This window comes from Citrobacter meridianamericanus (assembly GCF_041320245.1).
Taxonomy (GTDB): domain Bacteria; phylum Pseudomonadota; class Gammaproteobacteria; order Enterobacterales; family Enterobacteriaceae; genus Citrobacter; species Citrobacter meridianamericanus.
In genome coordinates this window covers 2,015,742-2,131,084 of sequence record NZ_CP101036.1, presented here as the reverse complement: position 1 = coordinate 2,131,084, position 115,343 = coordinate 2,015,742, and the positions used below count along the sequence as shown (strand labels likewise).

At 50.9% G+C, this 115,343-nt stretch carries 104 protein-coding genes, 1 riboswitch and 1 other annotated feature (2 of these 106 cut by a window edge); of the genes, 44 read left to right on the top strand and 60 right to left on the bottom strand.

Features of this window, described 5'->3' with window-relative positions:
- From NMD08_RS10065 to pduF, 8 genes are all read right to left on the bottom strand, one after another.
- Nucleotides 1-543, bottom strand: partial view of a decarboxylating cobalt-precorrin-6B (C(15))-methyltransferase gene (locus NMD08_RS10065; RefSeq protein WP_151219710.1) — the 5' portion only. 27 nt of this gene lie to the left of the window's left edge; only the first 543 of its 570 coding nucleotides appear in the window; its start codon is at nucleotides 541-543; the stop codon falls past the left edge of the window.
- On the bottom strand, nucleotides 533-1,138 hold the full coding sequence (locus NMD08_RS10060; protein ID WP_151219711.1) for a cobalt-precorrin-7 (C(5))-methyltransferase: 606 nt from the start codon (nucleotides 1,136-1,138) through the stop codon (nucleotides 533-535). Before NMD08_RS10060 ends, NMD08_RS10065 begins: the two co-directional genes overlap by 11 nt.
- On the bottom strand, nucleotides 1,132-2,268 hold the full coding sequence (gene cbiD, locus NMD08_RS10055) for a cobalt-precorrin-5B (C(1))-methyltransferase CbiD (RefSeq protein WP_151219712.1): 1,137 nt from the start codon (nucleotides 2,266-2,268) through the stop codon (nucleotides 1,132-1,134). Before cbiD ends, NMD08_RS10060 begins: the two co-directional genes overlap by 7 nt.
- Nucleotides 2,265-2,897, bottom strand: a complete 633-nt coding sequence (locus NMD08_RS10050; RefSeq protein WP_187252224.1) for a cobalt-precorrin-8 methylmutase — start codon at nucleotides 2,895-2,897, stop codon at nucleotides 2,265-2,267. The genes cbiD and NMD08_RS10050 overlap by 4 nt, the downstream gene beginning before the upstream one ends.
- A 10-nt stretch (nucleotides 2,898-2,907) precedes the next feature.
- Entirely contained in the window at nucleotides 2,908-3,867 is a 960-nt protein-coding gene (gene cbiB, locus NMD08_RS10045) for an adenosylcobinamide-phosphate synthase CbiB (protein ID WP_370620103.1), read from the bottom strand.
- Nucleotides 3,864-5,243 carry a cobyrinate a,c-diamide synthase gene (locus tag NMD08_RS10040; RefSeq protein WP_151224676.1) on the bottom strand — a complete coding sequence of 460 codons (1,380 nt, stop codon included), beginning with the start codon at nucleotides 5,241-5,243 and terminating at the stop codon, nucleotides 3,864-3,866. The genes cbiB and NMD08_RS10040 overlap by 4 nt, the downstream gene beginning before the upstream one ends.
- An 87-nt stretch (nucleotides 5,244-5,330) precedes the next feature.
- Nucleotides 5,331-5,506: riboswitch (cobalamin riboswitch) on the bottom strand.
- 333 nt (nucleotides 5,507-5,839) lie between these two features.
- Nucleotides 5,840-6,751, bottom strand: coding sequence for a regulatory protein PocR (pocR, locus tag NMD08_RS10035; protein WP_151219716.1), 912 nt, complete (start codon nucleotides 6,749-6,751; stop codon nucleotides 5,840-5,842).
- Between the two features lie 200 nt (nucleotides 6,752-6,951).
- Complete coding sequence (pduF, locus tag NMD08_RS10030) at nucleotides 6,952-7,761, bottom strand: propanediol diffusion facilitator PduF (protein WP_151219717.1); 810 nt, start codon at nucleotides 7,759-7,761, stop codon at nucleotides 6,952-6,954.
- A 525-nt stretch (nucleotides 7,762-8,286) separates the two neighbouring features.
- On the opposite strand from pduF, the gene pduA reads away from it, so the two are divergent.
- The 21 genes from pduA to NMD08_RS09925 all read left to right on the top strand — a co-directional run bounded on the left by pduA (nucleotide 8,287) and on the right by NMD08_RS09925 (nucleotide 25,046).
- A complete protein-coding gene (pduA, locus tag NMD08_RS10025; RefSeq protein ID WP_003030255.1) occupies nucleotides 8,287-8,568 on the top strand; it encodes a propanediol utilization microcompartment protein PduA in 282 nt (93 codons plus the stop codon).
- A complete protein-coding gene (gene pduB, locus NMD08_RS10020) occupies nucleotides 8,568-9,380 on the top strand; it encodes a propanediol utilization microcompartment protein PduB (RefSeq protein ID WP_151219718.1) in 813 nt (270 codons plus the stop codon). Before pduA ends, pduB begins: the two co-directional genes overlap by 1 nt.
- An 18-nt stretch (nucleotides 9,381-9,398) precedes the next feature.
- Nucleotides 9,399-11,063, top strand: coding sequence for a propanediol dehydratase large subunit PduC (gene pduC, locus NMD08_RS10015; RefSeq protein ID WP_003030249.1), 1,665 nt, complete (start codon nucleotides 9,399-9,401; stop codon nucleotides 11,061-11,063).
- A gap of 10 nt (nucleotides 11,064-11,073) precedes the next feature.
- Entirely contained in the window at nucleotides 11,074-11,748 is a 675-nt protein-coding gene (gene pduD, locus NMD08_RS10010) for a propanediol dehydratase medium subunit PduD (RefSeq protein ID WP_187252222.1), read from the top strand.
- A gap of 14 nt (nucleotides 11,749-11,762) precedes the next feature.
- Complete coding sequence (gene pduE / locus NMD08_RS10005) at nucleotides 11,763-12,281, top strand: propanediol dehydratase small subunit PduE (protein WP_151224677.1); 519 nt, start codon at nucleotides 11,763-11,765, stop codon at nucleotides 12,279-12,281.
- Between the two features lie 15 nt (nucleotides 12,282-12,296).
- The gene (locus NMD08_RS10000) at nucleotides 12,297-14,129 is read left to right on the top strand and encodes a diol dehydratase reactivase subunit alpha (protein WP_151219719.1); all 1,833 of its coding nucleotides are present in this window, start codon (nucleotides 12,297-12,299) and stop codon (nucleotides 14,127-14,129) included.
- On the top strand, nucleotides 14,119-14,469 hold the full coding sequence (locus NMD08_RS09995) for a glycerol dehydratase reactivase beta/small subunit family protein (protein ID WP_151219720.1): 351 nt from the start codon (nucleotides 14,119-14,121) through the stop codon (nucleotides 14,467-14,469). The genes NMD08_RS10000 and NMD08_RS09995 overlap by 11 nt, the downstream gene beginning before the upstream one ends.
- 19 nt (nucleotides 14,470-14,488) lie before the next feature.
- Nucleotides 14,489-14,764: a propanediol utilization microcompartment protein PduJ gene (pduJ, locus tag NMD08_RS09990; protein ID WP_001057752.1), complete on the top strand. Its 276-nt coding sequence runs from the start codon at nucleotides 14,489-14,491 to the stop codon at nucleotides 14,762-14,764.
- A gap of 24 nt (nucleotides 14,765-14,788) precedes the next feature.
- Nucleotides 14,789-15,253, top strand: a complete 465-nt coding sequence (locus NMD08_RS09985) for a BMC domain-containing protein (RefSeq protein WP_151219721.1) — start codon at nucleotides 14,789-14,791, stop codon at nucleotides 15,251-15,253.
- Entirely contained in the window at nucleotides 15,253-15,885 is a 633-nt protein-coding gene (locus tag NMD08_RS09980; RefSeq protein WP_210904622.1) for a phosphate propanoyltransferase, read from the top strand. The genes NMD08_RS09985 and NMD08_RS09980 overlap by 1 nt, the downstream gene beginning before the upstream one ends.
- Complete coding sequence (gene pduM, locus NMD08_RS09975) at nucleotides 15,882-16,373, top strand: microcompartment protein PduM (RefSeq protein ID WP_187252218.1); 492 nt, start codon at nucleotides 15,882-15,884, stop codon at nucleotides 16,371-16,373. Before NMD08_RS09980 ends, pduM begins: the two co-directional genes overlap by 4 nt.
- Before the next feature lie 3 nt (nucleotides 16,374-16,376).
- A complete protein-coding gene (locus NMD08_RS09970; protein WP_252837710.1) occupies nucleotides 16,377-16,652 on the top strand; it encodes a EutN/CcmL family microcompartment protein in 276 nt (91 codons plus the stop codon).
- An 8-nt stretch (nucleotides 16,653-16,660) separates the two neighbouring features.
- Nucleotides 16,661-17,668 carry a two-domain cob(I)yrinic acid a,c-diamide adenosyltransferase PduO gene (gene pduO, locus NMD08_RS09965; RefSeq protein WP_252837711.1) on the top strand — a complete coding sequence of 336 codons (1,008 nt, stop codon included), beginning with the start codon at nucleotides 16,661-16,663 and terminating at the stop codon, nucleotides 17,666-17,668.
- Nucleotides 17,665-19,050 carry a CoA-acylating propionaldehyde dehydrogenase PduP gene (gene pduP / locus NMD08_RS09960; protein WP_370620100.1) on the top strand — a complete coding sequence of 462 codons (1,386 nt, stop codon included), beginning with the start codon at nucleotides 17,665-17,667 and terminating at the stop codon, nucleotides 19,048-19,050. Before pduO ends, pduP begins: the two co-directional genes overlap by 4 nt.
- 10 nt (nucleotides 19,051-19,060) lie before the next feature.
- A complete protein-coding gene (locus tag NMD08_RS09955) occupies nucleotides 19,061-20,173 on the top strand; it encodes a 1-propanol dehydrogenase PduQ (protein WP_370620098.1) in 1,113 nt (370 codons plus the stop codon).
- Nucleotides 20,170-21,525: a cobalamin reductase PduS gene (gene pduS / locus NMD08_RS09950; protein ID WP_370620097.1), complete on the top strand. Its 1,356-nt coding sequence runs from the start codon at nucleotides 20,170-20,172 to the stop codon at nucleotides 21,523-21,525. The genes NMD08_RS09955 and pduS overlap by 4 nt, the downstream gene beginning before the upstream one ends.
- 2 nt (nucleotides 21,526-21,527) lie before the next feature.
- The gene (gene pduT, locus NMD08_RS09945; protein ID WP_003030201.1) at nucleotides 21,528-22,082 is read left to right on the top strand and encodes a propanediol utilization microcompartment protein PduT; all 555 of its coding nucleotides are present in this window, start codon (nucleotides 21,528-21,530) and stop codon (nucleotides 22,080-22,082) included.
- Nucleotides 22,082-22,432: a propanediol utilization microcompartment protein PduU gene (gene pduU, locus NMD08_RS09940; protein ID WP_032939586.1), complete on the top strand. Its 351-nt coding sequence runs from the start codon at nucleotides 22,082-22,084 to the stop codon at nucleotides 22,430-22,432. Before pduT ends, pduU begins: the two co-directional genes overlap by 1 nt.
- A 3-nt stretch (nucleotides 22,433-22,435) precedes the next feature.
- Nucleotides 22,436-22,888, top strand: coding sequence for a propanediol utilization protein PduV (pduV, locus tag NMD08_RS09935; protein ID WP_151224681.1), 453 nt, complete (start codon nucleotides 22,436-22,438; stop codon nucleotides 22,886-22,888).
- A complete protein-coding gene (locus tag NMD08_RS09930) occupies nucleotides 22,873-24,087 on the top strand; it encodes an acetate/propionate family kinase (RefSeq protein ID WP_151224682.1) in 1,215 nt (404 codons plus the stop codon). The genes pduV and NMD08_RS09930 overlap by 16 nt, the downstream gene beginning before the upstream one ends.
- Nucleotides 24,088-24,179: 92 nt before the next feature.
- Nucleotides 24,180-25,046: an L-threonine kinase gene (locus NMD08_RS09925; RefSeq protein ID WP_151219729.1), complete on the top strand. Its 867-nt coding sequence runs from the start codon at nucleotides 24,180-24,182 to the stop codon at nucleotides 25,044-25,046.
- A gap of 40 nt (nucleotides 25,047-25,086) precedes the next feature.
- Here NMD08_RS09925 and NMD08_RS09920 read toward each other — a convergent pair whose 3' ends face one another.
- From NMD08_RS09920 to phsA, 7 genes are all read right to left on the bottom strand, one after another.
- Nucleotides 25,087-25,422: a DUF496 family protein gene (locus tag NMD08_RS09920; protein WP_103771301.1), complete on the bottom strand. Its 336-nt coding sequence runs from the start codon at nucleotides 25,420-25,422 to the stop codon at nucleotides 25,087-25,089.
- Between the two features lie 237 nt (nucleotides 25,423-25,659).
- The gene (locus NMD08_RS09915; RefSeq protein ID WP_151219730.1) at nucleotides 25,660-26,718 is read right to left on the bottom strand and encodes an FUSC family protein; all 1,059 of its coding nucleotides are present in this window, start codon (nucleotides 26,716-26,718) and stop codon (nucleotides 25,660-25,662) included.
- 86 nt (nucleotides 26,719-26,804) lie between these two features.
- Nucleotides 26,805-27,272, bottom strand: coding sequence for a DNA gyrase inhibitor SbmC (sbmC, locus tag NMD08_RS09910; RefSeq protein WP_370620094.1), 468 nt, complete (start codon nucleotides 27,270-27,272; stop codon nucleotides 26,805-26,807).
- Nucleotides 27,273-27,395: 123 nt separating this feature from the next.
- Complete coding sequence (gene dacD / locus NMD08_RS09905) at nucleotides 27,396-28,568, bottom strand: serine-type D-Ala-D-Ala carboxypeptidase DacD (RefSeq protein WP_187252215.1); 1,173 nt, start codon at nucleotides 28,566-28,568, stop codon at nucleotides 27,396-27,398.
- Nucleotides 28,569-28,701: 133 nt separating this feature from the next.
- Nucleotides 28,702-29,475 carry a thiosulfate reductase cytochrome B subunit gene (gene phsC / locus NMD08_RS09900; RefSeq protein WP_151219733.1) on the bottom strand — a complete coding sequence of 258 codons (774 nt, stop codon included), beginning with the start codon at nucleotides 29,473-29,475 and terminating at the stop codon, nucleotides 28,702-28,704.
- Entirely contained in the window at nucleotides 29,472-30,050 is a 579-nt protein-coding gene (phsB, locus tag NMD08_RS09895) for a thiosulfate reductase electron transport protein PhsB (protein ID WP_151219734.1), read from the bottom strand. Before phsB ends, phsC begins: the two co-directional genes overlap by 4 nt.
- A gap of 14 nt (nucleotides 30,051-30,064) precedes the next feature.
- The gene (phsA, locus tag NMD08_RS09890; RefSeq protein ID WP_370620092.1) at nucleotides 30,065-32,338 is read right to left on the bottom strand and encodes a thiosulfate reductase PhsA; all 2,274 of its coding nucleotides are present in this window, start codon (nucleotides 32,336-32,338) and stop codon (nucleotides 30,065-30,067) included.
- A 398-nt stretch (nucleotides 32,339-32,736) separates the two neighbouring features.
- On the opposite strand from phsA, the gene sbcB reads away from it, so the two are divergent.
- Complete coding sequence (gene sbcB / locus NMD08_RS09885; protein ID WP_151224686.1) at nucleotides 32,737-34,161, top strand: exodeoxyribonuclease I; 1,425 nt, start codon at nucleotides 32,737-32,739, stop codon at nucleotides 34,159-34,161.
- Nucleotides 34,162-34,220: 59 nt separating this feature from the next.
- On the opposite strand, the gene plaP is transcribed toward sbcB, so the two are convergent.
- From plaP to NMD08_RS09865, 4 genes are all read right to left on the bottom strand, one after another.
- Entirely contained in the window at nucleotides 34,221-35,582 is a 1,362-nt protein-coding gene (gene plaP / locus NMD08_RS09880) for a putrescine/proton symporter PlaP (RefSeq protein ID WP_151219736.1), read from the bottom strand.
- The gene (gene yoeI, locus NMD08_RS09875; protein ID WP_099045591.1) at nucleotides 35,572-35,634 is read right to left on the bottom strand and encodes a membrane protein YoeI; all 63 of its coding nucleotides are present in this window, start codon (nucleotides 35,632-35,634) and stop codon (nucleotides 35,572-35,574) included. Before yoeI ends, plaP begins: the two co-directional genes overlap by 11 nt.
- Before the next feature lie 217 nt (nucleotides 35,635-35,851).
- Complete coding sequence (locus NMD08_RS09870) at nucleotides 35,852-36,781, bottom strand: LysR family transcriptional regulator (RefSeq protein ID WP_370620090.1); 930 nt, start codon at nucleotides 36,779-36,781, stop codon at nucleotides 35,852-35,854.
- A 40-nt stretch (nucleotides 36,782-36,821) separates the two neighbouring features.
- Complete coding sequence (locus NMD08_RS09865; RefSeq protein ID WP_187252212.1) at nucleotides 36,822-37,646, bottom strand: SDR family oxidoreductase; 825 nt, start codon at nucleotides 37,644-37,646, stop codon at nucleotides 36,822-36,824.
- 175 nt (nucleotides 37,647-37,821) lie between these two features.
- On the opposite strand from NMD08_RS09865, the gene hisL reads away from it, so the two are divergent.
- From hisL to hisIE, 9 genes are all read left to right on the top strand, one after another.
- On the top strand, nucleotides 37,822-37,869 hold the full coding sequence (hisL, locus tag NMD08_RS09860) for a his operon leader peptide (protein ID WP_100250077.1): 48 nt from the start codon (nucleotides 37,822-37,824) through the stop codon (nucleotides 37,867-37,869).
- Nucleotides 37,845-37,965 (top strand) — a sequence feature (His leader region). (Overlaps the previous gene by 25 nt.)
- Nucleotides 37,966-38,007: 42 nt before the next feature.
- Nucleotides 38,008-38,907 (top strand): ATP phosphoribosyltransferase, encoded by a 900-nt coding sequence (hisG, locus tag NMD08_RS09855; RefSeq protein ID WP_003030161.1) that lies wholly within the window; start codon nucleotides 38,008-38,010, stop codon nucleotides 38,905-38,907.
- Nucleotides 38,908-38,912: 5 nt separating this feature from the next.
- Nucleotides 38,913-40,217, top strand: a complete 1,305-nt coding sequence (hisD, locus tag NMD08_RS09850) for a histidinol dehydrogenase (protein ID WP_370620088.1) — start codon at nucleotides 38,913-38,915, stop codon at nucleotides 40,215-40,217.
- The gene (gene hisC, locus NMD08_RS09845; protein WP_151219738.1) at nucleotides 40,214-41,293 is read left to right on the top strand and encodes a histidinol-phosphate transaminase; all 1,080 of its coding nucleotides are present in this window, start codon (nucleotides 40,214-40,216) and stop codon (nucleotides 41,291-41,293) included. Before hisD ends, hisC begins: the two co-directional genes overlap by 4 nt.
- Entirely contained in the window at nucleotides 41,290-42,357 is a 1,068-nt protein-coding gene (gene hisB, locus NMD08_RS09840; RefSeq protein ID WP_151219739.1) for a bifunctional histidinol-phosphatase/imidazoleglycerol-phosphate dehydratase HisB, read from the top strand. The genes hisC and hisB overlap by 4 nt, the downstream gene beginning before the upstream one ends.
- Nucleotides 42,357-42,947, top strand: coding sequence for an imidazole glycerol phosphate synthase subunit HisH (gene hisH, locus NMD08_RS09835; RefSeq protein ID WP_003844282.1), 591 nt, complete (start codon nucleotides 42,357-42,359; stop codon nucleotides 42,945-42,947). Before hisB ends, hisH begins: the two co-directional genes overlap by 1 nt.
- Nucleotides 42,947-43,684 carry a 1-(5-phosphoribosyl)-5-[(5-phosphoribosylamino)methylideneamino]imidazole-4-carboxamide isomerase gene (hisA, locus tag NMD08_RS09830; RefSeq protein WP_151219740.1) on the top strand — a complete coding sequence of 246 codons (738 nt, stop codon included), beginning with the start codon at nucleotides 42,947-42,949 and terminating at the stop codon, nucleotides 43,682-43,684. Before hisH ends, hisA begins: the two co-directional genes overlap by 1 nt.
- On the top strand, nucleotides 43,666-44,442 hold the full coding sequence (gene hisF, locus NMD08_RS09825) for an imidazole glycerol phosphate synthase subunit HisF (protein WP_151219741.1): 777 nt from the start codon (nucleotides 43,666-43,668) through the stop codon (nucleotides 44,440-44,442). Before hisA ends, hisF begins: the two co-directional genes overlap by 19 nt.
- Nucleotides 44,436-45,047, top strand: a complete 612-nt coding sequence (gene hisIE, locus NMD08_RS09820; RefSeq protein ID WP_210904610.1) for a bifunctional phosphoribosyl-AMP cyclohydrolase/phosphoribosyl-ATP diphosphatase HisIE — start codon at nucleotides 44,436-44,438, stop codon at nucleotides 45,045-45,047. The genes hisF and hisIE overlap by 7 nt, the downstream gene beginning before the upstream one ends.
- 54 nt (nucleotides 45,048-45,101) lie before the next feature.
- On the opposite strand, the gene wzzB is transcribed toward hisIE, so the two are convergent.
- Nucleotides 45,102-46,085 carry an LPS O-antigen chain length determinant protein WzzB gene (gene wzzB / locus NMD08_RS09815; RefSeq protein WP_370620086.1) on the bottom strand — a complete coding sequence of 328 codons (984 nt, stop codon included), beginning with the start codon at nucleotides 46,083-46,085 and terminating at the stop codon, nucleotides 45,102-45,104.
- Between the two features lie 398 nt (nucleotides 46,086-46,483).
- Here wzzB and NMD08_RS09810 point away from each other — a divergent pair, with 398 nt between their 5' ends.
- Nucleotides 46,484-47,488 carry an NAD-dependent epimerase gene (locus tag NMD08_RS09810; RefSeq protein ID WP_286538975.1) on the top strand — a complete coding sequence of 335 codons (1,005 nt, stop codon included), beginning with the start codon at nucleotides 46,484-46,486 and terminating at the stop codon, nucleotides 47,486-47,488.
- A 59-nt stretch (nucleotides 47,489-47,547) separates the two neighbouring features.
- Here NMD08_RS09810 and ugd read toward each other — a convergent pair whose 3' ends face one another.
- From ugd to NMD08_RS09660, 30 genes are all read right to left on the bottom strand, one after another.
- Entirely contained in the window at nucleotides 47,548-48,714 is a 1,167-nt protein-coding gene (ugd, locus tag NMD08_RS09805) for a UDP-glucose 6-dehydrogenase (RefSeq protein ID WP_370620084.1), read from the bottom strand.
- Nucleotides 48,715-48,919: 205 nt separating this feature from the next.
- Nucleotides 48,920-50,326 (bottom strand): NADP-dependent phosphogluconate dehydrogenase, encoded by a 1,407-nt coding sequence (gndA, locus tag NMD08_RS09800; protein WP_286538973.1) that lies wholly within the window; start codon nucleotides 50,324-50,326, stop codon nucleotides 48,920-48,922.
- Between the two features lie 90 nt (nucleotides 50,327-50,416).
- Nucleotides 50,417-51,235: a glycosyltransferase gene (locus NMD08_RS09795; protein WP_286538972.1), complete on the bottom strand. Its 819-nt coding sequence runs from the start codon at nucleotides 51,233-51,235 to the stop codon at nucleotides 50,417-50,419.
- Nucleotides 51,236-51,238: 3 nt separating this feature from the next.
- Nucleotides 51,239-52,501 carry a hypothetical protein gene (locus tag NMD08_RS09790; RefSeq protein ID WP_286538971.1) on the bottom strand — a complete coding sequence of 421 codons (1,263 nt, stop codon included), beginning with the start codon at nucleotides 52,499-52,501 and terminating at the stop codon, nucleotides 51,239-51,241.
- An 11-nt stretch (nucleotides 52,502-52,512) separates the two neighbouring features.
- Nucleotides 52,513-53,409 (bottom strand): glycosyltransferase family 2 protein, encoded by an 897-nt coding sequence (locus NMD08_RS09785; protein WP_286538970.1) that lies wholly within the window; start codon nucleotides 53,407-53,409, stop codon nucleotides 52,513-52,515.
- Between the two features lies 1 nt (nucleotide 53,410).
- Nucleotides 53,411-54,160 carry a glycosyltransferase family 25 protein gene (locus NMD08_RS09780; RefSeq protein ID WP_286538969.1) on the bottom strand — a complete coding sequence of 250 codons (750 nt, stop codon included), beginning with the start codon at nucleotides 54,158-54,160 and terminating at the stop codon, nucleotides 53,411-53,413.
- Complete coding sequence (locus tag NMD08_RS09775) at nucleotides 54,153-55,343, bottom strand: hypothetical protein (RefSeq protein ID WP_370620080.1); 1,191 nt, start codon at nucleotides 55,341-55,343, stop codon at nucleotides 54,153-54,155. Before NMD08_RS09775 ends, NMD08_RS09780 begins: the two co-directional genes overlap by 8 nt.
- The gene (locus NMD08_RS09770) at nucleotides 55,330-56,595 is read right to left on the bottom strand and encodes a hypothetical protein (protein ID WP_370620078.1); all 1,266 of its coding nucleotides are present in this window, start codon (nucleotides 56,593-56,595) and stop codon (nucleotides 55,330-55,332) included. The genes NMD08_RS09775 and NMD08_RS09770 overlap by 14 nt, the downstream gene beginning before the upstream one ends.
- Before the next feature lie 313 nt (nucleotides 56,596-56,908).
- Nucleotides 56,909-57,802 carry a GalU regulator GalF gene (gene galF / locus NMD08_RS09765; RefSeq protein ID WP_370620076.1) on the bottom strand — a complete coding sequence of 298 codons (894 nt, stop codon included), beginning with the start codon at nucleotides 57,800-57,802 and terminating at the stop codon, nucleotides 56,909-56,911.
- 237 nt (nucleotides 57,803-58,039) lie between these two features.
- On the bottom strand, nucleotides 58,040-59,035 hold the full coding sequence (locus NMD08_RS09760; RefSeq protein WP_370620074.1) for an NAD-dependent epimerase/dehydratase family protein: 996 nt from the start codon (nucleotides 59,033-59,035) through the stop codon (nucleotides 58,040-58,042).
- A 148-nt stretch (nucleotides 59,036-59,183) separates the two neighbouring features.
- Nucleotides 59,184-60,578: a colanic acid biosynthesis protein WcaM gene (gene wcaM, locus NMD08_RS09755; protein WP_370620072.1), complete on the bottom strand. Its 1,395-nt coding sequence runs from the start codon at nucleotides 60,576-60,578 to the stop codon at nucleotides 59,184-59,186.
- An 11-nt stretch (nucleotides 60,579-60,589) separates the two neighbouring features.
- Complete coding sequence (gene wcaL / locus NMD08_RS09750) at nucleotides 60,590-61,810, bottom strand: colanic acid biosynthesis glycosyltransferase WcaL (protein ID WP_370620070.1); 1,221 nt, start codon at nucleotides 61,808-61,810, stop codon at nucleotides 60,590-60,592.
- On the bottom strand, nucleotides 61,807-63,087 hold the full coding sequence (gene wcaK / locus NMD08_RS09745; protein ID WP_370620068.1) for a colanic acid biosynthesis pyruvyl transferase WcaK: 1,281 nt from the start codon (nucleotides 63,085-63,087) through the stop codon (nucleotides 61,807-61,809). The genes wcaL and wcaK overlap by 4 nt, the downstream gene beginning before the upstream one ends.
- Before the next feature lie 23 nt (nucleotides 63,088-63,110).
- Nucleotides 63,111-64,589 (bottom strand): colanic acid undecaprenyl disphosphate flippase WzxC, encoded by a 1,479-nt coding sequence (gene wzxC / locus NMD08_RS09740; protein ID WP_370620066.1) that lies wholly within the window; start codon nucleotides 64,587-64,589, stop codon nucleotides 63,111-63,113.
- Nucleotide 64,590: 1 nt separating this feature from the next.
- Nucleotides 64,591-65,985 (bottom strand): undecaprenyl-phosphate glucose phosphotransferase, encoded by a 1,395-nt coding sequence (gene wcaJ / locus NMD08_RS09735; protein ID WP_370620064.1) that lies wholly within the window; start codon nucleotides 65,983-65,985, stop codon nucleotides 64,591-64,593.
- A 53-nt stretch (nucleotides 65,986-66,038) separates the two neighbouring features.
- A complete protein-coding gene (gene cpsG / locus NMD08_RS09730) occupies nucleotides 66,039-67,409 on the bottom strand; it encodes a colanic acid biosynthesis phosphomannomutase CpsG (RefSeq protein ID WP_370620062.1) in 1,371 nt (456 codons plus the stop codon).
- A 105-nt stretch (nucleotides 67,410-67,514) separates the two neighbouring features.
- Nucleotides 67,515-68,951 carry a mannose-1-phosphate guanyltransferase gene (cpsB, locus tag NMD08_RS09725; protein ID WP_370620060.1) on the bottom strand — a complete coding sequence of 479 codons (1,437 nt, stop codon included), beginning with the start codon at nucleotides 68,949-68,951 and terminating at the stop codon, nucleotides 67,515-67,517.
- A 2-nt stretch (nucleotides 68,952-68,953) separates the two neighbouring features.
- Nucleotides 68,954-70,177 carry a colanic acid biosynthesis fucosyltransferase WcaI gene (gene wcaI, locus NMD08_RS09720; RefSeq protein WP_370620058.1) on the bottom strand — a complete coding sequence of 408 codons (1,224 nt, stop codon included), beginning with the start codon at nucleotides 70,175-70,177 and terminating at the stop codon, nucleotides 68,954-68,956.
- On the bottom strand, nucleotides 70,174-70,653 hold the full coding sequence (locus NMD08_RS09715; RefSeq protein WP_038641775.1) for a GDP-mannose mannosyl hydrolase: 480 nt from the start codon (nucleotides 70,651-70,653) through the stop codon (nucleotides 70,174-70,176). Before NMD08_RS09715 ends, wcaI begins: the two co-directional genes overlap by 4 nt.
- A gap of 2 nt (nucleotides 70,654-70,655) precedes the next feature.
- A complete protein-coding gene (locus NMD08_RS09710) occupies nucleotides 70,656-71,621 on the bottom strand; it encodes a GDP-L-fucose synthase family protein (protein ID WP_370620056.1) in 966 nt (321 codons plus the stop codon).
- 2 nt (nucleotides 71,622-71,623) lie between these two features.
- Complete coding sequence (gene gmd, locus NMD08_RS09705; protein WP_151224700.1) at nucleotides 71,624-72,745, bottom strand: GDP-mannose 4,6-dehydratase; 1,122 nt, start codon at nucleotides 72,743-72,745, stop codon at nucleotides 71,624-71,626.
- A 24-nt stretch (nucleotides 72,746-72,769) separates the two neighbouring features.
- The gene (gene wcaF, locus NMD08_RS09700; protein ID WP_187253361.1) at nucleotides 72,770-73,324 is read right to left on the bottom strand and encodes a colanic acid biosynthesis acetyltransferase WcaF; all 555 of its coding nucleotides are present in this window, start codon (nucleotides 73,322-73,324) and stop codon (nucleotides 72,770-72,772) included.
- Nucleotides 73,325-73,333: 9 nt separating this feature from the next.
- On the bottom strand, nucleotides 73,334-74,080 hold the full coding sequence (gene wcaE, locus NMD08_RS09695) for a colanic acid biosynthesis glycosyltransferase WcaE (RefSeq protein ID WP_121529256.1): 747 nt from the start codon (nucleotides 74,078-74,080) through the stop codon (nucleotides 73,334-73,336).
- Nucleotides 74,081-74,085: 5 nt separating this feature from the next.
- Entirely contained in the window at nucleotides 74,086-75,303 is a 1,218-nt protein-coding gene (wcaD, locus tag NMD08_RS09690) for a colanic acid polymerase WcaD (protein WP_252837741.1), read from the bottom strand.
- Nucleotides 75,278-76,495, bottom strand: a complete 1,218-nt coding sequence (gene wcaC / locus NMD08_RS09685) for a colanic acid biosynthesis glycosyltransferase WcaC (protein ID WP_370620053.1) — start codon at nucleotides 76,493-76,495, stop codon at nucleotides 75,278-75,280. Before wcaC ends, wcaD begins: the two co-directional genes overlap by 26 nt.
- A complete protein-coding gene (wcaB, locus tag NMD08_RS09680; protein WP_370620051.1) occupies nucleotides 76,492-76,980 on the bottom strand; it encodes a colanic acid biosynthesis acetyltransferase WcaB in 489 nt (162 codons plus the stop codon). Before wcaB ends, wcaC begins: the two co-directional genes overlap by 4 nt.
- Nucleotides 76,981-76,982: 2 nt before the next feature.
- Entirely contained in the window at nucleotides 76,983-77,825 is an 843-nt protein-coding gene (wcaA, locus tag NMD08_RS09675; protein WP_151219765.1) for a colanic acid biosynthesis glycosyltransferase WcaA, read from the bottom strand.
- A 77-nt stretch (nucleotides 77,826-77,902) separates the two neighbouring features.
- A complete protein-coding gene (gene wzc / locus NMD08_RS09670) occupies nucleotides 77,903-80,065 on the bottom strand; it encodes a tyrosine-protein kinase Wzc (protein WP_370620049.1) in 2,163 nt (720 codons plus the stop codon).
- The gene (gene wzb, locus NMD08_RS09665) at nucleotides 80,062-80,511 is read right to left on the bottom strand and encodes a low molecular weight protein-tyrosine-phosphatase Wzb (protein ID WP_370620047.1); all 450 of its coding nucleotides are present in this window, start codon (nucleotides 80,509-80,511) and stop codon (nucleotides 80,062-80,064) included. Before wzb ends, wzc begins: the two co-directional genes overlap by 4 nt.
- Before the next feature lie 5 nt (nucleotides 80,512-80,516).
- Nucleotides 80,517-81,656: a polysaccharide export protein gene (locus NMD08_RS09660; RefSeq protein WP_370620045.1), complete on the bottom strand. Its 1,140-nt coding sequence runs from the start codon at nucleotides 81,654-81,656 to the stop codon at nucleotides 80,517-80,519.
- Nucleotides 81,657-82,310: 654 nt separating this feature from the next.
- Here NMD08_RS09660 and NMD08_RS09655 point away from each other — a divergent pair.
- Nucleotides 82,311-83,894, top strand: a complete 1,584-nt coding sequence (locus NMD08_RS09655; protein WP_151219768.1) for a TerC family protein — start codon at nucleotides 82,311-82,313, stop codon at nucleotides 83,892-83,894.
- A gap of 44 nt (nucleotides 83,895-83,938) precedes the next feature.
- Here the strand turns inward: NMD08_RS09655 and asmA are convergent, their stop codons facing one another.
- From asmA to udk, 3 genes are all read right to left on the bottom strand, one after another.
- Complete coding sequence (asmA, locus tag NMD08_RS09650) at nucleotides 83,939-85,789, bottom strand: outer membrane assembly protein AsmA (RefSeq protein WP_370620043.1); 1,851 nt, start codon at nucleotides 85,787-85,789, stop codon at nucleotides 83,939-83,941.
- Nucleotides 85,790-85,815: 26 nt separating this feature from the next.
- Nucleotides 85,816-86,397, bottom strand: coding sequence for a dCTP deaminase (dcd, locus tag NMD08_RS09645; RefSeq protein ID WP_003834269.1), 582 nt, complete (start codon nucleotides 86,395-86,397; stop codon nucleotides 85,816-85,818).
- 91 nt (nucleotides 86,398-86,488) lie between these two features.
- Nucleotides 86,489-87,130 (bottom strand): uridine kinase, encoded by a 642-nt coding sequence (udk, locus tag NMD08_RS09640; RefSeq protein ID WP_151219770.1) that lies wholly within the window; start codon nucleotides 87,128-87,130, stop codon nucleotides 86,489-86,491.
- Nucleotides 87,131-87,445: 315 nt separating this feature from the next.
- Here udk and NMD08_RS09635 point away from each other — a divergent pair, with 315 nt between their 5' ends.
- A complete protein-coding gene (locus NMD08_RS09635; protein ID WP_370620041.1) occupies nucleotides 87,446-90,775 on the top strand; it encodes a diguanylate cyclase in 3,330 nt (1,109 codons plus the stop codon).
- On the opposite strand, the gene alkA is transcribed toward NMD08_RS09635, so the two are convergent.
- Nucleotides 90,743-91,612, bottom strand: coding sequence for a DNA-3-methyladenine glycosylase 2 (gene alkA / locus NMD08_RS09630; protein WP_252837745.1), 870 nt, complete (start codon nucleotides 91,610-91,612; stop codon nucleotides 90,743-90,745). The two genes, NMD08_RS09635 and alkA, sit on opposite strands and share 33 nt — an antisense overlap.
- A 136-nt stretch (nucleotides 91,613-91,748) precedes the next feature.
- Here alkA and yegD point away from each other — a divergent pair, with 136 nt between their 5' ends.
- Nucleotides 91,749-93,101 (top strand): molecular chaperone, encoded by a 1,353-nt coding sequence (yegD, locus tag NMD08_RS09625; RefSeq protein ID WP_187258730.1) that lies wholly within the window; start codon nucleotides 91,749-91,751, stop codon nucleotides 93,099-93,101.
- 99 nt (nucleotides 93,102-93,200) lie between these two features.
- On the opposite strand, the gene NMD08_RS09620 is transcribed toward yegD, so the two are convergent.
- On the bottom strand, nucleotides 93,201-93,260 hold the full coding sequence (locus NMD08_RS09620; protein ID WP_151219965.1) for a type I toxin-antitoxin system Ibs family toxin: 60 nt from the start codon (nucleotides 93,258-93,260) through the stop codon (nucleotides 93,201-93,203).
- A 278-nt stretch (nucleotides 93,261-93,538) separates the two neighbouring features.
- On the opposite strand from NMD08_RS09620, the gene NMD08_RS09615 reads away from it, so the two are divergent.
- The 7 genes from NMD08_RS09615 (at nucleotide 93,539) to yegQ (ending at nucleotide 106,048) form a co-directional block, all read left to right on the top strand.
- On the top strand, nucleotides 93,539-94,786 hold the full coding sequence (locus tag NMD08_RS09615) for an MdtA/MuxA family multidrug efflux RND transporter periplasmic adaptor subunit (RefSeq protein ID WP_187253371.1): 1,248 nt from the start codon (nucleotides 93,539-93,541) through the stop codon (nucleotides 94,784-94,786).
- Nucleotides 94,786-97,908: an MdtB/MuxB family multidrug efflux RND transporter permease subunit gene (locus tag NMD08_RS09610; RefSeq protein WP_210904581.1), complete on the top strand. Its 3,123-nt coding sequence runs from the start codon at nucleotides 94,786-94,788 to the stop codon at nucleotides 97,906-97,908. The genes NMD08_RS09615 and NMD08_RS09610 overlap by 1 nt, the downstream gene beginning before the upstream one ends.
- Nucleotides 97,909-100,989, top strand: coding sequence for a multidrug efflux RND transporter permease subunit MdtC (gene mdtC, locus NMD08_RS09605; protein ID WP_286544324.1), 3,081 nt, complete (start codon nucleotides 97,909-97,911; stop codon nucleotides 100,987-100,989).
- Entirely contained in the window at nucleotides 100,986-102,398 is a 1,413-nt protein-coding gene (locus NMD08_RS09600) for an MFS transporter (protein WP_187253374.1), read from the top strand. Before mdtC ends, NMD08_RS09600 begins: the two co-directional genes overlap by 4 nt.
- Nucleotides 102,398-103,801, top strand: a complete 1,404-nt coding sequence (baeS, locus tag NMD08_RS09595) for a two-component system sensor histidine kinase BaeS (RefSeq protein WP_370620038.1) — start codon at nucleotides 102,398-102,400, stop codon at nucleotides 103,799-103,801. The genes NMD08_RS09600 and baeS overlap by 1 nt, the downstream gene beginning before the upstream one ends.
- Nucleotides 103,798-104,520 carry a two-component system response regulator BaeR gene (gene baeR, locus NMD08_RS09590; RefSeq protein WP_187258726.1) on the top strand — a complete coding sequence of 241 codons (723 nt, stop codon included), beginning with the start codon at nucleotides 103,798-103,800 and terminating at the stop codon, nucleotides 104,518-104,520. Before baeS ends, baeR begins: the two co-directional genes overlap by 4 nt.
- Before the next feature lie 166 nt (nucleotides 104,521-104,686).
- On the top strand, nucleotides 104,687-106,048 hold the full coding sequence (gene yegQ / locus NMD08_RS09585; RefSeq protein ID WP_151219777.1) for a tRNA 5-hydroxyuridine modification protein YegQ: 1,362 nt from the start codon (nucleotides 104,687-104,689) through the stop codon (nucleotides 106,046-106,048).
- Between the two features lie 268 nt (nucleotides 106,049-106,316).
- On the opposite strand, the gene clpA is transcribed toward yegQ, so the two are convergent.
- Both clpA and clpS read right to left on the bottom strand, forming a co-directional pair.
- The gene (clpA, locus tag NMD08_RS09580; RefSeq protein ID WP_187253378.1) at nucleotides 106,317-108,593 is read right to left on the bottom strand and encodes an ATP-dependent Clp protease ATP-binding subunit ClpA; all 2,277 of its coding nucleotides are present in this window, start codon (nucleotides 108,591-108,593) and stop codon (nucleotides 106,317-106,319) included.
- 30 nt (nucleotides 108,594-108,623) lie between these two features.
- Entirely contained in the window at nucleotides 108,624-108,944 is a 321-nt protein-coding gene (clpS, locus tag NMD08_RS09575) for an ATP-dependent Clp protease adapter ClpS (protein WP_151219778.1), read from the bottom strand.
- 323 nt (nucleotides 108,945-109,267) lie between these two features.
- Between clpS and cspD the strand changes: the two genes are divergently transcribed.
- Nucleotides 109,268-109,492, top strand: coding sequence for a cold shock-like protein CspD (gene cspD / locus NMD08_RS09570; RefSeq protein WP_003036813.1), 225 nt, complete (start codon nucleotides 109,268-109,270; stop codon nucleotides 109,490-109,492).
- Nucleotides 109,493-109,570: 78 nt separating this feature from the next.
- Here the strand turns inward: cspD and macB are convergent, their stop codons facing one another.
- Both macB and macA read right to left on the bottom strand, forming a co-directional pair.
- On the bottom strand, nucleotides 109,571-111,517 hold the full coding sequence (gene macB, locus NMD08_RS09565; RefSeq protein WP_151219779.1) for a macrolide ABC transporter ATP-binding protein/permease MacB: 1,947 nt from the start codon (nucleotides 111,515-111,517) through the stop codon (nucleotides 109,571-109,573).
- Nucleotides 111,514-112,629 (bottom strand): macrolide transporter subunit MacA, encoded by a 1,116-nt coding sequence (gene macA / locus NMD08_RS09560; RefSeq protein ID WP_187253379.1) that lies wholly within the window; start codon nucleotides 112,627-112,629, stop codon nucleotides 111,514-111,516. The genes macB and macA overlap by 4 nt, the downstream gene beginning before the upstream one ends.
- 160 nt (nucleotides 112,630-112,789) lie before the next feature.
- On the opposite strand from macA, the gene NMD08_RS09555 reads away from it, so the two are divergent.
- Nucleotides 112,790-113,737, top strand: coding sequence for a VirK/YbjX family protein (locus tag NMD08_RS09555; RefSeq protein ID WP_370620036.1), 948 nt, complete (start codon nucleotides 112,790-112,792; stop codon nucleotides 113,735-113,737).
- On the opposite strand, the gene NMD08_RS09550 is transcribed toward NMD08_RS09555, so the two are convergent.
- Nucleotides 113,734-115,343, bottom strand: the 3' portion of a protein-coding gene (locus NMD08_RS09550) for an ATP-dependent endonuclease (protein WP_151224705.1). Its footprint extends 49 nt past the window's final position; only the last 1,610 of its 1,659 coding nucleotides appear in the window; the start codon falls outside the window, past its right edge; its stop codon occupies nucleotides 113,734-113,736. The genes NMD08_RS09555 and NMD08_RS09550 overlap by 4 nt on opposite strands.

Below are 115,343 nucleotides of genomic sequence, written 5' to 3'. Positions count from 1 at the left end.
GGCGATAACAAATACGGGGTTATTCGGTTTGAAATAATGACCATTGCCAAGCGAGGTAAGCGAGGAAACCTGTAGCTGCAGGCAATCCACGCCCTGTACGCCAAGATGGTCCAGATGTGCCAGCGCGATGTTGAGGTTTTCCTGGAGGATAAACGTCATCACCAGCCGCCCTGCGGGATGCAATTGACGCATTGACCAGTCAATCAGTTCGGTCAAATGGCCGCCGCTGCCACCCATAAAAATGGCATCGGCTTTTTCCGCGATAGTCATCGGCGCAACGCCGGGAAAAATATCGATGTTTGCGCAGGCAAAATGCTGACGGTTCTCATCCAGCAGCCTGAGCGCTGCCGGGTTACGCTCAATTGCTGTCACGCGTAATCCAGGGTATTGCAGCGCGGCTTCTATCGACACGCTGCCGGTTCCGGCACCAATATCAATCAGGTGACTGGCGCGGTGTAATTCAAGTTTTGAGAGGGCAAGTGCGCGTACCGCTTCTTTGGTCATCGGCACTTTCTCTCCACGCAGAAACAGCTCATCTTTCATCAAGGATCACCACTGCATTCATGTCATAGTCGGCGTTAACTTCACTCACGGGCAGGAAATGGATCCGTTCGTTTTCCATCGCCAGGTTTTCGCCAATCACCATCCAGCGATGTCCCTTGCCTCGCGCTATCAGCTGTTGCGCAATTTCACGCGGGCCGCACAGCCCATCTGTCACCATCGCCACCTTGTTATGCCGCGCCAGTTCATCGAAACAGACGCTGCGACCATGGCTACTGGTCAGCCACATATCGTTCATATCAATACCGGACTGCGCACACAGATACTGCACCGCACTAATACCGGGAATAATGCGCACATTTTCAATACCAAAATGCGCCACCATGCGCGTTCCGATCCCATAGAACAGCGGATCGCCAGACGCCAGCACCACAACCTGTTGCGCCCGGTGCGTATTAATCCAGTCCAGCAGTTCCGGGATATTGGCACCGAGAACAAACTGTTCGCCGGTAAAATCCGCGAACTGCTGCAAATGCCGCTTACCGCCGACCAGAACATCAGCCGTTGCAACCGCTTCGCGTGCCGCAGGCGTCATCAAATGCAAACCGGCGGGTCCCATCCCCACAACGGTTAACATTGCATCTCCTCAGCAATCTCTGCGATCGGACGATTACAACCCAGCACCTGGTTATCAAAGGAGAACATGATGGCGTCGCAGGTCGGGGGATTTTTGGTAAAACGCAACGTTTGCAGGACGCGCATACAAATGCGCTTAGCCAGATGGTCATAAATGTGCTGAAAACCATACGCTTCTATGTGTTCCATCGCCGCCTCGGTGGTATCGCAGTCGCTGACCAGCGTCAGCAGTTCCAGCGGCGCGCCAAGTAACGCGAGATGGGCCACCAGAGTTTCCATACGCGCGTCGGCAATATGGCTATGGGTATGGAAAATGCCCGCCGCGATTTTGACAAGCTTGCCCGGATGTCCCACCAGCACGATTTGCCGGAACCCCAGACGTACCGCTTCTTCAATCATGTAGCCGACAAAGTTGCTCATGGTGACAACCACCTGGGTGTCAATCCCCATCTGCTCGCGCACAAAACGTTCGCCATGGTTTCCCGGCACCAGTACAACGCGTTCCAGTCCCGCCGCTCGCTTAATTTCCAGCTCCAGCGACAGCGAACGTTTCCAGCTCTCTTCCGACATCGGCGTGACGATCCCCGTGGTGCCAATAATCGAAATGCCGCCCAGAATACCCAGGCGCGAGTTGTAGGTTTTTTGCGCCCGCTCTTCGCCTTCCGGCGCGAAAATCTCAATCTGTGCCCCTCGATTCGGGCCAATCGCCTCACGCACCGCTGACTCAATGGTCTGGCGAGGTGTGCGGTTAATCGCTGAACTGCCCACTGGCAGGCCGATCCCTTTGCGGGTTACCGTACCAACGCCTTCCCCGCCTTGAAGGGTTATCTCTTTACTCTCGTTTAACGTCACGCGAGCAAAAATCAGCATCCCATGTGTGGCGTCCACATCATCACCACCGTCTTTGCGAATAGCGGCTATCGCCTGCTGCCCTTCGATATGCGGCGACTCCACGTTCAGACACAGCGTCACCCCGGAAGGCGTCACAATAGAAACCTGATGGATCAAGTGTTGGCGTAATACCATCAGCGCCGCCACTTTTGCCGCCGCCGTCGCGCAGGATCCGGTGGTATATCCTTTACGCAGTGCTTTACCGTTGTGCCACACCGGCGTATCGAAAGCCTCGCTCATCGCACCCCCTGCATGTGATAAAGCATGGCATTGACGATAGCGGCAGCGACATTACTTCCCCCTTTACGGCCTAACGCGGCAATGGCGGGCAGACTGCTTTGGGTGAGCGCATCTTTCGACTCTTCGGCACCGACGAACCCTACCGGTACGCCAACCACACCACTGACGGCGACATCATGCTCCAGCAGGCGAAACAACGCTGTCGGCGCGTTACCAAACACAAACAGCTTTTCACCTTCTTCCTTCACTGCGATATCGACGGCCGCCATCGAGCGAGTAATGCCCTGCTCTTTGGCCGTCCGCACAACCCGTGGGTCGCTGATGTAGCAGCGGCATTCACCGCCAAATTTTGCCAGCAACGTTTTATTAATCCCGGACAGAGCCATCGTGGTATCGGTATAAATCACGCTTGAGCGGCTAAGCGCCGCACAAAACTGTTCCAGCACATCACTGGAAAACCACAGAATGTCCAGCCAGTCGAAATCCGCGGTTGTGTGAATGACCCGCTTGATAATGGCTTCATGTAACGGGCTGGCAAACTGATAGTCCGGGCGTGTTTCACGAATAATCTCGCCAATAATGTCGAAACTTTTGGCCTCAATCGCCTGGGGTTGCTGGATATATTGCATGGTGTTGTCCTCAGGCCACACCGACCAGCAGCCACCGCAGCGCAATAAACAGCGCCAGTGCCAGCGTCGATGCCACCCACATCAATCGAATCGTATGGGAAATGTCGTCTACCGAAATGTCGCGCTGCGCATCACCGATCCACGGTTTCTCAACGCGCTCGCCAAAGTAGTCATTAGGACCACCCAGACGAATGCCTAATGCCCCGGCCACGGATGCCTCCGACCACGCACAGTTTGGGCTGCTGTGGTTATAGCGATCGCGCCAGCCAATCTGCAAAGCTCGTGCGCCGTTCTGGCGGCATAAAAATGCTGCAGCGCTCAGCAGCAACCAGCTCAGTCTCGCGGGAATATAATTTGCGATATCATCCAGACGGGCGCTGACCATACCGATGGCTCGGTATTTTTCATGTTTGTAGCCCACCATGGAGTCAAGGGTGTTTACCGCTTTATAGGCCATCGCCAGGGGCGCACCACCGAGAAGCAGGAAGAACAGCGGCGCGATAATGCCGTCAACGGTATTCTCCGCTACGGTTTCCACTACACCGCGATTAATCTGCGGCGGTTGTAGTTGCGAGGTATCACGTCCCACAATCCATGACAGCTTTTCCCGACTGGCGGCCAGGTTACCGGCACGTAGCGGACGTTCTACATCCTGCGCGGCGTTTGCCAGGCAGCGCCCGGCCAGCACGGTGAAAATCATCCAGACCTCAACAACCCAACCAAACCAGGGATGAATTGATTGCGCCAGCGCCAGTATTCCCCAGGACACAGCCCAGGTCAGTCCAACCACTACAATCCACATCAGCGCGCCACCGATGCGTAACGCGCGGTCGCTATGGCAGTAACGCCGAACAACACGTTGCACGGCAGAAATCAGATTGCCAATCCAGCGCACCGGATGCGGCCAGTTCTGCGGATCGCCAATGATAAAATCGAGTAGCCAGGCAAAACACCACGCGAGGATCGTCATAGCGCACTCCTCGCGGCTGCCAGCCAATGGTTAAGCATCTGCGGGCGTTGAGCAAAATGAACGTGTAGATAGCTGGCGAAGGTATTTCCTGACTGCCAGCCACCAGACCAGGCTTGCAGCGTTTTGCCATCGCGAACTTTGCGACAGTTCATCACTGCTGACGTTTCAGGGGTAAAATCGGAGTAGTGGAATTCATGACCGCGCAGCACTTCGCCTTTGGCAGCTAATAATGTTTGCTGCGCGGCCTGCGCTTCACAGTAACCAAATCGGGTCAAACGTTTACCCATTTTGCTGTGGCCGGGAATAATATCCGCCATCAACCAGGTCTCGCCCTGACTGTCCTCAAGTGAACTACCGAGATACATCAGTCCCCCACACTCCGCGTAAATCGCGACGCCTCGTTGGTGCGCCGCCCGCAACTGTTCAAGCATCGGGACATTTCCGGCCAGCGCTGCAGCATGTAACTCAGGATATCCGCCTCCTAACCAGATCATCTGACAGTCGGGTAAGCAGTTGTCGTGCAAGGGGCTAAAACGGACAATCTTAAGCCCCGTGCGCTCCAGCAGCGTAATATTGTCCGGATAGTAAAAGTTGAATGCTTCGTCATCGGCGATGGCAAGCGTTAGCCCTGCCCCTGCGTCTGCTGCCGGTAGCGCGGGCCATTCGCCAACAGGAAGGGTGTTTAACTGGCTTAATGCCAACAACGCGTCGATATCAAGGGTTTGCTCCAGCGTCGCGGCGAATGCCTGCCACGGTTGCTGGCTGATAACCGACTCGCGCGCGGTAACTAAACCCAGATGACGTTCAGGAAGCGCAATGCCGTCCACACGGGGAACGTAGCCTAAGACGGGTACGGCGCAGTAACGTTCGATCGCCACCTTCAGCAGTTGGTAATGTGTTTCGCTGTTGACCCGATTAACAATGACGCCTGCGATGTTCAGGGTTGGATCAAAATGCTGAAAGCCCATTACTGTTGCGGCGATCGAGGTGGAAACGGCTTTGCCATCAACCAATAAGATAACCGGACAGCCTAACTGTTTGGCCATCGCGGCAGTGCTGCAATAGTTTGGGTCGGTACCATAGCCGTCATACAGTCCCATGACACCTTCGATAACGGCGATATCCGCATGTTGCATCTGCTCGCGAAATAATGCGTTCAGCGTGGGAACGGGAAGCATGAAGCTATCAAGATTGCGGGAAGCGGTACCGCACACCGCGGTATGCCAGCCGGTATCAAGGTAATCAGGACCGACTTTGCAAGGCTGGACGCGTAATCCGCGCTTTTTCAACAAGCTCAACAAGCCCAGCGTCACCGTGGTTTTACCACAGCCGCTTCCGGTACCTGCAAGAACAAATGCGTGAAAATTGGCCGCCATACCCTGATCCTGTTCAGGGTGGTAGGGGTGTAGAGATACCCAGTCTCTCGACTGTATGCATCTGAACCACCCACTTCCCACCGAAGTTGTTGGTAGTCACTGACAGGCAGGTCTTCTGGCTTAGCGTCATCCTCACCCGCCCTTCCCAATCTTGCGATCAGTGGTCAATACGGGGTCGTCAGCATCACAGCAGCGGGGGCTGCGGGGGATTCTCACCCCCTTCCCTGCCACAAACGTGGCAAACCTGTCAGTTCAAGAGCCTGATTAATTAAGCTCTATGTTATGAGGTAAATTCACGACCTCATGACAATAATTCAATTTAATATCTTTCCGGGTTCATTCAGCCAATATTCTGGCCTTAACCCATTGACTTCATAAGTTCGTATTCTGAATGAAAATGTCGTTAAAGAATAAAGAAAGTCCTTCACACAGACACTGTATCTCATCACAAAAATAAAAACTGGTGCAGTTTATCCCTCTAATACTATTATTTTGTTGCGCTATGACAATTTATTGGCAGCTGTCATTATTTTTCATTTTATAATGATTGGCATAGCACCACATATCAAAAATCGGCAATAGCAAAATATTGCTATTTACGCAGACTCTCCGCGTGAAATGACATTTATTTGCTGGCGAAATGCCTGCGGCGTAACCTGATACGTTTGACGGAACACCTTGCAAAAATAGCTGGTTTGCGAAAAGCCTAAATTACGCGCAATGCTGGCTATACTCCAGTCACTGTGGCAAAGCAACTCTTTGGCACTTGCCATTCTCTGTTGGTTTACCCATGCGTTAAAACCGATACCCTGATATTTTTTGAACAATTTACTGAAATAGTAAGGGCTAAGGAAAACATGTGAGGCGACATCTTCCAGACGCAATTCGTCTGATAAATGCGCATCAATATAGCGCAGGGCTTTTTTCATCTTACTGTCATGCGGATTGGTACTGCGGTTAGTGCGTACCGGCTCTGACTGCTGTGGATTGTCTTTGATAACGACAAAATTAAGTTGTTTCTTAAGACAGTTTTCTACAATGAGTTTCAGCAGATCTGCTGAGGCGATGACTCGTGAATAGTCCATTTCCGGTACATTTCGAAATTCATTGACCAGTTCGGGATCAGCTTGCCAGCGGTCATCGACGTTGAGAATATCAACCAGACCAACGTCGTTACTTAAGCGTACCTGACCACAGAGCACAAACCCAACCAGGTGGCCCGCGATGACCAGAGGAATGGAAAAATCAGTAAGTCCGGCATGACAACGATAGATGCAGGGTTGATCGGATTTAGACGCTTCCAGCCCTCCGCAGCGGTCGCTCATACGACAACGGGTGCTGTGCTGAGGATGCTGGCGCATCAACTGGCAAAAAGGAGTGAAATTAAAGAGCTCAGAAATTTCATCACCGTGAATATTGACAACCACAACGGCCAGACTGGTGGCCTGTGCAAAATCCTGTGCGATTTTATTAATGAGTTCTGAGTTCAGGGCACTCGCAGAAATCATGATAAAACCTCTCAGTTAATTTATTGTTATAAAGAAACATATTATTCACACTCATTTTCATCCTGCCATTCTGAGCAATGATGAAAGTCATCAGCGAACATAACAAAAGTCTCCCATTGTTGGGAGACTTTTTCAGCGGTTCAGGAAACCGGATCACGAAAACAGTTTTTACCTTTCAAAAATAAGCTTTTTCCGTGAAGCTAGCTCTCATTTTCCTCCAGCTTACACGCATTACACGGTAAATTTTTGCCAATAAAATAACGATAAATTGCAGCACCCGCGCAGGCGCCGATGATGGGAGCCACAATCGGAACAATGAAGTATGGGATATCACGTCCGCCGGTCATCGCGACATCTCCCCATCCGGCCATCCAGGCAAACAATTTAGGACCAAAATCACGCGCCGGATTCATTGCAAATCCGGTAAGCGGGCCGGTGGATGCGCCGATAACAGCAACGAGAATACCAATCAGCAACGGCGCTAACGGCCCCTTGGGAACACCGTTACCGTCGTCGGTCAGCGCCATGATCATCCCCATCAGAATCGAGGTAATCACCACTTCAACCAGCGCGGCCTGCCAGACACTGAGCGCGGCGGCAGGATAAGTACTGAATATGCTGGCAAGTTGCAGGCTTTCAAGACTTCCGCGTATCATCTGGTGGGCTGATTCATACTCGGTAAACAGACTGCCATAGAGCAAATAAGCCAGCAGAGCGCCACCGAAGGCCCCCGCGACCTGAGCCACGGTATAAGGCAAAACCTTGCGCCCCGGAAAGCAGGCAAATAACCACAGAGCGATAGTAATAGCAGGATTGAGATGTGCACCAGAAATTCCGGCCGTCAGGTAAACTGCAAGCGAGATCCCCAGACCCCATATGATGCAGATCTCCCACAATCCCAGGCTGGCACCTGCGACTTTCAGGGCGCTCAGGCATCCAATTCCAAAAAACAAAAACAGCCCGGTACCCAAAAACTCAGCAATGCATTGCGCTTTTAGTGAATCGTTCATTGTGACACCTTCTAAGCAGAGTTCGTGTCTTTACCAGCGGACTCCTTGCTGGCAAGTAGAATACTTCGAGGCTTACTATAAAAAGCCATGTCGGCAAATTGTTGGCAATCTGCGGGCGATATGACTTTCAAAATCGTGTTGCGATAGCAAATTCTTGCGATCACTTTTATTAAACAAAGCCAGATGACGTGGAATTCCTCTATTACATGTACATTTTAAAAATAATAAAATATTGCCAATAGCATAATCTTGTTTTCAGATAACCGTCACAAATTCATTCCCCCCGCATAGCAAATGATATTTCACCTGTCACGTTAAAAAGTGTAAATATGGGATTAACATAGCCAAATAATCACATCAGCATTTCATAATATATTCAATAAAAACAACACCATAAAATAAATAACAGCAATTTTATATCACCAGAACCTCACTATTTTTTCACTCATACTTTCAAGTCAGCCATTCTTTTTCCTCGCTTCTTTTTATAGTCATGAACATCGGGACAACCCAGGCGAGGTCTTTATGCAACAAGAAGCGTTAGGAATGGTAGAAACCAAAGGCTTAACTGCAGCCATAGAGGCCGCAGATGCAATGGTGAAATCAGCCAATGTAATGCTGGTCGGCTACGAAAAAATTGGTTCGGGGCTGGTAACAGTCATTGTCCGCGGCGATGTCGGCGCTGTCAAAGCAGCAACAGATGCTGGTGCCGCCGCAGCCCGAAACGTGGGAGAAGTGAAAGCCGTACACGTCATTCCACGCCCTCATACCGATGTAGAAAAAATCTTACCGAAGGGAATTAGCTAATGAGCAGCAATGAGCTGGTTGAACAGATCATGGCGCAGGTGATTGCTCGCGTGGCGACGCCAGAACAGCAGGCTATCCCTGAAAATAATCCTCCAACACGAGAAACGGCTATGACAGAGAAAAGCTGCAGTTTAACGGAGTTTGTCGGTACCGCGATTGGCGACACAGTCGGTCTGGTAATCGCCAACGTAGATAGCGCCTTACTGGACGCGATGAAACTTGAAAAACGTTATCGATCTATTGGCATCCTTGGCGCACGTACAGGTGCGGGCCCGCACATCATGGCCGCCGATGAAGCGGTAAAAGCCACAAATACTGAAGTCGTCAGCATCGAGTTGCCACGTGATACCAAAGGCGGTGCAGGTCATGGGTCACTGATTATTCTCGGCGGCAACGATGTTTCCGACGTGAAACGCGGCATTGAAGTTGCACTGAAAGAGTTGGATCGCACCTTTGGCGACGTTTATGCCAACGAAGCCGGTCATATCGAGATGCAATACACCGCGCGCGCCAGCTATGCGCTGGAAAAAGCCTTTGGCGCACCGATTGGTCGAGCCTGCGGCATCATTGTCGGCGCACCAGCATCCGTGGGTGTCCTGATGGCTGATACGGCGCTGAAATCTGCCAACGTGGAAGTTGTGGCCTACAGCTCCCCAGCCCACGGCACCAGCTTCAGTAACGAAGCTATCCTGGTCATTTCAGGCGATTCCGGCGCGGTTCGCCAGGCCGTTATCTCCGCCCGCGAAATCGGTAAAACCGTACTCGGGACTCTCGGCTCAGAGCCGAAAAACGATCGTCCGTCCTACATCTGATATCAGTGAGGCTGATTCATGAGATCGAAAAGATTTGAAGCACTGGCGAAGCGCCCTGTGAATCAGGATGGCTTCGTTAAGGAGTGGATCGAGGAAGGCTTCATTGCGATGGAAAGCCCGAACGACCCCAAACCGTCGATTAAAATCGTCAACGGTACAGTCACTGAACTGGACGGCAAATCCGCCAGTGAATTTGACCTAATTGACCATTTTATTGCCCGCTATGGCATTAACCTGGCCCGCGCGGAAGAAGTTATGGCGATGGATTCGGTCAAACTGGCCAATATGCTTTGCGATCCTAACGTGAAGCGCAAAGATATTGTGCCGCTAACCACCGCAATGACACCGGCAAAAATTGTCGAAGTAGTGTCACATATGAACGTCGTTGAGATGATGATGGCCATGCAGAAAATGCGCGCTCGTCGTACCCCGTCTCAACAGGCACACGTCACTAACGTTAAAGATAACCCGGTGCAGATTGCCGCTGATGCCGCTGAAGGCGCATGGCGCGGGTTTGACGAACAGGAAACCACCGTTGCTGTTGCGCGTTATGCGCCATTTAACGCCATTGCACTGTTAGTCGGCTCACAGGTTGGGCGTCCTGGCGTGTTAACCCAGTGTTCACTGGAAGAAGCGACTGAACTGAAACTCGGCATGCTAGGCCACACCTGCTATGCAGAAACAATCTCCGTCTATGGTACAGAACCCGTCTTTACTGACGGCGACGACACGCCATGGTCGAAAGGCTTCCTCGCCTCTTCCTACGCCTCCCGCGGTCTGAAAATGCGCTTTACCTCCGGTTCTGGCTCAGAAGTTCAAATGGGTTATGCCGAAGGCAAATCGATGCTTTATCTGGAAGCCCGCTGTATTTACATCACCAAAGCTGCTGGCGTACAGGGTTTACAAAACGGTTCCGTAAGCTGCATCGGTGTGCCTTCCGCTGTACCGTCGGGTATCCGCGCCGTGCTGGCAGAAAACCTGATCTGTTCTTCTCTGGATCTGGAATGCGCCTCCAGTAACGACCAGACCTTTACCCACTCGGATATGCGCCGTACTGCGCGCCTGCTGATGCAGTTCCTGCCCGGGACTGACTTCATCTCTTCCGGGTATTCCGCAGTGCCCAACTACGACAACATGTTTGCGGGTTCTAACGAGGATGCCGAGGATTTTGACGACTACAACGTTCTTCAGCGCGATCTGAAGGTAGACGGTGGGTTGCGTCCTGTTCGTGAAGAAGACGTTATCGCCATTCGCAACAAAGCAGCGCGCGCGCTACAGGCCGTCTTTGCCGGAATGGGATTACCGCCTATTACCGATGAAGAAGTGGAAGCTGCAACCTACGCTCACGGTTCGAAAGATATGCCGGAGCGAAACATTGTTGAAGACATTAAGTTTGCGCAAGAGATCATCAATAAAAACCGTAACGGTCTGGAAGTGGTGAAAGCCCTTGCTCAGGGCGGGTTTACCGATGTCGCTCAGGACATGCTCAACATCCAGAAAGCCAAGTTAACCGGGGATTATCTGCATACCTCCGCCATTATCGTTGGCGACGGACAGGTGCTGTCCGCAGTAAATGACGTCAATGATTATGCCGGTCCGGCAACAGGTTATCGCTTGCAAGGCGAACGCTGGGAAGAGATCAAAAACATCCCTGGCGCACTTGATCCCAACGAACTTGGCTAAGGGGTGAAAAATGGAAATCAATGAAAAGCTGCTACGCCAGATAATTGAAGACGTACTGTCGGAAATGCAGACCAGCGACAAACCCGTCTCCTTCCGCTCAGCGACAGCGGCCAGCACACCACAGGCTGCTGCGGTACAAGGTGACAGTTTTCTGACTGAGATTGGCGAAGCCAAACAGGGCCAGCAGCAGGACGAAGTGATTATCGCCGTAGGGCCAGCGTTTGGTCTGTCACAAACCGTCAATATCGTGGGAATACCGCACAAAAATATCTTGCGCGAAGTGATTGCCGGTATTGAAGAAGAAGGCATTAAAGCGCGCGTTATCCGCTGCTTTAAATCCTCTGATGTGGCGTTTGTTGCCGTGGAGGGTAATCGTCTGAGTGGTTCTGGGATCTCTATCGGCATCCAGTCAAAAGGCACCACGGTTATTCACCAACAGGGATTACCACCGCTTTCTAACCTGGAGCTGTTCCCTCAGGCACCGCTTTTGACGCTGGAAACCTATCGTCAGATCGGTAAAAACGCCGCACGTTATGCCAAGCGTGAATCTCCGCAACCGGTCCCTACGCTGAATGATCAGATGGCCCGTCCTAAGTACCAGGCGAAATCAGCCATTCTGCACATTAAAGAGACCAAATACGTCGTGACGGGCAAGAACCCGCAGGAACTGCGCGTGGCGCTTTGATAAAGGATAACTCCATGAATACCGACGCAATTGAATCGATGGTTCGGGATGTACTGAGCCGGATGAACAGCCTGCAGGGAGAGTCCACGACTCCGGCCACGGCGAGTTCATCAGCACATACTGCGAAAGTCTCGGACTACCCTCTCGCGAATAAACATCCTGAGTGGGTAAAAACCGCGACCAACAAAACCCTGGATGAGTTCACGCTCGAAAATGTTCTGAGCAACAAAGTAACAGCGCAGGACATGCGCATTACCCCTGAAACGCTGCGCCTTCAGGCGGAAATCGCTAAAGATGCCGGACGTGACAGGCTGGCGATGAACTTCGAACGCGCCGCTGAGCTAACCGCCGTACCTGACGACCGCATTCTGGAGATCTACAACGCGCTGCGTCCGTACCGCTCAACGAAAGACGAGCTGATGGCCATCGCCGACGATCTCGAAAACCGTTATCAGGCAAAGATCTGCGCAGCTTTCGTTCGTGAAGCGGCAGCGCTGTACGTTGAGCGTAAAAAACTCAAAGGCGACGACTAACTCAGGGACAGGATCATGCGATATATAGCTGGCATTGACATAGGCAACTCATCCACGGAAGTCGCTCTGGCTACCCTGGATGATTCTGGCGCACTGAGCATCACTGCCAGCGCGCTGGCGGAAACCACCGGGATTAAGGGCACATTGCGTAATGTGTTTGGCATTCAGGAGGCACTTACGCTGGCGGCTAAAAACGCTGGAATCAATGTCAGCGATATTTCGCTTATCCGCATTAACGAGGCCACCCCGGTCATTGGCGACGTGGCGATGGAAACGATCACCGAAACCATCATCACTGAATCCACCATGATCGGCCATAACCCTAAAACGCCGGGCGGCGTCGGGCTAGGCGTGGGCATTACGATTACGCCGGAGGACCTGCTCAGTCGTCCGGCGGATACGCCCTATATTCTGGTAGTGTCATCAGCATTTGATTTCGCCGATGTTGCCACGATGATTAATGCCTCCGTCCGCGCCGGATACCAGTTAACTGGCGTTATTTTACAGCAGGACGATGGCGTGTTGGTCAGTAATCGTCTGACTCATCCCATGCCCATCGTAGATGAAGTACTTCATATCGACCGCATTCCGTTGGGGATGCTGGCCGCCATTGAGGTCGCGGTTCCGGGAAAGGTCATTGAAACCCTTTCTAATCCCTACGGGATTGCAACCGTCTTTGGCCTCAATGCCGACGAGACTAAAAACATTGTCCCGATGGCACGGGCACTGATCGGCAACCGTTCTGCCGTAGTCGTGAAAACACCGTCAGGTGATGTGAAAGCACGCGCCATTCCCGCTGGAAATCTGGAACTGCAATCGCAGGGACGTACCGTGCGCGTCGACGTGGCTGCAGGCGCTGAAGCGATTATGAAAGCGGTTGGCGAATGCCCGAAACTGGATAACGTCACCGGTGAAGCCGGTACCAATATTGGCGGCATGCTGGAGCATGTGCGCCAGACAATGGCTGAATTAACCAACAAACCCAGCCACGAAATTTTTATTCAGGATCTGCTGGCCGTTGATACCTCAGTACCCGTCAGCGTGACGGGGGGGCTTGCCGGTGAGTTCTCGCTGGAACAGGCTGTCGGCATTGCCTCCATGGTGAAATCAGACCGTTTGCAAATGGCGATGATTGCGCAGGAAATCACGCAGAAGCTCAACATTAACGTCCAGGTAGGCGGCGCCGAAGCCGAGGCAGCCATTTTGGGAGCCTTAACCACTCCGGGCACAACGCGACCACTGGCTATTCTGGACCTCGGTGCGGGTTCGACAGATGCCTCCATCATCAACCCGAAAGGCGAAATTATTGCCACGCATCTGGCAGGGGCAGGCGATATGGTCACGATGATCATTGCCCGTGAACTAGGGCTGGATGATCGTTATCTTGCAGAAGAGATTAAAAAGCACCCGCTGGCGAAAGTCGAAAGCTTGTTCCATCTTCGCCACGAAGATGGCAGCGTCCAGTTCTTTTCCACCCCGCTTCCGCCAACTGTTTTTGCCCGCGTGTGCGTTGTGAAACCCGATGAACTAGTGCCATTACCAGGGGATCTGGCACTAGAAAAAGTTCGCGCCATTCGCCGTAGCGCCAAGGAGCGCGTTTTCGTTACCAACGCGCTCAGAGCGCTGCGTCAGGTAAGTCCGACCGGGAACATTCGGGATATTCCCTTTGTCGTGCTGGTTGGCGGTTCATCCCTGGACTTCGAAGTTCCACAACTGGTCACCGATGCGCTGGCACATTACCGTCTGGTTGCCGGGCGCGGCAACATTCGTGGCACCGAAGGTCCGCGCAACGCGGTTGCGACAGGGTTGATTCTCTCCTGGTACAAGGCATTCGCTCATGGAAAGTAATCTGACCACGCCAGCCATCGTTATCTTCACTACTGCCGACTGCGCAGGCGTCTGGAATGACGTGTTGCTGGGTATTGAAGAAGAAGGGATCCCCTTTGTGATTCAGGAGAGCCATTCGACTGACGTTATCCACAACGCTTGGCTGGCTGCCTGCCAATCGCCATTGCTGGTTGGTATTGGCTGCAGTCACGAAAAACTGGTTGTGCACTACAAAAACTTACCTACATCAGCGCCACTTTTTACGCTGACGTATCAACAAAATAGCCACGATCGCCGCAGCATTGGTAATAACGCTGCGCGGCTGGTTAAAGGCATTCCTTTCCGCGAATGCCACTCATAACCCACAGGAGAAAAGCAGTATGAATAACGCACTGGGACTGGTTGAAACAAAAGGGCTTGTCGGCGCTATTGAAGCCGCTGATGCCATGGTGAAATCCGCAAACGTGCAGTTGGTTGGTTACGAAAAAATAGGCTCAGGCCTTATCACCGTTATGGTTCGCGGCGATGTCGGCGCAGTGAAAGCTGCCGTAGATGCAGGAAGCGCAGCAGCAAGCGCCGTTGGCGAGGTGAAATCCTGCCACGTTATCCCGCGTCCGCATAGCGACGTTGAAGCCATTTTACCTAAATCTGCATAAGTCGTAGCAACCAAGGAGCACAGCGTGAAGCAATCACTGGGATTACTTGAAGTTAGTGGTCTGGCATTAGCCATCAGTTGCGCGGACGTCATGGCGAAAGCCGCCTCCATCACGCTGGTGGGCCTCGAAAAAACCAACGGCTCAGGCTGGACGGTGATCAAGATAATCGGGGATGTGGCCTCCGTTCAGGCGGCCATTTCCACCGGGGTCAGTTTCGCTGAGCAACGTGACGGGCTGGTGGCTCACAAAGTCATATCCAGACCCGGGGAAGGTATTCTGCCACATAGCGTCACTCCGCAATCTGAACCAGCGCCGGAGCCCACACCAGTTGTACCGCAGGAAGAGATGTTTGTGGATCATGCAGAGCCTGAAACGCCGCAAGAAGCAGAGTTGATTAGCTGCAATCTGTGTCTTGACCCTGCCTGCCCTCGTCAAAAGGGCGAGCCGCGCACTCTTTGTCTGCACTCAGGTAAACGAGGTGAAGCGTAATGGATAAACAGCAACTGGAGACAACGGTCACTAAAGTCCTGGATGAAATGCGCGAGCGCCCTATTCCGCTGGGGATCTCTAATCGTCACATTCATCTTTGCGCTGAAGATTATGGCCGCTTGTTTCCTAATCAGCCCATTAGCGAGAAAAAGGGGCTGTTGCAACCAGGACAATATGCGGCAGAGCAGACTGTCACGTTAGTTGGACCAAAAGGTCAGTTAAAAAATGTGCGCTTACTCGGCCCACTGCGCAGCAAAAGTCAGGTCGAAATTTCTCGTACCGACGCTCGCACGTTGGGAATTGCTGCCCCACTGCGAATGTCGGGCAATATCGAAGGCACGCCAGGCATTCGCCTTGTTAGTCCATTTGCTGAGCTGGATATCGCATCCGGGGTGATCGTCGCCCAACGGCATATCCATATGTCGCCGCTCGATGCCCTGATACTGCGAGTTACCCATGGAGATAAAGTTTCTGTTGCCATTAATGGCGACGAACGTCGACTGATTTTCGATAACGTCGCCGTACGTGTTTCGCCGGATATGCGCCTTGAGATGCATATCGATACAGACGAAGCCAATGCCGCAGGCGCTGATAATCCACAGGCATTTGCCACACTGGTGACCTCACGATGAACAACGAACTGCTGCAACGCATTATCGAGGAGGTTGTTTCCCGATTAAAAAAACGCGCGGAAAGCACGATCTCCCTTAGCGTCGCGCAGTTACGGGAAATCGATCCACGGACATTATGCTGCCAATACTCGTCGCTCCATCTCCTGCAGGCCGACCTGCCCTTACTGGAGCAAATTGCCGATGGCTGCCCAGCCAACATGTCGGTGGTAACGATCCACGAAGCACTGGCATGCGGAGTCCGCGTGAAAATTTCGTTGCAACACCGGTTGTTACCCGCAATCCCCGTGAAAAAGCTCGCGCGTCTGCCACTGGAGTTCAGTGACGAGCTGGGGCGAATCATCGTGTTGCATCCTGAAAAGCTTCTCAGCTACGCCGACGTCGCCCAATTGAAGGGTGGCGTACTGGTACTACGCCGTCGATGTGTCGTGACGGCTCTGGCTCAGGAAGCGGTCGGTACGCGAAAAGTCCAATTAATTAAGCAGGAGTGAGCTATGCATCTGGCCCGGGTTACAGGCGTTGTGGTTTCCACGCAAAAATCTCCATCACTGGTGGGAAAAAAACTGTTGCTGGTACGTCGGGTGAGTGCTGACGGAGAGCTTCCCGCATCCCCTGTGAGTGGAGATGAAGTCGCCGTTGATTCTGTCGGCGCAGGAACTGGAGAACTGGTGTTACTCAGCAGCGGCTCCAGCGCCAGACACGTTTTTACCGGCCCTAATGAGGCCATCGATCTGGCTATCGTCGGCATTGTCGACACGCTTTCTCGTTAGGAGGAACTATGGCGATTTATACCCGCACTGGCGATGCCGGCACAACAGCTCTCTTTACCGGACAACGCGTGAGTAAAACGCATCCGCGCGTCGAGGCTTACGGTACGCTGGATGAACTTAATGCGGCACTCAGCCTGTGCGTTTGCGCGGCGAAAAACCCGCAGCACCGCCAGTTACTTGAAAATATTCAACTGCAGCTTTTCTGGTTTAGCGCCGAACTGGCAAACGAGAGCGAACAGCCAACGCCAGAACAGCGCTACATCAGCTCAGAAGAAATTGCGGCGCTGGAAACCGCCATTGATACCGCAATGGGGAGAGTACCGCCCCTACGCAGCTTTATTTTACCTGGCCGTAGTGAGGCCGCCAGCCGTCTGCACTTTGCCCGCACGCTGGCTCGTCGCGCAGAGCGGAGACTGGTCGAACTCTCCACTGGGATCTCCGTCAGACACGTGCTGATGCGTTATATCAATCGCCTGTCTGACTGCTTATATGCGCTCGCACGAGCAGAAGATCACGACGCCCATCAAAACGACATTATTCAGAAAGTGTCGGAGCGCTATCTTGCAGCCATCCGTCGTTCAGCCAACAGGGAGCCGACTATGTCACTGTCTTTTCAGGAGCTCCACCAACTGACTCGCGCTGCGGTGGCGAGAGCAGAAGAAATTCAGGTTCCGGTCGTCATTTGCATTGTTGATGCGAACGGAACTCAAACGGTGACCTGGCGCATGCCTGACGCATTGCTCGTCAGTAGCGAACTGGCACCGAAAAAAGCCTGGACCGCCGTGGCGATGAAAACCGCCACGCACGAGCTGACATCAGCAGTGCAGCCGGGCGCTGCGCTTTACGGTCTGGAAAGCCATATGCAGGGAAAAGTCGTCACTTTCGGTGGCGGGTACGCGTTATGGCGCGAGGGTTTACTCCTTGGGGGTCTTGGCATCAGCGGGGGAAGCGTTGAGCAGGATATGGATATTGCAGAAACGGCCATTGCGGCGATTAACGTGAGAACACATCAATGAATACTTCAGAACTTGAAACGCTTATTCGTAACATTTTGAGTGAACAACTCGCCCCGGCAAAAGCAGGAGTTAAGGGTAATGGAATTTACCCTTCCGTTGACGAAGCGATTGATGCCGCGCATCAGGCTTTTCTGCGTTATCAGCAATGTCCATTGAAAACCCGCAGCGCCATCATTAATGCCCTGCGAGAAGAACTGACGCCTCACCTGGCTTCACTGGCTGCCGAGAGTGCTGCCGAAACCGGAATGGGTAACAAAGAGGATAAATTCCTCAAAAACAAAGCTGCGCTGGAGAACACCCCGGGTATCGAAGATCTCACTACCACGGCGCTAACTGGCGACGGCGGCATGGTGTTATTTGAGTATTCACCGTTTGGCGTGATTGGCTCCGTTGCCCCAAGTACTAACCCGACAGAAACCATTATTAACAACAGCATCAGTATGCTGGCTGCGGGAAACAGCGTTTATTTTAGCCCGCATCCGGGTGCTAAAGCGGTTTCACTGAAGCTAATTGCCATGATTGAAGATATTGCCTTCCGCTGCTGTGGGATCCGGAATCTTGTCGTCACGGTCACAGAACCCACTTTTGAAGCTACCCAGCAAATGATGGCGCACCCTAAAATCGCAGTTCTGGCGATTACCGGTGGCCCTGGCATTGTTGCTATGGGCATGAAAAGCGGGAAAAAAGTCATTGGCGCAGGCGCAGGTAATCCGCCCTGCATTGTTGATGAAACAGCCGACCTGGTTAAGGCGGCGGAAGATATCATCAACGGCGCATCCTTTGATTACAATCTCCCCTGCATTGCTGAGAAGAGCCTGATCGTTGTTGATGCCGTTGCCGAACGCCTGGTTCAACAAATGCAGTCATTTGGCGCGATGCTTCTCAATAGCGAAGAGGTAGACAAACTGCGCACAGCTTGTCTGCCAGAAGGCATGGCCAATAAAAAGCTGGTCGGGAAAAGCCCAGCAAGTTTACTGGAAGCCGCTGGAATACCGGTTCCTGCAAAAGCACCGCGATTATTGATAGGTATCGTCAAGGCTGACGACCCGTGGGTTACCAGCGAGCAACTGATGCCAATGCTCCCCGTCGTTACGGTGAGCGATTTTGACAGTGCGTTAACGTTGGCCCTGAAGGTTGAAGAGGGACTGCATCACACCGCCATTATGCACTCACAAAATGTGTCCCGTTTGAATCTTGCCGCGCGCACGCTTCAGACCTCCATTTTTGTGAAAAATGGTCCTTCTTACGCCGGGATTGGCGTGGGTGGGGAAGGCTTTACCACCTTCACCATCGCGACCCCAACCGGTGAAGGAACGACATCTGCGCGCACCTTCGCACGCTCTCGTCGTTGCGTGCTAACAAACGGTTTTTCTATTCGCTAATGGAGCCGTTATGAAACGCTTTTCACTGCAAACTCGATTGTACAGCGGCCAGGGAAGTCTGGATGTGCTCAAGCGCTTTACAAATAAGCATATCTGGATTATTTGCGATGGTTTTCTCGCGCGTTCTCCCCTGATTGAAAAGCTGCGCAACGCTCTGCCAGCGGATAACCGCATCAGCATTTTCAGCGATATCACTCCCGATCCCACCATTAGCACGGTAGTGCAAGGGATTGCGCAAATGCAGTCCCTGCGACCGGACGTGGTGATTGGTTTTGGTGGAGGCTCAGCTCTTGATGCCGCAAAAGCCATCGTCTGGTTCAGCCGACAGTTCGGTATCGAAATTGAAACCTGTGTCGCAATCCCTACCACCAGCGGCACGGGATCGGAGGTGACCAGCGCCTGCGTGATTAGCGATCCGGACAAAGGCATTAAGTATCCATTATTCAATAATGCGCTTTACCCGGACATGGCCATCCTCGATCCGACGCTGGTCGTCAGCGTACCGCCAGCCATCACCGCGAATACCGGCATGGACGTGTTAACACACGCGCTGGAAGCTTACGTATCCACGAAGGCCAGCGACTTTACCGACGCGCTGGCTGAGAAAGCCGCACAAATCGTCTTCCAGTACCTGCCTGTCGCCGTCAGCAAAGGTGACTGCCTGGCAACCAGAGGAAAAATGCATAACGCGTCAACGCTCGCGGGAATGGCATTTAGTCAGGCTGGACTGGGTATCAATCATGCGATTGCCCATCAGTTGGGCGGCCAGTTTCATCTGCCCCACGGACTCGCCAATGCGCTGCTGCTGACCCATGTCATTCATTTTAATGCACGCGATCTCCGGGCCGCAAAGCGCTATGCCCGTTTCGCTAAAGCCTGCCACTTATGCCCGAATAACGCGAACGATACGGCGGCACTGAACGCACTGATTCATCATATCGAGCTACTCAAAAAACAGTGTGCGTTACCTTCATTGAATGACGCGCTTAAAGACGGAAAGCAAATCTGGTCACAACGTATACCGTCGATGGTTCAGGCCGCGCTGGCTGACGTCACGCTGCAAACCAATCCTCGTGTTGCTGACGCTAATGCCATGCAGGAACTGCTTGAGGAATTATTATGAAGACAGCCATGACGGCAGAGTCCACGCTTTATGATGCACAGACAATTCGCGAACGCGTTCGCGCAGCGGGTGTTGTCGGGGCTGGAGGCGCGGGCTTTCCTGCTCACGTAAAATTACAGGCGCAGGTCGATACTTTTCTGGTCAATGCAGCAGAATGTGAGCCGATGCTGAAAGTTGACCAGCAATTGATGGCCGTCCAGGCTGAGCGGCTTATCCGCGGCGTTCATTATGCCATGACGGCTACCGGCGCCAGTGGCGGTATTATTGCGCTCAAAGAGAAATACCAGAAGGCTATCAATGCGTTAACGCCCCTTCTGCCTGCCAGCATCCGCTTACATATTTTGCCTGATGTCTACCCGGCAGGTGACGAGGTTCTGACCATCTGGATGGCAACAGGTCGGAGAGTTCCACCTGCCGCGTTGCCGGTCAGCGTCGGCGTGGTGGTCAATAACGTCCAGACCGTGCTCAACATCGCCAGAGCGGTGGAGCAGCAATACCCCGTTACCCGTCGTACTCTGACCGTTAACGGCGCGGTCGCCAGACCAATCACTCTCACCGTCCCAGTCGGCATGTCTTTACGTGACGTTCTGGCACTGGCCGGTGGTTCAACCGTCGACGACCCCGGCTTTATTAACGGTGGTCCGATGATGGGCGGCCTGATTACCTCTCTGGATACCCCTGTCAGCAAGACCACCGGGGGCCTGCTGGTTTTGCCAAAATCTCATGCGTTGATTCAGCGGCGGATGCAGGATGAACGTACCGTGCTTTCCGTCGCAAAAACCGTTTGCGAACAGTGCCGTTTGTGTACGGATTTGTGCCCAAGGCACTTGATTGGCCATGAGTTGTCACCTCACCTGCTGGTTCGCGCGGTTAATTATCAGCAGGCAGCCACACCGCAGTTGCTGCTCACGGCGCTGACCTGCTCAGAATGCAATGTATGTGAAAGCGTCGCCTGTCCGGTTGGAATTTCGCCGATGCGAATCAACCGCATGCTTAAACGCGAGCTACGGGCGCTCAACCATCGTTATGAAGGACCGCTAAATCCTGAGGATGAAATGGCGAAGTACCGGCTGATCCCGGTTAAACGCCTTGTGGCTAAGTTGGGCCTTAGCGACTGGTATCAGGATGCACCACTGGCTGAAACTGATTTTCCCACAGATAAAACGACGCTGTTGCTGCGCCAGCATATTGGTGCCAGCGCCATTCCATGTGTACAGCAAGGCGAACGCGTTGTTCGCGGTCAATGCGTGGCCGATGTGCCGTCCGGTGCATTAGGCGCGCCTGTCCACGCCAGTATTGACGGTATTGTCAGCGAAATTACTGAACAATCCATCACGGTCATAAGAGGTTAATCATGTCTCAGGCTATAGGGATTTTAGAACTCACCAGCATTGCCAAAGGAATGGAAGCTGGTGATGCCATGTTAAAAAGCGCGAATGTGAATTTGCTGGTAAGCAAAACCATCTGTCCGGGAAAATTTCTGCTCATGCTCGGGGGTGACGTAGGTGCAGTTCAGCAGGCGATAGCCACTGGCACTTCTCTTGCTGGTGATATGCTCGTTGACAGTCTGGTACTGCCTAACATTCACGCCAGCGTACTTCCTGCGATTAGTGGATTAAACAGCGTGGATAAGCGCCAGGCCGTAGGCATTGTTGAAACATGGAGCGTTGCGGCCTGCATCTGCGCCGCCGACCGTGCGGTTAAAGCCTCCAACGTCACGCTGGTACGTGTTCATATGGCATTTGGTATTGGCGGCAAGTGCTACATGGTTGTCGCAGGCGACGTGTCTGATGTGAATAACGCAGTGACGGTTGCCAGTGAAAGCGCGGGTGAAAAAGGTCTGCTGGTTTACCGCTCGGTCATCCCTCGCCCACATGAAAGCATGTGGCGACAAATGGTGGAAGGATAATGGAAAGACAACCCACCACGGATCGTATGATTCAGGAATATGTTCCTGGCAAGCAGGTCACGTTGGCGCATCTCATCGCCAATCCTGGTAAGGATTTGTTCAAGAAACTGGGACTACAGGATTCAGTCTCCGCCATCGGTATTCTGACGATTACCCCTAGCGAAGCCTCCATTATCGCCTGTGATATCGCCACAAAGTCCGGGGCGGTAGAGATTGGTTTTCTCGACCGTTTTACTGGCGCAGTGGTACTGACGGGCGATGTTTCCGCCGTTGAGTATGCGCTGAAACAGGTAACCCGCACGCTGGGTGAAATGATGCGTTTTACCGCGTGTCCCATCACCCGGACGTAACTCATGAAACGCATAATGCTAATTGGTCCCAGTCAATGCGGTAAAACATCACTCACGCAGTGCATGCGGGGAGAGGTGCTTCACTATCAGAAGACCCAGGCCATAGTCTGGTCACCCACAACAATAGACACACCAGGTGAATATCTCGAAAACCGCTGCCTGTATAGCGCGCTGCTGGCCAGCGCCTGTGAAGCAGACATCATCGCGCTTGTTCTCAATGCTGACGCGCCGTGGTCACCTTTTTCTCCAGGTTTTACGGGGCCAATGAACCGACCCGTTATCGGCCTCGTCACCAAAGCCGATTTAGCCAGCCCACAGCGTATTTCTCTCGTGGAGAGTTGGCTAGTTCAGGCTGGCGCGCAAAAAGTTTTCGTCACCAGCGCACTGGAGAACACCGGGGTCAATGAGATGTTCATTTTTCTGAATGCAAAGGAACCGTCATGTCTCACAAAATAATGGCCATTAACGCGGGCAGCTCCTCACTTAAGTTTCAGTTACTGGCGATGCCGCAGGGTGAAATGATCTGCCAGGGGCTTATTGAGCGAATTGGGATGTCAGATGCGCAGATCACCTTAAAAACACCAGCGCAAAAATGGCAGGAGACATTGCCCGTTGCCGATCATCGTGAAGCTGTAATGCTGCTACTGGAAAACCTTATCAGCCACAATATAATCAGCAGCCTCGATGAGATCGACGGCGTTGGTCATCGCGTTGCGCACGGCGGGGAATCTTTTAAAGATTCGGCGCGGGTAACCGATGAAACGCTGAAGGAAATCGAACGCCTTGCGGAACTGGCACCACTGCATAATCCGGTGAATGCGTTGGGGATTGCAGTATTTCGCCAGCTACTGCCAAACACACCGGCCGTTGCCGTTTTTGACACCGCTTTTCATCAGACTCTTGATGAACCCTCTTTCATCTATCCCCTGCCCTGGCGCTACTACGCTGAGTTGGGTATTCGACGTTATGGTTTTCATGGTACCAGTCACAAATACGTCAGCGCTCAGCTTGCTGAAAAGCTGGGGGTACCGCTCAGCGCCCTGCGCGTTGTTTGTTGTCATCTTGGCAACGGCAGCAGCATCTGCGCTATTAAAGGCGGGCAATCGGTTAATACCTCAATGGGCTTTACGCCGCAGTCTGGTGTCATGATGGGCACGCGAAGTGGTGATATTGATCCATCCATTTTGCCGTGGATTGCCCTGCGTGAAGGTAAAACACCGCAGCAGCTCAACCAATTGCTTAACAATGAGTCTGGATTGCTCGGCGTTTCTGGTGTTTCACCCGACTACCGTGACGTTGAACATGCCGCAGATACGGGCAATCACCAGGCAGCACTGGCGTTAACACTTTTTGCCGAGCGGATTCGCGCCACTATCGGCAGCTATATTATGCAGATGGGCGGGCTGGATGCGTTGGTGTTCACCGGAGGAATTGGCGAGAACTCAGCGCGGGCGCGCGCTGCAATTTGTCACAACCTGAATTTCTTAGGTCTGGCCGTTGACGAAGAAAAAAATCAGCGTAACGCCACCTTTATTCAAACGGAAAATGCGCTGGTTAAAGTGGCGGTAATTAATACCAACGAAGAGCTGATGATAGCGCAAGACGTGATGCGTTTAGCGATTTCAGAAACTGTGACCTTGGGCATTCCCGCTTAATATTGCGGCGCGGCAAATTGCGGCAAATCATGGTAATAGCACGATCGCCATGACACTATGCGCCGAGGATTACCGATCATAAAGGTGAAGACGTGGCTGTTGCGCAATGTCCCGCATCGTGCGGAGAACTAATCCAGGGCTGGATTCTGGGCAGTGAGAAACTGGTCTCCTGCCCGGTCGAATGGTATAGCACCGTTGAGGTCAGTTCAGGTTCACCGCTGACAGATGAACGCCCACTTTCCCGGGCGATGGTTGACAGGTTGTTGCAGTACTGGCAATACCCGGCGCATATGAGTCAGGATATCCGTATTGATGTTCAGTCAACCATTCCTGTCGCTAAAGGGATGGCCAGCAGTACTGCGGATATTGCCGCCACGGCTATCGCCACGGCGCATTATCTGGGCCATCAGCTAGACGAACAGACACTGGCGCAGCTGTGCGTTTCGCTGGAGCCAACCGACAGCACCGTTTTTCGTAAGCTAACCCTTTTCGACCATAACGACGCTTCCACGCAAATTGGCTGTGAATCACAGCCTCAGCTTGATCTGCTGGTTCTCGAAAGTCCGGAAACATTACGTACCGCGGATTATCACCGTATTCCGCGGCATTCCGGCTTGCAGGCGGGAGCAGCGGCCCTCAGGCGGGCATGGGATAAAGTACAGGAAGCCTGTGTCAGTCAAAATCCTTACCGGTTGGGTGAAGCCGCTACCCTTAGCGCAATCGCCAGCCAGTTGCTGTTGCCGAAACCGGATTTTGATTCACTATTAGCGCTGGTTGAAGAATGTGATTTATACGGTGTCAACGTCGCGCACAGCGGCAGTGTGGTCGGGCTGATGCTGGACAGAACGCGCCATGACGTGGATTACATTAAGTGGATGCTGGCGCAGAAAAAGCTAACGGTTCACTGGCCGCAACAGCATTTGTTGCGAATGGTAACTGGCGGGGTCGAACTGCAATAAGGGTCGCCGCACCGCAGCGACCCGGACAAGCTTAAAATCGTTACTCGGCTTTCGCTTCGGTGTTTTTCACTTCACCCATAGCTTTCAGCTTTTTAGAGATATCGCGACGCTCTTTAGAGATCTCGGCATTTTTGATGATGTAGTCATCAACACGATCTTCATAATCGCTTTTCATACTGGCGATAATGCCCTGAATAGCTTCCACGCTCATACCAGGCTTGATGTAGTCGCTCAGGTTGTCCAACAGCAGGACGCGTTTCTGGTTGTCACGGATCTTTTTCTCAACGTCCTGGATTTCACGTTGCAGTTTGTTTTTACGACGGAACAGACGAACAAATTCCAGCACGTCCTGGAAAGAAGGCTTGGTAGTTTCCATTTTTACACCCCTGATAATGTGAGATTCGGATTCGTTAAAACAACGGCTAAAGTGGGTCAACATTACTTTCATGCCCGCCATACTTCAAGTTGCATCTGCATCGACAATGCCTGGTTGAAACCTGAATTATCGAGGGTAACGCCATTACAGTTACCAATGGTTTTAGCCTTTTCAGTATCATACCTCTTATCTTTGCTGAATCGAAGCAGCAGTAGAACCGATCCCCTCATCTGCTCTTTATTTGCGCAACGCGCGGCAAATTAAATGAGAGAGTAACTCCAGTTGTCGCGCCATTTCCATGTTCAACCAAACGTAGCCGTGGATGGGCGTTTCTGCGACATTATCGCCTTTATGCTCGGCAATCAGCTGGCGCAGTTCAGCCACGGTGTCACTGAGTTTTTCTGTGTTAGCAAGCACCGGTTGCGGATTACCTTCATACAAAGCGTGAGTTATCGTCAGTAGCGCCTGTTGCGTCCTGAGCTGAGTTTCTCGCAGAGTATGCGCGTTTAACATGACAAAGTGGCTGGTTCGACTGGCCCAAAGCGCATTGATTTGCAACTCAAGCATGCAAACGAGGTTGCGATTAACGGTCTGAATAGCCTCAAAGATGGATTTTTGAATGCGGGTTTCTTTACTGGCAGGAACGATGAGCCCACGCATTTTGACCACGTCGGTCAATAGCTGCTGTAAATGCTTCTCCAGCCTTGGCTGCTCAAGCAGATTAGGGGAGAGCGCGGCCTGATACACCCGATTGTACCCCGTTACACAATGTGCCAGTTGGATACGCCAGTGGATAAATGCCCTTTGCGGCCAGATACCGGTAAACAGCATCGCCAGAAACGATCCCAGAATCACGTCGCCACCGCGCCATAACGCCGTATTCATATCCCCGGCGGGCGCGCCTACTACGACAGCAAGCGTTATGCCAATCAGCAGCGCCTGATACGGCCTTTTACCCAGTGCCAGCCAGCCGCAGAGAAACATCGCCACCGCGCACCATATCAACATAAGCGGAAGCGAGAAGAGTTCCAGACGCAGAGCCACCAACCCAAGCACCGACCCGAGGATCGTTCCGCCTATACGCTCAAAAGCCCTGGGAACGACGTTACCCCAAAAAGAAATTGGCCCCATAATCACCACCAGCGTGATCAGAGGCCATGTACCTTCAGGAATGTTCAACAGGCGAACCAACAGAAAAGTAAGGAGAAACGCCAACGCAATGCGAATACCGTGCACCACACGATAATGACGATACAAACGAATTTCAAAAGGACTCAGTGACTTATCTGCACGCACTCATGCACTCCGTCAGGGAATAGCAAAGAAGCGAATTGTACCTCTTTTTTTAGTAATAACATCATCCTGATTTACACTAAATACAGCTATTTCGACTGGACTGGGACGTACATTTCAATATCCCAGTAACCGTCCTCCACACCATTGTTCAAATAAACTTCAAAACAAGGTTTAGCGGCTATCGAATAAGTCGTATCCTGCATTAAACGCTCAAAGAACTGGTACCACGGCGTCGCAAAATCGTGATTTTGGACGCGCTCTACGGCAACAGCGTAGTCGCCCCCAGCCAGTTCGGTGAGGATCACGCCTTCGCTGTTTTCTGGAATTACAAAACCTTCAGGTACAGAAACGACGGTATCGCAGCGCAGTTTTTCAGCTGGAACAACATCAGGGTTGTCGTAATACACGGCAATCCACTCCAACGGAACAATCTGTTTACCGTCGACCCACTTCATTAACTGCTCAAAGCCTTGTTTAACTGTTTGTTCCCACGGTCCAACCATATGAAAACCGGCAATCATGCGTTTTTCGACCTGCTTTATCTCGTACTCCATACAACCTCCACCGTTACACTGTGTTTATATACAGTATATTTTTTAGGTATGTCGGCCACAAGCAAATAGTGATTATTATGTGAGCAGATTCGCACTCTTGCCAGTCTGACGCATCAGGAAAAACTACGCCTTATGATGGAAATAATCGCTCAGACGCGAGAAAACGCCGCCTTCGTTAACGGACTCCAGCGTCACCAGAGGCCAATGCGCCACCAGCTTATCCCGATCGTAGAGTTCAATTTCACCCACACGTTGATGCGCAGCGATTGGAGCGACCAGTTCTTTCTTATCAAGAACATATTTTGCTTTGATATTAGGGACTTCTGCTTTGGGTAGGGCCATCCAGAAATCCTGCTCGGTACCAAGGCTGATTTTTTCTTTATCGCCATACCAGATCCGCTCAGTACCAACCTGCTTACCACTGCGTAATACCTGTACCGTATCGAAGTTGTGTTGCCCCCATTGCAGCAGTTTACGCGCCTGGTCTTCGCGCCCTTTTGCACTTTCCGCGCCCATCACTACTGCAATCAAGCGGCGCTGCCCATCAACGGCGGAAGCAATCAGATTAAATCCGGCGCCGGACGTATGCCCTGTCTTCAGTCCATCAACGTTCATGGTTTTATCCCACAACAAGCCGTTACGGTTTTGCTGCGTGATTCCATTCCAGGTAAGGCTTTTCTCACTGTACATATGGTAGAAATCTGGTTCCCCGTGGATGATGGCGCGTGACAGCACGGCCAGGTCGTACGCCGAGCTATGCTGACCCGGTGCATCCAGACCATGTACCGTTTCAAAATGGGTGTCCTGCAGGTTAAGCTTTTGCGCATAGTTGTTCATCATCGCGACAAACTGTGGCTGTCCCCCGGCGATGTAATCCGCCAGTGCTACACAGGCATCATTTCCAGAATCTACAATTAACCCCCGGCTAAGGTCGCGTACCGAAACGCGATCCCCTGCCTTCAGGAACATCAAAGATGAACCCACAAATACCGGATTATCCTTTGCCCAGGCATCGCGCCCGACGGTCACAATATCTGTCGGACTAATACGCTTGCTGTCGATGGCGCGATCAACAACATAGCCGGTCATCAGCTTAGTCAGACTGGCAGGATTTCGCTGCTGGTGTTCATTACCGGCTGTCAGAATTTGGCCCGTGGTGTAATCCATTAATACCCACGCTCCGGCATTAATTGCAGGAGGCTGTGGTGAAAAGCTCACGACCCCGGTCGCGTACGCGGGCGAAAAACTCATCGCAAAGAGTGAAGCGGCAACAAACAAACGGCGTTTCAACAGCATGTCCTCAGGAAATGGAAAAATAGCCGTTCTTTTTACGGAAGTTCTGTCGAACAAACTTGGATAAATTGCAAGAAAATGTGACATAAGGCACATTTTCTTGCTATCAGGAAAGGATTTCAGAGATATATATCAGTTAGAACGAGCCTTTACGCGGCGCGGTCTCTGCGTGATGACTGCGATGACGATGATAGCCATCGATCATACTGCGGAAAATTTGCCCTGGCGTGTCACCCAACGTACACAGATAAATATGCGCGCAGATGAACAATAAGCCCACAATTGCTAACGCCATATGCAGCACCAGCATCACCGGCCCCGCCCCGATCACCTGCGGGTAGAGGCATAACAACCCGGTAATAATCAGCAGCGGAACCAACGCGTACATGATGGCCAGGTAGGCCAACTGCTGCAGCGGGTTGAATTTATCCTCTGCCGTTGCGGCAAACGGATGCGGTTCACCTTTCATGATGCCATACAGATAAAAACGTGTTTGCAGCAGGCAGCGTGATATCAACCCGTTAAACTTCACGCGATAATGACAACCGTTGCCGCTGGTTGCGTTTATTAACACAAAGCCAATCCAGAATGCCAGCAATGCAAAGCCACACCAGGTATGTACCTGCACCATCAATGCCACCGGTCCGACAGAGAAGTGGCCAAACATACCGCTCAGCAGAAGCAGGATAAAGAGCAGCGCGTTGCCCCAGTGCCAACGGCGGACCGCCAGCGAATAGAGATAGTCCCGATGTTCTTCCCCAGTTGCCGTTTTGGGTGCCAACATTCGACGTAACAGCGCGTGCGTGACCAGACCTGCAATCATCAACACAATAACTACGCCTGCGTAAATAAGCCACAGCGGCCAGTAGTCCGGCGTATAGTGAAGCTCTGCTCCCCAGATAGAATTCATACATTACCCTCCTGATGAATCTCTTTACGCCGATAGACACTTACCGGGCCACTACGCGTATCCTGCTGGCGATAAACCTCTTTTTGATTTATCCAGTGCTGAATTTCCGGGTCATCGCGACGGCCAAACTTCAGCGCATCCGTCGGACAAACAGAAACGCAGGCAGGTGACTGACCACTTTCCAGGCGAGTATCTGCGCAGAAGTTACATTTGTCGGCAATCCCTGTTTGCGGGTTAAGGTAACGAACATGGAACGGACAAGCGGCAACACAGTAGTCGCAGCCAATACAGCGAGACTTATCCACTTGCACTATGCCATTTTCATCACGAAATGAAGCTCCGGTCGGACAGACGCTGACGCACGGAGCATCTTCACAATGCTGGCAAGAAACACGAACAAACTGGAAGTGGGACAGGACCTCAGGTTCATGTTCGGGTGAACGGATCTGCACCTGTAAGCGGCTATATCCTTCCGGTACGTCATTGAGTACTTTGCAGGCGACCGTACACGCCTGACAACCAATACAGCGTTTCTCGTCATGCAGCATGACATAAGGGTTTGTTGCTTGATTCATGATGTTCTCCTTTCTCATGCCCGACGAAGCGTAACGCCAGCGGTGTGCACCACCGTACCGGAAACCGGACTGGTAACATGTGGCAGCAAATTACCGCAGTGTATACCGTGCGTCGTCGCCGCTGTTTTGGCTCCCGCCTTGGCGCCAAATCCCATATAAACAAACAGCGTATCGGGCCGAATTCCGGCGGTGACCAGCGCTTTACCTTTTTCTTTACCGGTCGCATTCTCCAGCCAAATCTCATCACCGCTTTTAATGCCTTTTTCACGAGCTGTTTGCGGGTGGATCCACACTGCGTTGTCCCACATCAACTCGCTAAGCAGTGGCACATATTGCGTCGCGCCGTTGGTGTGAACCGCCACTTTCCCCTGAATGAAATAGAGTTCATTGTCGCCTTTGAGCGCAAAATCGCGGGCTCGCGGAATGCCGTAGCCAGGCAGAAGCGCTTCCAGCTCTTCAGAGTAGAGTTCAATTTTGCCAGATGGGGATTTAAAGCGCAGTTGCTCACCATAGGTCCCGTCGCTGTCAACCGCCACCGCCCCCGGATAACGCGCCACAAACTGACGCACCGCTTCAGGTTCACGTAGCAGCAGCGGAACACCCCACTCCCGATATCCTTTCTCACGCAGTTCAGCAGACAGCGCATGATCGCCATTAAGTTGGTACAACTGCCGTGTCTGCATGTCCTGCCAGGGGTAGAACTGCCCAAGGCCTAATTGCACAGCCAGTTCTTTCCAGATTTGCCAACTCGGACGCGCATCACCTATAGGCTCTACAACCTGCTGACGCAGGGCATACGCTGGATTCAGGCCCGACATGTCAGAGATTTCTTCATCGCGTTCAAGGTAGGTGCATTCGGGTAACAGATAGTCAGCATATGCCGCGCTTTCGCTTAAATAGACATCGCAGCTTACCACCAGATCGAGTTGTTCAACGGTTTTGACCAGATCAGGTCGGCAGGTCACGGTCTGGAAAGGATTATGGCGGGACATGATCCAGCCTTTCACCGGATAAGGAGTCTGGTTTAACACGGCGTCGATAATGCTTTGCACCACGCCACCGCCCGCCGCGATGTACTTGAATTGCGGAGCAACCAGATCGATGCGCTGGGCCGTGGGTTTGGGTAATTTGGCATCGGGTTTTGCCAGCACTGGAGCAACCTTCTCACCGGCAAGTTTATTGTAGGTCGCCGCGGCTTTTTTCTGGTACAAGCCCCCCTCACGCTCAACATTTCCCAGCAACGCATTAAGGCTGAAAATCATACGTCGCATATCAATTTCTTCTTGTGAAAACGTCGCACGATGGCCCGGACTAACGATAGCATGCGGCGCGCAGGCAACCATTTCCCGGGTGACCCGAACAATGACATCAGCAGGAACATCAGCTTGCTTTTGCGCCCATTCCGGCGTGGTCTCTTGTACTGCTTCTGCCAGTTGGTCAAACCCTGTGGTGTAGCGCGTAACGAAGTCCGCGTCATACAGTTTTTCATTGATCATGACGTGACACATGGCCATCAGCACCGGCAAGTCGCCGCCCGGTTTGAGCGCATGCCATTCATCCGCCTTGCTGGAGAAGACGGACAGTCGGGGATCGAAGCTGACCATTTTTGCGCCCTTTTCCTGCGCGGCCATCAATTCATGCGTTTCGGCAACCTCAATCCCTTCATAGAGGTTGTGACCAAAAGAGACCATATAACGAGTATTGGCGATATCCATGGCCAAATCGCCGCCCATCATCACTTTGGCGGCAATCGATTTCCCGGCCGGGCATGTCGACGCGTGCGTAAAGGTATTTGGCGATCCGAAAGCCGTCGCCAGGTGAAATAAATGCCCTGAAAGCGAACCGGATTTAGAAGAAAACACGACGCCCTGAGGACCATGCTGTGTTTTTATTGCCGTCATTTTTTCGGCAATTTCTTTGTAAGCCTGTTGCCAGCTAATAACCTGCCATTCTCCGCTCCCGCGAGGTCCTGTGCGTTTCATGGGTTTAACAATACGGTGCGGGTCGTTGACCAGGCTAACGCCGCTGCCTCCGCGCGCGCAGACACGCGTGCCTTGTTGAGGCGCATTAGGATTCCCTTGAATAAAAACCGTTTTGTTATTAATCACCTGTGCCTGTATCGGGCAACGATAAGAACACATTTCACACAAACTTGGCGTCAGGGATGTTTTCCCCTTAATGCGCTCCGGAGAATTTCGCGCCAGTGCGCCTGGCGGAAAACTTCCTATCGCGCAGGCAGAGCAACCTATACCTACTCCTCGCAAAAAATTACGCCGACTAATGCTCATATAACCTCCTGTTATTAGATATATCCAATGATTATATGGCGTTTAAATTATTAATTTTTAACCTCACTCACATTTTATTACAATGTTGGTCAGCTAATCGGACAAAATAAAACCCCTTGTTTACAAAAGAATTTTAAAATCCCCAGAATCCAACAAACCATCGAAAAATAACAATAACGGTTCTCATTTATATTATTTAGCAGCTAGTAACTTTAAGAAAATTTATTCCAGTAATTTCCTTTAATAGTGCAAAACTTATTAATCAATTTTATAAAAATCCTGTTCACCTCAATTTTATTGCGTACACCATTCAGCATCGATAATCGCATTGCTGATTACCTTGCTCTTTTTTGGTATTCTTAGATGAGCGCTAAATTGATCCCGGACATAACCAAACAATGAATGACGGCAAGCAGCACCCGACTTTTCTCTTCCACGATTACGAGACCTTTGGTACTCATCCGGCACTGGACAGACCCGCGCAATTTGCGGCTATCCGCACAGATAGCGATTTCAACATTATCGGCGAACCTGAAGTCTTTTATTGCAAACCCGCAGACGACTATCTGCCGCAGCCTGAGGCGGTGTTGATTACCGGCATTACGCCGCAGGAAGCACGGGAAAAGGGAGAGAATGAAGCCGCTTTTGCAGCGCGCATCCACACTCTGTTCACCGTGCCGAAAACTTGTATTCTCGGCTATAACAACGTGCGCTTCGACGATGAGGTGACGCGTAACATCCTGTATCGCAATTTCTACGATCCCTATGCCTGGAGCTGGCAGAACGACAATTCGCGCTGGGATCTCCTGGACGTGATGCGCGCCTGCTATGCCCTGCGTCCTGAAGGCATTAACTGGCCGGAAAACGACGATGGCTTACCCAGCTTTCGCCTGGAGCATTTGACCAAAGCTAATGGTATCGAGCATGCGAATGCTCACGATGCGATGGCGGACGTGTATGCCACGATTGCAATGGCGCAATTAGTTAAATCACGTCAGCCGCGTTTGTTTGAATATCTCTTCAGCCATCGCAATAAGCACAAGCTGGCCGCACTGATTGATGTCCCGCAAATGAAGCCGCTGGTTCATGTTTCAGGAATGTTCGGCGCGTGGCGCGGCAATACCAGTTGGGTAGCGCCATTGGCCTGGCACCCGGAGAATCGCAACGCGGTGATTATGGTTGACCTGGCCGGTGATATTTCACCGCTACTTGACCTGGACAGCGACGCGCTGCGTGAACGGCTCTACACGGCGAAGGCAGATCTGGGTGATAACCCAGCCGTACCGGTTAAACTGGTGCACATCAACAAGTGCCCAGTACTGGCCCAGGCGAATACGCTGCGCCCGGAAGATGCCGATCGACTGGGCATTAACCGCCAGCATTGTCTTGATAATCTCAAAGTTCTGCGCGAAAACCCGCAGGTACGCGACAAAGTAGTGGCTATCTTTGCCGAGGCGGAACCCTTTGCGCCATCCGATAACGTAGACGCCCAGCTGTATAACGGTTTTTTCAGCGATGCCGACCGCGCAGCGATGAAAATCGTTCTGGAAACAGAACCGCGTAATTTACCGGCTCTGGATATCTCTTTTGTCGATAAACGCATTGAAAAGTTGCTGTTTAACTACCGTGCCCGTAACTTCCCCGGAACACTGGATGAAGCCGAGCAGCAGCGCTGGCTGGACCATCGTCGTCAGGTGTTCACGCCGGAGTTTTTACAAAATTACGCCAATGAATTGCAGTTGCTGAGCCAGCAATATGCCGATAACAAAGAAAAACTGATGCTACTGAAATCACTCTGGCAGTATGCGCAAGAGATTGTGTAAATCCCACGTATAAAAAAACGGAGAACATGTCTCCGTTTTTTTTCAGATAAACGCCGTGATTACGCGATATCTTCGTCGTACTGCGGTACCGGGTTGCGGAAGCTTTTGGTCACGCAGGCCAGATAGATCAGACCAATAGCGGCCCAAATCAGGCCCAGAACCATTGAACTCTCTTCCAGGTTTACCCACAGCGCGCCAACGGTCAGCGCACCGCACATTGGCAGGAACAGATACTGGAAGTGGTCTTTCAGCGTCTTGTTACGCTTCTCACGGATCCAGAACTGGGAGATCACCGACAGGTTAACGAAGGTAAACGCCACCAACGCACCAAAGTTAATCAGCGCAGTCGCCATCACCAGGTCGAAGTTGATTGCCAACAGAGCAATCGCACCAACCAGAATGATGTTCATGGACGGAGTACGCCATTTCGGGTGTACGTAACCGAAGAAACTTTTCGGGAATACACCGTCACGCCCCATCACGTACATCAGACGCGCTACGCCTGCATGTGCCGCCATACCGGACGCCAGTACGGTAATGGTAGAGAAAATCAGCGCACCAACCTGGAAGAACTTACCAGCAACGTACAGCATGATTTCCGGCTGCGAAGCGTCTGGATCCTTGAAGCGCGAGATGTCCGGGAAGTACAGCTGCAACAGATAAGTGGAGACGATAAAGATCAGGCCACCAATCAGCGCGGTCAGGAAAATCGCACGCGGGATCACGCGTTCAGCGTCTTTGGTTTCTTCTGACAGGTTGCTGATACCGTCAAAACCGGTGAACGAGAAGCACAGAATAGTCGCACCCGTGATCATCGGGATCACATGCGCATCACCTGACCAGAACGGACGGCTGCTCGCCAGCGTACCAGCACCTTCACCTTCGAACACGCCATAAATGACCATGCCGAGGATCACCGCAATTAGCACCACCTGCAACAACACGATGACGGTGTTGAAATTAGCAACGGATTTAAGGCTGCGCAGGTTAAAGGCGGTCATAAAGGCCACCAGCGCCACCACGAATATCCATGACGGTATCGACGGCACCAGAGCTTCAAAATAGATTTTCGCCAACAGAATGTTGATCATCGGTGCGAACAGGTAGTCCAGCAGTGATGACCATCCCACCATAAAGCCAACGGTCGGGCTAATGGATTTCTGGGCGTAAGTGTAGGCAGAGCCTGCAGACGGATAGCGACGCACCAGTTTACCGTAGCTCAGAGCGGTAAAGAGGATGGCTATCAGTGCAAAGGCGTAAGCTGTCGGGACGTGACCATCGGTCATTCCTGATACGATACCGAATGTATCGAACAGCGTCATCGGCTGCATATAGGCAAGGCCCATCATGACAACCGGAACCAGCGTAAGCGTTTTACGTAATTCCACGCGAGAGGTGTTTGGAGTAGCGTTATGCGACATGGTTATCCCCCATTACGGCGAAAACCGTCGCGTAAGCAAAAAATTGCCCCATTTTTTGTTAATCCTCAGCGACAACAACTGTCGATTTTTAAGTAAGTATCTATCCGGTACGAAGCCCGGCCTCTTTTATGAATGATTGGTTTGATGCAAAAAAATAACCGACGCGTATGAAAACGTCGGTTAATGTCATTTTTTGCAAGCGGCGTATTTTGCACTAATTTGGAGAGAAATAACAAGAGATTGAAGCCACTACAAAAGAATATTTTTTCTTAACCGCTTGATTTATCAGCAGGCGCTTTAACGTACACCCCAGCGATCGCACTATTTGCTAAAATCTCATCCCGCCACCAGGCACTAGCCAACCCGGCGGTCTGTTCATTCCAACCGATCCACACGGGCTCAAAGATATTTTGCGCGACCACTTTTTTCTCAATCAGCGCGCCACTCTCCAAAAAACGCTGCGCCAGATAGCGCGGAATATAGCCACATCCCAGGCCGCTGATTTGCAGTTCCAGCTTGGTTTTAAAGTCAAAAACGGTAATGGCTTCCTGATCGTCCAGCACCTGCGAGCCCGAGGCGTTGGCATGTTGCGTATTGTCGCCCACCACAATGGCGCGAAAACGCCGAATGGTGCGACGATTTAACGGCTCCTGCTCCTGCGCCAGCGGATGATGCGGCGCAACCACGAACACCTGTTCCAGAATCCCTAGTCGCGCAAAACCAAACTCGCTCGCGGAAGGCGGTTCATGCATGGCACCGACAATAATATCCGCCCGTCCCTGTGTGAGGGCTTCCCATGAGCCACCCAGCACGCCGTTGATAAATTTCAGGCGCGTCACACTGTGGTGTTGATAGAAAGATTCGATGAGCGGGGCCAGAAGTGAAAAGGGAAACGTATCATCTACGCCAATGACCAGTTCATTCTCCCAACCTTCGTGCAGTTTAATCGCCTGCTTTTCAAGTTCACGGACGGTGTGCAACACCTCCCGTCCCTTTTCCAGTAGCATCTGCCCTGTGCGGGTGAACCTGGCCCGATGTCCGCTGCGATCGAGTAGTTGAATATTAAGATCACTTTCCAGCTTATGTACGGTATAGCTAAGCGCTGACGGCGTCTTGAACAATTTTGCCGACGCCGCTGCGAAGCTGCCCTCTTTTTCTAACGCATCGAGGATGATAAGAACGTCCAGCAGTGGTTTCATACTCGCCCCCTTGCGGTATCAGCGGCACTCTGCTGGTCTGTCACTCCATCGGCATCACCAGCGGGTCGGGATACTGGTACTCAAACCCAAGCTCATTACAAATCCGGTTGCCATCAATGACTTTACCTTTACCGTTATCCTCACTGCCGCGAAATTCCGGCGGCTCCATCCCCAACTGACGAGCCATCTGCGGATAGAACACGTTACGCGCCGGATGCATAGGCGCACATATATTATAGATGTGTCCCCCTTTAGGCGCTTGCAGCAGTAATGTGATAGCAGAAACCACATCATCCAGATGCACCAGATTGACCCCATGGTGCCCATCTGGCGCAGTCTTGCCAGCAAAAAAACGACCGGGATGTCTCCCCGGGCCGACAAGCCCGGCCAGGCGCAAGATATCCACCGACGTGCCAGGTAAATTGTGCAGCCAGTCTTCAAGTTCTTTCAGAACACGACCGCTCGCCGTGACCGGGTTACGCGACGTCCCTTCTTTCACGGTACCCTGCACATCGCCATAGACCGATGTCGAACTGGTAAAAATAATCCTCGGGATACGGTACGCCAGCGCACTGTCGACCAGCTCCTGCATAGCCTGAAGGTAAAAGGCCTCGCCAGGACCGCTACGACGCGCAGGCAGCGTAATCACCAGCGCATCAACGTCCATCAGTGCGTCGAGATCGTCTGCCTCGCAGACCAGTTCAGGCTCAAGGCGCAGCAAATAGCTCTCGATACCGCTCATGCGGGCCGCCTCCACCCCATCTAATGTGGTTTTGCTGCCGGTAACCTGCCAGCCTCTCGCCGCCAGCGACATGGCTAACGGCATGCCTAACCAACCTAAACCGACAATTGCGACCTTTTTCATGCCTTCTCTCCTGACTTTTGGCCTATAACGCAAGGCTACGCTAGCCCACGACGACTGACAATTCATAGTATCAATATGAAATGAATTAATGATCAAAAAAAAGCCCTTGCTTTCCGTAGCTAAAGTGGTTTAGGTTAAAAGACATCAAATGAATAAACATTCATCGAGAAAATTTATGACACGCGCTCAATTTAAACACCATCATCACCATCATCCTGACTAGTCTTTCAGGCGATGTGTGCTGGGAGACATTTAAATCTTCCAGCGGTGCATGAGCGTATGAGAAAGCCCCGGAAGATTTCTTCCGGGGCTTTTTTGTGCGTGACCCAACTGATTCAGACAGGATAACGAGGAATAAAGAATGTTAGACAACACCCGTTTACGCATAGCTATGCAGAAATCTGGCCGCTTAAGCGATGATTCACGCGAATTACTGGCCCGTTGCGGCATTAAAATTAATCTTCACACCCAGCGCCTGATTGCGATGGCGGAGAACATGCCGATTGATATTCTGCGCGTACGTGATGACGATATCCCGGGTCTGGTGATGGATGGCGTTGTTGACCTCGGCATCATCGGGGAAAACGTTCTCGAAGAGGAATTGCTCAACCGCCGGGCACAAGGTGAAGATCCTCGCTATTTTACCCTGCGTCGTCTGGACTTCGGCGGCTGCCGTCTTTCGCTGGCAACCCCGGTTGATGAAGCCTGGGATGGCCCAGCTGCGCTGAACGGTAAACGTATCGCGACCTCTTACCCACACCTGCTCAAACGTTATCTCGATCAAAAAGGGGTGTCGTTTAAATCCTGTCTGCTAAACGGTTCAGTCGAAGTCGCCCCCCGCGCAGGCCTGGCTGATGCGATTTGCGATCTGGTGTCAACCGGCGCGACGCTTGAGGCCAACGGTCTGCGTGAAGTGGAAGTCATTTACCGCTCTAAAGCCTGCCTGATTCAGCGTGATGGCGAAATGGCCGACGCCAAGCAACAGCTAATCGACAAATTGCTGACCCGTATTCAGGGCGTTATTCAGGCTCGTGAATCGAAATACATCATGATGCACGCGCCGAGCGAGCGTCTGGATGAAGTTATCGCTCTGCTGCCTGGCGCTGAGCGCCCAACCATTCTGCCACTGGCCGGTGATCAGCAGCGCGTTGCCATGCACATGGTCAGCAGCGAAACCCTGTTCTGGGAAACGATGGAAAAACTGAAAGCGCTCGGTGCCAGCTCAATTCTGGTGCTGCCAATTGAGAAGATGATGGAGTGATAGCCATGAGCTTCAATACCCTGATTGACTGGAATAGCTGTAGCCCCGAGCAGCAACGAGAGCTGCTGATGCGTCCGGCGATTTCCGCCTCTGACAGCATCAGCCGCACGGTGGCCGAGATCCTTGAAAACGTCAAAAACAACGGCGACCAGGCACTGCGAGAATACAGCGCGAAGTTTGATAAAACCGAGGTCGGCGCGCTACGCGTCACCGAGGAAGAAATTCAGCAGGCCAGCAATCGCCTGAGCGACGAACTGAAGCAAGCCATGCAAGCGGCGGTGCGTAATATTGATGCCTTCCACACCGCGCAGATCCTGCCGCCGGTGGATATCGAAACTCAGCCTGGCGTTCGCTGCCAGCAGGTGACTCGTCCCATCGCCTCCGTGGGTCTGTATATTCCCGGCGGTTCTGCACCGCTGTTTTCTACGGTGCTGATGCTGGCAACCCCGGCGCGCATCGCGGGCTGCAAAAAAGTAGTGCTGTGCTCGCCGCCGCCGATTGCCGATGAAATCCTTTATGCCGCGCAGCTGTGTGGCGTAAAAGAGGTATTTAACGTCGGCGGTGCGCAGGCCGTTGCCGCGCTGGCGCTGGGTACCGAATCCATTCCTAAGGTCGATAAAATCTTTGGGCCGGGCAATGCGTATGTGACCGAAGCCAAACGCCAGGTCAGCCAACGTCTTGACGGCGCGGCCATCGACATGCCTGCTGGCCCGTCCGAAGTGCTGGTTATCGCTGACAGCGGCGCGACGCCGGATTTTGTCGCCTCCGACCTGCTTTCTCAGGCTGAACACGGCCCCGACTCACAAGTGATCCTGCTGACGCCCGACGCGACGCTTGCCGAAGGTGTTGCCGAAGCCGTTGAACGCCAGCTGGCTGAGCTTTCCCGCGCCGACACCGCACGTCAGGCGCTCGCCGCCAGCCGACTGATTATCGCCAAAGATCTTGAACAGTGCGTGGCCATTTCTAACGCCTACGGTCCGGAGCACCTGATTATTCAGACCCGTAACGCGCGTGAACTGGTTGATGATATCACCAGCGCCGGTTCGGTGTTCCTCGGCGACTGGTCGCCAGAATCTGCAGGCGACTATGCTTCCGGCACCAACCACGTTTTACCGACCTACGGCTATACCGCAACCTGCTCAAGCCTGGGGCTGGCAGATTTCCAGAAACGGATGACCGTGCAGGAATTAACCCCTCAAGGTTTCTCTGCCCTGGCCTCAACTATTGTAACACTGGCCGCTGCTGAGCGCCTGACAGCCCACAAAAATGCCGTTACCCTGCGCGTTAACGCCCTGAAGGAGCAAGCATGAGTACTGACAACTTTCTCAGCGTCACTGATTTAGCCCGAAAGAATGTTCGCGAGTTAACGCCCTATCAGTCTGCCCGTCGTCTTGGCGGTAACGGCGACGTCTGGCTCAACGCCAATGAATACCCAACCGCCGTTGAGTTCCGGCTCACTCAGCAGACACTAAACCGATATCCGGAATGTCAACCGAAAGCTGTAATTGAGAATTACGCGCAGTATGCCGGCGTCAAACCGGAACAGGTGTTGGTCAGCCGCGGTGCAGATGAAGGGATCGAACTGTTGGTACGCGCGTTTTGCGAACCCGGTAAAGATGCCATTCTCTACTGTCCGCCGACTTACGGCATGTACAGCGTCAGCGCTGAAACGATTGGTGTTGAATGCCGCACCGTCCCGACCCTTGATAACTGGCAACTGGATTTGCAAGGCATCGCGGACAAGCTTGATGGCGTGAAGGTGGTCTACGTATGCAGCCCCAATAACCCAACGGGTCAGCTGATTAACCCACAGGATCTGCGTTCACTGCTCGAAATGGCGCAGGGAAAAGCTATTGTGGTCGCTGATGAAGCCTATATTGAATTTTGTCCGCAGGCCACGCTGGCAGGATGGCTGGCTGAGTATCCACATCTGGTGGTACTGCGAACCCTGTCCAAAGCGTTTGCGCTCGCCGGTTTACGCTGTGGGTTTACGCTGGCGAATGAAGAGGTTATCAATCTGTTGTTAAAGGTGATTGCCCCCTACCCGCTCTCTACGCCAGTAGCGGATATCGCCGCCCAGGCACTGACGCCGCAGGGGATTTCCGCCATGCGCCAACGCGTAGAACAGATCCTGGAAGAACGTCAGTACCTGGTGGAAAACCTGAAAACAATTCGCTGTGTAGAGCAGGTTTTCGAGTCTGAAACCAACTATGTTCTGGCGCGCTTCACTGCCTCAAGCAGCGTATTTAAATCTTTGTGGGATCAGGGCATTATCTTACGAGATCAGAATAAACAACCTTCGTTAAGCGGCTGCCTGCGAATAACTGTCGGAACCCGTGAAGAGAGCCAGCGCGTCATTGACGCTTTACGTGCGGAGCAAGTATGAGCCAGAAGTATCTTTTTATTGACCGTGATGGAACCCTGATTTCCGAACCGCCAAGTGACTTTCAGGTCGATCGCTTTGACAAGCTCGCCTTCGAGCCGGACGTCGTTCCCGTTTTACTCAAGCTGCAAAAAGCCGGCTTTAAGCTGGTAATGATTACGAACCAGGATGGGCTTGGCACGCAAAGTTTCCCGCAGGCCGATTTTGACGGTCCGCATAACCTGATGATGCAAATATTCACCTCTCAGGGCGTCGCATTTGATGAGGTGCTTATCTGTCCGCACCTGCCAGCGGACGAGTGCGATTGCCGTAAGCCAAAAGTGAAGCTGGTCGAGCAGTATCTGGTTGAGCAAGCTATGGACGTCGCAAACAGCTATGTGATTGGCGACCGGGCGACCGATATTCAGCTCGCCGAAAACATGGGCATTCGCGGATTACGCTATCACCCCGATACCCTGAACTGGGCGATGATCGGCGAGCAGTTGACCAAACGTGACCGCTACGCGCACGTTGAGCGTAATACCAAAGAAACGCAGATTGACGTCAAAGTCTGGCTGGACCGCGAAGGTCAAAGCAAAATCAACACAGGCGTGGGATTCTTTGACCATATGCTGGATCAAATCGCCACCCACGGCGGTTTTCGCATGGAGATAGCCGTTAAGGGCGATCTGTATATTGACGATCACCACACCGTAGAAGATACCGGTCTGGCGCTGGGTGAAGCCTTAAAACTGGCATTAGGCGATAAACGCGGTATCAATCGTTTTGGTTTTGTGCTGCCGATGGACGAGTGCCTGGCACGTTGCGCACTGGATATCTCCGGGCGTCCGCACCTGGAATATCGCGCAGAGTTTACCTATCAGCGCGTTGGCGATCTGAGTACAGAGATGATCGAACACTTCTTCCGTTCACTCTCTTACACCATGGGCGTCACCTTGCACCTGAAAACCAAAGGGAAAAATGACCACCACAGAGTGGAAAGTCTGTTTAAAGCCTTTGGTCGTACGTTGCGTCAGGCGATTCGCGTCGAAGGCGACACACTGCCCTCCTCAAAAGGAGTGCTGTAATGGACGTAGTGATCCTTGATACCGGCTGCGCCAACCTGCACTCAGTAAAATCCGCCGTCGCGCGCCATGGATACGACCCGGTTGTCAGCCGCGACCCTGACGTGGTGCTGCGAGCCGATAAGCTGTTTCTGCCAGGCGTCGGTACCGCCCAGGCGGCGATGGACCAGTTGCACGAGCGTGAACTGATTGAGCTGATCAAAGCCTGTACGCAACCGGTGCTGGGGATCTGCTTAGGCATGCAACTGCTTGGCCGTCGCAGCGAAGAGAGTAACGGCGTATCCCTGCTGGGCATTATTGAGCAAGACGTCCCGAAGATGACCGATTTCGGTCTGCCGCTGCCGCATATGGGCTGGAATCGCGTCTATCCTCAGGCGGGAAATCGTCTGTTCCAGGGCATTGAAGATGGTGCGTATTTCTACTTTGTACACAGCTATGCTATGCCGGTGAACCCGTGGACCATCGCCCAGTGTCATTACGGCGAGCCGTTTACCGCGGCAGTACAAAAGGACAATTTCTTTGGCGTGCAGTTCCACCCTGAACGTTCGGGCGCGGCTGGAGCGCAGTTGCTGAAAAACTTTCTGGAGATGTAATGATTATTCCGGCATTAGATTTAATCGACGGCACGGTAGTGCGTCTTCATCAGGGCGATTACTCAACGCAACGTGATTACGGCAACGATCCTCTCCCCCGTTTGCAGGATTACGCCGCCCAGGGTGCTGAGGTACTGCATCTTGTTGATTTAACCGGTGCAAAAGACCCTGCGCAGCGCCAGATCCCGCTGATTAAAACGCTGGTCGCTGGTGTCAACGTTCCGGTGCAGGTTGGCGGCGGCGTACGTACCGAAGCGGATGTTGAAGCGCTGCTTGACGCTGGCGTCGCGCGCGTAGTGGTGGGTTCGACGGCGGTAAAATCTCCCGAAGTCGTCAAGAACTGGTTTTCCCGTTTTGGCGCCGACGCGCTGGTGCTGGCGCTGGACGTTCGAATTGACGAGCGCGGTAATAAACAGGTAGCAGTCAGCGGCTGGCAGGAGGATTCCGGGGTTTCTCTGGAAGAACTGGTTGAGACCTATTTACCCGTCGGCCTGAAACACGTGCTGTGCACCGATATTTCCCGTGACGGTACGCTGGCTGGCTCAAACGTCGCGCTTTATGAAGAAGTGTGTGCCAAGTATCCGCAGGTGGCGTTTCAGTCATCTGGCGGTATTGGTGGCATTGATGACGTAGCCGCCTTGCGCGGAACTGGCGTACGCGGCGTGATCGTCGGACGCGCGCTGCTGGAAGGTAAGTTCACCGTTGAGGAGGCCATCCAATGCTGGCAAAACGCATAATTCCTTGCCTGGACGTCCGTGATGGGCAGGTCGTAAAAGGCGTACAGTTCCGCAATCATGAGATTATTGGCGACATTGTCCCGCTGGCAAAACGCTATGCGGATGAAGGTGCTGATGAACTGGTGTTTTACGATATCACCGCCTCCAGCGATGGTCGTGTAGTGGATAAAAGCTGGGTATCACGCGTGGCGGAAGTGATCGATATTCCGTTCTGCGTTGCCGGCGGGATTAAGTCCATCGACGATGCGGCGCGCATCCTCTCCTTCGGGGCGGATAAAATCTCCATCAACTCCCCGGCGCTGGCCGAACCGGAGCTTATCACTCGTCTGGCTGACCGCTTTGGCGTGCAGTGTATCGTGGTAGGCATTGATACGTGGTATGACGCCGAAACCGGCAAATATCACGTTAATCAGTATACCGGAGATGAAAGCCGTACCCGCGTCACGCAATGGGAAACGCTGGACTGGGTGCAGGAAGTACAGAAGCGCGGCGCGGGTGAAATCGTCCTGAACATGATGAATCAGGACGGCGTACGCAACGGCTACGACCTGGATCAACTGAAAAAAGTGCGCGATGTGTGCCACGTACCGTTGATTGCCTCTGGCGGCGCGGGCACCATGGAACACTTCCTTGAAGCTTTCCGGGACGCCGACGTTGACGGCGCGCTTGCCGCCTCCGTCTTCCACAAACAAATTATCAATATTGGCGAATTAAAAGCGTACCTGGCAACACAGGGCGTGGAGATCAGGATATGTTAACGAAGCAACAATGCCGCGAGCTGGACTGGGAAAAAACCGACGGGCTGATGCCGGTAGTAGTGCAGCATGCGGTTTCCGGCGAAGTGCTGATGCTGGGTTATATGAACCCGGAAGCGCTGGAAAAAACGCTCGAAAGTGGCAAAGTGACCTTTTTCTCGCGGACCAAGCAGCGCCTGTGGACCAAAGGAGAGACCTCAGGTCACTTCCTGAATGTGGTGAGCATTGCGCCTGACTGCGACAACGACACCCTGCTCGTCCTGGTTAATCCGATTGGCCCGACCTGCCATAAAGGGACGTCAAGTTGCTTTGGCGATGCCAGCCACCAGTGGCTGTTCCTGTATCAACTGGAGCAACTGCTTGCCGAACGTAAAACCGCAGATCCGGCAAGTTCTTACACTGCGAAGTTGTATGCCAGCGGTACCAAACGCATTGCGCAGAAAGTCGGCGAAGAAGGCGTAGAAACCGCATTGGCAGCGACCGTAAACGACCGCTTCGAGCTGACAAATGAAGCCTCTGATCTGATGTATCACCTGCTGGTTTTACTGCAGGATCAGAACCTTGACCTGACGACGGTGATTGAGAATTTACGCAAAAGACATCAGTAACTTGTGGATGTAAAAAAACCGGGCAAGCCCGGTTTTTTTTATGGAGATGAGCGCTTACTCTGCTTTGCCTTTGTAGCTGCGCAGCGCATTTCGCCCCAACACCACGCCAGCCCCAATCATCCCGCCGAGCAGAACCGCCAGCACCAGGGTAATCGCTTTTTTCGGACTGTCACGACGAATCGGCAACGTTGGTTTCAATACATAGCGATAGGCGTGTAACTCAGCCCCATCAAGCTTAAGATTTTCGATATCCAACAGCTTTTGCTTGGTCTGAAAGTAGTTGTCAGACAATATCAACGGACGCGTAGATTCGTGCTCAATCATAGACTTCAGGGCATCACTCCCCAACAGCAGCATGCTGTCCTGCGTCACATCCTGAGTTTGCTGAATTTGCGGCTTAGTCACACCCGCCTGCAGTGCATACCGCAGCGCTTCCTGGATTTGCTTGATACGCAAATCTTTTTGCTCCTGAGCAACCACTTCCTGAGTTTTCAAGGAGTCCTGAAGCGTAGTTGTTTGCAATTTGATGTTATCAACCAGGTCAAGTTCTAGTTCTTTGGCAACCTTTTCATCTGTTTGTTGAATGTATTCAGCCAGCTGGCGCTGAGCTTCTTCTGGGGAAGCGCCAACATAAGAGACAGCCAACGGCAATGGTTGCCCTTTGACGGACTGCTCAATCGACAGTTTTTCAGGCTTTTCCTGATTATCCAGCGTTTCCGCCAATGCAGAAAATGACGTGCTAAAACGGCCAATCACATTTGACTGTAACTCAGTAACCTTAGGGGCACTGACACCATACAACACGTTGAGTGCGTTGTTATACGTGGCAATCTGTCCAACATCCGGTTGAGTGATAATTGCTGTAGAGGTCCATTTCTCCTTAGCAACCGCTAAATAACCGACAGCACAGGCAATAGCAATAACGATAGCAACAATAATCGTCAATTTCCCACGCCACAGCTGTATCAATAAATCAATCAGATCAATCTGTTCCGGATCGTTACTGCGCCCGGACATGTTGTTATCACTTACAGACATAGAAACCCTAGATAAGGAAAGACTTAAACTGGAATTAGTTTAGCTATAAACTGAGGCAATGCCATAGGATTAATGATAAAAAAATTAAATTGTTTGAGGGATTTTGATTGGTATTTCAATCACTACTGAAAATCGATACGATTAAATAAGAGTGTCAATACCCAAAGAACATCTTCATGTGCAAAAAACCATCAATAATCAGATTTCATCCCCGCTAATCGTTATACTTTACAATTCATTTTATTGATTTCATATCGTGAATATTTTCAGTTTGACCAGTAAAATTGGTAAGTGTAAAAAAGATAACGATTAGCTTTTTCGCCATCTGGCGGTATCATTCCGCTTTTAGTAGCAACTGATGGTACTTGGCTATACTTTAGCCGAACAGAGGAATTAGAATGAACTATTTAGTTACTGGTGCCGCTGGCTTCATCGGCTTCCACGTTAGCAAACGCCTCCTTGAGGCTGGCCATCAAGTAGTCGGTATTGATAATCTGAACGATTACTACGACGTCAGTCTTAAACAAGCTCGTCTGGAATTACTGGCGCAGCCTGGTTTCCAGTTTCAAAATATTGATTTAGCCGACCGCGAAGGCATGACTGAACTCTTCGCATCCGGGCATTTTGAACGAGTCATTCATCTTGCTGCCCAGGCGGGCGTGCGCTATTCACTCGAAAACCCGCATGCCTATGCAGACTCAAATCTCACAGGCTTTCTGAACATACTGGAAGGGTGTCGCCATAATAAAATTCAGCATTTACTCTATGCTTCATCCAGTTCAGTTTACGGCCTGAATCGCAAAATGCCTTTTTCAACGGATGATTCCGTCGATCACCCCGTATCCCTGTATGCAGCAACCAAAAAAGCCAACGAACTGATGGCTCATACTTACTCCCACCTGTACGGATTGCCTACAACCGGGCTGCGCTTCTTTACCGTGTACGGCCCTTGGGGGCGTCCGGATATGGCGTTATTCAAATTCACCAAAGCGATGCTGGAAGGGAAAAGTATTGACGTCTATAACTACGGCAAAATGAAGCGCGATTTCACCTATATTGATGATATCGCAGAAGCAATCATTCGCCTGCAGGATGTTATTCCTGAGCCCAACGGGAAGTGGACTGTCGAAAGCGGTTCCCCGGCAACCAGCTCCGCGCCGTATCGCGTCTACAATATCGGCAATAGTTCACCGGTTGAGCTAATGGACTATATCCAGGCTTTGGAAGATGCTCTGGGTATTGAAGCGAAGAAAAACATGCTACCGCTTCAGCCTGGAGATGTACTGGAAACCAGCGCAGATACTAAAGCACTGTATGATGTTATTGGTTTTAAACCTGAAACGTCAGTCAAAGATGGGGTGAGGAACTTTGTTGACTGGTACCGTGATTTCTACAAAGTTTAATTACGGACCAATTTAGAATAAAAAGGCCTTTAATAAGGCCTTTTATATGAAGAGTAAGATTAATCGCTACCAAAAAGATCGCGTGTATACACTTTTTCGGCAACATCAGATAATTCTGACGTCATGCGGTTAGAAATAATAATATCTGCCTCTTTTTTGAACGTATGAAGATCACGAACGACCCGAGAGTGGAAAAACTCATCTTCCTCCATCACAGGTTCATAAATAATAACGGGCACACCCTTGGCTTTAATACGCTTCATGATTCCCTGAATAGAGGATGCCCGGAAGTTATCGGAACCACTTTTCATGATCAAACGGTACACGCCAACCACTTTGGGCTTACGGGCCAGGATGGAATCGGCAATAAAGTCTTTGCGCGTACGGTTAGCATCCACAATTGCAGAAATGAGATTATTAGGCACCGACTGGTAGTTCGCAAGCAACTGTTTAGTATCTTTCGGCAAGCAATATCCGCCGTAGCCGAATGACGGATTATTATAATGGTTGCCAATACGTGGATCCAGACAAACACCCTCTATAATTTGTCGGGCATTTAGACCTAAGCTTTCAGCGTAGCTGTCCAACTCATTAAAATATGCTACACGCATAGCTAGATAAGTATTAGCAAAAAGCTTTATCGCTTCGGCTTCAGTAGAGTCTGTAAATAAAGTTGGAATATTTTGTTTTACTGCGCCTTCCTGCAATAACTCTGCGAATCGAGTAGCACGTGCTGAACACTCCCCAATAACAATACGTGAGGGATGAAGATTATCATAAAGCGCTTTCCCTTCTCGCAAAAACTCAGGCGAGAAAATGATATTATCTGTGCCCAAACGTTCTTTAATTGACTGGGTAAAACCAACCGGGATGGTTGATTTAATAATCATCACTGCTTGAGGATTCACTTCCAACACATCACGGATGACTGATTCCACGCTGGAAGTATTAAAATAGTTGGTTTTAGGATCGTAATCAGTCGGAGTAGCGATAATGACATAATCGGCATTTTTGTAAGCATCTTGCTTGTCGGTTGTTGCGCGAAAATTAAGATCTTTCGTTGATAGGTACTCTTCTATTTCTTTGTCAGCAATGGGTGATTGCTTCCTGTTAAGCATATCCACTTTAGACTGCACAATGTCCAGCGCGACCACTTCGTGATTTTGGGCAATCAAAATCCCATTTGAAAGTCCCACATAACCTGTTCCTGAAATAGTTATTTTCATTAGCTCTGACTTCTTTTGGTTAAGCATTAAAGAGTGAAAAAATCACCATCGTTAGACCCAACGTTACCGTATTGGATCAATGTGAACACATTATATCGCGATTTAGTGCAGCTATGCCTACCAGACTTGACCGAATGCATTTTTTGTCCATTAAAAAGCCCGGAGGAACGCTCCGGGCCTGGATTTACAGCAGGGATAAATCAGATTAATCCAGCCATTCGGTGTGGAACACACCTTCTTTATCGGTACGTTTATACGTATGCGCGCCGAAGTAGTCACGCTGTGCCTGGATCAGGTTAGCTGGCAACACCGCAGAACGGTAGCTGTCGTAGTACGCCACTGCAGCGGAGAAGGTCGGTACCGGAATACCGTTTTGCACAGCGTAAGCCACAACGTCACGCAGCGCTTGCTGATACTCATCAGCGATATTTTTGAAGTACGGAGCCAGCAGCAGGTTGGCGATACCTTTGTTTTCAGCATAGGCGTCGGTGATTTTCTGCAGGAACTGCGCACGAATGATGCAACCCGCGCGGAAGATCTTCGCGATTTCACCGTAGTTGAGATCCCAGTTGTATTCGTCAGATGCAGCACGCAACTGAGAGAAGCCCTGCGCGTAAGAGACGATTTTACCCAGATACAGTGCGCGACGGACTTTCTCAACGAACTCTGCTTTATCACCAGCCAGTTTAGCCTGCGGGCCCGAGAGAACTTTAGATGCCGCCACGCGCTGGTCTTTCAGAGAAGATATGTAGCGCGCGAAGACGGACTCGGTGATCAGCGACAGCGGTTCGCCCAGATCCAGAGAGCTCTGGCTGGTCCATTTACCGGTGCCTTTGTTCGCGGCTTCGTCGAGAATCACATCAACCAGATATTTACCCTCTTCATCTTTTTTGGTGAAGATATCTTTGGTGATGTCGATCAGGTAGCTGCTCAGCTCACCTTCGTTCCACTCGGTGAAGGTGGCTGCCAGCTCTTCGTTAGACAGGTTCAGGCCGCCTTTCAGCAGAGAATAAGCTTCAGCAATCAGTTGCATATCGCCGTATTCGATACCGTTGTGCACCATCTTCACATAGTGGCCTGCACCATCCGCACCAATATAGGTCACGCACGGTTCGCCATCTTCAGCAACCGCAGCAATCTTAGTCAGGATAGGTGCAACCAGTTCGTAGGCTTCTTTCTGGCCACCAGGCATGATGGATGGGCCTTTCAGGGCGCCCTCTTCACCGCCGGAAACACCGGTACCGATGAAGTTGAAGCCTTCAGCAGACAATTCGCGGTTACGACGAATGGTATCCTGGAAGAAGGTATTTCCGCCATCAATGATGATGTCGCCTTTATCCAGATACGGTTTCAGGGAATCGATGGCAGCATCGGTGCCAGCGCCCGCTTTCACCATTAACAGGATACGACGTGGGGTTTCAAGAGACTCGACGAACTCTTTCACCGTGTAATAAGGTACCAGTTTCTTACCCGGGTTCTCGGCAACAACTTCTTCAGTTTTTTCGCGTGAGCGGTTGAAGATGGAGACGGTATAACCACGGCTTTCGATGTTGAGCGCCAGGTTGCGCCCCATCACTGCCATACCGACGACGCCGATCTGTTGCTTGGACATTGTTTACTCCTGTCTTAGATTCTGACGAAATTACCACGTTGGTAATAATCATTTACCGCCAAATTTAACATATTAAGGACTAATACTACATTATCTAAATTTTGAATAAAGAATTTTTTTGATCCAGTTAGGAGCTAATCTTACAGTACATTTAATTATTACATTACTGAACAAATCAAAGTAACTAAGCAGTCCTATCTTTTTCTGAAAAATTAGCAATCGCAACTCATTCCTTAAATATTTGAATCCTCTTCGATTCATCATACCATCTCCAGTCCTCATATTAACGAGCACATGAGAAGAATTATGAAATACATATCCCTTAGTCAATATCATAGACCAAAGAGCAAAATCTTGTGCTCTTTCAAATAGAGGGTACCCACCGACACTTAGAATTATGTCTTTTCGAAATACTGCGGAAGGATGACTAATAGGATTTCTTCGCCTTGCAAAACGACAAATATCTTCATGCTCTATAGGGACAATCCTAGTCCCAATTTTATTCTCCATTTTCATATCATATTCGTCAACTTGCGAGCCTAATACCGCTATATTTTTATTAGAGCTTAAATAGGATATCTGTTCTGAAAAACGCATTGGCAATGCTATATCATCACTATCCATTCTGGCCACTAATGGATATTTACAGTATTTAAGCCCTTCATTAAGGGCATAAGCCAGCCCCATATTACTAGGCAATGAAACGACATCAAGGCAGGGAATTAACTTGGAAAAATATGCAATCACATCATTTAATTCATCACCTAACATACCATCTTTTACTATAACAATCTGATCTGGACGTAAATATTGATCTATCCAAATACTTTTTAATGCCTGACTTAAGTTTACAGATAGCTCTTTACTATATACTGACATTAATACCGTAAAATTCTCAGCACTACTCATAATTTATTTCTTATTTAGTTCAATTAATATAAGTTGTCTTTTCCCGGAATGAGCGCTATCTATAGCAATTTTTTTTCCATCAGGAGACCATCTTGGATGAAGGTCACATCTGCCAACACCATCAAAGGCCCAAGGTGATAGAAAATCTCCTATTTTAGTTAATTTTGATGTATACATATCGAAGAGAAGAAGACTCCTCATTCTATCTCTACCAGGATAAGTATCCGTAATAATCATTGAGCCTTCTTTATTAAATGATGGGTGCCCATCGCCGAAATTATTAATATTGGAATCATCAGGTAGTGTCTCAATTTGTTGTTTCTCAATGTCAACCAAGTGATATTTATCGCCAAACTGCTCACTTCTCGCCCAAGCTACAAATTGTTTATCATTCCGCCACTGATAATGAGATACCATTCGATCATCAAATATAATTCTCATGTCCCTTTTCTTTATATTGAGAAGAATTAATCTAGAAAACTTCCCATGCTTGGTTATCCAACGATGCATAAAAATAACATGTTCACCATTAGGAGAGAAAATAGCATGGTTAACTTTGTGTCTCGCATTATTCATGCTATCAGTGATATTTAGCCCTATTATGTCCCTTAATGAAATTAAGAATAATAGTTTTTTTTCTGCAAGATCATAAATAAAAAGCCCATCAGAATCTATATCAGTAGGATACTTGAAGTTATTTGCCTCTACCGAATAACCATAATCAGGTCTAAGTTGTTGCAAAGTTATATAGTTGAGCGAACACATAAGAAAATTTGATGAAACTGATTGCACAGGATATGGATGAGTTTCCTTATAAACCCATTCCCCTTTATCAAATATAAATACTTTTGATACAAGGTTATTATTCTCTAAAAAATTACAAATAAATGAAGGTTCTTCAGTATTAAGCCAAGTAGCCAAAGCCCCTTGTTGCCAATTCCATGTTAGCGTTTCACTAACTTCTACAATGCTATCATTGCGAAGATCCCAAATACATATTACCATTTTTCCATTACGAATTTGATTAAGTAACACTAAGTTACTATTTTTATGCCAACATGTTCTGTCATAATAACCAAAAAATGATGTTTTCGAAGTTGGGGGCGTACGTAATTTATAGTTAGAATAAAGTTTATATCTATATTTTTTCTTATAAACTAAATAATTAATCCTTTGATATATGTTTTTTATTGAACTTCTTAAATGTGGAGTTGATTGTAAAATTTTCCCAATCATTCTTTCAAAAACATTATACTGCAGAGACATTTTTTACTCCGTTATTTTTGTTTGCTTCGCATCCAAAACAAAATGCGAGGGCTAAATAAAACAATAAATAGAGAAATGAAAACTTTTAAATTAAAATTAAAATTTAATGATAACAAATACAATTTAATAGCGGTAAATCGTGACTTTGTTAGTAATGATTTGTATGCCAACGTAGAATAAATCCAAGAAAACACTTTATCTTTATTATAAGCAAAAACATCTGGATATTTTTTTATGATTTTCCGCGTCGCATTAATATTATTAGCAACCACCTTTGATACTGTATTTGCAGTTGAGGTGTAATTACAAATAGTCAATTCATCGCTAATAAATAGAATTTTTGAATGGGCTTTAATTATTCTTATGTTAAGATCATAATCTTCTAAAGCTTCCAAAGCCGGATCATACATTCCAATATCAATGAAAAAATCTCGCTTTATTGTTAATAATGGAGCACCACCTAACGAATTAAACATAGAAATATTTTTTTTATAGTTATCCGGATTAGGCATTGTTTTATAACTGATATTCTCATCTTTTAGATTAATTAATGCAGCATTGATAATTACTTCTGCATTTGGGTTTGAACAAATTTTTGTTCTAAGAACAGATATTTTATCATTTCTAAATTCATCATCATCGTCTAAAAAACATATCCATTCTGTATCAGCTAACTGAGCGCCCTTATTACGTGAGCTTGCAGCTCCGATATTGTTTGAATTATTAATTATACTCACATCAAATTTAGATTGGGTAAAATCTTTAAGTTTAATAGATTTATCAGGATCATCATTAACAACAATTAGTTTAAAACTTGTATCTGTTTGTTCATTTAAACTATTGACTAATTTTTTAAGGCTATCAAATCGCTTGTAGGTTGGAACTATTATGGTTATATTTACTTTCATATTACATACCAAGTTTATAAAAATTTCTCAAATAACAATATATTGTTTTAAAAAAAGAAATTAGCTTTATTTTCTTTTTTTGCCTACCTTGCCTTTCTAATTCAATTGAACTGTCTGATAAGTCAGTTGGATGATCTATCATGTCACTAATAAAAATATGTTTAATAATTTTATCTTTCTTAAGAGTTAACCAATCATCAGCTATAAAAAATTCATTGTTAAATTTTTCAACCAGCTTTTTTGCAACATTATTATTTATCATATAACAGCAAGTTCTAAAAATATACTTTTCACTTTTAATTGCTTTTTCTAAAAAAAATGTTTTATTTAACTCAATTTTATTAAAAAAACTCGTTTGTTGCATTTTCTTCGATAAGAGTCCATTTTGACCACCAAGTATGTATAAATTATCCTTATCAAATTGATAAATTTTGTTTTTTATTAATGTTAGGAAATCGACTTTAACATTAACATCATCCTCTAAAATAATAGCCCATTCTATTTTATTCTTTATTATATCTAAGTAAACTTTTTGATGACTTAAAGAACAGCCTATTTCATTTGGTCCAACTAACCTTTTATATCTATAAATTGCTTTTTTATTATAATTATCAATTATCAATGCATCTAACAAATTGCCTTCAACTGCATCTATAATTTCAAATGGAATGTTTAATTTTTTTAACTGATTGCTCAAGTTAGTTCTTCGTGCATTATCTTTTTTTAATGATACAATATATATTTTAATCATTATGTATTTTCTTTTTATTTAAGGCGTAAAATAATGTTATGATAAATATCCAAAAAACATAGTGCGTAAAAGATATTTTTGTTAACCCTACGATCATAAATGGAATCAGCAATGACTTCCTTCTCTTTAAAATAAAGAGAAAAAATACCAACAATGGTAAAATAGCACTAACACCAAAAGTAACCACTAAATATACAAATAAACCAGAGTCATTTTCGGCCCCCATCAATCTTGGTCCATTATTCAGATTATGAGTTAAAATGTAAAGTTCCTTTTCCAAACCAAATATATTAGGGCCAAACCAATATATAATACCTTCACGCTCACTGAAGATATAATGAATTAAACCTAATCGCATCCCTCCTCTCTCTTGAAACTTCATTACAGTATCGGCTATAATACGAAATATTTCATTATAAAATATGAAAAACGTTCCGCATAAAATCACAGAAACAATAATTATCGCCAATGATTTAAATTTGCTATTTAGCACTGTTGTGTATAATAAATATACTATGGCTATGTTTGCATATATTATTGAAGCAGTCGAAAATGTCAAAATTGCAGACAACAATGAAATATAATCAAAATAATCATTGCCTTTATTTAATTGAGAAGCAAGAATTGATTTTGCTAACACTAATGTAACGATAACGGCAGCATATGTTGATGGTTCCACATACAAACCAGTGAAACGAATCTGAGCAAAAGAAGCGGAATCTAAGTAATTCTCAAAACGGCTTGCCTCTCCCGTAAATGGCTTAACAAAATCTATGTATTTCCCTGTTGTATAAAAAGTAATGCATTGTATTGCAATTAGTAAGACATGAACTACAATCACAATCTTAATTGCACTATAAAACTCTTGGTGTAAGTTGTTATCTGCAACTATTTTTGAATATAATACAATAAAAACCACCAATGCAATATAAGAAAAATAATTTCCCCAAAACGCTTCAACTTTCTCAGAGTGAGCATACCAAAAACCATAGATATTAAAATACACTGCTGATGCAGTTATTACCGCCCCCCCTACTATCAAGAATAGTATGTTTTTATAAGTATATTTTCTTGGGTTTATTAAAAATATAATCAAAAGAGCCGGTATGAATTTCGCATTACCATGGTTAACCAAGGATGCAAAAAAAAATGTCATTATGATTAACAGTTTATAAAATATCATTCTGATACTTCTCTTGAATATATGATTTCATTTTTATTCGATATAAAATCAAAAACAGAAACTGTACAAATGCCATTACATAAAAAAAGTTTGTTAGAGAAAGTATATCTATTAACACTACCACCAGACATGGTGTGATTAGATAGTTAAATACAGTTAATATATATAGAGGTTCATCTTTATACATTCTCAAATAAATCAATATTAGTTCCTGTAAATGAATAAAGAAACGAAATACAACCAGTGCCATTAACGAATCCAATGATAAAAACCTTGAAAATAATGTATTTGGCCATAGCCATATAATAGATATAATAGCCATACATCCCAGAAAGAAACCTGCGACACTCAAAAAAACACATTGCGAAACAATTTTTCTAACCTCTAGGAGAGCATTTTTACTTATCAAGTTACCTAGCAATGATCTTTTTGTTTGTAATATTGATAGCATTGCTAATGATATTGCTCCAAAAATAGTATTAGATGCCCCGTATTTTCCGGCCAAATCTACAGAAACAAACTTATAAAAATATATTGTGAAGAAATTCCAGTATAAATACCCTGTTATCCAAACCAGTGATAATTTCAGTTGGAATTTAACAATCCCCTTTATGATGTTTTTAACATTAGCTTCTTCACTTGTAATAAATGAATAATAATAGCCATATATATTTGATCGAAAAATAAACATTGGTGTTGCGAATAAAAAAAACTGCGCTATACCTAAAGAGTATAATTTAAAGCCTGCAAACAAAGCTAATAGAAGTGAAATAGAATATAGGATAGCGCTAATGAATTTCGCAAAATATACTTTTTCATACCCCCCCTCTTCAATTATGTATATAAATGTTGAAAAAACATTAATACATACACCAATTGAAAATAATGCCCATGGATGACTCCAAATTTGACTATCTGTATTAGAAAAAACCCATTTAGAGTAAAAAAAGAAGACTATATATAGTAACAGAGATATTACCAAGTAAAATACAAAAGCAATTTTAGAATATGTTGATTTCTTATCTTTTTCTGCAGCCATAAATTGAATGAGGCATGTCGAGACCCCCATTTCAAGAACCCATTGAATCGAGGATATTGATATAAAGGTATAGTAAATACTTTGCTCAATTACAGTAAACCTTGAAGCAATTAATATTATTGCTAAAGGTCCAGTAAAAAATTTGAAGCCTAACGATAATATCGAAAATAAAGAAGACTTATGTGTTATTAATATATTACTGATGAGTTTCAATGTTCTTGCCTGCACTTATCACGCTACCGCCCCTGGCTTTACAGCTACCAGCGCACTGCATGTATGTCTAAGTTTTGATGAGCGTTACCCACCCTCGTTAACCCCGAAAAATCAAACGATAATTGTCTTACCAATCAGCTCTGGAAACAAGGAAAACTCTGGATAACTTTGACTAAAATCCTATCGCCAACTAGTTGTTATTCTTAATATTTATGAAGCAACAACGGTAGAAAGATTCGCAACAAATTATTTTGACCACAAATCCTCACTACCGTTATAATTTTCTTATTGAGCGTTACATTCGGCCAGATCTTTATTCACACAATAACTTCTCAATACCTTTACGGAACTTCGGTCCTTCTTTCAGGTTACGCAACCCGTACTTCACAAACGCCTGCATATAGCCCATTTTTTTACCGCAGTCGTAGCTGTCGCCGGTCATCAGCATAGCATCTACAGACTGTTTTTTCGCCAGTTCTGCAATGGCATCCGTCAACTGAATACGTCCCCAAGCCCCTGGAGCAGTTTTTTCCAGATCTGCCCAGATATCAGCAGACAGCACATAGCGCCCTACTGCCATCAGATCGGAATCAAGTGTTTGCGGCTGGTCTGGTTTTTCAATGAACTCAACGATGCGGCTGACTTTACCTTCGCTGTCTAAAGGCTCTTTGGTCTGAATAACAGAGTACTCGGACAGATCGCCTTCCATGCGTTTAGCCAGTACCTGACTACGCCCGGTTTCATTGAAGCGGGCAACCATGGCAGCCAGGTTGTAACGCAGAGGGTCCGCACTCGCGGTATCAAGAACAACATCAGGAAGCACCACGACGAACGGGTTGTCCCCAACAATTGGGCGAGCACAAAGAATGGAATGACCCAGACCGAGCAGCTGTGCCTGACGAACGTTCATAATAGTCACGCCGGGAGGACAAATAGACTGTACCTCGGCTAATAGCTGACGCTTAACACGCTGCTCAAGCAGCGATTCGAGTTCGTAAGAGGTGTCGAAGTGGTTCTCAACGGCGTTCTTAGACGCATGAGTCACCAGAACGATTTCTTTGATACCTGCAGCTACAATTTCGTCGACAATGTATTGAATCATCGGCTTGTCTACGATCGGTAGCATCTCTTTAGGGATTGCCTTCGTGGCTGGCAACATATGCATCCCCAGGCCCGCTACCGGGATAACTGCTTTCAAATTAGTCATTCTCTCTCCTACCTCTTAACGGCTGATAAAGTATAGACTTTAGCCGTACGTTAGCCAGTATTGCTGGCTCCATCCTTAACACGAAATAACTGGGTTAAGGTAAACCGAATGCAAACTCTACACTTCACCAGAGCCAAGGTGAACTCGGATTCCTCGGAAACAAACTCATCTCGTCAGTTTTATAGCATTTCCGAAAAATCGAAGTTAACTAAGCCCCAGGCACTCTACAAACCACAATCACTCAGAGACAAACGTAATGTCATCTTTCTTATCGTGCAAAAATTCGTATTTTAAAGTGCGATCCAGCCCCTGAGACAGCGTGTAAGGAGCAACAAAACCGGATGAGTGGACTTTTGTTGCATCAAACTGTGTTGTGGCACAGAACTTCTTCACGCGCACAGAGCTAACGGCATATTTTTTGCCTGTCACTTTTCCCAGAATATCAAAGCAATAACCACCTAACATGCCTAAAGCGTAAGGTAAGTGTGCTGAGGGAATTTTTTTACTTAAGCTCTGTTCAACTTCTGTAACTAGTTGATTCATATTGAGATCAGGTTTATCAACGTAATTATAAACCTCATAACCAGCTGTCACATTCTTCAGTTTATACTTGATAAACTCAACAATATTGCCTACATAAGCCATTGATTTATAATTCGTACCAGCTCCAACCATCATAAACTTACCGCCAGCTATTTGCTTCAGCAGATTATAAACGTTGCCGCGGTTGCGCTCGCCAAAGATAACCGTCGGGCGGATAATGGTCAGCGAACGTTTATCTGGAGCTTTAGCATGCCATTCACGAAGGACCTCTTCCGCTTGCCACTTGCTTTTACCATAGTGGTTGAATGGGTCGTGCGGATGATTTTCATCAGGATTGGTTTTGTTCAGACCATAAACGGCGACAGAGCTGGTGAAAATGATATTCTTAACATCATTTTTCTCCATAGCGGCCAATACATTACGCGTACCCTGAACATTCACATCATAGTAGAGTGAAATAGGACTGACATCATCACGGTGTTCAGCCGCTAACAAAACGACCGTATCATAGCCTGAAAGCGCCTGATCCAAAATTTGTTGATCGCGAACATCGCCGATTTGCGTGATTTGCGGATAGAAATGACTCTGCTGTTTATCCAGATTCTTGATATCAAAATCCGCAACAGCCGTCTCCAGGAGTCTGGTCCCCACGAATCCGGAGGCACCGATGAGCAAAACTTTATCGTTCATAAATCACTTTGTCTATTCGTAACACAAGAAACATATGATAAAGATGAGCGTCTTCCCTGAGTAGTCAATGCTGCCCAGCCCCAGCTTTAACAGTAATTGGGTGATTATAATCTTTTAGCCAATGATATCCAGTAAGAATATAGTGGGGTTACCTCCCCTCCCCCGGCAGTCGAAAATTCACCGCTTCGACATTCACCACCTGATGGTTTACCCGGTCAATGTCAACTGAACTTTGCCCTGCTTCGTTTACTGCATGAACATTGGCCAGCGAGAGCAGTGTGTCCTGTTTAGCCATAAACTTACCGCGCACATCCTGGCGTAGGTCGAAGTGCATCTTAAGCGCGGGACCCGTAGCTGATTGCTGCATCACCTTGATATTACGTAAAAAAAGGTGCTGTGGTTGGTTGTGCAACTCAAGCGTGGCATGTTTCATCTCCACATTGGTGATGGCCACGAATGACGTTGTATTACCAGAGGAGATCTGAATGCCGCGTAATTTGTATTCACGTTTGGTGTTATCGAGATGGATATTATTCAGCTTAAAGTTTTGTGGAATGGATAAATATCGCCCTTTGATAACGCCGTAACCAATAAGCATACCTGCGCTATTCTCCATATTTACATTATCAATGACGAAATTATCGCATCCATAAATCGCGACCGTCGCATTGTCAATGCCCGCTTTCTTACTATAATCCGGAGTGATATTTCGCGCGGTTATATTACGAATGATAAAATGCTTGCCGTTCTCCACATGGACTAACTGTCGACAGTCGGTACCAGTGATGTTCGCCACAACAAAGTTTTTTACCGCCAGTTCATCGGGGTAGGTATTGTCATAGGTACTACCCGCCAGCCCGATGCCGATGCCCCAGTTCACGTTGCCGTTGGTACAATTGATACGTTCGATGACATGATCAGAAATGAGGATGTTGCTGTCGTCGATCGCCACATTCCACTCAATGGCATCGCCTTGCAGATCGCTAAAACGGCTGTTCGTGATCTTTACGCCGTCCATTCGGTTATGAAAACCCTGACGCAAAATCCCATAGTTAGCGCGCGAGACAGTAATATCATCGATAATCAGATTACGCATCAGCCTTGAGGTTTTACCGCCGATATAGATTTGCGTCACCGGACCGAAACCACTCATGGCTATTCCTTTTATTACACAGTCCGAACCGCGTACATCCAGGGTAACGTTCCTCAGGCTCCCGTCCTGCTCGCCCACAACTTTGCATCCATCTTGCAGAACAAAGCGCCCACGGCCATTGCCACTTATTCTCCCTTGTAAGAATAGCGTTTTGCCAGGGGGAATAACGACAGCAGTATTGTGATCCTTACATTCCAGGCCTTTTGGTACGACAACCGTTTGTCCATCTTTGAACGCCTGCCTGAAAGAGGCCACCCAATCCTTCGGGTTGTAATCCTGAATGTTGACGCTGCCCGGTGATTCAAGCGCCCGGACAACGGAAGTATGCAGCACGACAAGCGCAGAGCCTGCCGTCAACAAAGTACGGCGTGAGAGTTTTTTCTCTGACATACAACCTCGATTTACATCGTTTGCAGCAGACTGGCTAACTGTTTGTTGATCACTACCTGATTAAATTCAGTTGCAATTTTTTCTCGCGCGCACTGCACAATCGGCTGCACCTGCTCACTGTCGAGCAGACTGAATGCCGCTAACCGTTCAGCCAGCGCCTGAGCATCGTTTTCCGGCGCCAGCCAGCCAGATTTACCCGATTCCACCAGCTCAGGGATCCCGCTGTGAACCGTCGAAATAACTGGGATCCCCACCGCCATCGCCTCCATCAGCGCTACCGGGATCCCTTCCATATCACCATCCCTGCCGGTGATGGAAGGCAGCAGAAATACATCTGCCTGCTCAAGCATCTCCTTCACCTGATGGCTGGGTTTAAAGCCGGGCATCTCAATCACATCATCGAGTTGATATTGTTCAATCAGCGTCCGCAGACGACGCTCCCAGGGACCAATGCCAAGAATGCGATAGCGAAATAAGACGCCCTGCTCTTTCAACTGACGGCAAGCTTCAATGGCGACGTGCAGCCCTTTTTTCTCGGTTAACCGGGCAACAGAGATAATCTCCAGCGGTGCAGCTGGCGATTTCAACTGACGTGGCGTAAAGCGTGTCATATCAATTCCCATACGCGAGACGGCAATTTTTTGTGGCGGACATCCCATGTTTTTTAACCGTCCGGCCCAGAGATTGCTGATGGGCAACATCAAATCACCGCGTTGAAACAGCTGCTGATATTCGGGGGTATAGCGGGCAAGCACCTCCCGATGAGAGATATCAATGCCATGAAACACCGTGGCGATTTTGCCGCTTATCACGCCAAGCTCACGCAATTTCGCCGCCGTTACGCCTGCAGGTCCAAAATGCGCGATAAAGACATCCGCCGCAAACGCTTGCGGGTTCCCGCCGCATATGGCGGCCAAAATCAGGTTGCGCGCCTCATCGCCATAGCGTGAAACATTGAGCGCTTTCCAGGTGGCTATGCGGGTAATACCATGCAGGGCTGTCGCCGCCCTGAATTTCAACTTTGCCAGTTTGCCGTCCGGTTCATTCAGCAACCAGCGCGTTTTGTCGCCCAATTGATAGGTATTAAATGAGGCATGCGTATTCTCAAGATCGCCCTTATGCATCGCGACAATCTCTACCTCATAGCCCATATCGATAAACGCAGTGATCTGATTTAACACGAAGGTCTCTGAGGAGAGTGGAAATTTAAGCAGGAAAAAACCAATCTTCATTTTTCGCCCTCAATGCGCGTTAATACCGACTGCACCATGCGCACTCCGCGTTCGCGTTCACGCGTCACAGCATCGCCGAGTCGTAGGTTCAGTTCAGGTAACTGACCAAGAGTATCGGCTACTTTCCCTTCAAGACTGCCATCAAGCAGATGGCGAATATCGACAGCCATCTCTGGTAACCCAAGCTGTTGCATGATCCCGGCCGATTTATGCTCGTAGTTAATGGCGATGGCTGGCGTCATAAAATTCATTGAGATGATGGCAGAGTGCAAACGGGTCCCCACTGTCAGATCGCATGCCCCGAGAATTTTCCCCATTTCAAGGTCGTTAAGTTCATCCATCACCACGTGATAACGGGCCGGGTCTTTCACATACTGACGCAGGTTTAACGCCACCATGCGGTCATCTTTGTTGTAACTATCAATCCCGGTGCAGGTTGACAGTGCTATCACCTGGTAACCTTCATCGAGGATCCGATTCACGACACCGGCAAAAGCTTGTTCATAAGCCTGTTGCGTGGTTCCCAGACGCTTATCAAAGGGCGCCAGCTCACGCAGAGTAATGGCAACGGTCTTCTGTTTTGCCGCCATCTGTAACCAGTGCTGGACGGCATAGCCTGGCTCAAAATCCTCATGATGGTTGTCGACCAGCCATGCCGTATCCACGCCGGATTCGACTTTATCTGTGGTTATTGCGCTGCGCTTCATCAGATCAAGACTGACGGATTCACGCAAAATCAGCGCATTACAGTGACCAAAAACGTAGTTAGCCAGTTGATTAAACTGCTCATCCTGGAATGGCCCCACGCTGTGCCCAATCATGTACAGCGGTTTTTTCGCCATAAACGAACACAACGCATGTTCAAACTGCGGCACGCCATACAGATCGACAAAAAACGATCCGCCGACCTGGATAATGGCGTCGTAGCGCGACAGCAGGCGAACAAAATCGGTAAACCCCTGAGCGATAGCAATATTGCGCAAATTACCGGAGTCGGTGACACGCGAGAGCAGCACCTGGTGCTGATAGCGACGGCGCAAGACCTTCTTCACGCGTCCCATGACGCCCGCAGCGCTATTGTGCTGCTTCATCTGCGAATACAGCGGGTCACCCATCACCGGGCGGTTCAGCAACCATGAGGAGCTCACCGGGTAACGGCTCATCACATCCACTTCAGTCTCGGGACGCAACGTGTTAATGGCATCCAGCAAACCGCGCAGGATCGCGCTATCCCCTCGGTTCCCGCAGGTATGGTTGCCTAAAATTAGTAATTTCATTATGACCTCTTAAAACGTTGTTCTTATCCCGCACGGAGCAAGGTTTTCATTTTTTCACTGCGACAGAGTTGGCGTTTTATTTCCACCACCAGCGGATGGCGCGACAGCACGATCATTAGCGCAAACACCAGTGCTCCTGCCGCTATCTGGATCCCCAGCAGCGCGCTTAATGGCACCTGGTTGCGCAGGGTTAAGCCCAACGCATAGCTCACCACAAGGGTTGGTAAGGAGAGATACAACGGCAGCCACAGGCTGAGCATGTATTGACGGTAGCTGGAGCCAAGAACAGGTTTGATCATCACGAAGTAGCTGAGGATCGTATTAATCACCTGGACCAGCAAAAAGCCCAGCGTCACGCCAATCGCCCCCGCCAGATGACCGCCAATGAAAATGGCCGGAATAAACAGAAAGGTTTTGAATACATTGAATTTGAAGCTGATATCGACCCGGGCTTTTGCCATTAAGAGCGATCCTATTGGATTCCCTACCGAACGCAGCAACCCCACAATGCACAACAGTTGCAGGACCGGAATAATACCGTTCCACTTCTCGCCAAATATCAACGGCACGACATTGTTCGATACCACCATTAATCCCAGCAGTACCGGGAAATTGATAATCCCCACCACCGACAACAGCTTGTAAAAATTCACCCGCAGCTTTTCGCTATCGTCCTGAATTTTGGCAAACGCCGGAAACAGGACGCGGGTAATAATCGGATTCAGTTTGATCGGCGGGACAACCGCCACGTTCCACGCAAGATTGAATCCCCCCGCAATACCTGCGCCCAACGTTCTTGCTAGCACCAGCGTGGAAAGGTTGGTATTGATATAATTAATGATGCTGTCTGCCGTCAGCCACGCGCCAAAACGCAGATTTGACGAAACGGAAGCCAGCGAAAAATGCAGCCCAGGGCGGTAAATCTTACGGCCAAAATAGCCGAACAACAGCGTACGTAGCGCACTGTTCACCAGATACCCGAGAATGGCCGTCAGCGCGAGCGGCCAGAAATGAGCGATCACCACGGTAAAGGTAAAACCGGCCAGCACCGAACTGGTTTCAATCATGCCAATTTTGTTGAAGGCCAGTTCTTTTTGCATCAGCGCGCGAAACTGCTGCCCGTGGGGTATCACCACAAACGCCAGTGATAACGCTTTGATGAGCGGCGCCAGTTCGGGATTATTGAGCACGCTGGCAATCGTCTCGCTAAGCAGAAACATCACCGCACATACCACAATACCCAGCCCAACGTTAAGCCAGTACAGCGTCGTCAGCTCAAGATAGCCGATTTCTTTGCGCTGAATAATTGAGTTGGCGATGCCAAAATCCGACAGCGTATCGGCCAGCGCTATGATCACCAGCGACACGGTTAACAACCCAAACTGGTGGTTATCAATAATTCGCGCCAGGACGGTCATCTGAATAAGTCCGAGCCCAATAATGATCACCGTGGCAATCGCCGACCACTTTGCGCCATTAAGCGTTTTTTCTCGTAAGCTCATGTTAATACGCCGCTTTGTTAACAAAGCCTTTGAATATCGTCAGAAAAACAATTTTGATATCGAACCACACGCTCCACTCGCGAATGTATTCGAGGTCAAACTCCACACGTTTTTCCATTTTTTCCAGCGTATCGGTTTCACCGCGCCAGCCGTTGATTTGCGCCCAGCCGGTAATACCCGGCTTCACCTTATGACGTAACATGTAACCCTCAATCAGTTGGCGGTACTGTTCGTTATGCGCCACCGCGTGCGGGCGTGGCCCGACGATAGACATCCCCCCGGTGAGCACATTAATAAACTGCGGTAACTCATCCAGCGACGTCCGGCGCAGAAAATTCCCCACCGGCGTCACGCGTGGATCGTTTTGCGTCGCCTGCGTTACCACCGCGTCGTTCTCCATCACTTTCATCGAGCGAAACTTCCAGACTTTGATCGGCTTCCCGTCCATGCCATAGCGGGTCTGGCGGAAAATCACCGGTCCTTTGGAGGTCAGTTTTACCAGTAGCGCGATGCCACAAAGTACCGGGGAAATAAGCAGCAGGATCAGCGAGGCCAGCACGATATCTTCCGCGCGCTTCAACAGACGATTAATTCCCGAAAGCGGCGTGTCATACAGTGGCACTACCGGAATGCCGCTCATCTCTTCAATCCGTGAATGCAAAATGTTGAAAGTAAAGACATCAGGAATGAGGATCACCGAGCAGGTGGTGTCGGCCAGCTCCCGCACCAGTTTTTTTACCCTGGTCCCCTCGCTCATCGACATAGCGATATAAACGTTATGAATGCGTGAGGCTTTGGCGTCATCCACCAGTTGTTGCAGATTACCGGCCCAGTCGCGGGAGTTTTTCCCAGGGATTGGATCGTGATAGACACCCGCTACTTCAAATCCCAACCAGGGTTCATGACGAAAGCTGTCCAGCAGCATTTGTCCGGCGGGCAGCTCGCCTGCTACCGCCACCCGGCGAGTGTTGTAACCGCGATTACGTAGCCATCCTGCACCGTAGCGAATAAATGACCGGCTTAACACCAGGCCAACGCTTGAAAGCAGATACCATGCCAGCCAGACGGCGAAGCGGTTATCGAAATCGTTATTGAAGGCGATCAGACCTGCGCAAAAAATCAGGCTCAGCGTCCAGTTTTGCAGCAACAGCACCAGCTCAGTGGATATTTTGACGCCGCGCCAGGAGCGGTAAAAATCTGTTATCCCCCCGAGCATCTGAAAAACCACCAGCGTGATCAACGCCACCAGCAGGTGCATGTACAGGAAAGGCAAACCGCTTAATTCGCAGATTATCCACAACCCGCCAAACATGATGGTGATATCTGAAAAGCGTTGCACCATCGAAATTAACGACGCATTGGTTTTGGCGCGTTCGCGCTTTTTTAGATGTGTCATCGTGGTTCCTGTTAGTCACCCTTTGCCCACATCGGGCAAAGGAAGCACCGGCATTACTGATTCAGCAACGCCAGAAGAGTGCGCGTTCGCGCTTCCATCAACGGAATATCTCCGCGCGATTCCACGTTCAGGCGCACTACCGGTTCAGTATTGGAAGAACGTAAGTTGAAGCGCCAGTCGACAAACGCCATGCTGATACCGTCCGTTCTGTCCACCGTCAGGGCCTCACGGGAAAAGTGTTGCTCCACGCGAGCTATCGCTGCCGCCGGCTCTGCCAGCGTACTGTTTATCTCTCCGCTCGCCGGGTAGGCCACCATACGGTCGCGAACCAGTTCGCCGAGCGAAAGTCCCTTCAGACACAGCAGTTCAGCCACCAGCAGCCACGGGATCATGCCGCTGTCGCAGTAGGCAAAATCGCGGAAATAGTGGTGCGCGCTCATTTCGCCGCCATAAATAGCATCTTCGTGACGCATCCGCTCTTTGATAAACGCGTGCCCGGTTTTTGACATCACTGGTTTACCGCCTGCCGCCGTCACCACGTCCACGGTGTTCCAGGAAAGACGCGGGTCGTGGATAATTTTCGCCCCCGGATTCTTCTCCAGGAACGCTTCCGCCAGCAGGCCGACAATGTAGTACCCTTCAATAAACTGACCGTTTTCATCGAACAGGAAGCAGCGGTCAAAATCACCGTCGAAGGCAATCCCCATATCCGCGCCGTATTCGATCACCGCATTGCGCGTATCTGCCCGGCACTCCGGCAGCAGAGGATTGGGAATACCGTTGGGAAAGTTGCCATCCGGCGTATTGTGAATTTTGATGAACTCGACCGGCACGCCCAGCGCCTTAAAACGGGCCTCAATGGCGTCAACTACCGGACCTGCCGCGCCGTTGCCGGAATTGAGCACCAGCCTCATCGGTTTCAGGTTGCCGGGATTGATGTAACCCAGCAGATGGTCAATGTAGGCATCGCGGGTAGTAATGCGCTGGTAGCGGCCACGTTTCGCCTCATCAACCGCCGGGAAGTCATTTAATTCCGCCAGACGCTGCACGTCACGCAGACCGGTATCACCGCTGATGGGCCGAGCCCCTTCCCGCACCAGCTTCATCCCGTTGTAATCCATCGGATTATGGCTGGCGGTCACTTCAATACCGCCGTCAATGCCCAGGTGGAAGGTGGCGAAATAAATCTCTTCGGTGCCCGACATGCCGATATCCAGCACATCCACCCCCGCATCCTGGAGGCCTTTCGCCAGCGCCAGCTTTAGCGCCTCGCTGGTCAGGCGCACATCGCCGCCCAGAACAATCGTTTTTGGCTTCAGGAATTCGCCGTAAGCGCGACCAATACGCCACGCAATCTCTTCATTTAACTCTTCGCCCAGTTGGCCGCGGATGTCATACGCTTTAAAACAGGTCAGTTTTGTCATGATTTACCCTTTTTCAGGCAACAGGAGGCCCTGACTCTTAATGAGCCTTTTTAATGAGTGTTAAACGCATTGCCCGGTACGCATCAGCGCATCAGACATCAGGCATCAGGCGCGCCCGTATCTGTCCGCAAACCGCACCACGTCATCCTCATCGAGGTAAGATCCGGAGCGTACTTCAATCAGATCGAGCGGGATTTTCCCGGGGTTCTCCAGACAGTGGGTCGCCCCCAGCGGAATATAGACAGACTCGTTTTCAGCGAGCAGCTTGATGTCATCATTAATTGTCACTTTCGCGGTACCTGCCACCACCACCCAGTGTTCAGCCCGGTGATGATGCATCTGCACGGACAATCCCTCGCCAGGCTTAACGGTAATTCGCTTCACCTGGTAACGGTCTCCGGCATCAATAGAGTCGTACTTGCCCCATGGACGATAAACTTCACGGTGAATATGGTGCTCGTGGCGTCCGTCAGCTTTAATTTGCTCCACCACTTTTTTGACATCCTGTACCGCGTTGCGATCGGCTATCAGCACCGCATCTTTGGTCTGCACCACCACCAGATCTTTCACTCCGACGGTGGTTACCAGGCCGGATTCGGCATACACGTAACTGTTTTCCGTTTTGTGACTAATGACGTCACCATGATGCACATTGCCTTCAGCAGTATGGGCACTGATTTCCCACAGCGATGACCAGGAGCCAACATCGCTCCAGCCTGCGTTCATGGGCATCACCACCGCATCCGCCGTACGTTCCATTACCGCATAGTCCACCGACTCTTCCGGACAGGCGAGAAACGCCTGTTCATCAACGCGGATAAAATCGAGATCGGGGTCAACCGTACTCATGGAATTCTCACAGGCCTGAAGAATGTCGGGGCGGTACTTTTCCAGTTCTTCCAGGTAACGTCCGGCGCGGAACAAGAACATACCGCTGTTCCAGTAGTAATCACCGCTCGCCACGTAAGCCTGCGCGGTTTCCAGATTGGGCTTTTCAACAAACTGCGCCACTTCGAACGCCACGGCGTCGGTATTCGTTGGCGAAACCTCGCCACGGCGGATATAGCCATAGCCCGTTTCCGGCTGGTCCGGCACGATACCAAACGTCACCAGCTTACCCGCACTGGCATAGGGCATCGCATTGCGTACCGCCTCGCGAAATGCCTCTTCGTCGGCAATCATGTGATCGGCCGCTAATACCAGCAGCAGCGGATCGTCCTCCGGACACTGACGTTTTGCCGCCAGTGCGGCCAGCGCTATCGCCGGTGCCGTGTTACGTCCGGCGGGTTCGAGAATAATGTTCTCAGTCAGCTTGTGCAGTTGCCGTAGCTGTTCCGCGACGATGAAACGGTGTTGTTCATTACAGATAACCACCGGGCTTTCACACTCCACACCGTTCAGACGACAGATCGTTGTCTGCAGCATGGTGAGATCACCTTTCAGGCACAGGAACTGCTTTGGATACAATACGCGGGACAGAGGCCATAAACGGCTACCCGAGCCACCGGCCATCACTACCGGAAAGAGTTTGCTTTGACTCATCATTAACCCCGAATATCAGCAATAAATTGGCTAAGCACGTTATCTTTATCCAGCGTGCGTTCGGCATAGTCACGTGCCACCGTATTGACTTTTGGCATCCTCAACGCTTGTTGGATACCGCAAACCAGCGCGTTTACCGATTCCGGCTCCACGCATACTGCGATGCCTGGAACAATGTTACAGAGCTGCCCCAGCTCGGTTTCCGGCTCGGCGGTAATCACCGCGTTACCACCAACGGCGAGGATATTGGTCAGTTTGGAGGGCAGTACAGCATCCGCCGCACCGCGCTTTTGTACCACCAGATGACAGTCCGCCATCTTGAGCAACGCTGGCAGCGCGTCATAAGATTGCAGCGGAAAAAACAGCACATTGTTCAGGCCACGTTCACGGACCATACTCTCCAGTCGCGCTTTACCCCCGCCCTGCCCAACAATCACAAATAGCCAGGGGTGCTCGCTCAGCTCCACTGCGGCGTTAATCACGCTCTCCAGCCCCTGCTTTTCACCAATATTGCCTGAATAAAGAACAATCTTTTGGGAGACAGGTAATCCCAGCTTCTGGCGCAACGCCAGGGCCTCGGCGTCGCTCACATCGCGAAAACGCGCCACTTCCGACCAGTTCGGGAAGAAAATAACCTTGTGCGGCGCAACGCCTTTTTCCATCGCTTTACGCATCATGGAACGAGAGATGGTCGAAATATGGTCCATATTCAACAGTCCACTGCGCTCAAAGGCGCTGGCCAGTTTTGCTACTACGCCGCGCTTGCCGTTGCCCGCCATACCAAGCCCCAACATGGCATCGACTTCGTAATCCTGAACGTGCAACAACGTGCGCGCACCACACAGTTTTGCAAGCAGACGCATACCCGGCGTGCAAAACAGCGTCGGTACCACGCCGATAATGCGATCTGGCTTCCAGCGACGCTGCGCCAACAGCGGGAAGAAACTGCTCAGGGCGAAACTGCCTAAATGCAGCAGGCGCTTGAGCGTTGAGGGTTGCTCAGGCACATACAACGGACAACGCCAGACGAGGGCGTCGCCCTCTTCACGACGATAGCGCCAGGATGAATAGCGACCATTAACTTTCCATTGCGGATAATAAGGTGGTGCGGTGATCACCCGCACGTCATGACCTTGTTGCGCCATCCACTCCACCATTTCACCGGTGTACTTGCCGATACCGGTCAGCTCCGGCGAGTAGTTAATGCCATACACCAGGATCCTCATAGCCCAGGTACTCCGCTCTGGCTTGCCTGGCAGAAGTAAGCCCGACTGTTGGCGTGTACGCTGTCACTGGCCTGAATCTCTGTCGCCGCCAGCCAGCGGTAGGCATCATGTTGTGCATCAGGCAGTTGCAGGTCGTTTTCTGATACGCGCAGACGAAATCCCAGCACGATGTAATGCGTTGAGAAATCATCCCCGGAAAAGTTGTCGTCATAGAAGTGCTGCCAGACACCATAAAACTCAGCGGCGGACAGCGGTAGACGCAACCCCAACTCAGCTTCAGTCAGCCGTTCAAAAGCCGCATGTAGCGATTCATCTTTTTGCACCCGACCGCCGGGCACGAACCAGTAGCCCTGCGCCGGACGATTGAGACGCTTACCGAGCAGAAACTCTCCCTCGGCGTTTTCCACGATCAAGTCGATAGAAATCAGCGGGGTTGAACGTACGACGGTGGCAAAATCCTCATGACGTAAAAACATGCTTACCCCCGATAACGCTGCTGGTTTTCAAGGAACCACTGCCAGGTGCTGGCAAGCCCTGCCTCAAGTGATATCTCGTGATACCAGCCCAACTGATGCAAACGCGTAACGTCGAGTAATTTGCGCGGCGTCCCGTCCGGTTTGCTGGCGTCAAACACCACGCGCCCCTTGTAACCCACTACCTTTGCAATGGTCTGGGCCAGTTCACGGATGGTGCAGTCCACGCCGGTACCCACATTGATATGCGACAGCATCGGCTGGGTATATTCCTGCCAGACTTCATGAGCCAGCTCCATTACGTGGATGCTGGCCGCCGCCATATCATCCACATGCAGAAACTCGCGCATCGGCGTACCGCTTCCCCACACCACCACATCCGGCGCATTTTGCTCGCAGGCTTCGTGAAAGCGGCGCAGCAGCGCCGGGATCACATGCGAATTGCTCGGATGAAAATTGTCATACGGCCCGTACAAATTCGTCGGCATCACCGAGCGATAATCACGGCCATACTGACGGTTATACGATTCACAAAGCTTGATGCCAGCTATTTTGGCAATCGCATACGGCTCGTTGGTCGGCTCCAGTCGTCCCTGCAAGAGTTCGCTTTCGGCTATTGGCTGGGAGGCATGTTTGGGATAAATGCAGGATGACCCGAGAAACAGCAGTTTATTCACGTTATGCAGGTGCGCCGCATGAATGATGTTGCTCTCAATCATCATGTTTTCGTAAATAAAATCAGCGGGATAACTGTTATTAGCTACAATTCCACCCACTTTTGCCGCCGCCAGGTACACCTGGTCAATACGTTCAGCGGCGAAGAACTGACGCACTGCGGCTCCGTCCAGCAGGTTAAGTTCATCGCGGGTACGCAGCACCAGTTCGACATTATCTCGTTGGGCCAGCTGTCTTACGATGGCGGACCCCACCATCCCGCGATGGCCCGCCACAAAAATACGTTGTCTCTTCATCCTTAGTACTCCAGCGCGATGGCGACCTCGTAACCGTGCGACTTCAGCAGAGAGTGTTTCTTCGCCGCCTCAAGATCGTTGGCAACCATTTCCGAGATCATCTGGCGCAGGGTGATTTCCGGTTTCCAGCCCAGTTTTTCATGTGCTTTGGCCGGATCGCCCAGCAGCGTTTCAACTTCAGCTGGACGGAAATAGCGCGGGTCGACGGCAATCATTACGTCGCCTGGCTTCACGCCCGGCGCATCGTGTCCGGTCACGGAAACCACGATGCCTTTTTCATTCACGCCCTCGCCTTCAAAGCGCAATTTAATCCCTAACTGAGCAGCAGCCATTTCCACAAACTGGCGCACGGAGTACTGCACGCCGGTGGCAATCACGAAATCTTCCGGCTTTTCCTGCTGTAGCATCATCCACTGCATCCTGACGTAATCTTTGGCATGCCCCCAGTCACGCAGCGAATCCATGTTGCCCAGGTACAAGCACGACTCCAGGCCCTGAGCGATGTTGGCAATGGCGCGGGTGATTTTACGGGTGACGAAAGTTTCACCACGGCGTGGAGATTCGTGGTTAAACAGGATGCCGTTACAGGCATACATACCGTAGGATTCGCGGTAGTTAACGGTAATCCAGTAGGCGTAGAGCTTAGCCACCGCATAGGGCGAACGCGGGTAAAACGGCGTGGTCTCTTTCTGCGGAATTTCCTGTACCAGGCCGTAGAGTTCTGAGGTGGAGGCCTGATAGAAACGGGTCTTCTTTTCCAGACCAAGGAAACGGATGGCCTCCAGCAAACGCAACGTACCTATTGCATCGACGTCCGCGGTGTATTCCGGTGAGTCAAACGACACCGCGACATGACTCATGGCGCCCAGGTTATAGACCTCATCCGGTTGGACCTCTTTTAAAATACGGGTCAGGTTGGATGAGTCCGTCAAATCGCCATAGTGCAGATGGAATTTGGGGTTGCTTGAATGTGGATCCTGGTAGATATGGTCCACACGTTCGGTGTTGAATGATGAAGCGCGACGCTTAATGCCGTGCACTTCATACCCTTTTTCCAGCAGGAATTCTGCCAGGTAAGAACCATCCTGCCCGGTTACGCCAGTGATGAGAGCGACTTTTGACATGTTATTACCTCTTAAATGATCCCCTCAGGGAGTAACTTTCTCGACGCGTTCGCGCGTGACTACTGCGGGGTTTCCCCGACAAACGACATTTGCTGGCAGCGATTTAAATACGCTGCTGCGTGCTCCAACGACGGTGCCATCGCCAATCGTCACGCCTGGCGCGACAAAGACATCTGTCGCCAGCCAGCATTTATCGCCAACCACAATCGGTGTGGCGTTAATATCAAAATATTGGCTGGCGTAATCATGACTTCCGGTACATAAATAACTTTTTTGCGAAATAACCGCGTGTGCGCCAATCGTAATATTACCCAACGTATATAAAACCGCGTCATCGCCCACCCAGGCATAATCTCCCAGGGTTAATTTCCACGGATAAGTAATTTTTACTGAAGGTCGAATAACTACGTTTTTTCCTATTTTCGCACCGAATATTCGTAATAAAAACGCACGCCAGCGATACATTACCTGGGGTGACCAGCGAAACAGTGTTGCCTGTACCGCCCACCATAATTGCACTTTAATAGCGCCGCCACCGCGAAAACCTTTCGGCACGCTGAAACCGCTTAAATCCTGCATAATGTGACCTTACGTTTTGCCATATAATGTTTTTGTTTTACCGGTTGTACGCAGCCGTAAATATTCAGAAACCCCAGTCAAAAAACCTGGCATATGTAATATCTGCCGCTGAACTTTTTTTGCATCGCGGCATAATTCCAGATTATTCGTCGTTGACACTCCGCCCATCGAAAACTCCGACACCAGCCCGTCCAGTTTTTTGAAAGCGTAACCAGATTTATATAGTCTGGCAGCCAGCGCGTAATCGGACGATATTTTATATTGCAAATCATAACGCCAGACATTCAGTCCAGAGAGCGGAAAAAAGATGGCCTGATGGCTGGCAGGCAGGCTGTGATAAATATACCAACCCGGCTTTGCCCGGCGCTTAATTTTGTTGCCATTGCCAAAATCCAGCAACGCGTCGCCGATAACCATGGCTTTATCACTCTGCGTTTTTAACTGGCGGATGAACTGAGCCGCATCGGCATGCAGAATATCCCCGGAATTGAGGAACAGCGCAAAGCGCCCGCACGCCATCGCAATGCCTTTGTTCATCGCATCATAAATGCCGTTATCCGGTTCGCTGACAAACCGTAACCGGTGTTCTCCACCGAGACCTTCAAGAAACGCCGACGTACCGTCAGAGGAGCCGCCATCAACAACAATCCACTCAAAACTGATATCGCCTGCCTGCGCCAAATGTGCCAGCGACGCATGTGTTTTGACGATCCCTTCCAGATTACGAAAGGCGACGGTAATAATACTGAGCAGCATGTGATTTACCTCGCGATGTTCAGCGCCTTGCGCAAAATAAACGGACAGACAATTAAAAATGCGTATTCCGGACTAAATACCGACCCTGTAAAAAACAGCGACAGCGGCGTAAACAGATAAAGCTGCACCCGGTAATTCGGATTATCGCCAAAAGCATTTATCATCATCTTCATGACTTTCCCCATGTACCACAGGGCTAATATCACCGCAAACCATGAAAAATAAATAATCAACAGATACAAACCATTGTCTATTGTTTTACCCACATCCGCACCGTTAAAAATTCCGAATGACGCAACATATTCATAAAGTGAGCCAAATCTCACTACCCCATCAACATTCAGTAACGAATAACCGACCATAACTAATGGCCCTACGATACGATAATACGATGATGATCCTTCGGTCCCTAAATCGCTAAGCCGCGTGGCGATGTATGGAAAAGCAAATATCACACCAACAACAAACACGCTCAATGAGATTATCGCCAGCGGTAGCTTCTTTTTTATCGCATCTTTATTCAGGTACTGGAATGCCCACTCCAGGAGATAGAACAAAATAAACGTCATCACCCCTGAAAATGAACCCGATAATATTATCCCTGCCAGAATCATAGCATCGGACTTAGGGGTTTTGATACCAAACTGTTTGATACTGAGCCAAATTGAGATTAACGCCAGAGCGAAGAATGCCGGTTCGAAATAAAGCGCAGTGGTGCGCTTCCCGCCAAACTTAATAAAGTTCAGAACATAACTGTTACTGTAAATAAGATATTTCGAAATAGCTTCCATTAAGCTGCTGCCGCCGCTAAGAATGATCTGCGCCATTTCAACCGCAGCTAACCCCACCACCAGTCCCACGACCAGCCAAAAAAAACGCAAAATCTTAATGTAGTTATGCGGCGAAATCGTTTTGAAGCGAATACTCCATACCATGCCAATAATCACCACGGTATAGATAAACAGCATAGCGGACGTCACATACTTACTGGCATCCAGTGACTGACCAAACAAATAGTTAAATACCGTCAGCCCGCCCCCCAAACCCAGCGCTATCATTAGCTTTTTAATATTGATGCGTTCAACAAACAGCAACAGCAGAACAGGTAAGAATGTGACGAGGGTTATCGGGAAGCTCTCGCCAAGCTGAGCAAGTTTGACGTTAACCAGCAGATAAAGCAGCGGTAGCACCAGATAGCTACAGATTCTGATAGAACGAGACATATTCCTCCAGCATCTGTTGCCCACTGTATACCACCCGGCTGCGCTGGCTAAATTCGGCAAGCGACGTGTTAAAGACTGCCTGCGCAATGTCTGATTTTTTCAGTTGCACCAGTTGCAAAACGTCTGATTCACTGAACGTTTTGCCGGCCGATTTTTCCAGCACTTCCCGCGCGGCATCGCTGTGCGTGGCAATCACCGGTACGCCGATGGACAGCGCTTCGCACAGAATCAGCGGGTAGTTATCAACGCGAGAACTGAACACCAGGCCGTCCATCTCGTTAAGCGCGCTCATCAACGTTCGTTTATCGCTTTCAAACCCGTGGTTGATGACGTTATCCCCGACAAATGGCGAAAATTTGCCAAAAGTATGCAGTTCAACTTTGTCGCCGAGCGCGATAATCTCCCGCACCAGCTGTTGACGGGTTTTCCCGTCATAGCGCAGATCATGAGCCACCACGGCAATTTTCGGTCGACCGCTCTCCTCATGCTTAGCGGGAAGCTCGGCAAGAATGGCTTCAGTTGCCACATCGATGCCGTTGTTAATAATACGGCAGCACCCTACGCCATACAGGCTGTTGAATGCGTCGGCCACATGTTGACTGGGCGAGATAAACTGGCAGCCCAGCGCCAGCATGGCGCGAAACATCTGTCGCTTACCGGGCAACTGCTGATGGGCTTTATCGATTTTTACCGGCGGATAGTTGCTGAGCGTTGGGCATTTCTGGCAGCCCGTTTTCCAGCTTTCACAGCCATCTGTAAATGCACAGCGCCCGGTCACGCTCCAGTGATCGTGTAGCGTCCAGACGAAGGTGATATCTGGTTTGTGCACCTTCACTTTTTGGCAAAAGGTGACCACTTCTTCCAGATTCAACCAGTAGCTGTGCAACACATGAAAATGCAGTACCAGCGGGCCGGTAGTGCAAGTAACCGTACGGTATAACTTGTCGAGATTGCCAAACATATCGCGATTGGCGAAACGGAACAGCGCAATATTTGCCGCCGAGGTCAGACGTGGCGTATGTTTGATAACCTGCGGGTAATTCGCGTGGCTGGCGCTTTTCTTGCCCCCTTTGCCATAGCCGTAGATAAAACGCGACGACAGTCCTTTCTTCAGCGCTCTCAGATGCAAATCCAACGCCACCCCTGCAGCCCCGCCTTCTGCGAGTCGCACATTAAACTGTAATATCTTCATTTTATTACCTTCACTCGTGCCTTCTCGCCCACGACCAGCGCATTGTCCGGAATGCTATCCACCACCACGCTGCCAGCGCCAATCGTCACGTTATCGCCAATCGTAATATCACCGAGCAGAGTGACGCAGGCCCCCAGTTCAACGCCATTACCGATGACCGGACAGGACTGGTCGTTGCCACCAGAATTGCCGATAGTGACGCCGTGGCGCACGGTGAAGTCATCCCCCGCCACCACGTGTTTATTGATCACCAACCCATAACCATGGTGGATGGTGAAACGACGACCAATAGACGCAGCAGCCTGAATCTCATATCCAAACAGACATTCCGTGATCAGGCGATATAGCACCAGCACTGGTGCGGCCCACAGGTTGCTCAGGACATTTTTTTTACGCCATACAGAGCAAAAATGGGCAATCCGATAGGCCACCACCATACAGCAGGGACGCAGACTCCAGCTGTTGGCGCGTAAATCTTCCAGCATACTTAGCGCCCTCGCAGTCCGTCGGCCAGACGCTTACTGTTGCGAACGGAAAGCAGCGTCAGCAGCGTCCGCCAGTTCATCCGTTTGTTGCGGATCTGATAGAGAGTAAACAGCTGATATTTCTTGCTGGCCCGGTCAAATTTGCCTTTGTGTTTGCGGTAAAACTGAAAGTAGCCGGAGAATTTTTTCGGCGATGAAGTAATACGCATTTCACCGTGATTGACATGCAGGATCTGCGTTGCCTCTTTAACCTTCCATGGTTTGCCATACGCCACCACCATGCGCAGGAAGATGTCGTAATCCTGCGCCGCTTTTAGCGTGGTATCGAACAGGCAGGCTTTAAATCGCCAGGCCCAGGTAAACACCTGATTGCCAATGATATTGCGCTTGTAAAATTTACGGCGTGAATAGCCGGATTTCGGATAGATCGGCAGGCTGGTCGGCTGAGAATACACTTCGCCTTCACAGACATAATCATTGGCATACAGAAACGCCCGCGTGACCAGATGATGACGATAGTTGAGAAAGACGCTCAGGCGGTTCGGCGTCCATTCGTCATCATCATCAATCCCCGTAATATATTGCCCGCTGGCCTGCATGATGGCTTGATTACGTACCGCGCAGGCCCCGGAGTTGGTGGCATTGTGCGTGTAAGACACGCGCGGATCGCTGAGTTCCTCAACAAACTGCTGCAGTTGCTCATACGAGGAAGAGCAATCATCTACAATGATCATCTCCCAGTGAGGATAGTCCTGGCGCAATACTGATTTAATCGCCCGGATGGCCAGCTGCTGACGATTCCAGGTTGGCATATAAATTGAAATGAGTGGGTTGTCTGTCGTCATTTTCGTTTCCCAAATAAAGTTGCCTGATGGCGCTGCGTTTATCAGGCCTACATTTGATATGCGTTACTGTGCGTTATCTATTTCGCATCCGACGTGTACTCGTATTCGTAGTAACCGTAATCCTGATATCCGCTGGCGCGGCGGAAAATAGAGTTAAGGATCACCCCTTTCACCTGAATGCCGTTTTGCTCAAAGCGACTCAAGCTGGTTTCCACCTCTTTCAACGTGTTGACCGCGTAACGTGCCACCATCAACGTGGTTCCGACGTGACGCCCCACGATAGCCGCATCGGTCACCGCCAGAATTGGCGGGGTATCAATCAGCACCAGGTCATAGTGTGAGCTGGCCCAGGCAATCAGTTCGCCAAAGCGCTCGCTCATCAGTAGCTCAGAAGGATTGGGAGGGATTTGTCCGCGCGGGATCAGATCGAAATGCGCAATGGCTGTCGTTTTCGCGCTGGTTGAGATATCCCCCTTGCCGATGAGGATCTCAGACAGACCGTTGAGGTTATTGGTCCCCAGCAGTTCGTGGGTATAGCCTTTGCGCATGTCGCAGTCGATCAACAGCACGCGTTTGTTGGTCTGGCTGATGACCGCCGCGAGGTTGGCGCAGACAAATGTTTTACCAATCGACGGGCTGACGCCGGTAAGCATCAAAACATTGTTACGCGCCTGCATCATGGCAAAATGCAGACTGGTGCGCAGGCTGCGGATCGCTTCGATGGCGAGATCCGTCGGATTCCCCACCGCCAGCAACTGGCTTTGCTTGTAACGTTTCACACCTTTAATGGTTTGCACGTTATCACGCGCTTTTTGCCATTCAGACAGCGGAATACTGGCATATACGCTGATGCCGTGTTCTTCCAGCGCCTGGGGGCTTTCAATACCGCGATTAAACAGCGACCGTAGCAGGACGCCCACCACAGAAAGCATCAAGCCGAGAATGATACTGCCGAGGATAATCAACGCCGTTTTCGGCTTCAGTACACCGGGTTGAGCAATCGCCGGATCGACAATGCGCACATCTCCGACCGTACTGGCTTCGGTAATCTTTAGTTCTTGTTGCTTGTTCAGCAACTGCATATAGACCTGCTGACCAGACTCCACGTCACGCGTCAGGCGAACAATCTCCTGCTGCGTTTTCGGCATCGCCGTTACGCGCCCGTTTAGCTTGCTTTTCTCATCTTCCAGCGCCTGGCGTTTTTCCAGCAGCGTACGATACGCCGGGTGCGCTTTGGTGAACAACTTGGAAATCTCCGCTTCTTTGAAGGTCAGCTCATTGAGCTGAGCATCAATGTTCACCATCGAATCCAGCACCGCTTTGGCTTCCAGCGGCAAATCCACAGAGTCTTTGTCCTGACGAAAAGCGTTCAGCTTGTTTTCGGCAACATCCAGGTGGTTACGCACTTCGGGCAACTGTCTGGCCAGAAAAGCCAGACTTTTAGCGGCTTCTTCAGACTTACGCTCTACGTTTTGTTGCAGATAGTTGCGGGTAATACTGTCGAGGATCCGACGGATTTGCTCACGGTCTTCGCCGGTAAAGGTCAGGCTCAATACGCCGGTATCTTTGCCGGTTTCTGTCACCATCAGATTATTTTGCAAGGTGTTGATCATGCCCAGCGTGGAGAATTTAGTGACGGTAAAACGACTCTCAGGGCTGGCATGAATAGCCCCGACCAGCATCGTCACACCGTCTTGCTTCAGCATCTGCCCAACCCGTCCCTGAGCGCTAAAGCCCTCGTCACTCACCAGCTGATAGCGTTTGTCATCCAGTACGCTGAGCGTGAAGGTCTGTCCGTTCATTGCCTTTGGCAGCGTAAAGGTGGTCACATTAACCGTTTCGTTCTGGCGACCCATTAACCTTTCCCAACCAGCGCCAAATATGGGGAATGTTTCTTTGGTAACACCGATATCCAGATTGAGATCGTCTACCGTTTTCCCCAGCACCAGTCTTGACTGGATGAGCTGAATTTCCGCTTCCGAGGCCGGAGGTTTGTTCGACAGCGCAGAGCCAATATCCTGCACCAGTGAATTTCCGGTATTTTGCTCAATTTGCACCAGCGCGTCCGCACTGTAGATGGGTGTAGCAAACAGCGTGTAAACTGCGGCACACAACGCAAAAACCGCAGTAATGCCAAGCACCCACCAACGGGCTTCTACCACCGTTGCGACCAGACGACCAATATCGATTTCATCATTGCCCGTTACCGGCGCTGCAGACTGTTTAACTTTTTCTGTCATTGTTTTCCCTGCTCTGCGTTCAGTGCCTGAGCCCATTGGCGGGCAGACCGTTCAAGTAAGGCGTACACCGCGTCAAACGCGTCACGACTTTTACGATACGGATCGGGAATTTCACGCTCACTGTCCCAGTGACCAAAGAGCATCACTTTGCCCCGCATCTCCGGTACCATTTCGCACAGGGCTGAGATATGCCGTTTTTCCATGGTCAGGATCAGGTCATACTCCCGGCACATTCGTCCCGAGATCTGCCGGGCACAATGATTTTCCAGTGACAGGTTGTGCGCCTGTGCTACGCTAATCGCGCGCGGATCTGCACCTTTCCCCACCAGCGCCCCGAGGCCAGCAGAAGAGACCGTCAACCCCGGGTGAAATTGCCTTAACAAGCGCTCCGCCGTCGGAGAGCGGCAAATGTTCCCCACACAGACAACTAAGATTTTGTTAAACATGATGATTACCAGTTGTGAAGGTCGCTGGCCGTGTCCGTCATATAGCGAACACCGCTAATAGTCGGCAGCAACTGATTGATCAAACGGTTCCAGCGAGCAACCGGCGCGGTAGTGACATACACCACATCGTATGGCTGGAGTCGGAATGACGTCGCCATCACCAGCGATGTCGCATCGGACATATCAAGCTGATAGATATTGGCGATCTTGCCGTTGTTCCCACCCTCACCTTTAAGTGGACGAATAACGAAAATACCGCTGGCGTTGGAAGTGGTCAGATCGATACCTTCCGCGTTGCCGAGCGCTTCGGTGAGCGTCATGCCGCTGAAGTCCATTTTGAGGGTGCTCTGTTTTTTCACTTCTCCCATCACGAAGACTTTCAAATCGTCATTACGCGGGACAAACAGAATGTCGCCAGGATAAAGCAGACGGTTCTGGCTCAGGTCGCCATTTTGCATCAGCGCTTGCAGTGAAATGCGTTGTTCCTTCCCGTTATGCGTCAATACAACGTTGCGCCAGTCTGCCTCCTCGGTAAGACCACCTGCGGCGTTAATGGCATCGAGAACGGTAAGTGGCACGTTGGTGATGGCCTGCTGGCCAGATTTGTTTACCTGCCCTGAGACATAAGCCTTTTGCGAGCGGAAAGCGGCGATATTAACGTCCACCTGCGGGTCAGCAATGTACTTCGCTAAGCGCCCGGTAATATCACTACGAATTTCGGCCAACGTCTTTCCGACCACCCTGACTTTGCCGATGTAGGGGTAAAACATGGTGCCATCAGGCTGCACCCAGTTGCCGGTATCGCTTGAGCTACGGTACTGCCCGGCTGGCGTGGTAAGTTCAGGGTGATCCCAGACGGTCACATTCAGAACATCACCCGGGCCGACCCGATACTGATACCCGGCAATCTCCTGGTCCAAAGACATATTAGGCTGCGCAACATTCGGTCGGGGACGTAATTGTTCGACCAGTCGAGGGGTGAGCGGGTAAACATTCACCATGCGATCGATATCAAAATCAGCGTCCTGCTGTTTAATCACATCTTTGCCCATCGTAGACATATTGCTGCCCGGTAGTACGGTACAACCGTTTATCAAGATTACCGATACCAATACTGGCATCAATTTAAGTTTGGATTTCATCATTGATTATTTATCACTTTGGCAGAGTAATTATCACGTGCGATCTAAATAGCGACCTCGCCTGTACGTATTTACCTTGCCGTTAATTGAAATGAAATTTAACTGGCATCAGTCCTAAAAAAATGAATTCATCTGCGAGCTCTTGACAAAATAATTTAGGCTTGTCTCAGGCGACCAGACACGCTACCGCCCCTGGCTTTATTAGCTACCAATGCACTGATTAATTTTAATTTTCACCTTCTCCTTTATTTTCATCACATTCAGAACGACAACGCATCGGGAATAGCGTGCTGGTTGATGAAGATATATTTACCTTTTGATTATTACCGGAGGAATTGTTACAGCTAAGCGAAAGTCAGGCAAGATAACAAACCATCAACAACTTGCTTTTAAGATTAATATTAAGCGCTGTACTTTTATATTTTTAGGATTTTATTGATGTTGACAACGCAGCTATTAAAATACCTTACCTGCGATATTTCCTAAATATATTCGGATTAACAAAATAGTTTCCTGTAGTGACATCAGGGCTATTATCTCGTGTCTAACCTGATATCGCCGACAGAGAAATCCCTGCCCCGCCATTGCATTTTTCGCCAGTTTTACCCATGATCGAATTGTGACAATTGTCATACAACTATGGGTATAGCATTTACTATGGAATGGATTGCCGATCCGTCAATCTGGGCCGGACTCGTCACGTTAATCGTGATCGAACTTGTTCTTGGCATTGATAATCTTGTTTTTATTGCCATCCTCGCGGAGAAACTGCCTCCTGCCCAGCGGGATAAGGCGCGTATTACCGGGCTACTGCTGGCGATGGTCATGCGCCTGCTGCTGCTGGCATCGATATCCTGGCTGGTGACGCTGACCACGCCGCTGTTCAGCATTCGCGACCTGAGCTTCAGCGCGCGCGATCTGATCATGCTGTTCGGTGGTTTCTTCCTGCTGTTTAAAGCCACCATGGAACTCAACGAACGGCTGGAAGGGAAAGACAGCGATAACCCCACCCAGCGTAAAGGCGCTAAATTCTGGGGTGTCGTCGCGCAAATCGTCGTACTGGACGCTATCTTCTCCCTGGACTCCGTCATTACCGCGGTTGGGATGGTCGATCACCTGGCAGTGATGATGGCTGCGGTGATTATTGCCATCAGCCTGATGGTGCTGGCGAGCAAGTCGCTGACGCGCTTTGTCAACAGCCATCCAACTATCGTTATTCTGTGCCTGAGCTTCTTGCTGATGATTGGTTTCAGCCTGGTCGCCGAAGGATTTGGCTTCCATATCCCGAAAGGTTACCTGTACGCCGCCATCGGTTTCTCGGTCATGATTGAAGCACTGAACCAATTGGCTATCTTTAACCGTCGTCGCTTCCTGTCAGCTAACCATACCTTGCGCCAACGTACTGCTGAAGCGGTAATGCGACTCTTAAGCGGGCAAAAAGAAGACGCTGAACTGGATGCTGAAACCTCAGCGATGCTGGCGGATCATCATGAAGGTCAGATTTTTGCCCCACAGGAACGGCGGATGATAGAACGTGTGCTGAACCTTAATCAGCGAACCGTCAGCAGCATCATGACCTCGCGCCATGATATTGAACATATCGACCTCAATGCGCCGGAAACAGAAGTCCGCGCTTTGCTGGAAAAAAACCAGCATACGCGTCTGGTGGTCACCGGTGAAGACGAGCAGGAAGAGCTGCTGGGCGTGGTGCATGTCATCGACCTGCTGCAGCAGTCCCTGCGCGGTGAACCGCTTGATTTACGCGTCTTGATTCGTCAGCCGCTGGTGTTCCCGGAAACGCTGCCGCTGCTTCCGGCGCTCGAGCAGTTTCGTAACGCCCGGACGCACTTCGCTTTTGTTGCCGATGAATTTGGTTCCGTCGAGGGGATTGTGACACTCAGTGACGTAATGGAAACCATCGCCGGTAATCTGCCGAACGAGGTTGAGGAGATTGATGCCCGCCACGACATTCAGAAAAATGCTGATGGTTCATGGACCGCTAACGGTCATATGCCGTTGGAAGATCTGGTGCAGTACGTACCTATTCCGTTAGATGAAAAACGTGAGTATCACACCATTGCCGGGCTGTTAATGGAGTATTTGCAGCGCATCCCGAAAACCGGGGAGGAAGTTCAGGTTGGCAACTACCGACTGAGAACTCTGCAGGTGGAAAATCATCGCGTGCAAAAAGTCCAGCTGATACCGCTACACAGTGAAGAAGAGATGGATTACGAAGTGTAAGTCACAAGCCGGATGGGGCATCAGCCGCCATCCGGCAATTTGAATCAGAGTTTATCCAGCAATTTTTTAACATCTTTACCGTTGCGGGAGTCTTTATTACGATCGGCCCAGTCGTTGAGGCGACGTTTCGCTTCATCCTGCAAATGCTTCCGCAATAGCTGGTCGACCTGCAGACTATAATTAAGCGCTTGCCACTGGCCGTACACCCTGAGAGGAACCGGGGTGGCTTTCAGGAAGTTAATCAACTTACTTTCGCCTTCCCAACCGCCCAGCACGCGAATGTTAAACAGCGTGTCGCAATTCTGCTTCACCAGATCCAGCGTTCCCTTGCCGGTCAGCGCCAGCATAGCGGACTCGCCGGCCATGTTATCCAGCGTTACCTCGCCGTTATCCAGCGTCATATCGGTCACGAAGTGATCCAGCCGGGTCACGTTCTCCATATTTTGCTGGGCTTTAGCATCTCCACCGCTACGCTCAACGGCCTGCTGTATCATCTGCTGGAAGTTCATCCCTTCCATTCGCGTATCGTTCATTTCGACACGGGCCTGCCCTTGCCAGTTGTGACGAAACGCCTGAGCATCAATATCTGAGCCAGAGAAATCACCTGTCAGAGAAAGTTTACCCGTGAGAGCGATTGGGTAATCGAAGGCTTTCAGGATTGCGCCAATTTCGACACCGTCGAGGCGCGGATGGAAGACCGCTCGCGGCTGTCCTTTTCTGACATCCAGCGTGCCCGGAAGCGACACCAGCCCACCGTCACTTTTCCCTTGCAGCTGCGCAACGTTTAATAAACCGAACTGGTTGTCTATTTTTGCCGAGACATTGTCAAACGCCATTTTCCGCCACAGCACTTTGTCCGCTTGCAAAGTGATGTCTGCCGCAAATCCCTTGAGACCTTGATAAGAAACAGCATCAACCTGCGAAGCAATGACAGGGCGCGCCAGCGTCGACTGACTCTGACCTTGCTGTACCTCACCGTTCTTCGTCACGGGATCACGTTGCACGAGTAGATTGTCCAGATTGAGCTGACTAAATTTCAGGTCAACGGTCCATTCTGGTTTATTCAACAATGTCACCTGAACTTGCCCAGCGAGAGAGCTGTCGTTAGCAGTCAAATGAATCTGGTTAAACGTGAGCTGTTTTTTCTCTTCCTGCCACTGCGCCTGAAGCTGTCCCTGACCGTTAATCCCCTGCGGCGGTAGATCGGCCCCTTGCAGTTGCCAGCTTATCTGCGCAATATTCGCGGATAAGTTATGCGGATAATCGGAAGCATCAACGGTACCGTTGAAGGATAACGCGAGGTCACGCTGATCGCGGTTCACGCGCCCGGAGAAATCAAACGTGCCGCGGTGCTGGTTATCTTGTTCCATCTCCAGCCGGATATCACGAACCGTGACCTGCTCATCGTCCTCATGCTGGAATACCAGAACGCTATCAGCAACGCGCAGACGGGCGATATCAAAGGACCATCCTTTGTCTTCAGCCATGTCGGGCAACGTATTGTCTTTTGGAGCCACGGGTGCATCTTTTCCACGCACCGCCTCAGTTTGCGGGGTCAGTTGAATCACCGCGCCCTTGAGCATCACCTGCTTAACGCTGAGCTGATGGCTCAGCAACGGCCACAACGCGACGTCAAGACGCATATTATCGGCACGAACCAGAGGCTCGCTGGCACCTTCCGCCGTTAGCACCATGCGCCCTGAGAGGATACTCAACTGAGGCCATACGTGCCAACGCAGAGGACCATCCAACTGCAGTTGATATCCGCTACGCGCAGCAACCTGCTTGACCATATACGAGCGGAAATCATTCGGATTCACCAACAGTACTAACGCAGAAAAACCGGCCACCAGCACGACCAGTAGGATCATCAGCGTCGTCAGAAATCGTCTCATGCTATCCCCAATGGACTGAAAAACACTCAGTCTTTATCGATCCGGCTGGCAACGGCGCCCTGCTGATCGCGATACTTCGCGTCCTGACGACGGTTGTAGGGTCGCGCCGCCGGACCGGAAAGCGGTTCGAAACTTAATGCGCCAATCGGCATGCCAGGACGCAGGGCCAGCGGTAATTTTCCGGAGTTGTAAAATTCCAGCACGATGCAGCCTGACCAGCCCGGATCGATGCGGTGCGCGGTGACGTGTACCATCAGTCCCAGACGTGCCAGCGAAGAACGGCCATCTAACCAGCCGACAAGATCGGAAGGCAGCGTAACGGATTCGAACGTCACGGCCAGCGCCAGTTCTCCCGGGTGCAGGAAAAACGCCTCGCCGTCTTTGAGGACGATTTCATCACTCATCACGCGATCCAGCGCGGCGCTGACTTCATCTTTTGGTCCACTCAAATCGATATACGCCGCCGTATGACCCCGGAACGTACGGAATTTGTTGCCAAGACGCACATCTACCGTGGCGCCATTGATTCGCTCGACAGGAGGGCGGGGAGTGATCGACAAGCGACCTTCATCCAACCAGGCTTCAATATCTCGGTCACATAAACGCATGGCACTTTCTCCTTTCGTGCTTCAAACCCTTAATGCCAGGTGCGTTAAGGGCGAACCAGGTTATCACTGAACGGTACACAATTCGCTGAACTTATTCAAAGAACTGACTAATTTTAGCCTTCAGAATATCGATGGCGATGCGGTTTTTCCCCCCGCGCGGCACAATGATGTCGGCGTATTGTTTTGAAGGCTCAATAAATTGCAGGAACATTGGGCGGACGGTTTTCTGGTATTGCGCCATTACCGAATCCATTGAACGACCACGTTCGTTCACATCCCGCTTGATACGGCGCATCAGGCAAATATCCAATGGCGTATCAACGAAAATAGAGAAGTTCATCTCTTCACGCAAACGCGCATCCGTCAGCAGCAGAATGCCTTCCAGAATAATCACTTTCTTGGGTTCAATATGAATAGTGTCCTGCGTACGCGTGTGCTCGACATAGCTGTACACGGGCAGTTCAATAGCACAACCACGTTTCAACGTTTGCAGATGTTGAAACAGCAGGCTGTGGTCCATCGCATTCGGATGGTCATAGTTAGTTTTAACACGTTCTTCCATCGACAGATGGCTTTGATCTTTGTAATAGCTGTCTTCGGGAATAACGCCAATATGTTCGTCACCGACTTGTTCACGCAATTCGCGATAAAGAGTACTGGCAATAAGACTCTTGCCGGAAGCCGATGCGCCGGCAATGCCGATAATGACGCACTGATGGGACTGATCAGTCATAAATTTAGCGACCTGATTAACCTGGATGTAAGGAAGGGCGGCGTCGAAACGCCAAACGCGGCAATTATAGGGATTTCAGCGGCGCGATGCCAGCCCAGCCTGCACCAATGCCGTCCCTGTCGCAAATTAAAATGGTCAGTTTTAAAGCAGGTGCTTTATTTATTCCCATGGCTTAGGAATTAATAGCTTGAGAGTGTTAATTTATGAGCTGCTGGCGTATAAATTGTAAATTATTTGTACTAGCATAATCCCAGATTAAATGTGATGCCTCCGGCGTCTCTACTGGGCGTCATCGGCTATTTGGGTAGAGTGGTAATGAGTAAACAATCCCAACATGTTTTAGTTACATTACCTCATCCTCTACTGCGCCTGGCCAGTTTAGGTCTGGTGGCGTTCATCTTTACGCTGTTCTCGCTCGAACTATCACGTTTCGGCGCACAGCTGGCACCGCTGTGGTTCCCAACCTCAATCATGATGGTGGCCTTTTACCGTCATGCAGGAAAAATGTGGCCGGGGATCGCACTGGCCTGCTCTTTGGGTAACATCGGCGCTTCTTTGCTCTTCTTCCCCAGTGAGTCGCTGAATTTCACCTTCACGGCGATTAACATTATTGAGGCTGTCGTTGGCGCAATGCTCTTGCGTAAACTTTTACCCTGGTACAATCCTTTACAAAATCTTAACGACTGGGCGCGCCTGGCATTTGGCAGCGCGGTTGTTCCGCCGCTGCTGGGCGGCATATTAATGTGGATGTTGCTGCCGAAGGAAACTACGTTAAATACCTTTCTCATTTGGGTACTGTCAGAATCCATCGGTGCGCTGGCGCTGGTGCCGCTGGGTTTACTGTTTAAACCACATTATTTGTTGCGCCATCGCAACCCACGTTTACTGTTTGAGACCCTGATTACACTGTTGGTGACCTTAACGCTCAGTTGGCTGTCAATGATGTACATTCCATGGCCGTTTACCTGCGTTATTGTCCTGCTGATGTGGAGCGCCGTGCGTCTGCCGCGAATGGAGGCGTTTTTAATATTCCTCAGCACCGTGATGATGGTTTCGCTGATGTTGGCCGCCGACCCTTCGCTGCTCTACACCCCCAAACTGAACATGTTTACCAGCATTCCCTGGCTGCCGTTTTTAATGATCCTGCTGCCAGCCAATATGATGACCATGGTGATGTACGCATTTCGGGCTGAACGCAAACATATCTCAGAAAGCGAATTACGCTTTCGCAACGCGATGGAATATTCCGCGATTGGCATGGCGCTGGTCGGTACCGAGGGGCAGTGGCTGCAGGCCAATAAAGCCTTGTGCCAGTTTCTGGGCTATAGCCAGGAGGAGCTACGTTCACTCACCTTCCAGCAATTAACCTGGCCGGAAGATTTGAATAATGACCTCGAACAGTTGGACATGCTGGCACGCGGGGAAATCAACAGCTATTCCATGGAAAAACGCTATTACACCCGCGCGGGCGAGGTTGTCTGGGCCTTGCTGGCGGTGTCACTGGTACGTCATAGCGACAATACCCCACTCTACTTTATCGCCCAGGTTGAAGACATTAACGATCTCAAGCATACCGAGTGGATTAATAAACGGCTGATGGAGCGCATTACTCTCGCGAATGAGGCCGGTGGGATCGGCATTTGGGAATGGGAACTGCAGCCTGATGTGATCAGTTGGGATAAGCGTATGTTCGATCTGTATGAAGTTCCCCCACATATCAAACCCAGTTGGCAAGTCTGGTATCAATGCCTCGTGCCTGAAGATCGCGAGCACGCCGAAAATGTGATTCGAGATTCGCTGGCCGCGCGGGTTCCGTTTAAGCTTGAGTTTCGTATCACGGTGAAAGATGGCGTACGGCATATCCGTTCGTTGGCCAACCGGGTGCTGAATAAAGACGGTGAAGTCGAACGCTTGCTTGGCATCAATATGGATATGACCGAAGTGAAGCAGCTTAACGAAGCGTTGTATCAGGAAAAAGAGCGTCTGCACATTACGCTTGATTCCATTGGCGAAGCCGTGATTTGTATTGATGTCGATATGAACGTGACCTTTATGAATCCGGTCGCTGAGAAAATGAGCGGTTGGCAGCAGGAAAGCGCGATCGGCATGCCACTCCTGACGGTACTGCGTATTACCTTCGGTGATAACGGCCCGCTGATGGAAAATATCTACAGTGCCGACATGTCCCGCACCGCAATTGAGCAGGAAGTGGTGCTGCATTGTCGCAATGGCAACAGTTATGACATTCAGTACAGCATCACGCCCCTTAGCACCCTGGATGGCGGCAGCATTGGCTCGGTGCTGGTCATACAGGATGTCACCGAGTCGCGTAAAATGCTGCGCCAGCTTAGCTACAGCGCTTCGCATGACGATCTGACGCAGTTGGCCAATCGAGTCAGCTTTGAAAACCATCTTAAACAGTTGCTGCATACAGTACACGACGCACGCCAACATCATGTGCTGGTTTTTATCGATCTCGATCGTTTTAAAGCAGTGAACGACAGCGCAGGTCATGCCGCGGGCGATGCCTTGCTTCGCGAACTCTCTTCACTGATGCTGAGCATGCTGCGATCCAGCGATATGCTGGCGCGCCTTGGCGGCGACGAGTTTGGTCTGTTGCTGCCAGATTGCAATATCGAAAGCGCCCGCTTTATCTCAGGCCGCATCATTAGCGCCATTAACGATTACCACTTCATGTGGGAAGGCCGCTTCCACCGCATTGGCGCCAGTGCGGGGATTACATTGATTGATGAGAAAAACCATGTTGCGACCGAGGTTATGTCTCAGGCGGATATCGCCTGCTACGCGGCGAAAAACAGCGGGCGCGGACGAGTCTGCGTCTATGAACCCCAGCAAAGTCAGGCCCATGCCACGCGTAGTCAACTGTCATTGGATGAACAAAGACACTCCATCACCCATAACCCCATGCTGATGATCGCCAGGGGCGTGGCCTCCCCGCGTATACCAGAGACGTTTAGCTTCTGGCTTGTTTCATTACGTTTAGGCACCGAGGAAGGCGAACTGATTGAAGAGCATTCTTTCCGTACCGGACTGGTCGATCCCGCATTGAATCAAGCCCTCGACCGCCGGGTATTCCGCGAATTCTTCCAGAACGCTGCTCCGGCAGTCGCCAGCAAGGGGCTCAGTATTGCCCTGCCCCTTTCCGCCGCAGGTTTGCTCAATTCAGAACTTGTTGATGAGCTACTGGAACAATTGCAACGCAGCCCGCTACCGCCACGGTTGTTGCACCTGACCGTTCCAGCCATCGTCATCAAAACAAATGCTACGTTGGCAGTATCCGTCCTGCATCGGCTACGTCAGTTCGGCTGTCGAATTGTGTTAAGTCAGGTTGGCCGTGATTTAGAGCTTTTTGACAATCTGAAATATCACATGGTTGATTACCTGTTGCTCGACAGCGAGCTAAGCGCCAGCGCCCACGGTGACCTGATTGACGAAATGTGGGTGTCCATTATCCAGGGCCATGCCCAGCGCCTCGACATTAAAACCATCGCTGGCCCGGTGCAACTACCGCTTATCATGGATACGCTCTCTGGCATCGGTATCGATATGATTTATGGTGACATTATTGCCGACGCCCAACCTATAGATCTGCTACTGAATACCAGTAATTTCGCTATCAACTGACGGCTGCCAGCCATCTGTATACCAGATATGCAAGAGCGCGTAGGAGCGCCAGGGTATCCAGCGCTCTGCATACCGTCGGATCTGGGCTGGCGTCATACCAGGAAATCGCTGTTTAATCAGATAATCATCCGGCAGAAATACATCCTTCGCCTGCCAACCACGCAGCGCGAAATAATTGGCGGTCCAGCGCCCTATCCCGGGAAACGTTTGTAGTTGCTTAACGCCTTGCTCAATATCGTCAGGCGCGGCTGTCAGCAGCGTTCCTTCAAGCGTTGCGCGAGCCAGGTAAATCAACGCTTCAGCGCGTTTGAGTGGCATACCTAACGCTTTAAGATGCAATGGTTCGGCTTTAGCTAACGCTTCAGGCGTAGGAAAACAAACGTACCCGGGAGCATCCTCCAGCATATCCCCATAAGCAAGCGCGACTTTCGCCGTCAGTTTTGCCGCCATCGCCACGCTGACTAACTGCCCTAAAATCGCCCGTACGCCTTGCTCAAAAACATCGACACATCCCGGCAGACGCAGTCCCGGACGCGCCGCACCGAGACTTCCTAGCGCGCTGGTGATTTGTTGTGGACAGCAGTTCAGATCGAACAGGCGCGTTATTTTTTCCAGGCACACGGAGGAGACCGGCTGTAATCCCTGGCTCAACGTCACCTGTAGCGCGTTGGCCTGCAGATCCGCGACGACGCGTACCAGACCACAATGCCCTTCAACGGAGAGGCTTCTGACATAACTCAGTTCACCTACAATTTCGACACCTTCAACCGCACGGGCGGCAAGAAACCCCAGCATCCAGGGCCAGTCATAAGGCGGTTGCCAGCTCAGCGTGAACATTCAGTTTTCCTTTTTACGCAAACCTACAGCATAAACGGTATTCAACCGATACGCCTTGCTTTCATATTCCAGTTGTCGGGGCGTCAACATTTCGTTAAAGTCACGCCCCTTCTTCACTGGCATGGGGATTTTTACGGTGTTTATTGGTTTTGACTACGGTACGGCAAACTGTTCAGTGGCCGTTATGCGTGACGGGCAGCCACACCTGCTCAAAATGGAAAATAACAGCACGCTGCTGCCTTCAATGCTGTGCGCGCCAACGCGTGAAGCAGTCAGCGAGTGGTTGTATCGTCATCACGACGTCCCAACAACGGACGATGAAACGCAGGCGCTGCTTCGCCGGGCAATGCGCTTTAACCGCGAAGAAGACATCGACGTTAACGTCAACAGCGTGCAGTTCGGTCTGTCGTCGCTGGGTCAGTATATTGCAGACCCGGAAGAGGTGTACTTTGTTAAATCACCAAAATCATTTTTGGGTGCCAACGGTCTGAAGCCGCAGCAGGTTGCGCTGTTTGAGGATCTAGTCTGCGCGATGATGCTGCACATACGCAACCAGGCGCAAAATCAGTTGCCGGAAGCGATCACCCAGGCCGTTATTGGTCGCCCCATCAACTTCCAGGGGTTAGGTGGCGATGATGCCAACGCCCAGGCGCAAGGAATTCTTGAACGTGCGGCCAAACGCGCCGGTTTTCAGGATGTCGTCTTCCAGTACGAGCCGGTCGCGGCTGGGCTGGATTTCGAAGCCACGCTACTGGAAGAAAAACGTGTGTTAGTGGTGGATATTGGCGGAGGTACGACCGACTGTTCACTGCTGCTGATGGGGCCGCAATGGCATCAGCGCGCCGATCGCGAAAATAGCCTGCTGGGACACAGTGGCTGTCGCGTAGGCGGGAACGATCTGGACATCGCGCTGGCGTTTAAACACCTGATGCCGCTGCTCGGCATGGGGGGAGAAACGGAAAAAGGTATCGCCTTACCTATTCTTCCCTGGTGGAATGCGGTCGCGATCAACGATGTTCCCGCGCAAAGTGATTTCTACAGTAGCGCCAACGGTCGCTTGCTCAACGATCTTGTCCGCGACGCGAGAGAAGCCGATAAAGTCGCACTGTTGCTTAAAGTCTGGCGCGAGCGTCTGAGCTACCGCCTGGTGCGCAGCGCAGAAGAGAGCAAAATTGCGCTTTCCGACCAGACTATCGTTACAGCGGCGATCCCGTTTATCAGCGACACGCTGGCAACCGATATCAGTCAGCACGGTCTGGAAACTGCACTTAATCAACCCCTGGCGCGTATTCTGGAGCAGGTGCAACTGGCGCTGGAAAACGCACAGGAAAAACCGGACGTGATTTACCTGACCGGCGGCAGCGCGCGTTCGCCGTTGATCAAAAAGGCTCTCACCGAGCAGCTTCCTGGGATCCCTATCGCGGGCGGCGATGATTTCGGCTCCGTCACCGCCGGACTGGCCCGCTGGGCTGACGTTGTTTTCCGCTAAGTGGCCCGCAGGCTTAAAGGTACGCGTATTGACGTCATCGTTACTGTGTCTTATTTTCAGGAGTGAGGGTTAGGGAGGGTTTCCCCTCCCCCTGGTGTCTTAGTAAGCCGCGAAGCTAATGACGAAGAGTATCACCAGTATGATGACCTGCTTCATCATAACCCTTTCCTTATTTTGGTCCCTTCCTCGGGAGGGTCTTTCCCGTTCCAGCGTCCCGCTGAAATCTCTGGCTTACCTCCTTTTGCCTTGGCTGCACTCTAACGCACAATGACGCATTCGCTATTTTCGCCGCAGATTGTTGCGTAACGCCTCGCAAAGCCGCATCGGCATTCAGACGAATCCAGACAGTGTTTCATAATTCCTCCATCTTTCACCCTTGTTCACTGGCTAAACTAGTATCATTCCGCGAATCGTTTCAGGATGAGAAACTCATAAGAATGAAAGGCAGTAATAAATCCCGCTGGGTGATAGCAATCGCGATCGTCGTGGCTTCCATCGCCGCAATCTGGTTCTGGCAAAGCCGCAGCGCTTCCCAGGAAACCGCACCGGGCGCGACCAAACCAGCGCAGCAAACGCCAGGGTCAGGACGGCGTGGAATGCGTTCCGGACCGTTAGCTCCCGTTCAGGCTGCCACCGCCACCGAGGAAGCCGTTCCGCGTTACCTGACAGGGCTGGGAACCATTACTGCCGCCAATACCGCCACGGTACGTAGCCGGGTGGACGGACAGCTCATCGCCTTACATTTCGAAGAAGGGCAGCAGGTAAAAGCTGGCGATCTGCTGGCTGAGATAGACCCCAGTCAGTTCAAAGTCGCTCTGGCTCAGGCGCAGGGGCAACTGGCAAAAGATAAAGCCACGCTGGCGAATGCCCGTCGCGATCTTGCCCGCTATCAACAGTTGGTTAAAACCAATCTGGTCTCCCGCCAGGAGCTGGACGCCCAGCAGGCGCTGGTCAATGAGACGTTAGGGACGATTAAAGCGGATGAGGCCAGCGTCGCCAGCGCCCAACTGCAGCTCGACTGGAGCCGGATAACCGCCCCTGTCGATGGTCGCGTCGGTCTGAAACAGGTCGATGTGGGTAACCAAATATCCAGCGGCGATACCACCGGGATTGTCGTCATTACGCAAACGCATCCCATCGACCTGATATTCACCTTGCCTGAAAACGACATCGCCACCGTGTTGCGGGCACAAAAATCGGGGGAGCCGCTCAAAGTCGAAGCCTGGGACCGAACCAATTCACAAAAACTGAGTGAAGGCGTCCTGCTCAGTCTCGACAATCAAATTGATGCCACTACAGGAACCATCAAAGTTAAAGCCCGTTTTAACAATCAGGATGATGCGTTATTCCCTAACCAGTTCGTCAACGCCCGCATGCTGGTCGACACGCAGCAAAATGCCGTGGTGATCCCAACAGCCGCCCTGCAGATGGGCAATGAAGGCCACTTTGTCTGGGTGCTGAACAGCGATAATAAAGTGAGCAAACATCTGGTTAAACCGGGTATTCAGGATAGCCAAAAAGTGGTAATCGCCGCGGGGTTGTCCGCAGGTGATCGGGTCGTAACTGACGGTATTGACCGCCTGACGGAAGGCGCAAAAGTCGAAGTCGTTGAGGCGCATGACGCCTTAGCGACGGACGAGAAAACTGCGCCACGCGGATACGGCAAAAAAGGAGCCGATTCCTGATGCAGGCGTTACCTCCGGACAATACAGGCGGACCATCGCGCCTGTTCATTCTGCGCCCCGTCGCCACCACGTTGCTGATGGTCGCGATTTTACTGGCCGGTATTATCGGTTATCGCTTCCTGCCGATCGCCGCCTTGCCGGAAGTTGATTACCCAACAATTCAGGTCGTTACGCTCTACCCCGGCGCCAGCCCGGACGTCATGACTTCGGCGGTCACCGCACCGCTTGAACGTCAGTTCGGACAGATGTCTGGCTTGAAGCAGATGTCCTCGCAAAGCTCCGGCGGCGCATCGGTCGTCACGTTGCAGTTTCAACTGACGCTCCCGTTAGATGTTGCCGAGCAGGAAGTTCAGGCTGCGATTAACGCCGCCACTAATTTACTGCCAAACGACCTGCCCAACCCACCGGTTTACAGCAAGGTAAACCCGGCAGATCCACCAATCATGACGCTGGCGGTCACTTCCAGCGCCATGCCGATGACGCAGGTGGAAGATATGGTCGAAACCCGCGTCGCGCAGAAAATCTCTCAGGTTTCCGGCGTTGGTCTGGTAACCCTTTCCGGTGGACAACGTCCGGCGGTCCGCGTGAAGCTTAACGCTCAGGCCATTGCCGCCCTCGGTCTGACCAGCGAAACTATCCGTACGGCCATCACCGGAGCCAACGTTAATTCAGCGAAAGGGAGTCTTGATGGCCCAACGCGTGCCGTCACGCTTTCAGCCAATGACCAGATGCAGTCCGCGGACGAATATCGTCAACTGATTGTGGCCTATAAAAACGGCGCGCCGGTGCGCCTGGGCGATGTCGCTACCGTCGAACAAGGGGCAGAAAATAGCTGGCTGGGCGCGTGGGCCAATAAGCAACAAGCGATTGTGATGAATGTGCAGCGCCAACCTGGGGCGAACATCATCTCCACGGCAGACAGTATCCGTCAAATGTTGCCGCAGCTCACCGAAAGTCTGCCCAAATCAGTCAATGTCAGCGTGCTTTCAGATCGTACAACCAATATTCGTGCCTCTGTTGCAGACACCCAGTTTGAGCTGATGCTGGCAATAGCACTGGTGGTGATGATTATCTACCTGTTTCTGCGCAATATTCCGGCGACGATTATTCCCGCCGTCGCCGTACCGCTATCGCTAGTCGGCACTTTCGCGGTGATGGTATTTCTTGATTTCTCCATCAACAACCTGACTTTAATGGCGCTCACCATCGCAACGGGCTTTGTGGTGGATGACGCTATCGTGGTTATTGAGAATATTTCACGCTACCTTGAAAAAGGCGAGAAACCGCTGACTGCCGCCCTGAAAGGTGCAGGCGAGATTGGTTTTACCATCATCTCGCTAACATTTTCGCTGATCGCCGTCCTGATTCCACTGTTGTTTATGGGTGATATCGTTGGCCGATTATTCCGTGAATTTGCCGTTACGCTGGCCGTGGCAATTCTGATTTCCGCCGTCGTCTCACTTACCCTCACGCCGATGATGTGCGCGCGTATGCTTAGTCAAGCCTCGTTGCGCAAGCAAAACCGCTTCTCCCGCGCCTCGGAGCGCATGTTCGATCGCGTCATTGCCGGGTACGGCCACTGGCTGGCAAAAGTACTAAACCACCCTTGGCTGACGCTGAGCGTGGCACTCGGCACGCTGGCACTGAGCGTCATGCTATGGGTTTTCATCCCAAAAGGTTTCTTCCCGATCCAGGACAACGGTATTATCCAGGGTACGCTACAGGCACCGCAGTCCAGTTCGTTTGCCAGCATGGCCCAGCGCCAGCAACAGGTTTCAGATGTCATCCTTAAAGATCCGGCGGTAGAGAGCCTGACCGCGTTTGTTGGCGTGGATGGTACGAATCCGGCATTAAACAGCGCGCGTTTGCAAATCAACCTTAAACCGCTGGATGAACGTGACGATCGCGTACAGAAAGTGATCGCCCGGTTACAGGACGCGGTTGACAGAGTCCCCGGCGTTGACCTCTACCTTCAGCCGACCCAGGACCTGACGATTGATACTCAGGTTAGCCGGACGCAATATCAGTTTACGCTGCAAGCAACTTCCCTGGATGCCCTCAGCACCTGGGTTCCACAACTGTTAGCAAAACTACAGCAGCTACCGCAACTGTCCGACGTCAGCAGCGACTGGCAGGATAAAGGACTGGTGGCGTATGTGAATGTCAATCGCGACAGCGCCAGCCGTTTAGGCATTAGCATGGCGGATGTCGATAATGCCCTGTATAACGCCTTCGGCCAGCGACTGATTTCAACCATCTACACCCAGGCCAACCAGTATCGCGTCGTGTTAGAACATGACACCAATAATACGCCAGGCATTGCCGCGCTGGACACTATCCGTCTGACCAGTAGTGACGGCGGCATGGTACCGCTCAGCGCGATCGCCAGCATTGAACAGCGTTTCGCCCCTCTGTCGATTAACCACCTCGATCAGTTCCCGGTCACCACCATCTCATTCAACGTGCCGGAAGATCATTCGCTGGGCGATGCGGTACAGGCAATTCTGGATGCCGAAAAAACGCTTAACCTGCCCGCGAATATTACCACCCAGTTCCAGGGCAGTACCCTCGCCTTCCAGGCCGCGTTGGGCAACACTATCTGGTTGATTGTGGCCGCGGTTGTGGCGATGTATATCGTGCTCGGCGTGTTGTACGAGAGCTTTATTCACCCGATTACCATTCTCTCCACGCTGCCTACAGCGGGTGTCGGAGCACTGCTGGCGTTAATGATTGCAGGCAGCGAACTGGACGTCATCGCGATCATCGGCATTATTTTGTTGATCGGTATCGTCAAGAAAAACGCCATCATGATGATCGACTTTGCCCTTGCTGCGGAGCGCGAACAGGGTATGGCGCCGCGCGATGCCATTTTCCAGGCGTGTTTACTGCGTTTTCGTCCAATCCTGATGACGACGCTGGCAGCGCTGCTCGGCGCGTTGCCGCTGATGTTAAGTACCGGTGTGGGCGCAGAGTTACGCCGCCCATTAGGGATTGGCATGGTTGGCGGGCTGCTGGTAAGTCAGGTGTTAACCCTGTTTACTACGCCGGTGATTTACCTGCTGTTTGACCGCCTGTCGCTGTACGTGAAAAACCGCTTCCCGCGCCAGGAAGAGGAAGCGTAAATGAAATTTTTCGCGCTTTTCATTCATCGTCCGGTGGCGACCATTCTCATTTCGGTGGCTATCACCCTGTGCGGTATTCTGGGTTTTCGACTGCTGCCGGTCGCTCCGCTGCCGCAGGTGGATTTTCCGGTGATAATGGTCAGCGCATCATTACCCGGTGCCTCCCCTGAAACAATGGCCTCCTCGGTCGCGACCCCGCTGGAGCGCTCGCTGGGGCGCATCGCGGGTGTGAACGAAATGACCTCAAGCAGTTCGCTTGGCAGTACGCGCATTATTCTCGAATTCAAATTCGACCGTGACATCAATGGTGCAGCGCGGGACGTTCAGGCCGCGATTAACGCGGCGCAAAGCCTGTTACCCAGCGGGATGCCAAGCCGACCAACGTACCGCAAAGCCAACCCTTCCGATGCGCCAATAATGATCCTGACGCTCACGTCAGACACTTACTCGCAGGGTGAACTGTACGATTTCGCATCGACCCAACTGGCACAAACCATCGCGCAAATCGACGGAGTGGGTGACGTGGACGTCGGCGGGAGTTCTCTGCCTGCCGTACGGGTCGGACTCAACCCGCAAGCGCTGTTTAACCAGGGGGTGTCACTGGACGACGTGCGTAGCGCGATCGACAACGCCAACGTGCGTAAGCCGCAGGGAGCAATCGAGAATGATACCCATCGCTGGCAGGTACAAACTAACGATGAGCTGAAAACCGCCGCCGAATACCAACCGATTATCATCCACTATAACAACGGCGCGGCGGTGCGGCTTGGTGACGTTGCGTCTGTAACCGACTCGGTACAGGACGTTCGTAACGCGGGGATGACCAACGCCAAACCCGCCATCCTGCTGATGATCCGCAAACTGCCGGAAGCCAATATTATTCAGACGGTAGACAGCATTCGCGCCAAATTACCGGAGTTACAAACACTAGTCCCGGCCGCCATCGACCTGCAAATTGCCCAGGACCGTTCGCCGACTATTCGCGCCTCACTGGAGGAAGTCGAACAGACGCTGATTATCTCTGTAGCACTGGTTATCCTGGTGGTCTTTGTTTTCCTGCGTTCCGGGCGCGCGACCCTGATCCCCGCAGTAGCGGTTCCGGTCTCGCTGATTGGTACCTTTGCCGCCATGTATCTGTGCGGATTCAGCCTGAATAACCTGTCGTTGATGGCGCTGACCATTGCGACGGGATTTGTCGTGGATGACGCCATCGTGGTACTGGAAAATATTGCTCGCCATCTGGAAGCGGGCATGAAGCCACTGCAGGCGGCATTACAGGGCACGCGCGAAGTGGGATTCACCGTGCTCTCTATGAGCCTGTCGCTGGTGGCGGTATTCCTGCCACTGCTGTTAATGGGGGGATTGCCTGGGCGCCTGCTGCGCGAATTTGCCGTCACGCTGTCAGTTGCCATCGGTATCTCGCTGCTGGTGTCACTCACATTAACGCCAATGATGTGCGGCTGGATGCTCAAATCCAGTGCCCCGCGTGAACAGTCGCGTAAACGGGGATTTGGTCGTGTGTTGGTAGCACTGCAGCAGAGTTACGGCACTTCGCTTAAATGGGTGTTGCGCCACACGCGAATGGTGGGTGTGGTGTTGCTCGGCACTATTGCGCTGAATATCTGGCTTTATATTTCCATTCCCAAAACCTTCTTCCCGGAGCAGGATACGGGCGTATTGATGGGAGGGATCCAGGCCGACCAGAGCATCTCTTTCCAGGCTATGCGCGGCAAACTGCAGGACTTTATGAAGATCATCCGCGACGACCCGGCAGTAAATAACGTCACTGGTTTTACAGGCGGTTCCCGGGTTAACAGTGGGATGATGTTTATTACCCTCAAGCCGCGCGATGAACGCCGCGAAACCGCTCAGCAGGTGATCGACCGCCTACGAGTGAAGTTGGCAAAAGAGCCGGGCGCGAATCTGTTTTTGATGGCAGTCCAGGATATTCGCGTCGGTGGACGCCAGGCCAACGCCAGCTATCAATACACATTGCTGTCCGACGATCTCGCAGCGCTTCGTGAGTGGGAACCGAAAATCCGTAAGGCGCTTGCCGCCCTGCCCCAACTGGCGGACGTCAATTCCGATCAGCAGGATAATGGTGCGGAGATGAACCTTTCCTACGATCGTGACACCATGTCGCGTCTGGGGATCGACGTCGCAGCCGCTAACAGCCTGTTGAACAACGCGTTTGGCCAACGGCAAATTTCGACTATTTACCAGCCGATGAACCAGTACAAAGTGGTGATGGAGGTCGATCGACGTTACACCCAGGACATTAGCGCGCTGGACAAAATGTTCGTCATCAACAATGACGGTAAGGCGATCCCGTTATCGTACTTTGCCAAATGGCAACCGGCGAATGCCCCGCTGTCGGTTAACCATCAGGGCTTATCTGCCGCCTCAACCGTGTCGTTTAACCTGCCGACAGGCTCTTCTTTATCTGAGGCGACAGAGGCCATCAACAGAACAATGACCCAACTCGGCGTTCCCTCCACGGTGCGCGGCAGCTTTGCCGGTACAGCACAAGTATTTCAGGACACCATGAAGTCACAGGTGATCCTGATCATCGCCGCTATCGCCACGGTCTACATCGTGCTGGGCATGTTGTATGAAAGCTATGTTCACCCTCTGACCATTCTCTCCACGCTACCTTCCGCTGGCGTTGGGGCTTTGCTGGCGCTGGAGCTGTTCAATGCCCCGTTCAGCCTAATCGCCCTGATAGGGATCATGCTATTAATTGGCATTGTGAAGAAAAACGCCATCATGATGGTCGATTTTGCGCTGGAAGCACAGAGAAACGGCAAGCTGCAGCCGGAGGAAGCCATTTTCCAGGCCTGCCTGTTGCGCTTTCGCCCAATCATGATGACCACGCTGGCAGCGTTGTTTGGCGCGCTGCCGCTGGTGTTATCCGCAGGAGATGGCTCTGAACTGCGCCAGCCGTTGGGGATAACCATAGTCGGCGGCCTGGTCGTGAGCCAACTCCTGACGCTGTATACCACGCCCGTGGTGTATCTCTTTTTCGACCGTCTGCGTCTGCGTTTTTCGCGTAAAAACAGCAAACCGGTAGCAGAGTTATGACAGAACTTCCCGACAGCACCCGCTGGCAGCTTTGGATTGTGGCATTCGGCTTTTTTATGCAATCGCTGGATACCACCATCGTTAATACCGCGCTTCCCTCGATGGCGGCAAGCCTCGGGGAAAGCCCGTTACATATGCATATGGTCATTGTGTCATATGTATTAACCGTTGCCGTCATGTTGCCCGCCAGCGGATGGCTGGCAGACAAAGTCGGCGTGCGTAATATCTTCTTCAGCGCCATCATTCTGTTTACACTTGGTTCGCTGTTTTGCGCCTGGTCGAGCACGCTCAACGAGCTGGTGATGGCACGCGTCTTACAAGGCGTTGGCGGTGCGATGATGGTGCCGGTCGGCAGGCTAACGGTGATGAAAATCGTCCCGCGCGAGCAATATATGGCGGCAATGACGTTTGTCACACTGCCCGGTCAGATTGGTCCATTACTGGGACCGGCATTAGGCGGTATTCTGGTTGAGTACGCCTCCTGGCACTGGATATTTTTGATTAACATTCCGGTAGGTATTGTCGGCGCGATAGCAACGTTGATGCTGATGCCCAACTACACCATGCAAACCCGACGCTTCGACCTCTCCGGATTCGCGATGCTGGCGGTCGGTATGGCAGTTCTGACGCTGGCGCTCGATGGTAGCAAAGGAACCGGCCTCTCCGGTATCACGCTGGCGGCGCTGGTTATCTGTGGGGTGTTGGCAATTACGCTGTATCTGAAACACGCTCATCGAAATCCCCGCGCGCTATTCAGCTTAAATCTGTTTCGCACATCGACCTTCTCACTAGGTCTGTTTGGTAGTTTTGCCGGACGCATCGGCAGCGGTATGCTGCCGTTTATGACGCCGGTGTTTTTACAGATTGGCCTCGGTTTTTCACCGTTTCATGCCGGGTTAATGATGATCCCGATGGTGCTGGGCAGTATGGGCATGAAGCGCATTGTGGTGCAGGTCGTTAACCGGTTTGGCTACCGTCGCGTACTGGTCGCTACTACGCTTGGCCTGTCGCTGGTCTGTGTGCTGTTGATGACCACCGCGCTACTCGGCTGGTATTACGCCCTGCCCTTCGTGCTGTTCTTACAGGGAATGGTCAACTCAACGCGCTTTTCATCCATGAACACCCTGACGCTAAAAGATCTGCCTGACGATCTCGCCAGCAGCGGCAACAGCCTGCTGTCGATGATCATGCAGCTGTCGATGAGTATCGGGGTAACTATCGCGGGTCTGCTGTTAGGCATGTTTGGCCAGCAACATATCACCGTTGACAGCAATAGTACGCATAACGTCTTTATGTATACCTGGCTGTGCATTGCACTCATTATTGCGCTGCCCGCTATCATTTTTTCCCGCGTGCCGAATGACACGCAAACCAACGCGGTGATTTCACGGCGCAAAAGGAGCACCTGATGAAGTTCTGGCGGCCCGGTATCACCGGCAAACTGTTTCTGGCGATTTTCGCCACCTGCATTGTGTTGCTGATCAGCATGCACTGGGCCGTACGCATAAGCTTCGAACGCGGTTTTATCGATTATATTAAGAACGGTAACGAACAGCGGCTGCAAATGCTCAGCGATGCGCTCGGCGAACAGTATGAGCAACATGGCAACTGGCGATTCTTGCGCAATAACGATCGGTTTGTTTTTCAGATCCTGCGTTCTTTTGAACACGACAATGACGATGATAAACCGGGTCCAGCCATGCCGCCACACGGCTGGCGTACGCAGTTTTGGGTTGTCGATCAAAATGCCCGCGTGCTGGTCGGCCCGCGGGCCCCGGTCCCCCGTGACGGTATGCGCCATCCCATCCGCGTTAACGGTAGCGAAGTGGGTGCCGTGATTGCCTCACCGGTGGAGCGCTTAACGCGTAATACGGATATCAATTTCGACAAGCAGCAAAGACGTTCCAGTTGGCTTATCGTCGCGCTCTCCACGATCCTGGCGGCGCTGGCAACGTTTACGCTGGCGCGCAGCCTGCTGGCACCGGTCAAACGGCTGGTGGAAGGCACACACAAACTGGCGGCTGGCGATTTCACCACTCGCGTTGCGCCGACCAGTACGGATGAGCTAGGTAAACTGGCGCTGGACTTTAACCAGCTCGCCAGTACGCTGGAAAAAAACCAGCAGATGCGCCGTGATTTTATGGCCGATATTTCTCACGAACTGCGCACGCCGTTGGCAGTATTGCGCGGTGAACTGGAGGCTATTCAGGATGGCGTACGCCAGTTTACGCCCGAGTCGGTGGCCTCTTTACAGGCTGAAGTCGGTACACTCACCAAGCTGGTTAACGATCTTCATCAGCTCTCCATGTCAGATGAGGGCGCTCTGGCCTATCAGAAAACATCGCTGGATCTTATCCCGTTACTGGAAGTGGCAAGCGGCGCATTTCGTGAACGCTTTGCCAGCCGTGGACTGACCATACAGCTTTCGCTCCCGGACAGTATGGCGGTTTTCGGTGACAGAGATCGTTTGATGCAGTTGTTCAACAATCTGCTGGAAAACAGCCTGCGCTACACCGACAGCGGCGGTGGACTGCACATCAGTGCCGAACAACGTGAGCGTATGGTTTTATTAACCTTCGCTGATTCCGCTCCTGGCGTCAGTGACGACCAGTTGCAAAGGCTGTTCGAGCGATTTTATCGCACCGAAGGCTCGCGTAACCGCGCCAGCGGAGGTTCCGGACTGGGGCTGGCGATTTGCGTCAATATCGTACAGGCGCATAATGGTCTGATCCGCGCCACCCATTCGCCTTTTGGCGGGGTTAGCATTACAGTAGAGTTTCCGCTGGAACGCGATTTACAGAGAGATGTATGACTGAGTTACCCATTGATGAAAACACGCCGCGTATTCTGATCGTGGAAGACGAGCCCAAGCTGGGGCAACTACTTATCGACTACCTGCGAGCGGCAGGCTATGCCCCTACGCTTATCAGCCACGGTGATTTGGTTCTGCCTTTTGTGCGGCAGACACCGCCCGATATGATCTTGTTAGATCTGATGCTGCCCGGTACCGACGGTCTGACTCTGTGTCGGGAGATTCGTCGTTTCTCGGAAATCCCCATCATGATGGTAACCGCCAAAATTGAAGAAATAGATCGCCTGTTGGGGCTGGAGATCGGTGCAGATGACTACATTTGCAAACCTTACAGCCCGCGCGAAGTTGTCGCTCGCGTGAAGACGATTCTGCGCCGTTGCAAACCGCAGCGCGAACTGCAACAAATGGATGCAGCCAGCCCGCTGATTGTCGATGAAGGTCGTTTTCAGGCGTCCTGGCGTGGGAAAATGCTCGACTTAACGCCCGCTGAATTTCGCTTACTCAAAACGCTGTCACATGAACCGGGAAAAGTCTTCTCCCGCGAACAGTTACTCAATCATCTCTACGACGATTACCGCGTGGTTACCGATCGCACTATCGACAGCCATATTAAGAACTTGCGACGCAAGCTGGAGTCGCTGGATGCGGAGCAGTCATTTATCCGCGCGGTCTATGGCGTAGGGTATCGTTGGGAAGCCGATGCGTGCCGAATTGTGTAATCAGAGATAGCCCAACCGATGTCAGATAAGGCGGAGCGACCACCAGGTACAATGACTTTACCTGCCCGCCCCTCAGCGCTACAATGCCCGCCCTTAATATGGGGGCACTCCCCTAACCGCCTCACCGAGTGTGGCGAGTCTGACCTGTCATCAGAACGAGAAAATTATGTTTAAACCGGAACTCCTTTCCCCGGCGGGAACGCTGAAAAACATGCGTTACGCTTTCGCCTATGGCGCAGACGCCGTGTATGCGGGCCAACCGCGTTATTCATTGCGCGTACGCAACAACGAATTCAACCACGAAAACCTGCAGCTCGGCATTAATGAAGCCCATGAACTGGGTAAAAAATTCTACGTGGTGGTGAACATTGCCCCTCACAACGCCAAGCTGAAAACCTTCATTCGTGATCTGAAACCGGTGGTGGAAATGGGGCCGGATGCCCTGATCATGTCAGACCCGGGGCTTATCATGCTGGTGCGCGAAAACTTCCCGGAGATGGACATTCACCTTTCAGTACAGGCTAACGCCGTAAACTGGGCAACGGTGAAGTTCTGGAAACAGATGGGGCTGACCCGCGTGATCCTCTCCCGCGAGCTATCGCTGGAAGAAATTGAAGAGATCCGCACCCAGGTGCCGGATATGGAGCTTGAGATCTTCGTGCACGGTGCGCTGTGCATGGCCTACTCCGGCCGTTGCCTGCTCTCTGGCTACATCAATAAGCGTGACCCGAACCAAGGCACCTGTACCAATGCCTGCCGCTGGGAATACAACGTGCAGGAAGGCAAAGAAGACGTGGTGGGCAATATCGTGCATAAATACGAGCCTATCCCGGTACAAAACGTTGAGCCGACGCTGGGGATTGGCGCGCCTACAGACAAAGTATTTATGATCGAAGAAGCCCAACGTCCGGGTGAGTATATGACCGCGTTTGAAGACGAACACGGTACTTACATCATGAACTCGAAGGATTTGCGAGCTATTGCCCACGTTGAACGACTGACTCAAATGGGCGTGCATTCGCTGAAAATTGAAGGTCGCACCAAGTCCTATTACTACTGCGCGCGCACCGCACAGGTATATCGCAAAGCGATTGATGATGCCGCAGCCGGTAAACCGTTCGACCCGCAACTGCTGGAAACGCTGGAGGGTCTGGCACATCGTGGTTACACCGAAGGCTTCCTGCGCCGCCATACGCATGACGACTATCAGAACTATGAATACGGCTTCTCCGTTTCCGAGCGCCAGCAGTTTGTCGGTGAATTCACTGGTGAACGTAAAGGTGAACTGGCGGCAGTACTGGTGAAAAACAAATTCACCGTCGGCGACAGCCTGGAGCTGATGACCCCACAAGGCAACATCAACTTTACTCTCGAGCAGATGGAAAACGCGAAAGGCGAAGCAATGCCGGTTGCACCGGGTGACGGCTACACCGTCTGGATGCCAGTACCGGAGGATATCGATCTGAATTATGCATTGTTGATGCGTAATTTTGCCGGTGAGTCCACACGCAACCCGCATGCTAAGTAGTTAATTACGGTTATTTTTCAGCGTACGGAAGATTCTTAGAAATCGATCACATACCGTTTCGTTCATTAAGGGTATTATCTCCTCCGCTGAAAAACATAACCCATAAATGCTAGCTGTACCAGGAACCACCTCCTTAGCCTGCGTAATCTCCCTTACGCAGGCTTATTTTTTGCCTGCCGTTTAAATTCTCCGAGTATCCCCAATTCAAATCACTACTTTCAGGCGAAAAAAAACCGGGCATTACGCCCGGCTCATCGGTGATTAGAAATTAATGTGCTGCTTCGGGCTTGTGCTTTTGTGCACTCTGGAAGCCATAGGTCAGCTCATTTTTCTCTTTATCCAGCGCAACGGTTACCTGACCGCCATCAACCAGCGAACCGAACAGCAATTCGTTAGCCAGTGGTTTTTTCAGGTTATCCTGGACCACACGCGTCATCGGACGTGCGCCCATTGCGCGGTCATAGCCCTTCTCAGCCAGCCAGTCTCGGGCTTCCTGACTCACTTCCAGAGAGACACCTTTCTGATCCAGCTGAACCTGAAGCTCGACGATAAACTTGTCAACAACCTGATGAATCACCTCAGTTGAGAGATGATCGAACCAGATAATGTTATCGAGACGGTTACGGAATTCCGGCGTAAACACTTTTTTGATTTCGCCCATCGCATCAGTACTGTTGTCCTGATGAATCAGCCCAATCGATTTACGCTCGGTTTCACGCACGCCTGCGTTAGTGGTCATGACCAGCACCACGTTGCGGAAATCCGCTTTACGCCCGTTATTGTCGGTCAGCGTACCGTTATCCATCACCTGCAGCAGCAGGTTAAAGACGTCCGGGTGTGCTTTTTCAATCTCATCCAGCAGCAGTACCGCATGCGGATGCTTAATAACTGCATCTGTCAGCAAACCGCCCTGATCGAAACCGACATAGCCCGGAGGCGCACCAATCAGGCGGCTGACGGTATGGCGCTCCATATACTCGGACATATCAAAACGCAGCAGCTCAATGCCGAGTGCTTTGGACAGTTGTACCGTGACCTCGGTCTTACCGACGCCAGTCGGCCCAGCAAACAGGAACGACCCGACAGGTTTATGCTCGTGTCCCAGACCGGCACGGCTCATTTTGATCGCTTCCGTCAGTGCCTCAATGGCTTTGTCTTGTCCGAATACCAGCATTTTCAGGCGGTTGCCCAAAGTTTTCAGCGTATCACGATCGCTTTGCGAAACGCTCTTCTCCGGGATCCGCGCAATGCGGGCCACCACGGACTCAATATCCGCTACGTTGACGGTTTTCTTGCGTTTGCTAACCGGCACTAAACGCGCCCGCGCGCCCGCTTCGTCAATTACGTCAATTGCTTTATCCGGCAGATGACGATCGTTAATATATTTCACCGCCAGTTCGACCGCTGCACGCACCGCTTTGGCGGTGTAACGAACGTCATGGTGTGCTTCGTATTTCGGTTTCAGGCCGTTGATGATCTGCACGGTCTCTTCTACCGACGGCTCAGTGATATCGATTTTCTGGAAACGACGCGCTAACGCACGGTCCTTTTCAAAGATATTGCTGAACTCCTGATAGGTGGTTGAGCCTATCACGCGGATTTTGCCGCTGGAGAGCAACGGTTTGATCAGGTTAGCCGCATCCACCTGGCCGCCCGATGCCGCCCCCGCACCAATGATGGTGTGGATCTCATCAATAAACAGAATGCTGTTAGTATCCTGTTCCAGCTGTTTTAACAGCGCCTTAAAGCGTTTTTCAAAATCGCCGCGGTATTTGGTGCCTGCCAGCAGCGAACCGATATCCAGAGAGTAAAGGGTGCAATCAGCCATGACTTCTGGCACATCTCCCTGGACGATACGCCAGGCGAGACCTTCGGCAATGGCGGTTTTACCGACACCAGACTCTCCCACCAGCAACGGGTTGTTTTTTCTACGACGGCACAGGACCTGAATGGCACGCTCCAGCTCTTTGTCCCGGCCAATGAGCGGATCAATTCCGCCCACACGGGCAAGCTGGTTAAGGTTAGTCGTGAAGTTCTCCATACGGTCCTCCCCGCCAGCTTGCTCTTCATTATTCGGCTGATTACCAGAGTCAGAAGACTGACTTGGTTCGTCTTTGCGCGTGCCATGAGAAATAAAATTCACCACATCAAGGCGACTCACTTCATGCTTACGCAGCAGATAAGCCGCCTGAGATTCCTGCTCGCTGAAGATGGCGACCAGCACATTCGCGCCAGTAACTTCATTGCGCCCGGAGGACTGAACATGGAAGACCGCACGTTGCAACACGCGCTGAAAACTCAACGTTGGCTGCGTGTCGCGCTCTTCTTCACTGGCAGGCAATACGGGTGTGGTTTGTTCAATGAAGGCTTCAAGTTCCTGACGGAGCGCCACCAGATCCACAGAACACGCTTCCAGCGCTTCGCGGGCCGACGGGTTACTGAGCAAAGCCAGTAACAAGTGCTCGACGGTCATAAACTCATGTCGGTGCTCGCGCGCTCTGGCGAAAGCCATGTTTAAACTGAGTTCCAGTTCTTGATTGAGCATAGGCACCTCCCCCAATATTTATGCCTGCATTCAGGCTTTTTCCAGCGTACACAGCAACGGATGCTCGTTCTCCCTCGCATACTTGTTCACCATCGCAACTTTGGTTTCAGCCACTTCGGCAGTGAATACGCCGCAAATCGCTTTACCTTGATAGTGAACTGCAAGCATCAGTTGCGTTGCACGTTCTACATCATAAGAAAAGAATTTTTGTAACACGTCAATAACAAACTCCATCGGAGTGTAATCATCATTGATTAATATCACTTTATACATAGATGGCGGTTTTAGCGCGTCACGCAATTTATCTTCCGCCAGCAGATCGAAATCCAGCCAGTCGTTCGTCTTACCCATGGTCAGTTGTCATCTTCAGTTACGGTTTCCGGCAGAAAATCTTGCCGCTGACCAGCAGCCTATGCGCACAATCAATCTACCTCAAGTATTAGATAACTATCATCTATTAGTGCCATTCGCGACATCTGTCACATAACCGACAATAGCGTTAACTGCTTCAAATTTTGATGCATTTTTACCCTATTCCGGCTGCCTGGCGCTTGACGCCCCGCCTGATTTCTCTAAATTGTAATTTCGAGAGTTGGCGAGGTTTTGAACAGCCCCCACTCCGCCACCGGTTCATTCCATCTTACTTATATAAGATTTACGAAGGATGTCGAAGTATGGAAACGGGTACTGTTAAGTGGTTCAACAACGCCAAAGGGTTTGGTTTCATCTGCCCCGAAGGCGGCGGCGAAGATATTTTCGCCCATTACTCCACCATTCAGATGGATGGTTACAGAACGCTAAAAGCCGGACAGTCTGTCCAGTTTGATGTCCACCAGGGGCCAAAAGGCAATCATGCCAGTGTCATCGTGCCTGTCATTGAAGCAGAAGCTGTCGCATAAATAACTCTTCTGTTTCATTGTGTACATCCTGCAGTCAAAATGCCAGCCCTTGCGGCTGGCATTTTTATCTCTGTGGCATTATTCCCGCGCCAGAGCATCTACTGGATCCAGCCGCGCGGCATTTCGCGCCGGAAGCCAGCCAAACAAAATCCCGGTCGCGGTCGAGCACAGGAACGCCGTCAACAAAGCTACGGGTGAGAAACCGATTTCCCAGCCGGGCAGGAATAGCTGAAGCGTAAAGGCGATCAGCATCGACAAGCTAATGCCCAACGCGCCGCCAACCAGACACACCAGCACCGCCTCAATTAAGAACTGTTGCAGCACGTCGCTGGCACGTGCGCCAACCGCCATACGAATGCCAATCTCGCGCGTTCGCTCGGTCACCGAAACCAGCATGATGTTCATCACGCCAATCCCACCGACGACCAGTGAAATCACAGCCACCAGTGTCAGGAAGAGTTGTAATGTACGTGTGGTCTTTTCGGCGGTTTTCAAGACACCGTCCATATTCCAGGTGAAGAAATCCTTTTTACCGTGACGCAACGTCAGCAGCCGGGTGAGCTGCTGCTCGGCCTGGGCACTATCATATCCATCCTTCACCCGCACGGTGATCGAGTTCAGCCACGACTGCCCCATAATTCGCCCGGACATAGTGCTGTAGGGCAGCCAGACCCGCAGGATCTTGCTGCTGCCGAACATCGACTGTTTCTCTTCTGCAACGCCAATGACCGTGGCCGGCATATTTCCCACCAGCACAACTTCGCCGACAACTTTCGCTTTATTGGGGAACAACTGGCGCCGGGTATTACTGTCAAGCACAACCACCTGAGCGCGCCCTGCCAGTTGCTCCGCGTTAAAAGTCGTTCCTTCGCTAAACGTCATGCCATAGACGTTGAAATAGTCGCCGCTAACGCCGTTCGCGCTGGCTGCCACGTCAATATTGCCATAACGGAGCCGCAGGTTCTTCGACACCGCTGGCGTAACCGAACTGACCCAGGGCTGTTTCTGTAATGCCGTTAAATCGTCATATTTCAGCGACTGTTGATATTGTGGATCGTCGTCGCCGAAATCTTTGCCAGGATAAATATCGATGGTGTTAGTGCCAATTGCGCGAATATCAGCCAGCACCAGTTGCTTCGCCGCATCGCCTACTACCACTATGGAGACCACGGAAGCAATACCGATGATGATGCCAAGCATGGTCAACAGCGTACGCATTTTATTCGCAGCCATTGCCAGCCAGGCCATGGTCAGCGCTTCACGAAAACCGCTGACAAACTGACTCCAGCCGGACGCCGTTTTCACTGGTGGTTCAGTTATATCGGCTCCGACAGCAGGCTTATGCGACGGTGGATTGCGCACAATTTCGCCGTCACGAATTTCAATGACGCGTTCGGCCTGTGCGGCAACCTGCGGATCGTGCGTGACGATAATCACCGTGTGCCCGCGATCGCGCAGCTGATGCAAAATCGCCATCACCTCTTCGCCAGAATGGCTATCCAGCGCGCCGGTAGGTTCGTCGGCGAGGATCACCTGCCCCCCGTTCATCAGTGCACGCGCAATACTGACTCGCTGCTGCTGTCCACCGGAAAGTTGAGAAGGCTGATAATCAACCCTGTCGCCCAGACCCAGTCGCTGGAGTAATTCCTGCGCACGCGCCAGACGCTGCTTACGTTCGGTGCCTGCGTAGACCGCAGGCACCTCAACGTTTTGCGCGGCGGTCAAATGTGACAGCAAATGATAACGCTGGAAGATAAACCCGAAATGCTCGCGACGCAGTTGCGCTAACGCATCGCTATCCAGCGTGGAGACATCGCGTCCTGCAACCCGATACGTACCGCTGGTGGGCTTGTCCAGACAGCCAAGAATGTTCATCAGCGTCGATTTTCCCGATCCCGATGCCCCGACAATCGCCACCATTTCCCCGGCCTGAATGCGCAAGGATACGTCCTTCAACACCTCGACCAGCCCTTCGCCGGACGGGTAGCTGCGGCGGATATTGCTTAGTTCAAGCAATGCCGTCATTTTGCAACTCCTGCGTTGCCCTCGCCGGTGATGACTTCATCCCCCTCTTCCAGCCCTTTCACGATCTCCACATCGGTGTCATTACGCGCACCGATAACCACTTCACGTTCGCGGGTTTCGCCATTACGCAGCAGCCTGACGTTATAACGGTTATTGCCAATAGGATCGCCCAGCGCCGACAGTGGGATCGTCAGAACATTTTTGATATCCGTGAGTTGAATATGAACCTGCGCAGTCATATCCAGACGCAGGATCCCTTTCGGGTTAGGAACTTCGAAGCGAGCATAGTAGAAGATCGCATCATTCACTTTCTCTGGCGTCGGAAGAACATCTTTGAGCGTACCTTCGTAGCGCGTCTGCGGATCGCCGAGGACGGTAAACCAGGCCTTTTGCCCGGCATGCAGATGAATCACATCCGCCTCGGAAACCTGCGCTTTCACCAGCATGGTGCTCATATCTGCCAGCGTCAAAATATTAGGCGCCTGTTGGGCGGCAATAACGGTTTGCCCCTGCAGAGTGGTAATTTGCGTTACTTCGCCAGCCATTGGCGCGACGATGCGGGTGTAGTCAAGGTTGGTTTTGGCGGTATCGAGAGAAGCCTGATTACGTTTAATCTGCGCGTCGATGGTACCGATTTGTGCCTGTTTCACCGCCATCTCGGTCGCTGCCGTATCGAGATCCTGCTGCGAGACCGCCTGGGTTTTTGCCAGCTGTTGCTGACGGGAAAGCGTCACCCGCGCCAGTTTCCACTCAGCTTCAGCCTGTAAACGCTGAGCACGTAATTCCATCAGCGTCGCTTCAACCTCTTTGATCTGGTTTTGCGCCTGTTCAGGATCGATAACACCGAGCAACTGATCTTTTTTTACTTTATCACCGATCGCAACCGACAGCGTTTTTAACTGCCCACTGACCTGCGCCCCGACATCTACTTTACGCAACGCATCCAGTTTCCCGGTAGCCAGAACGCTTTGCTGCAGATCGCCCGGACGAACAATTAAGGTTTGATACTGAGGTAAAGGCGCATTGAGCGTTCTCCAAAGTGCAATTACTGCCACAATAATGATGATGGCGAAGAGAAAATAGCGCTTTTTGATTTTTCCCTTGAGCTTCATAAATGTCCTGGTTCCCCCAATACGCCCACCAGAGTGGACTGATAAACATCAACACTAAATTAACAGGCGTTGAAAAGTGCAAAGAATAACAGAGTTATTGATGAATGGTTAAGATCCGCTGTGCTGAAATTAGTACTAAGGTATCAATCGGATTTTAATTATGAGTCAGCTAACTGAAGGCACTTTTCTTTCCACTAAACCCATTACCAGCTTTGGCCTTTTTTACCGGCTTAGTAGCGGTCATTTACGCCCCGCCCATTGCTGGGATAAAAGGAGCTTTCGTCGTAAGTTTATCTGGCGCTCATTGTTGATACCTCATCTTACTCAGGAATGGATGACAGAACTCGCCCAATGGCCGGATCTTGAAAACCTGCTATCCCGCCAACCCCGACTGCCGGTGCGTTTACATCGTCCTTACCTTGCCGCAAACTTCACCCGTAAAATGCGTTTAGACGCGGTGCGTTTTCATTATCATGTTATCCGCCACGCATTTTTACCCGCAGAATTTAACGCCTTATTAAGCAATGATGGCTTACAGCTGGCGCAAATTGAAGGCAAAGATGACGACGTATTTAACGTCACCATGATGATGTTGCCGGTACTGGATAAAGAGGGAGAAAGTACCATTCAGGTACAAAATGGCGACGGAGACGTACTGACTAAAATGACGTTTACGTTCTGCGAATATAATGGCAAAAGGACATTATTTATTGGCGGTGTGCAGGGCAATGCGCAACTTCCTCACGAAGCAATACAAAAAGCGACCAAGTCCTGTCACGGGATATTTCCAAAACGTATTGTGATGGAAGCCATTTGCCGGTTAGCAGAACGATTGAATATTGATAATGTTATGGCTGTCAGCAATGAACAGCATATCTTTCGCAGCCAACGCTACCACGATAAAAATAAGATCATTCATTCCGACTACAACGCATTTTGGGAATCAGTTGGCGGCGAGTGCGACAATCTCGGTTACTACCATATTCCACGCACAATCGCGCGGAAAAGCGAGGCGGAAATTGCCAGTAAAAAACGCGCGGAATACCGCCGTCGCTATCAATTACTGGATGCAATACACGCCCAGCTATCCCAACTATTTCGCCACTAATCCGCTCTGCCGCGTGCCAGCCACAGCACGCGGGAAAACATTTTCCGCAGCAGCGTGGGCACCGCGTCAACGCCGCGCCTTCCGGCTTCCATCGCCACCTCAATGGCCAAATCCGGTTTTGATGAACGGTGAATCGCCTTCGAGATAATTTTGCGCATATTCATGGGCACGTTTTCCGGAATTTGCGCCACTCTGTGAAAGACGTCTGCAAACCCCTGGCGATACATAAAGTGTTCCATGTCCAGCGCGGGAAGCATGGTTAAATGATCGCGCTCTTCTTCTCTGTCGTTATTCAACAAACCGCGCACGGTAGCCGCATACTTTTTCCCGGCCTCATCACCGTCGACCAGCACATGCCACTCAATACCCATCCGACGGGCAAACTTCACCAGCGGCTTCAGGCCGGACTGGGCAAATTCAATAACTTTAATACCTTCCGCATCAAAATGGTGCCCGCACTGGCGAGCCAGTTCATTGATAACCCAGGTTTCCGTTTCACCTTCCACCAGCAGCCAACAGCGGGCAAACAATGACGATGCACGATTAAAACGAATATGAAAGGCAATACGACGACCGTCTTCAGCGCTGATCCCACCCGGCCCCAGCCGCCAGGCGGCGACGCGAGAGGACTCACGCACCAGACGGACAACGTGTTCCACGGGCGTCAGGGACAGTAGTTCGCCGGAGTTAGTGGTTGCCACCCGCTGCAGAGGGAGTAGATTCAGCAGGTGCCAGGCGACCGACAGCATAATAGGATGTAAACGTGTTTCCGGGTCTTCAACCAGCAGTAAAGGCCGGGCGTCTTTATCCAGTCTCAGCGTTCCTTTAGCTTGCAACAGCGTTGAAAACAGTCCCAACAGGATCACCCGGTGTGTGCGTCCGCCAGGTTTATCAATCATACGGTTAATAATATCCAGATAACGCCAGCTACGTTGTTCGTTATTGGAACGACGACGCATCAGCCGATAGCGCGCCTGGCCAGAACCCTGCTCAGAAAAGTAATGTTCCAGCAGTTGTACCATGGCCGATAGCCCCTGACGTATTTGCCCATCGGTCAGGTTTTGCGGTCGGGTAGCCAATTCGCGCGCCAGAAAATCCAGTTGCCGCGCTGTCACTTCGATTTCCGCTGAATCCGGCACCGTACCGTTGCGGATCCGTCGCATAAAACGGGCATCGCGCAAGCGCAATACCGGCATCAAACGTACGAGGTGTCGCGCCTGATCGTTAATATCGTCGAGGGTTAGCGGATGGCCCTCGCCGTCAAGAAAACTGCGTAACGTCAGAACACTACCGTCATCAGCACACTCACCTTCCAGACGATAGAAAATACGGTGATAGCCATCCTGGCACGGCGTCCAGCAGGCTTCCAGAGGACGATAGCGACGCACCCGATGACGGCCCGGCTGAGACTCACGAAACGTCAGGATAATATGCAAATGATGTTCCCGGCCCTGTATATCGCCCGGTGGGAACCAGAAATCTTCGCGGTCAAAGTGGTACAAATCAGTTTCCGGCGACAGCAACAAGGTTAAGGCATCCAGCAGACTGGACTTACCCCACGCGTTCTCACCAATCAGCACGTTGCTCTGCTCCAGCATCAGTGACA

Bases quoted from the DNA above. Each gene is read 5' to 3' on its own strand.
- wcaB (WP_370620051.1), bottom strand. From the start codon at position 76,980: ATGCTGGAAGATTTACGCGCCAACAGCTGGAGTCTGCGTCCCTGCTGT.
- galF (WP_370620076.1), bottom strand. From the start codon at position 57,802: ATGACTAATTTGAAAGCAGTTATCCCGGTAGCGGGCCTGGGGATGCAT.
- NMD08_RS09995 (WP_151219720.1), top strand. From the start codon at position 14,119: ATGGAAAGTAATCTGACCACGCCAGCCATCGTTATCTTCACTACTGCC.
- mdtC (WP_286544324.1), top strand. From the start codon at position 97,909: ATGAAATTTTTCGCGCTTTTCATTCATCGTCCGGTGGCGACCATTCTC.
- NMD08_RS09715 (WP_038641775.1), bottom strand. From the start codon at position 70,653: ATGTTTTTACGTCATGAGGATTTTGCCACCGTCGTACGTTCAACCCCG.
- NMD08_RS09710 (WP_370620056.1), bottom strand. From the start codon at position 71,621: ATGAAGAGACAACGTATTTTTGTGGCGGGCCATCGCGGGATGGTGGGG.
- udk (WP_151219770.1), bottom strand. From the start codon at position 87,130: ATGACTGATCAGTCCCATCAGTGCGTCATTATCGGCATTGCCGGCGCA.
- pduJ (WP_001057752.1), top strand. From the start codon at position 14,489: ATGAATAACGCACTGGGACTGGTTGAAACAAAAGGGCTTGTCGGCGCT.
- sbcB (WP_151224686.1), top strand. From the start codon at position 32,737: ATGAATGACGGCAAGCAGCACCCGACTTTTCTCTTCCACGATTACGAG.
- wcaM (WP_370620072.1), bottom strand. From the start codon at position 60,578: ATGTCAGAGAAAAAACTCTCACGCCGTACTTTGTTGACGGCAGGCTCT.
- baeR (WP_187258726.1), top strand. From the start codon at position 103,798: ATGACTGAGTTACCCATTGATGAAAACACGCCGCGTATTCTGATCGTG.
- NMD08_RS09930 (WP_151224682.1), top strand. From the start codon at position 22,873: ATGTCTCACAAAATAATGGCCATTAACGCGGGCAGCTCCTCACTTAAG.
- NMD08_RS09635 (WP_370620041.1), top strand. From the start codon at position 87,446: ATGAGTAAACAATCCCAACATGTTTTAGTTACATTACCTCATCCTCTA.
- plaP (WP_151219736.1), bottom strand. From the start codon at position 35,582: ATGTCGCATAACGCTACTCCAAACACCTCTCGCGTGGAATTACGTAAA.
- cbiD (WP_151219712.1), bottom strand. From the start codon at position 2,268: ATGAGCGAGGCTTTCGATACGCCGGTGTGGCACAACGGTAAAGCACTG.
- NMD08_RS09795 (WP_286538972.1), bottom strand. From the start codon at position 51,235: ATGAGTAGTGCTGAGAATTTTACGGTATTAATGTCAGTATATAGTAAA.
- NMD08_RS10050 (WP_187252224.1), bottom strand. From the start codon at position 2,897: ATGCAATATATCCAGCAACCCCAGGCGATTGAGGCCAAAAGTTTCGAC.
- ugd (WP_370620084.1), bottom strand. From the start codon at position 48,714: ATGAAAATAACTATTTCAGGAACAGGTTATGTGGGACTTTCAAATGGG.
- hisF (WP_151219741.1), top strand. From the start codon at position 43,666: ATGCTGGCAAAACGCATAATTCCTTGCCTGGACGTCCGTGATGGGCAG.
- cpsG (WP_370620062.1), bottom strand. From the start codon at position 67,409: ATGACAAAACTGACCTGTTTTAAAGCGTATGACATCCGCGGCCAACTG.
- wcaK (WP_370620068.1), bottom strand. From the start codon at position 63,087: ATGAAATTACTAATTTTAGGCAACCATACCTGCGGGAACCGAGGGGAT.
- NMD08_RS09790 (WP_286538971.1), bottom strand. From the start codon at position 52,501: ATGTCTCTGCAGTATAATGTTTTTGAAAGAATGATTGGGAAAATTTTA.
- pocR (WP_151219716.1), bottom strand. From the start codon at position 6,751: ATGATTTCTGCGAGTGCCCTGAACTCAGAACTCATTAATAAAATCGCA.
- pduB (WP_151219718.1), top strand. From the start codon at position 8,568: ATGAGCAGCAATGAGCTGGTTGAACAGATCATGGCGCAGGTGATTGCT.
- dacD (WP_187252215.1), bottom strand. From the start codon at position 28,568: ATGCTGTTGAAACGCCGTTTGTTTGTTGCCGCTTCACTCTTTGCGATG.
- pduF (WP_151219717.1), bottom strand. From the start codon at position 7,761: ATGAACGATTCACTAAAAGCGCAATGCATTGCTGAGTTTTTGGGTACC.
- NMD08_RS09920 (WP_103771301.1), bottom strand. From the start codon at position 25,422: ATGGAAACTACCAAGCCTTCTTTCCAGGACGTGCTGGAATTTGTTCGT.
- wcaD (WP_252837741.1), bottom strand. From the start codon at position 75,303: ATGTCTCGTTCTATCAGAATCTGTAGCTATCTGGTGCTACCGCTGCTT.
- NMD08_RS09785 (WP_286538970.1), bottom strand. From the start codon at position 53,409: ATGAAAGTAAATATAACCATAATAGTTCCAACCTACAAGCGATTTGAT.
- pduD (WP_187252222.1), top strand. From the start codon at position 11,074: ATGGAAATCAATGAAAAGCTGCTACGCCAGATAATTGAAGACGTACTG.
- NMD08_RS09610 (WP_210904581.1), top strand. From the start codon at position 94,786: ATGCAGGCGTTACCTCCGGACAATACAGGCGGACCATCGCGCCTGTTC.
- NMD08_RS09780 (WP_286538969.1), bottom strand. From the start codon at position 54,160: ATGATTAAAATATATATTGTATCATTAAAAAAAGATAATGCACGAAGA.
- pduA (WP_003030255.1), top strand. From the start codon at position 8,287: ATGCAACAAGAAGCGTTAGGAATGGTAGAAACCAAAGGCTTAACTGCA.
- wcaE (WP_121529256.1), bottom strand. From the start codon at position 74,080: ATGCTGCTCAGTATTATTACCGTCGCCTTTCGTAATCTGGAAGGGATC.
- wcaL (WP_370620070.1), bottom strand. From the start codon at position 61,810: ATGAAGATTGGTTTTTTCCTGCTTAAATTTCCACTCTCCTCAGAGACC.
- pduM (WP_187252218.1), top strand. From the start codon at position 15,882: ATGAACAACGAACTGCTGCAACGCATTATCGAGGAGGTTGTTTCCCGA.
- macB (WP_151219779.1), bottom strand. From the start codon at position 111,517: ATGACGGCATTGCTTGAACTAAGCAATATCCGCCGCAGCTACCCGTCC.
- dcd (WP_003834269.1), bottom strand. From the start codon at position 86,397: ATGCGTTTATGTGACCGAGATATTGAAGCCTGGTTGGATGAAGGTCGC.
- pduT (WP_003030201.1), top strand. From the start codon at position 21,528: ATGTCTCAGGCTATAGGGATTTTAGAACTCACCAGCATTGCCAAAGGA.
- pduU (WP_032939586.1), top strand. From the start codon at position 22,082: ATGGAAAGACAACCCACCACGGATCGTATGATTCAGGAATATGTTCCT.
- phsC (WP_151219733.1), bottom strand. From the start codon at position 29,475: ATGAATTCTATCTGGGGAGCAGAGCTTCACTATACGCCGGACTACTGG.
- pduC (WP_003030249.1), top strand. From the start codon at position 9,399: ATGAGATCGAAAAGATTTGAAGCACTGGCGAAGCGCCCTGTGAATCAG.
- yegQ (WP_151219777.1), top strand. From the start codon at position 104,687: ATGTTTAAACCGGAACTCCTTTCCCCGGCGGGAACGCTGAAAAACATG.
- pduS (WP_370620097.1), top strand. From the start codon at position 20,170: ATGAAGACAGCCATGACGGCAGAGTCCACGCTTTATGATGCACAGACA.
- pduE (WP_151224677.1), top strand. From the start codon at position 11,763: ATGAATACCGACGCAATTGAATCGATGGTTCGGGATGTACTGAGCCGG.
- NMD08_RS09615 (WP_187253371.1), top strand. From the start codon at position 93,539: ATGAAAGGCAGTAATAAATCCCGCTGGGTGATAGCAATCGCGATCGTC.
- NMD08_RS09955 (WP_370620098.1), top strand. From the start codon at position 19,061: ATGAAACGCTTTTCACTGCAAACTCGATTGTACAGCGGCCAGGGAAGT.
- NMD08_RS09970 (WP_252837710.1), top strand. From the start codon at position 16,377: ATGCATCTGGCCCGGGTTACAGGCGTTGTGGTTTCCACGCAAAAATCT.
- hisC (WP_151219738.1), top strand. From the start codon at position 40,214: ATGAGTACTGACAACTTTCTCAGCGTCACTGATTTAGCCCGAAAGAAT.
- gmd (WP_151224700.1), bottom strand. From the start codon at position 72,745: ATGTCAAAAGTCGCTCTCATCACTGGCGTAACCGGGCAGGATGGTTCT.
- hisA (WP_151219740.1), top strand. From the start codon at position 42,947: ATGATTATTCCGGCATTAGATTTAATCGACGGCACGGTAGTGCGTCTT.
- hisB (WP_151219739.1), top strand. From the start codon at position 41,290: ATGAGCCAGAAGTATCTTTTTATTGACCGTGATGGAACCCTGATTTCC.
- clpS (WP_151219778.1), bottom strand. From the start codon at position 108,944: ATGGGTAAGACGAACGACTGGCTGGATTTCGATCTGCTGGCGGAAGAT.
- NMD08_RS09760 (WP_370620074.1), bottom strand. From the start codon at position 59,035: ATGAACGATAAAGTTTTGCTCATCGGTGCCTCCGGATTCGTGGGGACC.
- wcaC (WP_370620053.1), bottom strand. From the start codon at position 76,495: ATGAAGATATTACAGTTTAATGTGCGACTCGCAGAAGGCGGGGCTGCA.
- NMD08_RS09865 (WP_187252212.1), bottom strand. From the start codon at position 37,646: ATGAAAAAGGTCGCAATTGTCGGTTTAGGTTGGTTAGGCATGCCGTTA.
- macA (WP_187253379.1), bottom strand. From the start codon at position 112,629: ATGAAGCTCAAGGGAAAAATCAAAAAGCGCTATTTTCTCTTCGCCATC.
- clpA (WP_187253378.1), bottom strand. From the start codon at position 108,593: ATGCTCAATCAAGAACTGGAACTCAGTTTAAACATGGCTTTCGCCAGA.
- cpsB (WP_370620060.1), bottom strand. From the start codon at position 68,951: ATGAGTCAAAGCAAACTCTTTCCGGTAGTGATGGCCGGTGGCTCGGGT.
- gndA (WP_286538973.1), bottom strand. From the start codon at position 50,326: ATGTCCAAGCAACAGATCGGCGTCGTCGGTATGGCAGTGATGGGGCGC.
- sbmC (WP_370620094.1), bottom strand. From the start codon at position 27,272: ATGGAGTACGAGATAAAGCAGGTCGAAAAACGCATGATTGCCGGTTTT.
- wcaF (WP_187253361.1), bottom strand. From the start codon at position 73,324: ATGCAGGATTTAAGCGGTTTCAGCGTGCCGAAAGGTTTTCGCGGTGGC.
- hisG (WP_003030161.1), top strand. From the start codon at position 38,008: ATGTTAGACAACACCCGTTTACGCATAGCTATGCAGAAATCTGGCCGC.
- wzxC (WP_370620066.1), bottom strand. From the start codon at position 64,589: ATGAGCTTACGAGAAAAAACGCTTAATGGCGCAAAGTGGTCGGCGATT.
- NMD08_RS09600 (WP_187253374.1), top strand. From the start codon at position 100,986: ATGACAGAACTTCCCGACAGCACCCGCTGGCAGCTTTGGATTGTGGCA.
- NMD08_RS09555 (WP_370620036.1), top strand. From the start codon at position 112,790: ATGAGTCAGCTAACTGAAGGCACTTTTCTTTCCACTAAACCCATTACC.
- NMD08_RS09660 (WP_370620045.1), bottom strand. From the start codon at position 81,656: ATGATGAAATCCAAACTTAAATTGATGCCAGTATTGGTATCGGTAATC.
- wcaA (WP_151219765.1), bottom strand. From the start codon at position 77,825: ATGACGACAGACAACCCACTCATTTCAATTTATATGCCAACCTGGAAT.
- wzc (WP_370620049.1), bottom strand. From the start codon at position 80,065: ATGACAGAAAAAGTTAAACAGTCTGCAGCGCCGGTAACGGGCAATGAT.
- hisH (WP_003844282.1), top strand. From the start codon at position 42,357: ATGGACGTAGTGATCCTTGATACCGGCTGCGCCAACCTGCACTCAGTA.
- NMD08_RS09655 (WP_151219768.1), top strand. From the start codon at position 82,311: ATGGAATGGATTGCCGATCCGTCAATCTGGGCCGGACTCGTCACGTTA.
- NMD08_RS10040 (WP_151224676.1), bottom strand. From the start codon at position 5,243: ATGGCGGCCAATTTTCACGCATTTGTTCTTGCAGGTACCGGAAGCGGC.
- NMD08_RS09775 (WP_370620080.1), bottom strand. From the start codon at position 55,343: ATGATATTTTATAAACTGTTAATCATAATGACATTTTTTTTTGCATCC.
- alkA (WP_252837745.1), bottom strand. From the start codon at position 91,612: ATGTTCACGCTGAGCTGGCAACCGCCTTATGACTGGCCCTGGATGCTG.
- hisIE (WP_210904610.1), top strand. From the start codon at position 44,436: ATGTTAACGAAGCAACAATGCCGCGAGCTGGACTGGGAAAAAACCGAC.
- pduV (WP_151224681.1), top strand. From the start codon at position 22,436: ATGAAACGCATAATGCTAATTGGTCCCAGTCAATGCGGTAAAACATCA.
- hisD (WP_370620088.1), top strand. From the start codon at position 38,913: ATGAGCTTCAATACCCTGATTGACTGGAATAGCTGTAGCCCCGAGCAG.
- baeS (WP_370620038.1), top strand. From the start codon at position 102,398: ATGAAGTTCTGGCGGCCCGGTATCACCGGCAAACTGTTTCTGGCGATT.
- NMD08_RS09980 (WP_210904622.1), top strand. From the start codon at position 15,253: ATGGATAAACAGCAACTGGAGACAACGGTCACTAAAGTCCTGGATGAA.
- NMD08_RS09810 (WP_286538975.1), top strand. From the start codon at position 46,484: ATGAACTATTTAGTTACTGGTGCCGCTGGCTTCATCGGCTTCCACGTT.
- phsB (WP_151219734.1), bottom strand. From the start codon at position 30,050: ATGAATCAAGCAACAAACCCTTATGTCATGCTGCATGACGAGAAACGC.
- pduO (WP_252837711.1), top strand. From the start codon at position 16,661: ATGGCGATTTATACCCGCACTGGCGATGCCGGCACAACAGCTCTCTTT.
- NMD08_RS09870 (WP_370620090.1), bottom strand. From the start codon at position 36,781: ATGAAACCACTGCTGGACGTTCTTATCATCCTCGATGCGTTAGAAAAA.
- wzb (WP_370620047.1), bottom strand. From the start codon at position 80,511: ATGTTTAACAAAATCTTAGTTGTCTGTGTGGGGAACATTTGCCGCTCT.
- NMD08_RS10000 (WP_151219719.1), top strand. From the start codon at position 12,297: ATGCGATATATAGCTGGCATTGACATAGGCAACTCATCCACGGAAGTC.
- phsA (WP_370620092.1), bottom strand. From the start codon at position 32,338: ATGAGCATTAGTCGGCGTAATTTTTTGCGAGGAGTAGGTATAGGTTGC.
- wcaJ (WP_370620064.1), bottom strand. From the start codon at position 65,985: ATGACACATCTAAAAAAGCGCGAACGCGCCAAAACCAATGCGTCGTTA.
- NMD08_RS10060 (WP_151219711.1), bottom strand. From the start codon at position 1,138: ATGTTAACCGTTGTGGGGATGGGACCCGCCGGTTTGCATTTGATGACG.
- wcaI (WP_370620058.1), bottom strand. From the start codon at position 70,177: ATGAGGATCCTGGTGTATGGCATTAACTACTCGCCGGAGCTGACCGGT.
- pduP (WP_370620100.1), top strand. From the start codon at position 17,665: ATGAATACTTCAGAACTTGAAACGCTTATTCGTAACATTTTGAGTGAA.
- cspD (WP_003036813.1), top strand. From the start codon at position 109,268: ATGGAAACGGGTACTGTTAAGTGGTTCAACAACGCCAAAGGGTTTGGT.
- asmA (WP_370620043.1), bottom strand. From the start codon at position 85,789: ATGAGACGATTTCTGACGACGCTGATGATCCTACTGGTCGTGCTGGTG.
- wzzB (WP_370620086.1), bottom strand. From the start codon at position 46,085: ATGTCTGTAAGTGATAACAACATGTCCGGGCGCAGTAACGATCCGGAA.
- cbiB (WP_370620103.1), bottom strand. From the start codon at position 3,867: ATGACGATCCTCGCGTGGTGTTTTGCCTGGCTACTCGATTTTATCATT.